The sequence below is a fragment of the Acetatifactor muris genome, assembly GCF_024623325.1.
Lineage (GTDB): Bacteria > Bacillota > Clostridia > Lachnospirales > Lachnospiraceae > Acetatifactor > Acetatifactor muris.
Genome location: NZ_JANJZD010000003.1, coordinates 57,672 through 173,014, shown reverse-complemented (window position 1 = coordinate 173,014; position 115,343 = coordinate 57,672). Strand labels below are relative to the sequence as shown.

At 49.1% G+C, this 115,343-nt stretch carries 98 protein-coding genes, 2 tRNA genes and 1 pseudogene (1 of these 101 only partly in view); 80 read left to right on the top strand and 21 right to left on the bottom strand.

Features of this window, described 5'->3' with window-relative positions; all coding sequences use genetic code 11:
* The 7 genes from rpsO to NSB25_RS04030 all read left to right on the top strand — a co-directional run.
* Nucleotides 1-152: the 3' portion of a 30S ribosomal protein S15 gene (gene rpsO, locus NSB25_RS04060; protein WP_103238097.1), read on the top strand. The gene continues 115 nt to the left of window position 1, outside the view; the window shows 152 of its 267 coding nt (coding positions 116-267); its start codon lies beyond the left edge, outside the window; the stop codon is at nucleotides 150-152.
* A gap of 295 nt (nucleotides 153-447) precedes the next feature.
* Nucleotides 448-2,553 carry a polyribonucleotide nucleotidyltransferase gene (locus tag NSB25_RS04055; protein ID WP_103238098.1) on the top strand — a complete coding sequence of 702 codons (2,106 nt, stop codon included), beginning with the start codon at nucleotides 448-450 and terminating at the stop codon, nucleotides 2,551-2,553.
* A 290-nt stretch (nucleotides 2,554-2,843) separates the two neighbouring features.
* Nucleotides 2,844-4,223, top strand: a complete 1,380-nt coding sequence (locus NSB25_RS04050) for a TldD/PmbA family protein (protein ID WP_103238238.1) — start codon at nucleotides 2,844-2,846, stop codon at nucleotides 4,221-4,223.
* A 144-nt stretch (nucleotides 4,224-4,367) separates the two neighbouring features.
* Nucleotides 4,368-5,696, top strand: a complete 1,329-nt coding sequence (locus tag NSB25_RS04045) for a TldD/PmbA family protein (protein ID WP_103238099.1) — start codon at nucleotides 4,368-4,370, stop codon at nucleotides 5,694-5,696.
* Between the two features lie 155 nt (nucleotides 5,697-5,851).
* Nucleotides 5,852-6,244 carry a hypothetical protein gene (locus NSB25_RS04040; RefSeq protein ID WP_103238100.1) on the top strand — a complete coding sequence of 131 codons (393 nt, stop codon included), beginning with the start codon at nucleotides 5,852-5,854 and terminating at the stop codon, nucleotides 6,242-6,244.
* Nucleotides 6,245-6,277: 33 nt separating this feature from the next.
* Nucleotides 6,278-7,111, top strand: a complete 834-nt coding sequence (locus tag NSB25_RS04035) for a DUF5685 family protein (protein WP_257479226.1) — start codon at nucleotides 6,278-6,280, stop codon at nucleotides 7,109-7,111.
* Between the two features lie 78 nt (nucleotides 7,112-7,189).
* Nucleotides 7,190-7,939: a DnaJ domain-containing protein gene (locus NSB25_RS04030; protein WP_103238102.1), complete on the top strand. Its 750-nt coding sequence runs from the start codon at nucleotides 7,190-7,192 to the stop codon at nucleotides 7,937-7,939.
* A gap of 4 nt (nucleotides 7,940-7,943) precedes the next feature.
* On the opposite strand, the gene NSB25_RS04025 is transcribed toward NSB25_RS04030, so the two are convergent.
* Entirely contained in the window at nucleotides 7,944-8,816 is an 873-nt protein-coding gene (locus tag NSB25_RS04025; protein ID WP_103238103.1) for an AraC family transcriptional regulator, read from the bottom strand.
* 438 nt (nucleotides 8,817-9,254) lie between these two features.
* Between NSB25_RS04025 and NSB25_RS04020 the strand changes: the two genes are divergently transcribed.
* The 14 genes from NSB25_RS04020 (at nucleotide 9,255) to NSB25_RS03955 (ending at nucleotide 26,904) form a co-directional block, all read left to right on the top strand.
* Nucleotides 9,255-10,682 (top strand): carbohydrate ABC transporter substrate-binding protein, encoded by a 1,428-nt coding sequence (locus tag NSB25_RS04020; protein WP_103238104.1) that lies wholly within the window; start codon nucleotides 9,255-9,257, stop codon nucleotides 10,680-10,682.
* 134 nt (nucleotides 10,683-10,816) lie between these two features.
* Entirely contained in the window at nucleotides 10,817-11,710 is an 894-nt protein-coding gene (locus NSB25_RS04015; RefSeq protein WP_103238105.1) for a carbohydrate ABC transporter permease, read from the top strand.
* An 18-nt stretch (nucleotides 11,711-11,728) separates the two neighbouring features.
* Nucleotides 11,729-12,610: a carbohydrate ABC transporter permease gene (locus tag NSB25_RS04010; protein WP_103238106.1), complete on the top strand. Its 882-nt coding sequence runs from the start codon at nucleotides 11,729-11,731 to the stop codon at nucleotides 12,608-12,610.
* A gap of 244 nt (nucleotides 12,611-12,854) precedes the next feature.
* Nucleotides 12,855-13,019, top strand: coding sequence for a DUF6903 family protein (locus tag NSB25_RS04005; protein ID WP_172454939.1), 165 nt, complete (start codon nucleotides 12,855-12,857; stop codon nucleotides 13,017-13,019).
* 57 nt (nucleotides 13,020-13,076) lie between these two features.
* Nucleotides 13,077-15,248, top strand: a complete 2,172-nt coding sequence (gene gnpA / locus NSB25_RS04000) for a 1,3-beta-galactosyl-N-acetylhexosamine phosphorylase (RefSeq protein WP_416385564.1) — start codon at nucleotides 13,077-13,079, stop codon at nucleotides 15,246-15,248.
* Entirely contained in the window at nucleotides 15,245-16,366 is a 1,122-nt protein-coding gene (locus tag NSB25_RS03995; RefSeq protein WP_103238107.1) for a phosphotransferase enzyme family protein, read from the top strand. Before gnpA ends, NSB25_RS03995 begins: the two co-directional genes overlap by 4 nt.
* A 184-nt stretch (nucleotides 16,367-16,550) precedes the next feature.
* Entirely contained in the window at nucleotides 16,551-18,677 is a 2,127-nt protein-coding gene (gene nrdD / locus NSB25_RS03990) for an anaerobic ribonucleoside-triphosphate reductase (protein WP_103238108.1), read from the top strand.
* Nucleotides 18,674-19,231 (top strand): anaerobic ribonucleoside-triphosphate reductase activating protein, encoded by a 558-nt coding sequence (gene nrdG / locus NSB25_RS03985; protein WP_103238109.1) that lies wholly within the window; start codon nucleotides 18,674-18,676, stop codon nucleotides 19,229-19,231. The genes nrdD and nrdG overlap by 4 nt, the downstream gene beginning before the upstream one ends.
* Before the next feature lie 165 nt (nucleotides 19,232-19,396).
* Complete coding sequence (locus NSB25_RS03980) at nucleotides 19,397-19,744, top strand: metal-sensing transcriptional repressor (RefSeq protein WP_103238240.1); 348 nt, start codon at nucleotides 19,397-19,399, stop codon at nucleotides 19,742-19,744.
* 70 nt (nucleotides 19,745-19,814) lie between these two features.
* Entirely contained in the window at nucleotides 19,815-22,574 is a 2,760-nt protein-coding gene (locus NSB25_RS03975) for a heavy metal translocating P-type ATPase (RefSeq protein ID WP_103238241.1), read from the top strand.
* A 181-nt stretch (nucleotides 22,575-22,755) separates the two neighbouring features.
* On the top strand, nucleotides 22,756-23,928 hold the full coding sequence (locus tag NSB25_RS03970) for a MotA/TolQ/ExbB proton channel family protein (RefSeq protein WP_103238110.1): 1,173 nt from the start codon (nucleotides 22,756-22,758) through the stop codon (nucleotides 23,926-23,928).
* A complete protein-coding gene (locus NSB25_RS03965; RefSeq protein ID WP_103238111.1) occupies nucleotides 23,912-24,847 on the top strand; it encodes an OmpA family protein in 936 nt (311 codons plus the stop codon). The genes NSB25_RS03970 and NSB25_RS03965 overlap by 17 nt, the downstream gene beginning before the upstream one ends.
* A gap of 19 nt (nucleotides 24,848-24,866) precedes the next feature.
* Nucleotides 24,867-26,378 carry a type I restriction-modification system subunit M gene (locus tag NSB25_RS03960; protein WP_103238112.1) on the top strand — a complete coding sequence of 504 codons (1,512 nt, stop codon included), beginning with the start codon at nucleotides 24,867-24,869 and terminating at the stop codon, nucleotides 26,376-26,378.
* The gene (locus tag NSB25_RS03955; protein ID WP_103238113.1) at nucleotides 26,368-26,904 is read left to right on the top strand and encodes a restriction endonuclease subunit S; all 537 of its coding nucleotides are present in this window, start codon (nucleotides 26,368-26,370) and stop codon (nucleotides 26,902-26,904) included. The genes NSB25_RS03960 and NSB25_RS03955 overlap by 11 nt, the downstream gene beginning before the upstream one ends.
* Here the strand turns inward: NSB25_RS03955 and NSB25_RS03950 are convergent.
* On the bottom strand, nucleotides 26,901-27,359 hold the full coding sequence (locus NSB25_RS03950) for a restriction endonuclease subunit S (protein WP_103238114.1): 459 nt from the start codon (nucleotides 27,357-27,359) through the stop codon (nucleotides 26,901-26,903). The two genes, NSB25_RS03955 and NSB25_RS03950, sit on opposite strands and share 4 nt — an antisense overlap.
* A 224-nt stretch (nucleotides 27,360-27,583) precedes the next feature.
* Here NSB25_RS03950 and NSB25_RS03945 point away from each other — a divergent pair, with 224 nt between their 5' ends.
* From NSB25_RS03945 to NSB25_RS03880, 14 genes are all read left to right on the top strand, one after another.
* On the top strand, nucleotides 27,584-27,805 hold the full coding sequence (locus tag NSB25_RS03945) for a DUF3791 domain-containing protein (protein ID WP_103238115.1): 222 nt from the start codon (nucleotides 27,584-27,586) through the stop codon (nucleotides 27,803-27,805).
* The gene (locus NSB25_RS03940; protein WP_103238116.1) at nucleotides 27,802-28,311 is read left to right on the top strand and encodes a DUF3990 domain-containing protein; all 510 of its coding nucleotides are present in this window, start codon (nucleotides 27,802-27,804) and stop codon (nucleotides 28,309-28,311) included. The genes NSB25_RS03945 and NSB25_RS03940 overlap by 4 nt, the downstream gene beginning before the upstream one ends.
* Nucleotides 28,308-28,538 carry a hypothetical protein gene (locus NSB25_RS03935; protein ID WP_103238117.1) on the top strand — a complete coding sequence of 77 codons (231 nt, stop codon included), beginning with the start codon at nucleotides 28,308-28,310 and terminating at the stop codon, nucleotides 28,536-28,538. The genes NSB25_RS03940 and NSB25_RS03935 overlap by 4 nt, the downstream gene beginning before the upstream one ends.
* A gap of 221 nt (nucleotides 28,539-28,759) precedes the next feature.
* The gene (gene xerA / locus NSB25_RS03930) at nucleotides 28,760-29,752 is read left to right on the top strand and encodes a site-specific tyrosine recombinase/integron integrase (RefSeq protein WP_103238118.1); all 993 of its coding nucleotides are present in this window, start codon (nucleotides 28,760-28,762) and stop codon (nucleotides 29,750-29,752) included.
* Nucleotides 29,753-29,764: 12 nt separating this feature from the next.
* A complete protein-coding gene (locus tag NSB25_RS03925) occupies nucleotides 29,765-30,925 on the top strand; it encodes a restriction endonuclease subunit S (RefSeq protein WP_103238119.1) in 1,161 nt (386 codons plus the stop codon).
* A gap of 59 nt (nucleotides 30,926-30,984) precedes the next feature.
* The gene (locus NSB25_RS03920) at nucleotides 30,985-31,179 is read left to right on the top strand and encodes a hypothetical protein (protein ID WP_103238120.1); all 195 of its coding nucleotides are present in this window, start codon (nucleotides 30,985-30,987) and stop codon (nucleotides 31,177-31,179) included.
* Nucleotides 31,166-31,750: a zeta toxin family protein gene (locus NSB25_RS03915; protein ID WP_103238121.1), complete on the top strand. Its 585-nt coding sequence runs from the start codon at nucleotides 31,166-31,168 to the stop codon at nucleotides 31,748-31,750. Before NSB25_RS03920 ends, NSB25_RS03915 begins: the two co-directional genes overlap by 14 nt.
* A gap of 57 nt (nucleotides 31,751-31,807) precedes the next feature.
* On the top strand, nucleotides 31,808-34,924 hold the full coding sequence (locus tag NSB25_RS03910; protein WP_103238122.1) for a type I restriction endonuclease subunit R: 3,117 nt from the start codon (nucleotides 31,808-31,810) through the stop codon (nucleotides 34,922-34,924).
* A 64-nt stretch (nucleotides 34,925-34,988) separates the two neighbouring features.
* Entirely contained in the window at nucleotides 34,989-35,525 is a 537-nt protein-coding gene (locus NSB25_RS03905) for a GNAT family N-acetyltransferase (RefSeq protein ID WP_103238123.1), read from the top strand.
* A gap of 259 nt (nucleotides 35,526-35,784) precedes the next feature.
* Nucleotides 35,785-38,364 carry an ATP-dependent chaperone ClpB gene (gene clpB, locus NSB25_RS03900; RefSeq protein WP_103238125.1) on the top strand — a complete coding sequence of 860 codons (2,580 nt, stop codon included), beginning with the start codon at nucleotides 35,785-35,787 and terminating at the stop codon, nucleotides 38,362-38,364.
* 273 nt (nucleotides 38,365-38,637) lie between these two features.
* Nucleotides 38,638-39,729 (top strand): LCP family protein, encoded by a 1,092-nt coding sequence (locus tag NSB25_RS03895; RefSeq protein ID WP_103238126.1) that lies wholly within the window; start codon nucleotides 38,638-38,640, stop codon nucleotides 39,727-39,729.
* 85 nt (nucleotides 39,730-39,814) lie between these two features.
* Nucleotides 39,815-39,988 (top strand): DUF4250 domain-containing protein, encoded by a 174-nt coding sequence (locus NSB25_RS03890; protein ID WP_103238127.1) that lies wholly within the window; start codon nucleotides 39,815-39,817, stop codon nucleotides 39,986-39,988.
* 133 nt (nucleotides 39,989-40,121) lie between these two features.
* A complete protein-coding gene (locus tag NSB25_RS03885) occupies nucleotides 40,122-41,369 on the top strand; it encodes a 6-phosphofructokinase (RefSeq protein WP_103238128.1) in 1,248 nt (415 codons plus the stop codon).
* Between the two features lie 164 nt (nucleotides 41,370-41,533).
* The gene (locus NSB25_RS03880) at nucleotides 41,534-42,652 is read left to right on the top strand and encodes a metallophosphoesterase (protein ID WP_103238129.1); all 1,119 of its coding nucleotides are present in this window, start codon (nucleotides 41,534-41,536) and stop codon (nucleotides 42,650-42,652) included.
* An 82-nt stretch (nucleotides 42,653-42,734) separates the two neighbouring features.
* On the opposite strand, the gene NSB25_RS03875 is transcribed toward NSB25_RS03880, so the two are convergent.
* Nucleotides 42,735-44,093 carry an MATE family efflux transporter gene (locus NSB25_RS03875; RefSeq protein WP_103238130.1) on the bottom strand — a complete coding sequence of 453 codons (1,359 nt, stop codon included), beginning with the start codon at nucleotides 44,091-44,093 and terminating at the stop codon, nucleotides 42,735-42,737.
* Nucleotides 44,094-44,302: 209 nt separating this feature from the next.
* Here NSB25_RS03875 and NSB25_RS03870 point away from each other — a divergent pair, with 209 nt between their 5' ends.
* Nucleotides 44,303-45,190, top strand: a complete 888-nt coding sequence (locus NSB25_RS03870) for a LysR family transcriptional regulator (RefSeq protein ID WP_103238131.1) — start codon at nucleotides 44,303-44,305, stop codon at nucleotides 45,188-45,190.
* A 260-nt stretch (nucleotides 45,191-45,450) separates the two neighbouring features.
* On the opposite strand, the gene NSB25_RS03865 is transcribed toward NSB25_RS03870, so the two are convergent.
* The 5 genes from NSB25_RS03865 to NSB25_RS03845 all read right to left on the bottom strand — a co-directional run bounded on the left by NSB25_RS03865 (nucleotide 45,451) and on the right by NSB25_RS03845 (nucleotide 52,190).
* Nucleotides 45,451-46,470: an ABC transporter ATP-binding protein gene (locus tag NSB25_RS03865; protein WP_103238132.1), complete on the bottom strand. Its 1,020-nt coding sequence runs from the start codon at nucleotides 46,468-46,470 to the stop codon at nucleotides 45,451-45,453.
* Nucleotides 46,467-47,636, bottom strand: coding sequence for an ABC transporter ATP-binding protein (locus NSB25_RS03860; protein WP_103238133.1), 1,170 nt, complete (start codon nucleotides 47,634-47,636; stop codon nucleotides 46,467-46,469). Before NSB25_RS03860 ends, NSB25_RS03865 begins: the two co-directional genes overlap by 4 nt.
* Nucleotides 47,637-47,693: 57 nt before the next feature.
* Nucleotides 47,694-48,818: an ABC transporter permease gene (locus NSB25_RS03855; protein WP_207656130.1), complete on the bottom strand. Its 1,125-nt coding sequence runs from the start codon at nucleotides 48,816-48,818 to the stop codon at nucleotides 47,694-47,696.
* Entirely contained in the window at nucleotides 48,815-49,945 is a 1,131-nt protein-coding gene (locus NSB25_RS03850) for an ABC transporter permease (RefSeq protein WP_242982286.1), read from the bottom strand. Before NSB25_RS03850 ends, NSB25_RS03855 begins: the two co-directional genes overlap by 4 nt.
* 157 nt (nucleotides 49,946-50,102) lie before the next feature.
* Nucleotides 50,103-52,190 carry an ABC transporter substrate-binding protein gene (locus tag NSB25_RS03845; RefSeq protein WP_103238135.1) on the bottom strand — a complete coding sequence of 696 codons (2,088 nt, stop codon included), beginning with the start codon at nucleotides 52,188-52,190 and terminating at the stop codon, nucleotides 50,103-50,105.
* 391 nt (nucleotides 52,191-52,581) lie between these two features.
* Here NSB25_RS03845 and NSB25_RS03840 point away from each other — a divergent pair, with 391 nt between their 5' ends.
* The 7 genes from NSB25_RS03840 (at nucleotide 52,582) to NSB25_RS03805 (ending at nucleotide 63,314) form a co-directional block, all read left to right on the top strand.
* Nucleotides 52,582-53,466 (top strand): AraC family transcriptional regulator, encoded by an 885-nt coding sequence (locus NSB25_RS03840; protein WP_103238136.1) that lies wholly within the window; start codon nucleotides 52,582-52,584, stop codon nucleotides 53,464-53,466.
* Nucleotides 53,467-53,687: 221 nt separating this feature from the next.
* A complete protein-coding gene (gene bglB, locus NSB25_RS29155; protein ID WP_306817548.1) occupies nucleotides 53,688-55,310 on the top strand; it encodes a beta-galactosidase BglB in 1,623 nt (540 codons plus the stop codon).
* An 18-nt stretch (nucleotides 55,311-55,328) separates the two neighbouring features.
* Nucleotides 55,329-58,382, top strand: coding sequence for an alpha-mannosidase (locus NSB25_RS03825; RefSeq protein ID WP_103238138.1), 3,054 nt, complete (start codon nucleotides 55,329-55,331; stop codon nucleotides 58,380-58,382).
* 109 nt (nucleotides 58,383-58,491) lie between these two features.
* Complete coding sequence (locus NSB25_RS03820) at nucleotides 58,492-59,472, top strand: ROK family protein (RefSeq protein ID WP_103238139.1); 981 nt, start codon at nucleotides 58,492-58,494, stop codon at nucleotides 59,470-59,472.
* A gap of 49 nt (nucleotides 59,473-59,521) precedes the next feature.
* Nucleotides 59,522-61,195, top strand: a complete 1,674-nt coding sequence (locus NSB25_RS03815) for a hypothetical protein (RefSeq protein ID WP_103238140.1) — start codon at nucleotides 59,522-59,524, stop codon at nucleotides 61,193-61,195.
* A gap of 193 nt (nucleotides 61,196-61,388) precedes the next feature.
* Nucleotides 61,389-62,093 (top strand): polysaccharide deacetylase family protein, encoded by a 705-nt coding sequence (locus NSB25_RS03810; protein WP_242982287.1) that lies wholly within the window; start codon nucleotides 61,389-61,391, stop codon nucleotides 62,091-62,093.
* Between the two features lie 318 nt (nucleotides 62,094-62,411).
* The gene (locus NSB25_RS03805) at nucleotides 62,412-63,314 is read left to right on the top strand and encodes an Rpn family recombination-promoting nuclease/putative transposase (RefSeq protein WP_146039967.1); all 903 of its coding nucleotides are present in this window, start codon (nucleotides 62,412-62,414) and stop codon (nucleotides 63,312-63,314) included.
* 193 nt (nucleotides 63,315-63,507) lie between these two features.
* Here the strand turns inward: NSB25_RS03805 and NSB25_RS03800 are convergent, their stop codons facing one another.
* From NSB25_RS03800 to NSB25_RS03785, 4 genes are all read right to left on the bottom strand, one after another.
* Nucleotides 63,508-65,706 (bottom strand): PTS transporter subunit EIIC, encoded by a 2,199-nt coding sequence (locus NSB25_RS03800; protein ID WP_172454940.1) that lies wholly within the window; start codon nucleotides 65,704-65,706, stop codon nucleotides 63,508-63,510.
* A gap of 100 nt (nucleotides 65,707-65,806) precedes the next feature.
* Complete coding sequence (locus NSB25_RS03795; protein ID WP_103238142.1) at nucleotides 65,807-67,012, bottom strand: MalY/PatB family protein; 1,206 nt, start codon at nucleotides 67,010-67,012, stop codon at nucleotides 65,807-65,809.
* 134 nt (nucleotides 67,013-67,146) lie between these two features.
* Nucleotides 67,147-67,455: a hypothetical protein gene (locus NSB25_RS03790; protein WP_103238143.1), complete on the bottom strand. Its 309-nt coding sequence runs from the start codon at nucleotides 67,453-67,455 to the stop codon at nucleotides 67,147-67,149.
* 38 nt (nucleotides 67,456-67,493) lie between these two features.
* Nucleotides 67,494-68,816 (bottom strand): DNA polymerase Y family protein, encoded by a 1,323-nt coding sequence (locus tag NSB25_RS03785; RefSeq protein ID WP_103238144.1) that lies wholly within the window; start codon nucleotides 68,814-68,816, stop codon nucleotides 67,494-67,496.
* A gap of 65 nt (nucleotides 68,817-68,881) precedes the next feature.
* Here NSB25_RS03785 and NSB25_RS03780 point away from each other — a divergent pair, with 65 nt between their 5' ends.
* Complete coding sequence (locus NSB25_RS03780; protein ID WP_465221276.1) at nucleotides 68,882-69,223, top strand: AAA family ATPase; 342 nt, start codon at nucleotides 68,882-68,884, stop codon at nucleotides 69,221-69,223.
* A gap of 34 nt (nucleotides 69,224-69,257) precedes the next feature.
* Here the strand turns inward: NSB25_RS03780 and NSB25_RS03775 are convergent, their stop codons facing one another.
* A complete protein-coding gene (locus NSB25_RS03775; RefSeq protein ID WP_103238146.1) occupies nucleotides 69,258-70,616 on the bottom strand; it encodes an MATE family efflux transporter in 1,359 nt (452 codons plus the stop codon).
* A 261-nt stretch (nucleotides 70,617-70,877) separates the two neighbouring features.
* Here NSB25_RS03775 and NSB25_RS03770 point away from each other — a divergent pair, with 261 nt between their 5' ends.
* Together NSB25_RS03770 and NSB25_RS03765 are read left to right on the top strand one after the other, a co-directional pair.
* Nucleotides 70,878-71,171, top strand: a complete 294-nt coding sequence (locus NSB25_RS03770; RefSeq protein WP_103238147.1) for a hypothetical protein — start codon at nucleotides 70,878-70,880, stop codon at nucleotides 71,169-71,171.
* Nucleotides 71,172-71,198: 27 nt separating this feature from the next.
* Nucleotides 71,199-72,494, top strand: a complete 1,296-nt coding sequence (locus tag NSB25_RS03765) for a ComEC/Rec2 family competence protein (RefSeq protein ID WP_103238148.1) — start codon at nucleotides 71,199-71,201, stop codon at nucleotides 72,492-72,494.
* 8 nt (nucleotides 72,495-72,502) lie between these two features.
* Here NSB25_RS03765 and NSB25_RS03760 read toward each other — a convergent pair whose 3' ends face one another.
* Complete coding sequence (locus NSB25_RS03760; protein WP_103238149.1) at nucleotides 72,503-74,236, bottom strand: ABC transporter ATP-binding protein; 1,734 nt, start codon at nucleotides 74,234-74,236, stop codon at nucleotides 72,503-72,505.
* A 44-nt stretch (nucleotides 74,237-74,280) separates the two neighbouring features.
* A complete protein-coding gene (locus tag NSB25_RS29900) occupies nucleotides 74,281-74,445 on the bottom strand; it encodes an ArsR family transcriptional regulator (protein WP_146039969.1) in 165 nt (54 codons plus the stop codon).
* Nucleotides 74,446-74,716: 271 nt separating this feature from the next.
* On the opposite strand from NSB25_RS29900, the gene NSB25_RS03755 reads away from it, so the two are divergent.
* The 13 genes from NSB25_RS03755 to NSB25_RS03695 all read left to right on the top strand — a co-directional run bounded on the left by NSB25_RS03755 (nucleotide 74,717) and on the right by NSB25_RS03695 (nucleotide 95,250).
* Nucleotides 74,717-76,246, top strand: a complete 1,530-nt coding sequence (locus NSB25_RS03755) for a Na+/H+ antiporter NhaC family protein (RefSeq protein WP_172454941.1) — start codon at nucleotides 74,717-74,719, stop codon at nucleotides 76,244-76,246.
* Nucleotides 76,236-78,275 carry an ATP-dependent helicase gene (locus tag NSB25_RS03750; RefSeq protein WP_103238150.1) on the top strand — a complete coding sequence of 680 codons (2,040 nt, stop codon included), beginning with the start codon at nucleotides 76,236-76,238 and terminating at the stop codon, nucleotides 78,273-78,275. The genes NSB25_RS03755 and NSB25_RS03750 overlap by 11 nt, the downstream gene beginning before the upstream one ends.
* A gap of 28 nt (nucleotides 78,276-78,303) precedes the next feature.
* Nucleotides 78,304-78,531: an aspartate dehydrogenase gene (locus NSB25_RS03745; protein WP_103238245.1), complete on the top strand. Its 228-nt coding sequence runs from the start codon at nucleotides 78,304-78,306 to the stop codon at nucleotides 78,529-78,531.
* Between the two features lie 56 nt (nucleotides 78,532-78,587).
* Complete coding sequence (locus tag NSB25_RS03740; RefSeq protein WP_103238151.1) at nucleotides 78,588-79,034, top strand: hypothetical protein; 447 nt, start codon at nucleotides 78,588-78,590, stop codon at nucleotides 79,032-79,034.
* On the top strand, nucleotides 79,031-80,176 hold the full coding sequence (locus NSB25_RS03735) for an exonuclease SbcCD subunit D (RefSeq protein ID WP_103238152.1): 1,146 nt from the start codon (nucleotides 79,031-79,033) through the stop codon (nucleotides 80,174-80,176). The genes NSB25_RS03740 and NSB25_RS03735 overlap by 4 nt, the downstream gene beginning before the upstream one ends.
* Nucleotides 80,173-84,513 (top strand): AAA family ATPase, encoded by a 4,341-nt coding sequence (locus NSB25_RS03730; protein ID WP_103238153.1) that lies wholly within the window; start codon nucleotides 80,173-80,175, stop codon nucleotides 84,511-84,513. Before NSB25_RS03735 ends, NSB25_RS03730 begins: the two co-directional genes overlap by 4 nt.
* The gene (locus tag NSB25_RS03725) at nucleotides 84,513-85,961 is read left to right on the top strand and encodes a glycosyltransferase family 39 protein (protein WP_103238154.1); all 1,449 of its coding nucleotides are present in this window, start codon (nucleotides 84,513-84,515) and stop codon (nucleotides 85,959-85,961) included. Before NSB25_RS03730 ends, NSB25_RS03725 begins: the two co-directional genes overlap by 1 nt.
* Nucleotides 85,958-87,622: a glycosyltransferase family 39 protein gene (locus tag NSB25_RS03720; protein WP_103238155.1), complete on the top strand. Its 1,665-nt coding sequence runs from the start codon at nucleotides 85,958-85,960 to the stop codon at nucleotides 87,620-87,622. Before NSB25_RS03725 ends, NSB25_RS03720 begins: the two co-directional genes overlap by 4 nt.
* Before the next feature lie 454 nt (nucleotides 87,623-88,076).
* Nucleotides 88,077-90,098 (top strand): P-loop domain-containing protein, encoded by a 2,022-nt coding sequence (locus NSB25_RS03715; RefSeq protein ID WP_207656131.1) that lies wholly within the window; start codon nucleotides 88,077-88,079, stop codon nucleotides 90,096-90,098.
* A gap of 6 nt (nucleotides 90,099-90,104) precedes the next feature.
* Nucleotides 90,105-91,688 carry an ATP-binding cassette domain-containing protein gene (locus NSB25_RS03710; RefSeq protein ID WP_103238156.1) on the top strand — a complete coding sequence of 528 codons (1,584 nt, stop codon included), beginning with the start codon at nucleotides 90,105-90,107 and terminating at the stop codon, nucleotides 91,686-91,688.
* A complete protein-coding gene (locus tag NSB25_RS03705) occupies nucleotides 91,685-93,343 on the top strand; it encodes an ATP-binding cassette domain-containing protein (RefSeq protein ID WP_103238157.1) in 1,659 nt (552 codons plus the stop codon). The genes NSB25_RS03710 and NSB25_RS03705 overlap by 4 nt, the downstream gene beginning before the upstream one ends.
* Nucleotides 93,340-94,377, top strand: coding sequence for an alpha/beta hydrolase (locus tag NSB25_RS03700; RefSeq protein WP_103238158.1), 1,038 nt, complete (start codon nucleotides 93,340-93,342; stop codon nucleotides 94,375-94,377). Before NSB25_RS03705 ends, NSB25_RS03700 begins: the two co-directional genes overlap by 4 nt.
* Before the next feature lie 84 nt (nucleotides 94,378-94,461).
* Nucleotides 94,462-95,250, top strand: coding sequence for a nucleotidyltransferase domain-containing protein (locus NSB25_RS03695; protein WP_103238159.1), 789 nt, complete (start codon nucleotides 94,462-94,464; stop codon nucleotides 95,248-95,250).
* Between the two features lie 288 nt (nucleotides 95,251-95,538).
* Here the strand turns inward: NSB25_RS03695 and NSB25_RS03690 are convergent, their stop codons facing one another.
* Nucleotides 95,539-96,681 (bottom strand): aldo/keto reductase, encoded by a 1,143-nt coding sequence (locus NSB25_RS03690; RefSeq protein ID WP_103238160.1) that lies wholly within the window; start codon nucleotides 96,679-96,681, stop codon nucleotides 95,539-95,541.
* Nucleotides 96,682-96,985: 304 nt separating this feature from the next.
* Between NSB25_RS03690 and NSB25_RS03685 the strand changes: the two genes are divergently transcribed.
* The 12 genes from NSB25_RS03685 (at nucleotide 96,986) to NSB25_RS03630 (ending at nucleotide 105,207) form a co-directional block, all read left to right on the top strand.
* Nucleotides 96,986-97,693, top strand: coding sequence for a DUF6033 family protein (locus NSB25_RS03685; RefSeq protein ID WP_146039970.1), 708 nt, complete (start codon nucleotides 96,986-96,988; stop codon nucleotides 97,691-97,693).
* A gap of 171 nt (nucleotides 97,694-97,864) precedes the next feature.
* Nucleotides 97,865-98,413, top strand: a complete 549-nt coding sequence (locus NSB25_RS03680) for a peptidylprolyl isomerase (RefSeq protein ID WP_334293785.1) — start codon at nucleotides 97,865-97,867, stop codon at nucleotides 98,411-98,413.
* Nucleotides 98,414-98,552: 139 nt separating this feature from the next.
* The gene (locus tag NSB25_RS03675; protein WP_103238163.1) at nucleotides 98,553-99,092 is read left to right on the top strand and encodes a CarD family transcriptional regulator; all 540 of its coding nucleotides are present in this window, start codon (nucleotides 98,553-98,555) and stop codon (nucleotides 99,090-99,092) included.
* A gap of 3 nt (nucleotides 99,093-99,095) precedes the next feature.
* Nucleotides 99,096-99,248 carry a hypothetical protein gene (locus NSB25_RS03670; protein WP_172454942.1) on the top strand — a complete coding sequence of 51 codons (153 nt, stop codon included), beginning with the start codon at nucleotides 99,096-99,098 and terminating at the stop codon, nucleotides 99,246-99,248.
* A 251-nt stretch (nucleotides 99,249-99,499) separates the two neighbouring features.
* Nucleotides 99,500-99,850: a hypothetical protein gene (locus NSB25_RS03665; RefSeq protein WP_146039971.1), complete on the top strand. Its 351-nt coding sequence runs from the start codon at nucleotides 99,500-99,502 to the stop codon at nucleotides 99,848-99,850.
* A 71-nt stretch (nucleotides 99,851-99,921) separates the two neighbouring features.
* Entirely contained in the window at nucleotides 99,922-101,886 is a 1,965-nt protein-coding gene (gene thrS / locus NSB25_RS03660; RefSeq protein WP_103238165.1) for a threonine--tRNA ligase, read from the top strand.
* Nucleotides 101,887-102,094: 208 nt separating this feature from the next.
* Nucleotides 102,095-102,415: a DUF1540 domain-containing protein gene (locus tag NSB25_RS03655; RefSeq protein WP_103238166.1), complete on the top strand. Its 321-nt coding sequence runs from the start codon at nucleotides 102,095-102,097 to the stop codon at nucleotides 102,413-102,415.
* A 340-nt stretch (nucleotides 102,416-102,755) separates the two neighbouring features.
* Nucleotides 102,756-103,250, top strand: coding sequence for a translation initiation factor IF-3 (infC, locus tag NSB25_RS03650; RefSeq protein WP_103238247.1), 495 nt, complete (start codon nucleotides 102,756-102,758; stop codon nucleotides 103,248-103,250).
* Nucleotides 103,251-103,331: 81 nt separating this feature from the next.
* Nucleotides 103,332-103,529, top strand: a complete 198-nt coding sequence (gene rpmI / locus NSB25_RS03645) for a 50S ribosomal protein L35 (protein WP_103238167.1) — start codon at nucleotides 103,332-103,334, stop codon at nucleotides 103,527-103,529.
* Between the two features lie 24 nt (nucleotides 103,530-103,553).
* Nucleotides 103,554-103,910: a 50S ribosomal protein L20 gene (gene rplT, locus NSB25_RS03640; RefSeq protein WP_103238168.1), complete on the top strand. Its 357-nt coding sequence runs from the start codon at nucleotides 103,554-103,556 to the stop codon at nucleotides 103,908-103,910.
* Nucleotides 103,911-104,092: 182 nt separating this feature from the next.
* Nucleotides 104,093-104,641: a cysteine hydrolase family protein gene (locus NSB25_RS03635; protein WP_103238169.1), complete on the top strand. Its 549-nt coding sequence runs from the start codon at nucleotides 104,093-104,095 to the stop codon at nucleotides 104,639-104,641.
* Between the two features lie 2 nt (nucleotides 104,642-104,643).
* Nucleotides 104,644-105,207 carry a metallophosphoesterase family protein gene (locus tag NSB25_RS03630; protein WP_103238170.1) on the top strand — a complete coding sequence of 188 codons (564 nt, stop codon included), beginning with the start codon at nucleotides 104,644-104,646 and terminating at the stop codon, nucleotides 105,205-105,207.
* A 123-nt stretch (nucleotides 105,208-105,330) separates the two neighbouring features.
* Here NSB25_RS03630 and NSB25_RS03625 read toward each other — a convergent pair.
* Nucleotides 105,331-105,402: transfer RNA gene (locus tag NSB25_RS03625), tRNA-Asn, on the bottom strand.
* A gap of 227 nt (nucleotides 105,403-105,629) precedes the next feature.
* Here NSB25_RS03625 and NSB25_RS03620 point away from each other — a divergent pair.
* The 4 genes from NSB25_RS03620 to trxA all read left to right on the top strand — a co-directional run bounded on the left by NSB25_RS03620 (nucleotide 105,630) and on the right by trxA (nucleotide 109,454).
* Nucleotides 105,630-105,700: transfer RNA gene (locus NSB25_RS03620), tRNA-Gly, on the top strand.
* A gap of 254 nt (nucleotides 105,701-105,954) precedes the next feature.
* Nucleotides 105,955-107,316 (top strand): sn-glycerol-1-phosphate dehydrogenase, encoded by a 1,362-nt coding sequence (locus NSB25_RS03615; protein ID WP_172454943.1) that lies wholly within the window; start codon nucleotides 105,955-105,957, stop codon nucleotides 107,314-107,316.
* Nucleotides 107,317-107,330: 14 nt separating this feature from the next.
* On the top strand, nucleotides 107,331-109,049 hold the full coding sequence (locus tag NSB25_RS03610) for a ribulokinase (protein ID WP_103238172.1): 1,719 nt from the start codon (nucleotides 107,331-107,333) through the stop codon (nucleotides 109,047-109,049).
* Nucleotides 109,050-109,148: 99 nt separating this feature from the next.
* Nucleotides 109,149-109,454 carry a thioredoxin gene (gene trxA / locus NSB25_RS03605; protein ID WP_103238173.1) on the top strand — a complete coding sequence of 102 codons (306 nt, stop codon included), beginning with the start codon at nucleotides 109,149-109,151 and terminating at the stop codon, nucleotides 109,452-109,454.
* A 26-nt stretch (nucleotides 109,455-109,480) separates the two neighbouring features.
* On the opposite strand, the gene NSB25_RS03600 is transcribed toward trxA, so the two are convergent.
* A complete protein-coding gene (locus NSB25_RS03600) occupies nucleotides 109,481-110,140 on the bottom strand; it encodes a Crp/Fnr family transcriptional regulator (protein WP_103238174.1) in 660 nt (219 codons plus the stop codon).
* A 163-nt stretch (nucleotides 110,141-110,303) separates the two neighbouring features.
* On the opposite strand from NSB25_RS03600, the gene NSB25_RS03595 reads away from it, so the two are divergent.
* Nucleotides 110,304-110,429 (top strand): hypothetical protein, encoded by a 126-nt coding sequence (locus NSB25_RS03595; RefSeq protein ID WP_257479225.1) that lies wholly within the window; start codon nucleotides 110,304-110,306, stop codon nucleotides 110,427-110,429.
* A gap of 34 nt (nucleotides 110,430-110,463) precedes the next feature.
* Here NSB25_RS03595 and NSB25_RS03590 read toward each other — a convergent pair whose 3' ends face one another.
* Nucleotides 110,464-111,294 carry a DegV family protein gene (locus tag NSB25_RS03590; protein ID WP_172454944.1) on the bottom strand — a complete coding sequence of 277 codons (831 nt, stop codon included), beginning with the start codon at nucleotides 111,292-111,294 and terminating at the stop codon, nucleotides 110,464-110,466.
* A gap of 109 nt (nucleotides 111,295-111,403) precedes the next feature.
* Here NSB25_RS03590 and NSB25_RS03585 point away from each other — a divergent pair, with 109 nt between their 5' ends.
* Nucleotides 111,404-111,529, top strand: a complete 126-nt coding sequence (locus tag NSB25_RS03585) for a hypothetical protein (protein WP_257479224.1) — start codon at nucleotides 111,404-111,406, stop codon at nucleotides 111,527-111,529.
* Here NSB25_RS03585 and NSB25_RS03580 read toward each other — a convergent pair.
* Nucleotides 111,495-111,824, bottom strand: coding sequence for a sialate O-acetylesterase (locus tag NSB25_RS03580; protein ID WP_103238177.1), 330 nt, complete (start codon nucleotides 111,822-111,824; stop codon nucleotides 111,495-111,497). The genes NSB25_RS03585 and NSB25_RS03580 overlap by 35 nt on opposite strands.
* Before the next feature lie 200 nt (nucleotides 111,825-112,024).
* On the opposite strand from NSB25_RS03580, the gene NSB25_RS03575 reads away from it, so the two are divergent.
* The 3 genes from NSB25_RS03575 (at nucleotide 112,025) to NSB25_RS03565 (ending at nucleotide 114,425) form a co-directional block, all read left to right on the top strand.
* Nucleotides 112,025-112,645 (top strand): TetR/AcrR family transcriptional regulator, encoded by a 621-nt coding sequence (locus NSB25_RS03575; RefSeq protein WP_103238178.1) that lies wholly within the window; start codon nucleotides 112,025-112,027, stop codon nucleotides 112,643-112,645.
* 153 nt (nucleotides 112,646-112,798) lie between these two features.
* Complete coding sequence (locus NSB25_RS03570) at nucleotides 112,799-113,284, top strand: hypothetical protein (RefSeq protein WP_103238179.1); 486 nt, start codon at nucleotides 112,799-112,801, stop codon at nucleotides 113,282-113,284.
* Nucleotides 113,285-113,333: 49 nt separating this feature from the next.
* Nucleotides 113,334-114,425: a DUF1266 domain-containing protein gene (locus tag NSB25_RS03565; RefSeq protein ID WP_103238180.1), complete on the top strand. Its 1,092-nt coding sequence runs from the start codon at nucleotides 113,334-113,336 to the stop codon at nucleotides 114,423-114,425.
* Nucleotides 114,426-114,876: 451 nt separating this feature from the next.
* Here NSB25_RS03565 and NSB25_RS03560 read toward each other — a convergent pair.
* A pseudogene (locus NSB25_RS03560) lies at nucleotides 114,877-115,254 on the bottom strand (metal-dependent transcriptional regulator); the annotation flags it as partial.
* Nucleotides 115,255-115,343 lie beyond the last annotated feature (89 nt).

Sequence of the window (115,343 nt, the reverse complement as noted above, 5' to 3'; positions counted from 1 at the left end):
CCGAGCATCTGAAGGTGAACCCGAAGGACCATCACTCCCGCCGCGGTATGTTGAAGATGGTAGGTCAGAGGCGTGGTCTTCTGGAGTATCTGAAGAAGAAAGACATTGAGAGATATCGTTCTCTGATTGAGAGACTTGGCTTAAGAAAATAAGGCTGACTGAAAACGGAGGCAGGCCGAAGGAAATTCGGCTCTCCGTTTTTTGCGTTGAGAAAGGACCAACTGCCGGCATTCCGGGGACAGTCAGGGCGGATGTCCGGTTTCTGTAATGGTAATCCGGAACAGAAGAAAGTTCCGAGACCGCTGAAAAGATTATGTGAGAGCACATGCTCTTTTCAGTAGTTTCGGTGTCTTCTGTTCCTGTGTCTGCAGAAGATGTGTTTATGGCATTTTCTGCGGGATATATTAAGAAAAGAACCGTGGAGAACGGTGGAATGGAGGAATTTTTATGTACAAGACCTATGAAATGGAGCTGGCCGGGCGCACGCTGAAGGTTGACATCAACCGGGTGGGAAAGCAGGCGAACGGCTGTGCGTTTATGCATTACGGAGATACCGTGGTGCTCAGCACGGCGACTGCTTCGGACAAGCCCAGAGAGGGAATCGACTTTTTCCCGCTGAGTGTGGAGTTCGAGGAGAAAATGTATGCCGTTGGGAAGATTCCGGGCGGATTTAACAAGAGAGAGGGAAAGGCCAGCGAGAACGCGGTGCTGACCAGCCGTGTCATTGACAGACCCATGCGGCCTCTGTTTCCGAAGGACTACCGCAATGACGTAACCCTGAACAATATGGTGATGAGTGTGGATCCGCAGTGCCGCCCTGAACTGGTGGCCATGCTGGGGGCGGCGATTGCCACCAGTATCTCGGACATTCCCTTTGACGGTCCCTGTGCCATGACCCAGATGGGCATGATAGACGGAGAATTTATTGTAAATCCTTCCCAGGAGCAGTGGAAGAACGGAGATTTGAATCTGACCGTGGCCTCCACCAGAGAGAAGGTAATCATGATTGAAGCCGGAGCCAATGAGATTCCGGAGAACAGAATGCTTGAGGCAATCTATAAGGCTCACGAAATCAATCAGACCATCATCGCCTTCATTGACGGAATTGTGGCGGAAGTGGGGAAGAAAAAGCACGAATATACCAGCTGTGCCATTCCGGAAGAAATGTTTGAAGAGATAAAGAGAATCGTGCCTCCGGAAGAAATGGAAGTGGCTGTGTTCACGGACGACAAACAGAGCCGTGAGGATAACATCCGGACCATTACGGAGAAGCTGGAGGAAGCTTTCGCGGAGAAGGAAGAGTGGCTTGCCATTCTGGGAGAAGCGGTTTATCAGTATGAGAAGAAGACGGTGCGCAAGATGATTCTGAAGGACCATAAGCGTCCCGACGGACGTGAGATCACCCAGATTCGTCCTCTGGCGGCCGAAGTTGACATTATTCCCCGTGTGCATGGTTCCGCCATGTTCACACGCGGACAGACCCAGATCTGCAATGTGTGTACGCTGGCGCCCCTGTCCGAACAGCAGAGAATTGACGGACTGGATGAGAACGAAGTCAGCAAGAGATATATGCATCATTATAACTTCCCCTCCTATTCCGTGGGTGAGACGAAGCCTTCCCGCGGTCCCGGAAGACGTGAGATCGGTCACGGCGCGCTGGCGGAGAGAGCTTTGATTCCTGTGCTTCCCAGCGAGGAAGAGTTCCCTTACGCTATCCGCACTGTGTCGGAGACCTTTGAGTCCAACGGCTCCACCTCCATGGCTTCCACCTGTGCTTCCTGTATGGCTCTGATGGCGGCAGGCGTTCCCATTAAGAAGATGGTGGCGGGGATTTCATGCGGTCTGGTGACCGGGGAGACGGATGATGACTTCGTATTGCTCACAGATATCCAGGGCCTGGAGGACTTCTTCGGAGACATGGACTTCAAGGTGACCGGTACCACAGAAGGCATCACAGCCATTCAGATGGATATCAAGATTCACGGTCTGACCAGACCTATTGTGGAAGGTGCCATTGCAAGATGCCGTGAGGCGAGACTGTTCATCATGGATAACTGCATGAAAACGGCTATCGCTGCGCCCAGAGCGGAAGTGGGACCTTATGCGCCGAAGATTATCTCCATCCAGATTGATCCGGAGAGAATCGGGGATGTGGTAGGGCAGAGAGGAAAGACCATCAATGAGATCATTGCCCGCACAGGGGTAAAGATTGACATCACTGACGACGGAAACGTGTCGGTGTGCGGTACTGACAAGGAAATGATGGACAAAGCCATCGAAATGATTAAGATGATTGTCACCGATTTCGAGGAAGGACAGATTTTCAAGGGCAAGGTGGTCAGTATCAAAGAGTTCGGGGCATTCCTTGAATTTGCACCCGGCAAGGAAGGTATGGTTCATATCTCCAAGATTGCCAGAGAGAGAATCAACAGAGTGGAGGATGTGCTGACCCTGGGTGATGTGGTGACAGTGGTCTGCCTGGGTAAGGACAGAATGGGACGAATCAGCTTCTCCATGAAGGATGTGGCACAGGATCTTCCGAACCATAAATGAGAGGAATCCCTGTAACAGTCCGGACAGGAGAAACAGTCCGGTCAGGGCGCTGAACTGTAGCCAGGTACAAATACAAAATAAAGAAAGCTGCTTCAGGGAGACTGCAAAACGGTCTCCCTGTATTGCACACAGGTCCGTACATGGAAGCTTATCGTTAAAGCAGTATGCGGGTCATTTGGCCGGAAACGTTTTCCGGTTTGACGAAAGACAGTAAAACGAATGCGCCGAAGGGATTTTATCCAACTTCTGCCGGGGCAGGTCGTGACAGAATTATAACAGGAGGTCAGAACATGATATCAAAAGAAGTATTAAAAGAAGCCCTGGGCCGTGCACTGGCCACAGGTGCGGACTATGCGGAGGTATTTGCAGAACATACCAGAAGCAAGAATATCAACATTATATCCGGGAAGACAGACAAGATCGGAGATGCCGTCATTTCAGGAGTGGGAATCCGGATTTTCAAGGGAACCCGCTGTGTGTCCGGTTCGGCGTCTTCTCTCTCGGCCGAGGCTGTGCTGAGCTGTGCATCGAGGGTGGCGGATGCACTGACCGGTTCGGCGCTGATTCAGAATGTGGTGCTGCGGGAGCGGATATTCGGCGATATCCATCCCATTCAGATTGTGCCGGCGGATGCGGCAAATGCGGATAAAATTGATTATCTGCGGCAGGCATGTCTGGCTGCGAAGGACTATCATGACGAGATCGTCCAGGTGAACGGCAATTACATAGAAGCGGACCACGAAATCCTCATTGCCACCAGCGAAGGCCTGCTGGCCCGGGACAGACAGATCCGCACCAGAGTTTCCATTTCTTCCATTGCCAGCATGGACGGGGAGAACCAGACAGGCAGTGTCACACCCGGCGCCAGAAAAGGGTTGGAGCTTTTCGAAGATTTTGACCCCAGGGAGCTGGGCAGGAAAGCATCCGCCCAGGCAGTTACCATGCTGCACGCCGGCTATATCAAGGCCGGTACCATGCCCGTTGCCATCGAGAACGGTTTCGGCGGCGTCATTTTCCACGAAGCCTGCGGACATTCGCTGGAGGCTTCCTGTGTGGCGCTGGGCCAGTCTCAGTTTGCAGGAAAGCTGGGAGAAAAGATCGCCAATGAAAAAGTAACCGCCATCGACGACGGAACCATTCCAAATTCCTGGGGCTCTGTCAATATCGATGATGAAGGTACGCCTGCCCGCAGAAATGTACTGATCGAGAACGGCGTTTTGAAATCCTATATGATTGATAAACTGAATGGACGGAGAATGGGCATGGAGTCCACCGGCAACTGCAGGCGTCAGAGCTATCAGTTTGAGCCTACCTCCCGCATGACCAACACCTATATAGCTGCGGGAGAGGACAGGGACGAGGATATTATCGCTTCCATAGAATACGGTCTCTATGCGAAAAGCATGGGCGGCGGGTCCGTGAATCCTGTGACAGGGCAGTTTAACTTTGCCGTCAACGAGGGATATCTGATTAAAAATGGTAAAGTCTGCGAGCCGGTGCGGGGCGCCAGTCTCATTGGCAAAGGTTCCGACGTGATTATGAATATCGACATGGTCGGTAAAAATGTGGCGAGAGCACAGGGCATGTGCGGCGCTTCTTCGGGCAGTATTCCCACGGATGTGGGGCAGCCCCTGATTCGCGTATCGTCCATTACGGTGGGAGGACGGTAAGCCACGGCAGCGACTTAAAACAACATCATCCCGGTCAGTACCCCAGAGAAGTTACGAACGCATGCAATTAGCGGCCGGAAGTTCTCTGCCGGCGTTCCTGGGTACAGACCGGGATGATGTGGGACTGGAATAGGAGGATCAAAAATGGAATATAAGGAATTTAAGGAAGCCGTAATCAGAATAGCGGCGAAGATGCAGATAGCGGAGTATGAATTATATTATGAGGAAAGCGAGTCCGCTTCTGTGGAGATTTATCAGGAGGAAGTCAAGGGGTACGGTACGGAGAACAGAATGGGCGTTGGACTGCGCTGTATTGTGGACGGGAAGGCGGGGTATGCCTCCACAGAGAATCTGACGGAGGAAGAAGCAGCTTCTCTGATTGCCCGTGCGTTGGACAACGCACGGTCTATTGAGAGTGAAGAGAAGTCCTTTCTCCATGAAAAAGGGGATGTTTATGCGGCAGGCGCGGAGATGGATGAGACGGTTCCCACAGGTACGGAGCTGATGGATATGGCGTTGGGCGTTCAGAAGGAGATGTATCAGGCCGACAGCCGCGTAAGCGACGGCACACAGACTTATACGACTTATACCAGAGGATGCTGTGCTCTGTACAATTCCAATGGTCTGGACCTGGAGGACAGAACCGCTTACGGTGTCTGCCTGGGAATGGCTTTGGTGGCAGAAGGCGGTGAGCTGTACGACGGCAGTAAGCGAAAGACAGGGCGTCTGCAGGATTTTGACATCAGAGACATTGCCGCGGAGGCAGTGGAGGATGCGGTATCCACCATTGGTGCCGGCAGTGTTCCCAGCGGGAAATATACGGTGGTATTTTCCAATAAGGCCATGGCAACTCTGCTGCAGACCTATTCCGACATTTTTTCCGCGGAGCAGGCCCAGAAGGGAATGTCACTGCTGGCGGGAAAAGAAGGGGAGGAGATTGCGGCGGATATCGTGACCATTGTGGATGACCCCAGGTATGAGGACGGTATCATAAAGAGAACCTTTGACGGGGAAGGCGTGGCGGCATATGCGAAAAATGTGGTGGAAAAGGGTGTGCTTTCCACGCTGCTGCACAACCTGAAAACCGCCGCCAATGCAGGGGTAAAGACAACGGGAAACGCCAGCAGAGCTTCCTATGCCTCAGTGGTGGGTGTCAGTCCTTTTACCTTTTATATTCAGCCGGGGCAGGAGCCGGATCTTCTTGCGGCCGCAGGCGACGGAATCTATGTGACGGAGATGATGGGTCTTCACGCAGGCGCGAATCCGGTGACGGGGGACTTCTCTCTTTCTTCCGGGGGCTTTTTGATTGCAGACGGCAAAAAGAGTGCGCCGGTGAAGAATTTTACCGTATCGGGGAATTTCTTTACCCTGTTGAAGGAGATTGAGAAAGTGGGTGCAGATTTGGAGTTTATCCGCGGCAAATACGGTTCTCCCTCTGTTCTGGTGCGCAATCTTGCCGTGGCAGGCAAGTAAGTCTATGCCATAACGTTTAATATTTATTTATATTTATTTAATTGTATTTCCTGTAAAAAAGTTTAAAATGTAACGTAGCAACCGGGAGTTTTTCATTCATGGCAGCAGAAAACCAGCATGGTGGTGTTTTCTGCTGTTTGTCAGGAGGCAATGAGATGAGAGAAAAATTACAGCGCTTTATGTGGGGCCGCTACGGGAATGACAATCTGAATCAGTTCTTGCTGGCGTTTGCCTTTGCGTGTCTGATTATTTCATTTTTCGGCGGCAGTCTGTTTTACATATTGGCTACTGTCGTAATGATTTATGCTTATTTCCGCATGTTTTCCAGGAATACCGGCAGACGGGCCGCTGAGAACCAGAAGTATCTGAAGCAGACAATGAAAATCAGGAGCTTTTTTATCAGGAAGAAGAGAGAGTGGGGACAGCGCAGAGTATATCATATATATAAATGTCCGAACTGCAGACAGAAAATCCGTGTGCCCAGAGGAAAGGGCAAAATTGCCATCAGATGCAGAAAATGCGGAAATGAGTTTATCAGGAAAAGTTAAGCATGCCCGCCCTTGATGGCACGGAGGTTTGGAATGTTCGGATATATCATGATCAACAAGGCTGAGATGAAATTCAGGGAATTTGACGTATACCATTCTTTTTACTGCGGTATCTGCCGGGAACTGAAAAAGAAGTACGGTGTCTGCGGTCAGATGTCTCTGAGCTATGATATGACGTTTCTGGCGATTCTGCTGACAGGGCTTTACGAGCCGGAGACCCGGAGCGGAAGCTGTAAATGTGTGGCGCATCCCTTTGAAAGTCACGAGACCAGAAATAATATCTATACGGAATATGCCGCGGATATGAATATTCTTTTTTCCTGTTATAAATGTCGGGATGACTGGGAGGATGAGAGAAAATTCCGGAAACTTATCTACGGCAGAGTACTTGAAGGCAGGGCCGGCAGACTGAAGGAACTGTACGGGACCAAGCTGAGAACCATAAATCTGCTGATGCAGGATTTTTCGGAGCAGGAGAAAGCGGAGGCCGCCGATATTGACGCCCTGGCGGGATTGTTCGGCGCAGTTATGGGCGAGATTATGGCTGTGCGCGAGGACGAATGGGCGGAGAGTCTGAGACGGCTGGGATTTTTTCTGGGGAAATTTATTTACCTCTGTGATGCCTATGAGGATATAGAAGCGGATATCAGAAAAGGTACCCCGAATCCGTTGAAACAGAAGTATGGGAATCCGGATTTTGAGGAAGAATGCAGGACCATTTTGATGATGATGATGTCAGAGTGCTGTCGGGAGTTTGAGAGCCTTCCCATTCTGGAAAATGTGGAAATTCTGCGGAATATTCTTTACTCCGGTGTCTGGGGCAGATATGAGGCTGTCCATGACAGGAGACTTCAGACGAAAGCCTGAGGATGTGGTCAGGAAAATAACTTCAGAAGCGGCCCCATATGGACAGCAGATGAGGAAATGTAAGGAAACGAGGATAAGATGTACGATCCATACAGTGTATTAGGCGTGAGCAGAAATGCTTCCGAGGAAGAGATCAAAAAAGCATATAAGACATTGAGCCGCAGGTATCATCCGGATGCCAATGTGAACAACCCCAACAAAGCACAGGCGGAAGAGAAATTCAAAGAAATTCAGTCGGCCTATCAGCAGGTTATGAAGGAGCGGACATCCGGGTACGGCAGTTCCGGCTACAGGGGAAGCGGCTATGGCAGAACCGGCTATGGAAACGGGGACGGTTACGGCGGCCAGGGGAGAGACCCTTTCGGCGGGTACGGACCCTTTGGCGGTTTCGGGGGCTTTGGAGGCTTTGGCCAGGGGCAGAGTACCGGCTATGAAGAGAATACGTATCTTCGCGCCGCAGGTAATTATATCCGCAACGGTTATTACCGGGAAGCCAGAACCACACTGGACAATGTGGACAGTCGTGAGCGGAGTGCAAGGTGGTATTATTACAGTGCCATTGCGCATTCCGGCCTGGGCAATAATGTGGCGGCGCTGGAACATGCAAAGCAGGCCTCGGCGCTGGAGCCGGACAATGTGGATTACCGGAGTCTGGTACAGCAGTTCGAGAGCGGCGGCAGCTGGTACAGACAGCGGCAGGCTGCCTATGGGTATCCTGCCTTTGGAGGCGGCAATATCTGTCTGAAGATTGTCCTTGCCAATATGATCTGTAATGTGTGCTGTCTGGGCGGCGGATGCTGCGGCGGACGCGGAATGTACTATTATTGACGGATCATTTCCGCTGTTGCTTCTGATATTCGTTTCTGTGGGCTATGGGCGTTTTACCCGTAGCCTTTTTGAATGCCTGGGAAAAATAAGACTGGGAGGAAAAGCCCAGCAGGGTGGAAATCTGTGCGATGGAATAGGTGGTGGACTCCAGAAGCGCTTTTCCCTCCTGGATTCTCTTCTGGAGAAGATAGTTTATGGGAGAGAGGCCTGCATACCGGGTGAAAGCATGTACCATATAATATTTGTTCATGTGCGTGATCTCAACCAATGTATCCAGCGTGATATTTTCTGCGTAATGGGCGTCCAGATAATTCTTGATCTGCGCGCATTCTCTGTTCAGGAGTGTATTGCTGCTCTGAACAATGGAGAGATTGTCATTTCTCAGCATACACAGCAGAAGTACTTCCAGAAGATTCTGGCAGACCGCCTCGTAATTCTCCTCTTTGCGGGAGATTTCCTCCAGCATGATATTCAGATATGCATATACTTTCGAATTCGGCATATTACACTTGTAAACCATTCCGGAGGGCGTGTGAAGAGAGAGACTGTCCTGGGCGGAGGCGATGGTTTCACAGGAGAAGGCCAGACCGTCTATACCCAGTACGATATAATCCAGAGGGGAGGTGCGCAGAGATTTCTCCGTGTGCTGCACATGGGGATTGATGATGACCATGTCGTTTTTGCACACGGGAAATTCCCTTCCGTCTGCCACAAAGGTGCCGTTGCCGTTCACCACATAGAACAATTCGCTGAAGGGATGGGAGTGCAGAATGCTCTGCCAGTCCCCCTCGTATTTGGAGGTGGATACATATAAAAGGGTGGAGGCGCCAATAGAAGAATTTTTCCTGCCATCGATGCGGTGTCTTGTATTTCCCATTGTATTTCGTCTCCTTTTCTGTTCCGATATCTGCCGTGGGCGGTGCCTTTATCATACCTCACTTTAGAAATTTTGTCCATTTAATTCATTTTTATACAAAAAATATAAAATCCAGGTGGAGAAAATCAGACAACATAAGAAAATAACAGCTTGCAAAAAGAGAATATTTTTCCCATGGCACCTGAGAAAAAATTGTTTATATGACCAAAAATAAATTAAAGATGCAATTTAAATATATATTTTGCACAATATATACTATTTTGTTATTGGTTTTTAAATAAAGCATAATAAAAGCAATATATCTAAAATAGTCAGCAACAATCGAGTTGAAAGCAGGCACAAAGTTCGTTATACTCTAATTACAGTTCAGAAGAGACGGACTGAATGTTACAGACAACGAAGGTTCTATACCTACTATTAAAAGGAGGATCAGACATTATGAAAAGGAAAAAGATTTTTGCTGCTCTGCTGGCGGCGGCCATGATGACATCCGTTATGACCGGATGCGGCAATGCTGGCGCAGGTTCCGGCAGCGACAGCAGTACGGGTGACACAGGCAGCGAAAGTTCCTCTGCTGCAGAAAGTACTTCTCAGACAGAGGAGAGCCAGGAATCTGCGGACAGCTCGGCTGAGGTGGAGGAGCAGGTTCTGAAAGTGGCGGCTTTTGAAGGCGGCTACGGCGCTGAGATGTGGAGTGAAGTGGCGGCTGCCTTTGAGAATTCTCATCCCGGTGTCACTGTGGAACTCACAGTGGACAAGAAACTGGAAGATGTGATCAGCCCCGGTATGAAGGCCGGAGATTATCCGGATGTGGTTCATCTGGCAACAGGCCGTGAAGCAGCCCTGACAGAGACTCTGACAAAGGAGAACGCACTTCTTCCGCTGACAGATGTTCTGGATATGACAGTGCCTGGGGAGAATGTGACGGTTAAGGACAAAGTGGTTCCCGGCTTCCTTGACACACTGGCGACCAACCCTTACGGCGACGGCGTGACCTATTATGCTCCCATGTTCTACAGCCCCTGCGGTCTGTTCTACAATGCGGGTCTGTTCAAGGAGAAGAACTGGGAAGTTCCCACCACATGGGAAGAAATGTGGGCTTTGGGCGACAAGGCAAAGGAAGAGGGAATTGCCCTGTTTACATATCCCACCACAGGATACTTTGACGCATTTACTTACGCGACGCTTTCCTCCGCGGGCGGTCCGGATTTCTTCAATAAATGTATGACCTATGAAGACGGTATCTGGGAGAGCGAGAACGCCACCAAGGTCTTCAGCCTGATTGAGAAGCTGGGGCAGTATACGGAAGAGACTACTGTTGCCAATGCAAACAATGACAATTTCACCAAGAACCAGCAGCTGATTCTGGATAATAAGGCAATCTTCTGCCCCAACGGAACATGGCTTCCCGAGGAAATGAAGGATGCGCCCAGAGCTGATGGGTTCGAGTGGGGCTTCATGGCGATTCCCGCTGTGAATGACGGCGGAGCAGGATGTTCTTTCTGCTGGTTTGAGCAGATGTGGATTCCGGCAGCGGCAGAGAATCAGGATATGGCAAAAGAATTTGTGGCTTACATGTACTCAGATGAGGCGGCACAGATTTTTGCGAAATCAGGCGCTATTCAGCCGATTACCGGTGTGAGCGATTACCTTGAAGGTGACAACAAACTGTTCTACAGCATTTATGACAACGGCGCAACCGCAGTTATGGGCGGATTTGCTGCAACGGCTCCGGTAGAAGGCGTTAACATGCTGGATACACTGTGCGGAACCGTGAACAGTATCGTGAGCGGAGACAAGACAGTTGCAGAATGGCAGGCAGCTGTGGAGGAAGCAAGCGACAAGCTGAGAGAAGCAATGGAATAAAGATTTGACGGAGCGCTCCGAAGGTTCCCGCCTTTGGAGCGTTTTTTCCTTACAGTAAGTCCGTCGGCGGGCGGACATGGAATCGGAAGGATGCCGCAGGCTGGATTGGGCAGCCGGAGACAGGAGGGACGGAATTGAAAAGAGGACGAGCGAGAAGTGTGTTTATCGGGGTGTGCGTGGCACCCGCTGTTATTTTATTTGTTATTTTTATGCTGATTCCCACCTTTAACGTGTTCAAAATGTCGCTTTATAAGTGGGGAGGGTATTCCAACAACAAGGAATTTGTGGGACTCAATAATTTCAAAATATTGATGGAGGATACCAATTTTTTCCGTTCTTTTCAGAACACTGTCCTCCTGATTACCTTTGTCACCATTGTGACAATGGCGCTGGCGCTGATTTTTGCGGCGCTTCTTTCCAGGGAGAAGATTAAGGGGCAGAATTTTTTCAGAATTGTTTTCTATATACCCAATATTCTGTCGGTGGTGGTAATCTCCGCTATCTTCTCTGCTATATATGACCCGAATAACGGGCTCCTGAACAGTGTGCTCGGCATTTTCAGGGGCAGTGATAAAACGCCCATTCTCTGGCTGGGAGATCAGAAGCTGGTGATTTACAGTCTGGTTATCGCCATGATCTGGCAGGCAATCGGCTACTACATGGTTATGTACATGGCAAGTATGGCGGCCGTGCCGGAGAGCCTGTATGAATCGGCCAGCCTGGAGGGCGCGGGAAGAATCAGGCAGTTCTTTTCCATCACATTGCCGTTGATCTGGGTCAATGTGAGGACCACATTGACCTTCTTTGTCATCAGCTCCATCAATCTGAGCTTCCTCTTCGTCAAGTCTCTCACCAGCGGAGGTCCGGACGGTTCCACGGAAGTATTCCTGAGCTATATGTATAAGCAGGCATATACAAATTCTTCCTATGGATACGGTATGGCCATCGGTGTGGTAGTGTTCCTGTTTTCCTTTGGGCTGTCGGCGGTTGTGAATTTTGTCACAAAAAGAGAGATTCTGGAGTATTAGGGCAGGGGGTACATATAAATGAAAAAGAAAAAAGAAATGAGCTTAGAGACGTTATACAGGATTTTTATCTATGTGGCCCTGCTCACTCTGGCTGTCAGCATTGTTGTGCCGGTAGGCTGGGTATTCCTGGCATCCATAAAGGAGAATTCCGAATTTTACGGGAACCCCTGGACCATGCCCAAAGGCTTTTACTTCCAGAACTTTGTGGACGCCTTTCAGAAGGCGAAAATGGGTGAATATTTTCTGAATTCCGTGCTGGTGACGGCCCTGGCGCTTATTCTGCTGCTGGTAGTGGCATTGCCTGCGGCCTATGTGCTGGCCAGGTATCGCTTCCGGGGAAGCAGACTGATCAATACCATGTTTATGGGAGGCCTTTTTATCAACGTCAACTATATTGTCGTACCTATTTTTCTGATGTTTGTGGATGCGGATAAATTTCTGAAGACAATGGGGGCAGGCGGGTTTTTCCTGAACAATCTGTTCGTTGTGGCGCTGGTCTATGCCTCCACGGCCCTGCCTTTTACCATTTATCTGCTTTCAGGATTTTTCGCCACCATACCCAGAGATTATGAGGAGGCGGCTTATGTGGACGGAAGCGGGTACTTCCGGACCATGGTCCATATCATGATGCCCATGGCCCTGCCCAGTATCATTACGGTGATTCTGTTTAATTTCCTGTCCTTCTGGAATGAGTATATCATTTCCATGACATTGCTGACGAAGGATGCGAAGACCCTTCCCGTGGGCCTGATGCAGCTGATGCAGGCCCAGAAAGCGGCGGCAAATTACGGACAGCTGTATGCCGGTCTCGTGATTGTCATGCTGCCCACATTGATTCTTTACATCATGGTGCAGAAGAAGCTGACACAGGGCATGAGCCTGGGCGGCCTGAAGGGATAAAAGGCAGCGACTATATCAGCGCAGCCCAAGATAGGTACTGAACGGGCTGCTGCGGAACTCAATATAGAAAGTAAAGTCGCAAAGACGCAGGAGAGGAATTTTCATGAGAGTCCTTTCGAATGAAAATTTCTCTCCTGAGGTGTGCGTAATGTGCGAAGGGCACGCGCATAAAGAGACTTTACTCTTAATTGCCGTATGCGGCAATTTGTGCCGTCGCGCAGCGACTTTATTAGGAGGACAAAATATGAAATGGATAAGCGGGATTTTATACACGGTGATTTTTCTGGTAAGTATGGCGCTGATTGCCTTTGGACAGCGCAACATAGGACCGGTGGGACTGCTGGTAATGCTTGTGGGGCTGGCGGGAATATTGGTTCTTCTTTATCTGTACAATCGCAAATTTAGATGATAGAATAAGAGGGAACAGTTCGGCCGGACTGTTTCCGGAGAGGACGGAGACAGGATGATGAATATGGAGAAGAAGGGCAGACTGACGCTGCCTACGGATGTGGACATGGTGGAAGAAACCATGCGTCTGCAGGAGCTGCTGGGGGCGGATGCGCTGCGGGATTGCGACGGAACAGCCATGCCGGATGCGCTTCTGCAGTCCGGTGCCAAAATATATGCGACTTATTATACCACCCGAAAGGATAATGAGTGGGCGGAGAGCCACCCGGAGGAGATACAGCAGGAGTATCTGATCAGTGACCGGGTGACGGCCAGAGGAAAGAGTCTGCGCATTGAACTGATGAAAGGATTCCACCGGGAACAGCTGAAGGTGAATACGCTGGATTCTCCCAAGAGATGGTGGGAGGTAATGGACAGGACCACCGGTGAGCCGGTTCCCACGGAACAATGGGAATATGACGAAGAGACCGGCGAGGTGGTCATTGAGAGCATTCCCTATCATCAGTACACCGTAAGCTTTCTGGCTTTTCTGATCTGGGACCCGGTACATATGTATAACTTTATCACAAACGACTGGAAAGATGCGCCTCATCAGCTGACCTATGATGTACGTCAGCCGAAGACCAGAGAGTATGTGAAAAATAAGCTTAAGAGATGGTGTCAGGAGAACCCGGATGTGAATGTGGTGCGTTTTACTACCTTTTTCCACCAGTTTACTTTGACATTCGATGATAAAAAGAGAGAGAAATTTGTAGAGTGGTTCGGATACAGTGCCAGTGTCAGTCCTTATATTCTGGAACAGTTTGAAAAATGGGCGGGTTATAAATTCCGGCCGGAATATATTGTGGATCAGGGATATCACAATTCCATTTTCCGCGTGCCTTCCAGAGAGTTTAGGGATTTCATTGAATTCCAGCAGAGAGAAGTCAGCTCCCTGGCGAAAGAGCTGGTGGATATTGTACATGAATATGGCAAGGAAGCCATGATGTTTCTGGGAGACCACTGGATCGGGACGGAGCCCTTCGGAAAATATTTCGCGAATATCGGACTGGACGCCGTTGTGGGGTCTGTGGGAGACGGTGTCACACTCCGCATGATTTCGGATATTAAGGGTGTGAAGTATACGGAAGGAAGACTTCTTCCATACTTTTTCCCGGATGTGTTTACAGAGGGAGGCGACCCCATAGGGGAAGCCCAGGAGAACTGGCTGAAAGCAAGGAGAGCCATTCTGCGCTCCCCCCTGGACAGGATCGGATACGGCGGATATCTGAAGCTGGCCAACGAGTGGCCGGGCTTTATTGACCAGATAAAACGTGTGGTGGATGAATTCCGGCAGATCCATGCCAATATGCAGGGGACGAAGGCCTACACGGCGCCTTTCAAGGTGGGAATTCTCAACTGCTGGGGAAATCTGAGAAGATGGATGGCCAATCAGGTACATCATGCGCTCTGGTACAGAGAGATTTATTCCTATGTGGGCGTGATCGAGTGTCTGAGCGGAATGCCATTTGATGTGGAATTTATTACCTTTGACCAGGTGAGAGAGGGCATTGACCCGGACATCAGGGTCATTATCAACGCGGGCGATGTGGGAACTTCCTGGAGCGGCGCGGAAAACTGGATGGATGAAACCATTGTCTGTGCCATCCGCAGATTCGTGGACCAGGGTGGCGGCTTCATCGGAGTGGGTGAGCCCAGCGCCTGTCAGTATCAGGGACGGTATTTCCAGCTCAGCGATGTGCTGGGAGTGGACAGAGAGCTTGGCTTCTCCATGAGTACTGATAAGTATAATGAGATGGACAGCAGTCATTTCATTCTGGAGGATATTGAGGGAGAGATTGATTTCGGAGAAGGAAAGAGCCGTATCTATGCCCAGGGAGAGAATTATCAGATCCTGAATATGGACGGAAAGTACAGCCGTCTGGTGGTGAATCAGTACGGAGAGGGCAGGAGCGTATACTTTGCGGGACTTCCCTATTCGCCCCAGAACTGCCGGCTTCTGCTGCGGGCAATCTACTATGCGGCCCATCAGGAAGCGGAGATGCGGAAGTTCTATGTATCCAATGTGGATACGGAGATTACGGTGTTTGAAGAGACCGGTAAAATCGCAGTGATAAACAATTCCAGAGAACCCAGACAGACAGATCTCTATGTACAGGGAGAAATCAGAGCGCATCTTGACATGGCGCCCATGGAAATTGTATGGCTGGATGTTGAGGAGAGAGAATGAGTACGGAATATTTGGAACAGAGCGGAACAGAAGAAGTGATCAGACAGTTTGCCGTGGAGGGGAAGCTGCTGGACAATCAGCCTTACGGGAACGGGCACATCAATGACACGCATTTGCTTACCTTCGGTACAGAACAGGGAAGAGAAAAGCGGTATATTCTCCAGCGGATGAATCAGAATGTATTCCGCAGGCCGAAGCAGCTTATGGAAAATGTGGTGTGTGTCACAGAATACCTGAGAGATGTAATCACCGCACAGGGCGGAGATCCGGACAGGGAGACACTGAATGTGATTCGGACTTTGGATGGCGCTTCCTTCTATGAGGATGAGAATCACGATTACTGGAGAATGTATCTGTATGTGGAGGGAACTCTGTGCCTGGAGAAAGTGGAAAACACGAAGAATTTCCATGACAGCGGCGTGGCCTTCGGACAGTTTCAGAGAATGCTTTCTGATTTTCCCGTGGAGAAGCTGTGGGAGACCATTCCTGACTTCCATAATACGCCTGTGCGTTTCCGGAATTTCCGGAAGGCTGTACAGGAGGACCGGCTGGGACGGGCCGCCGGCATAGAAAAGGAAATCCAGTTCGTTCTCTCCCGGGAAAAGGATGTGTCAGTGCTGACAGACCTGCTGGGGGAGGGAAAGCTTCCTCTGAGAGTGACACACAATGACACCAAGCTGAACAATGTGCTCTTTGACCGGGAGACAGGAAAGGTGCTTTGTGTCATTGATCTGGATACCGTGATGCCCGGACTTTCTCTCTATGATTTCGGGGATTCCATTCGCTTTGGGGCCAGCACCGGGGCGGAGGATGAGCGGGACCTGGATAAAGTGAGGCTGGATCTGGAATTATTTGAAGCTTTCACAAGAGGGTATCTGGAAGGCTGCGGAGGCAGTCTCACGGAAGAAGAGATTGCAATGCTGCCCATGGGAGCCAGGCTGATGACGCTGGAATGCGGGATGCGGTTCCTGGCGGATTATCTGGAAGGAGACAATTATTTTAAAATTCACAGGGAAGGACATAATCTGGACCGGGCCAGAACGCAGTTTAAGCTGGTGGAAGATATGGAAAACAGATGGGAGGAACTGACCGCTGTCGTCCAGAAGTGTAAAAGATAACGAATAGGAAAATCTTCTTGCATTTTATTTTGCGCTCCGTTATAATGGAGAACAAGATATAGATGCGAAGACCATAACAGACACAAGATATTGAAAGGGCCGTCTCCGTAGATTTCTGCGGAGCGGCTCTTTTATATGGGCAGGTCCGCGTCTGAAATGCTGTTGCAGAAAGGTATGATTTTATATGAGAATTCAGAAACGGGACGGGCGTGTGGTGGCCTATGAGGAGGAGAAGATTGTCTCCGCCATCCAGAAGGCGAATAACGAAGTGGAAGAAAAGGACAGGGCCGGAAATCCTCTGGTGGAGGAAATTCTGGAAGCTGTGAAAGAGGAAGGGAAGGACCTGCAGGCTGTGGAGCATGTGCAGGATATCATCGAGCAGCATCTGGTGCAGAACAACAAGTATGTCCTCGCCAAAAAATATATTGTATATCGTTATCAGAGAAGCCTGATGCGCAAATCCAATACCACGGATGAGTCTATTTTGAAACTGATACGCAATGAGAACAAAGAGCTGGCAGAAGAAAATTCCAACAAGAATACCCGTCTTGCCTCCACCCAGCGGGATTATATTGCAGGGGAGGTATCCCGGGATGTGACCAGGCGCATGCTGCTTCCGGAGCACCTTTCTCTGGCCCATGACAACGGTGTGTTCCATTTTCATGATGCGGATTATTTCATTCAGCCCATTTTCAACTGCTGTCTGATTAATATTAAGGACATGCTGGATAACGGTACCTCCATCAACGGGAAAATGATTGAGTCTCCCAAAAGTTTTCAGGTGGCCTGTACGGTGACCACACAGATTATCGCGGCGGTGGCAAGCAATCAGTACGGCGGCCAGTCCGTGAACGTGAAGCATCTGGGCAAATACCTGCGCAGGAGCAGAGAAAAGTTCCAGGCTCAGCTGGAGGAGGAATTCGGCACATCTCTGGATGAGGAAATGAAGAATCGAATTGTGGAGCTGCGCCTGCAGGATGAGCTGCGTTCAGGTGTACAGACCATACAGTACCAGATTAATACGCTGATGACCACCAACGGGCAGTCTCCCTTTGTGACACTGTTCCTTCACATAGACGATGAGGACGCGTATGTGGAAGAGACGGTGCGCATTATCGTGGAGATCTTGAATCAGCGCATTCAGGGGACGAAGAATGAGAAGGGGATATATGTGACACCTGCATTCCCGAAGCTGGTGTATGTGCTGGACGAGAACAATTGTCTGAAGGGCGGAAAGTATGATTATGTGACCCGGCTGGCTGCGAAATGTTCTGCAAAAAGAATGTATCCTGACTATATCTCCGCGAAGAAGATGCGGGAGAATTATGAGGGAAATGTATTCTCCTGTATGGGCTGCCGCTCCTTTCTCTCCCCCTGGAAGGATGAAGCGGGGAATTATAAGTGGGAGGGCCGCTTTAATCAGGGGGTGGTCAGCCTGAATCTGCCGCAGATCGGCATTGTGTCGGAGGGAAACGAGGAGCTTTTCTGGCGGAGACTGGACGAGCGCCTGGACTTATGCCGGGAGGCATTGATGTGCAGACATAAGGCCCTGCTGGGGACGCTTTCCGATGTCAGTCCCATTCACTGGCAGTACGGCGCCATTGCCCGGCTGAAAAAGGGAGAAAAAATAGACAGACTGCTGAAGAACGGCTATTCCACCATGTCTCTGGGGTATATCGGCCTGTATGAGCTGACCTGGCTGATGAAAGGATGCAGCCATACGGAGCCTAAGGGGAAGGAATTTGCGCTGAGAGTGATGGATCACCTGAAGGAGGCAGCGGCCAGATGGCGGCAGGAGACCGGAATCGGGTTCAGCCTGTACGGCACCCCGGCGGAGACGCTGTGCTACCGCTTTGCAAGGATAGACAGAGAAAAATACGGAGACATTCCCAATGTGACGGACAAGGGATATTATACCAATTCCTACCACGTGGATGTACGGGAACCCATAGATGCATTTACGAAATTTACCTTTGAGAGTGAGTTCCAGAATAAATCCCTGGGAGGTGCCATTTCCTATGTGGAGATTCCCAGCCTGCTGAACAATGTGGAGGCAGTGGAAGAACTGATACGTTTCATCTACGACAATATTCAGTACGGTGAGTTCAACACGAAATCAGATTACTGCCATGTGTGCGGTTATGACGGGGAGATTCTGATCAATGAGGATAATGAGTGGGAATGCCCCCAGTGCCACAATAAGAACCATTCCAAAATGAATGTGACCAGGCGCACGTGCGGCTATCTGGGAGAAAATTTCTGGAACACCGGCAAGACAAAGGAAATCAAATCCAGGGTGCTGCATCTATGAAGTATGCGAGTATCAAAAAGACAGATGTGGCCAACGGACCGGGCATCCGGGTATCCCTTTTCGTCAGCGGCTGTACTCACAAGTGTAAAGGGTGCTTTAACAGCGAGGCCTGGGACTTCAACTATGGCAGAGACTACAGCCGGGAGACGGAGGCGGAAATCCTGCAGGCCCTTGCACCGGACTATATCAGAGGGCTGAGCATTCTGGGCGGGGAACCCATGGAACCGGAGAACAGAGAGACGGTGCTGGCCTTGCTGAAAGCGGTGCGGAAGCAGTATCCCGGCAAGGATATCTGGTGCTATACAGGGTATGATTATGAGAAGGATCTGCTGGTCTGGGCGGGAGGAGGCTCCTGGGGAGGAACGGAATCTGCGGAGGATGGAACTGTCCGGGAGTTGCTGGACTGTATTGACGTGCTTGTGGACGGAGAGTTTGTGGAAGAACGAAAGAACCTGAGACTGGCTTTTCGCGGGTCGGATAATCAGCGGCTGATTGCCGTGGGAGAATCTCTGCGGCAGGGAAGGGTTGTGTGCCTGCCGGACAAAAGTTTCTGAATATTTTTGAAATCTGTCGTGAAAATAATTGTGAGAACACTTGACAAATACCCTGTGGGGGTATATTCTGTAGTTGTAATACAGATACCCCTACAGGGTATTTGCGTTACAGAAAAGGGCAAAATGTCTTCCAGTTTGGCGGAAAGACATGGAAAGGATAGAAAAATGACGGAAGGGAATACTACAAAAAATGACTGTAACATACCAGATGGCGGGGAAAATTGCTGTGGCTGTCATCGGAAGGCCACACCCAGAACGGAAAAAGAGCTGAAGCTGTTGAAAAATCGGCTGAACCGCATTACAGGTCAGCTGAATGGGATCGGGAAGATGCTGGAAGAAAATCGTTATTGCGGAGATATTCTTACGCAGCTGGCAGCGGCGGAAAGTGCGCTGCAGTCTTTCGGTTATCTGATTCTGCAGGAACATATGGAGAGCTGTGTGGTGGAGGAAATCGGGAAAGGAAATCTGGCCGTGGTGGGGGAGGCAGTTGCGCTGATGAAGAAACTGAAGTAACGGATGGAAAGTGTGGATTTCCGCAGGGGTGTGGAGAAGAACGGAATTTTTGAGGAAAAAGGAGAGTGTGATGAAGGAGCGTTTTCATATATCTGGTATGACCTGTTCAGCGTGTTCCTCCCATGTGGAGAAGGCGGTGAACAAACTGACAGGCGTGGAGAAGGCATCAGTGAATCTGCTGACAGAGACTATGGAAGTCAGCTACGACGAGAAGATGCTTGAGGGACAGGACATTGCTGCGGCGGTGGAGAGAGCGGGATACGGGGCAGAACGGATTGTCGGTGGTTCCCCGCACAGGTCCGGAGAAAGCGTAAGGCGCCGGGAGCCTGCAGGTTCCTCCTGCAGGGACGGGGCCTGTGACTTGAGTAATTTACCGGAAGCAGGAAAGGAAAGCGGAAAGCGGCCGGGACGTACCGGCGGTCGGAACAGCCTGCAGAAGAAGGCGGAGGAAGAGGGGAGAGCCATGAAATGGCGGCTGGGTATTTCTGTTGCCTTTTTGCTGCCGCTGATGTATGTGGCCATGTATCATATGTATAATGAATGGTTCGGACTGCCCATTCCCGGATTTGTACACAGATATCTGCATGGGGGTGAGAATGCCGTCACCTTTGCCATGACACAGCTGTTGCTGCTGCTGCCAATTGTCTATATGAACCGGAAATTTTTCACCGTGGGATTCAGGACACTGGGACATTTCAGCCCCAATATGGACAGTCTGATTGCTCTGGGAGCTTCCGCTGCCATTGTTTACGGTATTTTTGCCCTGTATCGGATCAGCTATGGACTGGGACATGGAGATATGGCTCTGGTGGAACAGTACTCCCAGGATTTGTACTTTGAATCCGCGGGTATGATACTGACTCTGGTCACGGTGGGAAAGTACCTGGAGAGCCGTTCAAAGGGGAAGACAGGCGAAGCCATTACCAAACTGATGGATTTGTCACCCCGGACGGCGATTCTGCTCACTGAGGACGGAACAGAGATGGAGATTCCCACGGAAGAGCTGCGGGCGGGAGACATTTTCCTTGTGAAGCCGGGAAGTCTGGTTCCCGTGGACGGCACTGTGCTGGAAGGAAGTTCCAGCGTGGATGAGGCGGCCATAACCGGGGAGAGTGTGCCGGTGGAGAAGCAGGAGGGCGACCGTGTGGTGTCTGCTACTGTGAACAAGGCCGGATTTTTAAAATGCAGAGCGGACAGAGTGGGAGAGGATACCACCTTGTCGCAGATCATTCGGCTGGTGGAGGAGGCCAGTGCCAGCAAGGCGCCCATTGCCCAGCTGGCGGATAAAGTGGCGGGTGTCTTCGTCCCTGTGGTCATCTGTATCGCGCTGGTGACCCTGGCTGCCTGGCTTCTGGCGGGAGCCGGCGGGGAATTTGCCATTTCCACGGCAATTGCAGTACTGGTGATTTCCTGTCCCTGTGCCCTGGGGCTGGCCACGCCGGTGGCGATTATGGTGGGAACAGGTGTGGGAGCCGGGCATGGCATTCTCATCAAATCCGGCGAGGCCCTGCAGCAGGCCAGAGAGACGGATACAGTTGTCATGGATAAGACGGGCACCATCACTGCAGGCAGACTGAAATGCATGCAGGTGGATGTCTGTGTGGAGGATATGTCCGCGGAGACGCTGATACAGATCGCGGCAGCTCTGGAGAAAAAAAGCGAACATCCTCTGGCTGAAGCAGTAGTGGAACATGCGAAGTCTCTGAATCTGTCCATACCGGAAATCAGAGAATTCACAGCTGTGTTCGGCAGAGGCGTGGAAGGCGTATTGACAGAGGATATTCCGCCCCGGCGTATGATTCCGGAGGAAGCGGGGGTGAAGGCCGGAAAGCGGTATTTTGTGGGGAACCAGGCCTATCTGGAGAGCATTGGAATTGTTCTGGACAAAGTGGCACTACAGAAAATTGCCGCTCTTGCGGACGAGGGAATGACGCCTCTCCTGGCAGCAGAAAAGGGAAGGTTTCTGGGGATTATCGGCGTAGCAGACGAAGTGAAATCCAGTTCCCGGGAAGCTATCCGCAGATTTAAGGAGATGGGGATTCATGTGGTGATGCTCACAGGGGACAACAGGCGGACGGCAGAGGCGGTGCGCAAACGACTGGACATTGAAGAAGTGGTGGCGGAAGTGCTTCCGCAGGATAAGGAGAAGAAGATACGACAGCTGCGGGAAAAAGGACATAAAGTGGCTATGATCGGCGACGGCATCAACGATGCGCCTGCGCTGGCGGCAGCCGATGTGGGGATGGCCATCGGCGCGGGAACGGATGTGGCCATGGAGAGTGCGGACATTATATTGATGAAAAGCGATTTGCGGGATGCTGTCACCGCAGTCCGCCTGAGCAGAGCGGTTATCCGGAATATCAGGCAAAATCTGTTCTGGGCCTTTTTTTATAACGTGATAGGTATTCCCCTGGCGGCCGGAGTGTGGTATCCTATATTTGGAATCAAGCTGAATCCCATGTTCGGCGCTGCGGCCATGAGCCTGAGCAGCGTGTTCGTGGTGGGCAATGCCCTGCGGCTGAAAGGATTCAGAAGCGGATTTCAGTCCGGGCAGGGCGAAGCCGACGGGGAGAAGACAGACAGCATGACAATGCATGCGGAAAGGAAGGAAACTATGAAGAAAATAATCACAATTGAAGGAATGATGTGCGGACACTGCACAGGGAGAGTACAGAAGGCTCTGGAAGCTGTGGAAGGTGTAGGCGCCGTGACCATGAGCCTGGAAACTAAAACCGCCGAGGTGGAACTGAATGGGGAGGTCGCTGATGAGACACTGACCGCGGCAGTGACCGGGGCCGGATATGAGGTGACAGGTGTTGAGGTAAAGTAAGGTAAGAATGGAATGTATAGCGGTTCTGATTTCAGTGAAGCGTTATTCATGACAATGGAAGATTTGTGAAATTTATTGTTGAAAAGCAGTAATGACCGGCGGACTTTTTCCGGGGAGGAGCTTTGCGCTGTGAAGTTCCGGCCCGGAGAAAGTCTTAGTCTGTTGAGAATGAGAGGAACCAATGAAAAGCAGATTATATTATGGATTATTTATTGTCTATGCCGTTATGGTTGCATTTATCATGTATATCAACGGTGTGTTCACAGGAGAAGTCACATCCCGCAGCAACCTGATAATCAACGGGGCTTTCCTGGGGATTATCGGCATATTGTTTGTGATGTCGGCGGCAAGCTTCATGCGTCTGAACCGGCTTACGGATGAGCTGGAGGATGCCGCGGATGATTTGCGGGAAGAGTATAAAAAGGCGGGAAACCGAAATATCTGGACCGCGTTGGCGGAGGATAAAACCTTTTTTGAGGACAGGAATCTAAAGAGTGCATTTGGGCAGTTTCTGGCGAGAGTCGGAAACGGGAAGAAGAGAAAACAATACGCGGGAAACTGTGATATCGAGGATTATATTAACGAAGAACTTCTGGAGAGAGTGGGCAGCAGTCATTTCAATTCTGCCATTTCCGGGACTATGACGGGACTGGGAATCCTGGGAACCTTTATCGGGCTGTCTCTGGGGCTGGGATCCTTTAATGGGGAGGATATATATACCATTTCAGACAATGTGGGGCCGCTGCTGTCAGGAATGAAGGTGGCTTTTCACACTTCGGTGTATGGTATTATTTTTTCCCTGATCTTTAATTTTGTCTATCGAAGTATCATGGCGGATGCCTATGGGAAGCTGGAACATTTTCTGCGTGTTTTCAGGGAGTGTGCCATGCCGCCCGCACCGGCCTCGGGAGATGAGAATACCGCGGCCATGCTGGTATATCAGGCAAACCTTGCTAATTCCATGAAGGAGCTTCTGGAGCTGGCAAAAGGAGAAGCAAAGCAGCAGTCAGATACTCTGGAGCGGATGGCGCATTCGTTCCTGGAGCAGCTGCAGTCAGTTATGGGTACCGAATTTAAAGAGCTGGGCATTACACTGAAGCTGGCCGCTCAGAACCAGGCCGCCAATGCGGAGAACAATAAAGCACTTCTGGACGCGGTTCAGACGCTCACGGACTCTCACCACGGTCTGCAGGAGACGATGGCTCATATGATGGAGAGGCAGGAGCTGCTTGCGGGAGAACTGGGAGGTCAGAGAGAGAAACTTGAGACAGTGTGCGCTGAAATCAGCCAGGATGTGAGCAATCAGCTGTATACTTTTCAACAGATGAGGACTGTGTATGAAGACAAAAAATAAAAGAAAAAACAGGGAGGCATTCGCAGAACACAGCTACTGGCAGTCCTACTCGGACATGATGGCGGCACTGCTGCTGATATTTGTGCTGATTATCGCCATTACGCTGGCGATTTACAAGCAGAAAACCGTGGATTTGGAACAGTCTCAGAACAGTCTGGGCATTGCCAGACAGGAATTGGAGGATGCCAGAAAGGACCTGGAGGATTATCGTGCTGCCATAGAGGAATCCAACAGAGAGCTGGCCAGCTCTCTGGCAGAGCTGCAGCAGGCTTATGCCAACGCGGCGCTGACCGAGGATGAACTGAACAAGGCCTATCTGGAAATCGAAAATGCCAGAAACGAACTGACGGCCACCCAGCAGGAGCTGGAAAATATTGTGGGTATCAGAACAGATATCATCGGCGCTCTGCAGTCAGCCTTTAACAATTCGGCCATGAGCGTGGACGCCCAGACAGGTTCCATCACATTTTCTTCCGATGTGCTGTTCCGTTACGGCAGTGCGGCTCTGACCACCGACAGCCAGGCGACTCTGCGGGAAATCATCCCCATGTATCTGGATGTGCTGATGCAGGACCGCTTCCGGGACTATATAGCGGAAATCATCATTGAGGGACATACCGATACGGACGGAAGCTATGAGATGAATATGGAACTGTCCTATGACAGAGCCTATTCCGTGGCGAAGTTCTGTATGGATTCCCGAAACGGCCTCAGCGAGGAAAAAATTGAACAGCTCCGAGGTATTCTCACGGTGAACGGCCGTTCTTACAGCCAGCCTGTCTATGTGAAGGATGCCCAGGGCAATCCTACCGACCAGGTGGACATGGAGGCCTCCAGACGTGTGGAAATCAAGTTCCGACTGAAGGAGGACGAGATGATTGAGAAGATCGCGGAAGTGCTGAAGCAGCAGGAGGAGTGAACGGGAAACGGAGGCTGATATGACAGGGACTACCAACATCGGGTTTGAAGAAAAGTTGTGGCAGGCTGCAGATAAGTTGCGCTCTAATATAGACCCGGCAGAATATAAACATGTGGTTTTAGGGCTGATATTCCTGAAATATGTTTCAGATTCTTTTGAAGAAAAGTATCGTGTTCTGCGGGAAGAAGGATACGGGGATGAAGAGGACAGGGATGAGTATCTTGCGGACAACATTTTCTGGGTACCAAAAGACGCAAGATGGTCAGAGATCCAAAAGCATGCTGCCAGTGCGGATATAGGAACTGTAATTGATCATGCAATGGATGAGATAGAAAATGAAAACAGTTCCTTAAAAGGAGTTTTGACCAGGAATTATGCAAGAGCGGAACTCGATAAAACACGTTTGGGTGAACTGGTGACTTTGTTCACAAACGTAGAAGTAGGGTCAGCAGCGGCACAGGAAAGAGATGTTCTGGGGCGTGTATATGAGTATTTTTTGAGTAAATTTGCAAGCGCAGAAGGTAAACTGGGAGGCGAATTTTATACACCATCCTGTATTGTAAGGACTTTGGTGGAAATGATTGAGCCTTTTGAAGGACAGATTTTCGATCCGGCTTGTGGAAGCGGTGGCATGTTTTGCCAGTCAGCCAGATTTGTAAGAGAACATCAGGGGAATGTACGGGATATTTCTATTTTTGGCCAGGAGAGTAATCCAACCACATGGAAACTGGCTAAAATGAATCTGGCGATCCGGCAGTTGGAGGCAAATCTCGGGAAACACAATGCGGATTCCTTTCATGATGATCAGCATAAGAACCTGAAAGCAAATTATATTTTGGCAAATCCGCCCTTCAATGTGTCAGATTGGGGTGGGGAGCGCCTGCGGGATGATGTAAGGTGGAAATATGGGGCTCCTCCGGTTGGCAATGCCAACTTTGCATGGCTGCAGCATATGCTTCATCACCTGAGTCCGGCAGGCGGAGTATGTGGAACAGTACTGGCAAATGGTTCCCTGAGCTCTAATACATCCAATGAGGGAAATATCAGAAAAAATATGATTATTGATGATGTAGTGGAATGTATTGTTGCAATGCCGGGGCAGCTGTTCTATTCCACTGGAATTCCGGTATCTCTTTGGATTATGCGGAAAGGAAAGACGGAGCATGCAAAAAATAAGGTACTTTTCATAGATGCAAGAAAATGGGGACATATGATAGACCGAAAAGTGCGGGAACTGTCAGAAGAAGATATCAGGAAGATTGCAGATACATATCAGAATTGGAGAGGTGGAAAAGAATATGCAGATATAAAGGGTTTTTGTAAAGAAGCAACAATAGAAGAAATAGAGGGACAGGACTATATATTAACGCCGGGAAGATATGTTGGCATAGAAGAACAGGAAGAGGAAGGTGAGCCATTTGAAGTAAAGATGCAGCGACTGACTTCTGAATTGTCGGAGCTGTTTAAAGAATCTGCCAGACTTCAGGAGAAAATAAGAGAAAAGTTAGGGGCAATAGGGTATGAAATATAATTCATATATGCTTCAGGAGGTGTGTGACTTTATTGATTATCGTGGGAAAACGCCGATAAAAACGAAAAGCGGGGTACCATTGGTTACTGCAAAAATAATAAAAAATGGAAGGATTATGAAGCCTCAGGAATTTATCGCAGAAAATAAATACGATGAGTGGATGCGTCGGGGAATTCCACAAAAAGGGGATATTGTTTTTACAACAGAGGCTCCTTTGGGTGAAGTGGCGGAAATTAAGACAGACGGAAAACTTGCTTTCGCACAAAGAGTAATTATATTGGAACCGAGAAAAGAATATTTGAATAATCATTATTTACTGTATGCTTTACAAGATAAAGTGCTTAAAGAACGAATTGCGGCAAGAGCCTCAGGAACTACTGTTACAGGGATCAAAGCAGCAGAGCTAAAAAAGATTTTTATTGACTTACCTTCTATAGACATACAGAAAAAAGTAGCAGATATATTATATTCATTAGATGAGAAAATAGCTTTGAATATTGCAATAAACGATAATTTAGCGGCTTAAAGCTGGATGTTGGAAACATCAATCTCGCCGGACATGAGTTTGGGTAGAAGAGTATCGCGCAGTTCTGCCAACCTCGTGTTTTCGAAGGAGTTATAACGCATTTGTAGAAACATCGGTGTTACCGTTTCTCTAAATGTCGCTAGACTCTGCTCATCCAATTTAGGGAGTTGGAACTGTCCTATTGTTTCAGCGGAAACACGTTGCCTTCCGCTGCTACCATTCATGTTTTTGACTGCATAATCGACAAATGCAGGGTAACGAGCCAGACAGTATAGCATCTCAGGGGGCACACCGTATCTGGGTGCAAGGACAATATATTCTGTCGAGCCAAACGCAACCTCATCTTTATCAAGAAAGTCAATGAAAGCAGTCTTGCCGTTTTCAAGACATGGGGTAATACGTGCTAAAAGAGTATCACCATTAGCAAAACGCATTCCGCCGTTATAGGGCTTCATGTCCCATCCTGAAGGAAACGCTCCGCTTGTTGATAACTGACTCATATCAATGCTTCGGGCAATCTGACTCTTTGGCAATACGCGTCTGGGGTTGAGATATGCGTAATCAGATACTGTGCAGACGTCATTGTCAGCATCAATCATGAACTTGTCAAAAAGAGCAAATGCTTGTTGCTCTAAATTATCGTTTATTATACTGTGCTCATTTTTGAGGGAGGTATGTTATGAGGGAAGAAAAGAAACAAATAAATTATGTCGTAGTATGTGTCAATGAATTTGCTAACAAACACAATTTAACAGTGAAAGAGGCGTTTCAATTTCTTTTTAAACATAAAGCAATAGAGTTTTTAAAGGAAAACTATGATATAGAGCATACACTTTCTTTAGAGGATACTCTTAGCGATATGCTTATGATCTGTAAAAAGAATGGAGGAATGTTACTATGATGTTATATCATGGAACTAATATTGATATTCAGTCAATTGATCTGGCATCATGCCGTCCATATAAGGATTTTGGAAGAGGTTTTTACACTACAGATCTTCTGGAACAGGCACAGAAAATGGCAAAGCGTGTTTCGAGGATTTATGGTGGGAATCCGATTGTGAATCTGTATGAGATAGATGATAATTACATGAAAAACAAGGAGTTAAAAATAATAAATTTTGGTACAATTCCGTCAGAAAAATGGGCCGTGTTTGTGATGAATAATCGGAATAGGACATTCATAGATTTTAAAAGTCTTGATTGCAATTTTGACTATAAATATGATATCGTGGTTGGGCCGATTGCGGATGATGATATGGCAATTCTTTTTCGGCAGTATCAAAATAACTTGATTTCACTACAGGCTTTGCTTAATGGAATGACCTATCAGAAAACAACAAGTCAGTATTCTTTTCATACAGAAAAAGCAGTTAGTCTTTTAAAGAAAGTTGGTGTGTTACAATGACGAGACAGGAACAGTTAATAGAATATAATATTCAGGATATCATAGAATATATTGTTCAGGATTTCAGGATTGAGTATGACCAGGCAATGCAGATTTTCTATAATTCGCAGACGTTTGACAAGCTTATGGATATTGAGACTGGATTATATCTGGAAAGTTCTGCATATGTATATGGAATATTTCAAAATGAGAGAAATTTTGGAAATCTAATTCAGACAGAAATATGATAGGGGCAACCCTCGTGGGTGGTAGGAAATAAAGATGAGATTTTCCTTTTTCTGGTGAAAAATGAAAAAGCAAATTATTGCTGACGAATAATTGAAATGGGTACAATATAGTACAAATAGTTACTACTGAGAGGATTAATGAATAATCTCCTATCAATGGCAGGAGCTAAATTTAGTAAGAACAGCCATTGCTTAGTCGTTCTTTAAGAAGGAGGGCGACTATGAAACAGAAATTAATTAATAATATTACACAGGGCATGTTGAAATTTCTGAACAACTCACAACTTCTGCAGTTGCAAAAAATATTGGAATGTGAAATGGCACATGTGGAAGTTACTGATTGCAAACAGTCAGAAGAAGTAATTATGCATAATAATGATAAGTTGATGACAGCTTTTATTTCTTCCAAACGAGTGGAAGGATGCTCGGAAAAATCGTTGAAATATTATACTGCGACAATTGAAACAATGTTCCGAGATATAGAAAAGAAAATACAGGAAGTTACTACTGATGATATACGTGCCTATCTGACAAAATATCAGAATGAGAAAAAAGCGAGCCGGGTTACGATTGATAATATCCGCAGAATTTTATCCAGTTATTTTTCATGGCTTGAAGATGAAGATTATATTTTGAAAAGCCCTGTGCGCCGGATACATAAAGTGAAAGCAGCAACTACAGTTAAAGAAACTTATACGGATGAATCTTTGGAAAGAATGCGTGACAATTGCAGTAATGTTCGAGATTTAGCACTGATTGACATGTTAGCTTCCACTGGAATGCGAGTGGGAGAATTGGTACTCCTTAACCGGGAAGACATAAATTTTGCAGAGAGAGAATGTATTGTGTTTGGTAAAGGGGATAAGGAACGAATCGTGTATTTTGATGCAAGAACAAAAATTCATTTACAAAACTATCTGAAATACCGTAAAGATACGAATGATGCATTGTTTGTGTCTTTAAAGGCTCCATATGAAAGATTGAAAATTGGTGGAATAGAAGTCAGGCTGCGAGAAATGGGTAAGAGATTGGGGATACAAAAGATGCATCCACACAAATTCAGACGAACATTAGCTACTATTGCAATTGATAAAGGTATGCCTATAGAACAACTACAAAGGTTGTTGGGACATCAGAGAATTGACACTACATTGAAATATGCGATGGTTAAGCAAAGTAATGTAAAAATGGCGCATAAGAAATACATTGGATGAGGGGATTAGTACATGACTGAATGGAAAAAATGTCTAATATCTGATATAGGGACTGTTGTTGGGGGAGGTACTCCATCTACTGAAAAACGAGAAAATTATGATGGAGGAACTATTCCCTGGATTACACCCAAAGACCTTTCGAATATTAGGGGAAGATACATTAGCAGAGGAAAACGCAATATCACAGAAGAAGGTTTAAACAACTGTTCGGCACAAATGATGCCGAAAAATACAGTATTATTCTCCTCGAGGGCACCTATTGGATATATTGCTATCGCAGGAGGTCCGGTCTGTACAAACCAGGGATTCAAAAGTATTGTGCCAAATGAGGATATAGATTCTTTGTTTTTATACTATCTCTTAAAGCACAAAAGAGATGATATCGAACGTATGGGAAGCGGTACAACCTTTAAAGAAGTATCAGGAAACATTATGAAAAACATTCAAGTATGTATTCCCACATTAAAAAAGGACCAACAAAAAATTGCATCTGTACTTGGTGCATTGGATGATGAAATCGAAGAGAACATGCTGATAAACGATAATTTAGAGCAGCAAGCACAGGCGATTTACGCCAATATGTTTATCCAAGATGCCTCCAATCAGCGAATTGAAGGAGTCCTTTCTGATGTGGCAGACATCACTATGGGACAGTCTCCTAAAGGCGATACCTATAATGAGAATGGAGTCGGCACCGTTTTCTTCCAAGGAAGAGGTGAATTTGGATTCAGATTCCCGACACGCCACCTATTCACGACTGATCCTAAGCGTATGGCTCAATCAAACGATGTTCTTATGAGCGTTCGTGCGCCTGTTGGCGATTTTAATGTTGCCTATGAACCTTGTTGTATAGGTCGCGGTCTTGGAGCCATTCGTTCGAAGGATAACCACCAGTCATTCATACTATACACAGTTTTCTCTCTTAGAAAAAAGCTGGATATGTTTAATGGCGAGGGAACCGTTTTCGGTTCTATCAATCGGGATGCGTTGAAATCCATACCGATTATCATTCCTACAAAAGAAGAAATGGATCAGTTTGAGGAAATTGTTGCACCTATGGATGCTTCCATTCGCAATAACTACGAGGAAATATGCCGTCTTGAAACCATCCGTGACAGCGTACTTCCGCGATTGATGTCTGGCGAACTGGACGTCTCTGCACTTGACATCTAAGCCGCTAAATTATCGTTTATATGTATAACATATACAAGATTCAGAAAGGAGATTAACCAATGACGATTCTAAATGAATTGGATTCCACCTGCGGACTCTCTGATGAGGAGTTAACGATAAGATTCAAGGAATCTATAAGGATTGATAATGAAGTAAGAAAGATAAAGGGTTTGCCTGTCGCAGGATATGACGATGAAACCCAGAAGGCGTACCTTGAATATCCGGATGGGAGGCGCGAGTATGTCGGAAAATGATGTGGTAAGGCTTCCGGAAGTCATTGTATTTGCCGGTCCAAATGGAAGTGGCAAATCAACAATCACCCGAATGGCAAAGATTCGAGGCGAGTATATAAATGCAGACGATATAAAAAGGACTACATTATGCACGGATATGGAAGCAGCTGTAAAAGCGGAAGAATTAAGGGAACGCATGATAGTGGACAGAAAAGATTTTACATTTGAGACTGTGTTGTCTACTGACAGGAATCTGCTGTTATTGCAAAGAGCGAAAGAAAAGGGATATTTTATCAGGGGAATTTATGTTTTAACATGCACTGCAGATATTAATGTTGCAAGAGTGAATGCGAGAGAAGCGCTGGGAGGGCATAGTGTTCCGGAAGAAAAAATCAGATCAAGATATGATAAGGCGCTTGCTCTGATTCCAAGGTTCGTCAGAATTTGCGATATTCTGCATATATATGATAATACACAGGAGCCGTTCAGAATATTTAAGAAACGCAAAGACGTATATTGTTGTTTGAGTAATCAATATTGGAGTGATGATGATATTAAAAAATTAAGTGGAATTGCGGAATTTGTAAATTAATTCACAGGCATATTTCTTGACATATGGCAAAGAAAGACGAAAGAAGGACGCGATATCATGCCAATTAATGAAAACACTCTGGAACAAGCGGTAATTGCACAGCTACAGGGAAATGGTTATGAATATCTCTATGGCCCTGACATTGACCGGGATTACCATGAAGTAATTTTGAAGGATTACTTTGAGACTGCCATGTATAAAATTAACCCCAAAATCACTGTGGATATTGTAGGGGAAGCGTATAAAACGATTAGGAACCTTGGTTTGCTTAAGTTAGAGGATATGAATGCGGCTTTTCATAAATATCTGATTGAGGGCGTTCCCGTCAATTATCGTGTAAGTGGGGAGCTACGTACTTATACGGTAAAGTTGATTGATTTTGCAGAACCAGAAAGAAATGAATTTTATGTCGTCAATCAATATACCGTGATTGAGTATAAGAATAAGAGACCGGATGTTCTGGTATTTGTGAATGGTATTCCGTTGGTATTGTTTGAACTGAAAAATATTACAAATGAAGAGATTACGATTGAAAACGCATATAAGCAGGTCAAAAACTACCAAATGGATATTCCCTCTTTGTTTTATTACAATGCTTTTAATGTAATCAGCGACGGCCTGGATACCCGCATGGGGACAATCACGTCAGATTTTACCCGTTATATGGTGTGGAAATCGGAAAATGGAGAAAAACCGGAAGAGGGAGGACTTAACTATTTTTCGGTTCTTTTGAATGGTGTATTTCCCAAAGCAAGGCTTTTGGATTTGATACGGAATTTTATTGTTTTCCAGAATAGTAAGGGCAGGACAATCAAAATCATTGCCGGGTATCATCAGTACTTTGCGGTGAGAAAAGCAGTGGAGCGTACAAGGAATGCCCTGGAGGAACACAGTAGGAAGGTCGGGGTAGTGTGGCATACCCAGGGCAGTGGGAAGAGTCTGTCCATGGTGTTTTATACAGGCTGTATTGTCAGCAATCCGGAATTTAATAATCCTACTATTGTAGTGTTGACGGACAGGAATGATCTGGATAACCAGCTTTTTGGTTCGTTTGTTTCCAGTTCCAAGCTGTTGTTGCGGCAGACACCGAAGCAGGCAAGAAGCCGGGAGCATCTGAAAGAGTTGTTACGGGTAAAGGCTGGGGGTATTATTTTTACCACGATTCAAAAATTTGAGGAAAGCAGTGAAGTATTGAGTGAGCGGAGCAATATCATATTTATGGCAGATGAGGCGCACCGTTCTCAATATGGCCTGGATGGGAAGCTGGACAGGGAAACAGGTGAGTGGAAATATGGCATGGCAAAGTATATGAGGGATTCTTTGCCGAACGCCACATTTATCGGATTTACCGGGACACCCATTGATTTTGATGACAGGTCAACGGTGGAGGTCTTTGGGGAATATATTGATATTTATGATATGACGCAGGCGGTAGAGGATGGGGCAACGGTTCCGATTTATTATGAAAACCGTACTGCGAAGATAAAGCTGAATGAAGAACTGCTGAAAAAGATAGATGCGGAATATGAAAAAATGGCAGGTGAAGCGTCAGAGACGGCGATTGAAAAATCAAAGTCAGACTTGTCTACCATTGAGGCAATTATAGGCTCTAAGGAAAGATTGTCTCTTTTGGCGGATGATATGATTGCCCATTATGAAGACAGACAGTATGTGCTTACGGGCAAAGCTATGATTGTGTGTATGAGCCGGCGGATTGCTATCAATCTTTATCGGATTATTCTGGAAAAGCGGCCGGAATGGAAACAGAAAGTGAAGGTGGTTTTGACATCCAGCAATCAGGATGATGAGGACTGGCATGATATTATTGGGAACAAAGCGTATCGGGATGGTCTTATGCTGGAATTTAAGGATGATACCAGTGAGTTTAAAATTGCAATTGTGGTGGATATGTGGCTGACGGGTTTTGATGTTCCATCTATGGCGACTATGTATATTGATAAGCCGATGAAGGGGCATAATCTGATGCAGGCAATCGCCCGTGTCAACCGCGTGTATAAGGATAAAGAGGCAGGCCTGGTTGTTGATTACATAGGTATGGCGGCAGAGCTTAGGAGTGCGTTAAGCCAGTATACCAAACGTGACCAGGATAAGATCCCAGATTTGGGACAGGCATTGTCTATAGCGATAGAGAAGCTGGAAATTATGCGGGATATGTTCTACGGATTTGATTATTCTGATTTTTTTGGAGTAGACGATTCGGTGCGTCTTGCTGTGATAGCAAACGGGGTTAATTTTGCCCTTGGGATGGAAGAGGACGAACAGAAAAGTTTTATTCGGGAGGCTACGGCCCTTAGTCAGGCGGAAACGCTTTGCCGAAGTATGCTTGAAACCAGGTTAAAGCAGGAGATTGAGTTTTTTAAATGTGTAAAGGCTGGAATCTGCAAGACCGCTGGACGGATGGGGATTACGACCAATGAGATAAATGCAAGGATTATGAAATTGTTGGAGCAGGCGATTGAGCAGGATGGCGTTTATAATATTTTTGCGGAGGCGGGGAAAAAGAATCCGGAGATTTCGATTTTATCGGAGGAATATATGGAGAAGATCCGCAGGATGAAGCACAAGAATATTGCTGCAGAGATGCTGCGAAAACTATTGGAGGATAATATCCGTGTATTTGCAAGGACCGGGGTTGTGAAATCACAGCTTTTTTCGGAGAAGATGCAGAAATTATTAAAGATGTACAATAACAGACTGATTACCAGTGCGGAGGTGATTGAGGAATTATTGAATCTGTCAAAAGAGATGACAGAGGCTTATAAGGCTGGGGATGAAAAGGGATTGTCTGTGGAGGAACTGGCTTTTTATGATGCGTTGGTGTCAGATCCCGAAGTTCTTAGAAAGATGCAGGATAAGGTTTTGGTGGAAATGGCGCAAGAATTGACGGAATTGATCCGTAAGAGCAGGACGGTTGACTGGGATAAGAAGGAGTCTGCCCGTGCTTATATGAGGACGCAGGTGAAGCATCTTTTGAGGAAATATAAATATCCGCCGGAGAAAGCCAGGGGTGCTGTTGATATTGTGATTAAACAGGCAGAATTGATGAGCAGCAATATTGAGACTGGTGTAGTGAATTATGATTTTCATTCGGGAGATAATTCTCTAATGGTAGCGGAAGAAACAACTCCATATCATGTAAATGAAAAATTGTGATTCGCAGTGTGTGGTTTGGAACAATAGTACTTATAGTTAAATATCACAAAGGCAGGAGGACAAGATGGCTGAGAAGCGTGGGGAGATAACCAGGATTCTTGAGACAGAGCGGTTATATCTGAGGGAACTGAACCAGACGGATTTCAATGCGCTGTGCAAAATTCTGCAGGAGGAAGAAACCATGTACGCCTATGAGGGGGCCTTCAGTGACGGGGAAGTACAGGAGTGGCTTGACAGGCAGCTTTCCCGATATCAGAAATGGAATTTCGGCTTATGGGCGGTGATTTTAAAAGAAACCGATGAGCTGATAGGCCAGTGCGGGCTTACCATGCAGCCCTGGAAGGATGCGGAGGTTCTTGAAATCGGTTATCTCTTCAACAGGGCCTGCTGGCATAAAGGATATGCCACAGAAGCTGCCAGAGCCTGCAAAAAGTACGCATTTGAGACTTTAAAGGCAGAGGAGGTCTGTTCCATTATCAGAGATACGAATACGGCTTCGCAAAAGGTTGCACTTAGAAATGGCATGATGATGACAGATACCTGGACAAAATACTACAAAGGTGTGGAAATGCCACATAGCCGTTATGTTGCACGGCGCTGACATCCTTCACTGCTGTTCCCATGTTCCCGGCGGACAGGGCTATGAGGCCCACAAAGGCGGACCGGGACGGAACGATATTGCAGACACTGCCAGCGGCCCGTTTACCGGCCATTAAGTGCGATGGATATTTTATAAAAGTTTATACTTATTTTATTGATTTTGAAAAAAATAGTGTTATATTAGTTATAGAACAGAAAAACACAACAGATTCAGTGGTAAAGAACTAAGAAAATGCGGGGCATGCGGAGGAGGCATCTTTATGAATATACAGAAATTTACGCAGAAGTCGATGCAGGCCGTGGAGGGCTGTGAAAAGCTGGCCTATGAATACGGGAATCAGGAGATTGAGCAGGAGCATCTGCTGTACAGCCTGCTGACCGTCGAGGACAGTCTGATTCTGAAGCTGATCGAGAAGATGGAGATTCAGAAGGAACATTTTGTAAACCGCGCGGAGCAGGCGCTGGCGAAGCGGACAAAAGTGCAGGGCGGCAAGGTCTATGTGGGACAGGACCTGAACAAAGCGCTGGTGGGCGCAGAGGACGAGGCGAAGCAGCTGGGAGATGAATATGTGTCTGTGGAGCACCTCTTTCTGGCCATGATTAAGAATCCCAACCGGGAGATTGCCCGGATCTGGAAGGAGTACGGGATTACCAGAGAGCGTTTCCTGCAGGCACTTTCCACAGTCAGAGGGAATCAGCGGGTGACCAGCGACAACCCGGAGGCTACCTATGACACACTGGAAAAATACGGGCAGGAGCTGGTGGAGAAGGCGAAGAATCAGAAGCTGGATCCTGTCATCGGCAGAGATACGGAGATCAGAAATGTAATCCGTATCCTTTCCCGGAAGACGAAGAACAACCCGGTGCTGATCGGCGAGCCCGGCGTGGGCAAGACAGCGGTGGTGGAAGGACTTGCCCAGAGAATTGTGAGGGGAGATGTTCCCCAGGGACTGAAGGATAAGAAAATATTTGCGCTGGACATGGGCGCCCTGGTGGCAGGGGCCAAGTACCGGGGCGAATTCGAGGAGCGTCTCAAGGCTGTGCTGGAGGATGTGAAGAACAGCGACGGACAGATTATTCTGTTCATTGACGAGCTGCATACCATCGTGGGCGCGGGCAAGACTGACGGTGCTCTGGATGCGGGAAATATGCTGAAGCCTATGCTGGCCAGAGGTGAGCTGCACTGCATCGGTGCCACGACTCTGGACGAGTACAGACAGTATATTGAAAAAGACGCCGCTCTGGAGAGACGTTTTCAGCCTGTGATGGTGGATGAGCCCACTGTGGAGGATACCATTTCCATCCTGCGGGGGATCAAGGAGCGCTATGAGGTCTATCACGGTGTGAAGATTATGGACAATGCGCTGGTAAGTGCGGCAGTGCTGTCCAATCGTTATATCTCGGACCGTTTCCTTCCGGATAAGGCAATCGATCTGGTGGATGAAGCCTGTGCTCTGATTAAGACTGAGCTGGACAGTATGCCCACGGAGCTGGACGAGCTGCAGCGGAAAATCATGCAGATGGAGATTGAGGAAGCCGCTTTGAAGAAGGAGGATGACCGTCTGAGCCAGGAACGCCTGGAGGACCTTCAGAGAGAGCTGGCGGAACAGAAGGAAAGCTTCGCATCCAGAAAGGCACAGTGGGATAACGAGAAGGCCTCTGTGGATAAGCTGTCCAGATTAAGAGAAGAGATAGATGCTGTGAACAGCGAGATTCAGATTGCTCAGATGGAGGGGAATCTGGAGAAAGCGGCGGAATTAAGCTATGGCAGGCTGCCTGCCCTGAAAAAGCAGCTGGAGCATGAGGAACAGACGGGGGCTGCAGACAGATCCCTGGTCCGTGAGAAAGTTTCGGAGGAAGAGATCGCAAGAATCATTTCCAGATGGACAGGAATTCCCGTGGCGAAACTGACTGAAAGCGAGCGGAACAAGACATTGCACCTGGATGAAGAACTGCATAAAAGGGTAATCGGTCAGGATGAGGGCGTCACAAAAGTGACAGAAGCCATCATTCGCTCCAAAGCAGGAATCAAGGACCCTTCCAAACCCATCGGCTCTTTCCTGTTCCTGGGACCTACCGGCGTGGGGAAAACGGAGCTGGCAAAATCGCTGGCAGCTGCGCTTTTTGACGATGAGAACAATATGGTGCGTATTGACATGAGCGAATATATGGAGAAATATTCTGTGTCAAGGCTCATCGGAGCGCCTCCCGGATATGTGGGATATGAAGAGGGAGGTCAGCTCACCGAGGCAGTGCGCAGGAAGCCTTACAGTGTGGTGCTTTTCGATGAGATAGAGAAGGCCCATCCGGATGTGTTCAACGTGCTCTTACAGGTGCTGGACGACGGAAGGATTACGGATTCCCAGGGCAGGACGGTGGACTTTAAGAATACCATTCTGATCATGACCTCCAATATCGGCGCCGGTTTCCTGCTGGAGGGGATCGGACCCGACGGCCAGATCAGCGGGCAGGCGGAAAATGCGGTAATGAATGAGCTGCGCGGCCATTTCCGGCCGGAATTCCTGAACAGGCTGGATGAGACCATTCTCTTCAAACCGCTGACCAGGGAAAATATCGGCGGAATCGTGGACCTGATTATCGCCGACCTGAACAGCAGGCTGGAGGACAGAGATCTGAAGCTGGAGCTGACAGAGGAGGCTGCGGACTTTATCGTGGAGAATGCGTATGACCCCGTATATGGTGCCCGCCCTCTGAAACGGTATATTCAGAAGCATGTGGAGACGCTGACAGCCAGACTGATCCTTTCGGATGGTGTACAGTCCGGAGATACTGTGCTGATTGACCTGGAAGACGGGAAGCTGACTGCAGGGACTGCCTGATGTAAGCCTGCAGATGGAGAACTGGCGGCCAGAATGAGCTGAGCTTTCTGCCACAGCCGGAGACGGCTGCGGCGGAAGGCTTTTTCTCATATGGAATTCCGGATTTGGAAGTTTTCTTCATTATCTTTTAAGAAAAACACAAAAAGCGCTTCATAAATTCCTAAGAAATGATCTTTATAGTAGAAAGAAAGGCGGTCCCTGTTTCGTATGCTTTGTCAGAATGAAACGGGTATATAAAGGGGCTGTCGGGAAGACGAAAAGGAGAAGGAATTTATGGGAACAAACGGGAAGATGAGCGGAAAGCAGAAAATGAAGGTGATTCTCTTTGCTGTGGAAACGGTGATAATTCTGGGGATGCTGGCGGCATTGTATATGGTGATGAACAAAGCTTCGGAAGGGCCGAAGATAGCGAAACTGGACCCGCAGACGCTGGAAATTCATGAGGAGGTGCAGCAGCTGACACAGGAGGGAGGCACCATGCAGGGCTATATGAACATCGCTCTGTTTGGCCTGGATGCGGAGAAAGAAAGCGAGCTATACAAGAACAGCCGCAGTGACGTGATTATGATTGCAAGCATCAATCTGGACACAGGAGATATCAAGCTGGTCAGCGTATACCGGGATACATATCTTTTCCTGGGACCGTTTCAGGGACATGATGAATATTACTGGAAATGCAATTCGGCTTATTTCAACGGCGGGGCAGAACAGGCTGTGAAGATGCTGAATATGAACCTTGATATGGATATCACTGATTTTGTGGCAGTGAGCTACAAGGGACTGAGAGATGTGATTGACGGACTGGGGGGAATTTATGTGGACGTGGACGAAGTAGAGCTGCTGCATATCAACAATTATCAGATCGGAATTGCCCATGCGTTAAAATGTGATTATGTTCCGGTTTCAGAGCCGGGCTACCAGCTTCTGGACGGCATGCAGGCTGCTGCATACTGCCGGATTCGGCAGACCAAAGGAGATGACTTTAAACGTACCGCACGCCAGCGGGAAGTTCTTCGGGCCATTGAGGAACGGGCAAAGGAGACCGATCTGGCAACATTGACGAAAGTATTCAATGACTGTATCGGTAATATTTACACCAGCCTGGATTCCGGCGACATTCTGGATCTGCTGGCGAATATCGCCAATTATCGGATAACGGAGGAAGCGGGATTTCCTGATGAGTCCCTGAGAGCTACCGGCAATATCGGGGCAAAGGGGGACTGTGTGATTCCGAAGAGCCTGGAAGAAAATGTGAAATGGCTGCACCAATTCCTGTTCGGAGACGAAAATTACAGTGTCACGGACAAGGTGAAGGAATATGACAAACGAATCGAGGAAGATACCTCCAAATACCTGAGAAAATAAATTTAGAAAGAGGAACTGGAAAACAGCAGGCGGGAGAAATGGGAACTGTACAGCTGCCTGCGGAACTGGAATAGGAGAATAAATTATGCTGCCGAAGGACCCGGTTATGTTACTGAGTTTTGTGAATATGAAGCTGCGGGATTTTTACAGCAGTCTGGATGCTCTGTGTGAGGAGATGGAAGTAAGAGAGGAAGAGATTACAGCCAGGCTTTCAGGTATCGGATATCATTATGACAGAGAGCGGAATCAGTTTGTATAGCATGGGAAATATTTTCATTTTGTATTGTATTTTGGCTGTTTTTTTGTTATTATTTATCAGATAGAAGTTTTTAGCGAATGCATTTCGATGGTTCGAAGTGTAAATTTATATTTTAGTTTTGGAGGATATGGTAATGGCAAAGAAACGCAACATTATTGTAGGCCAGTCAGGTGGCCCTACAGCTGTGATTAATTCCAGCCTGGCAGGGGTATACAAGACTGCAAAAGAAAGAGGATTCCATAAAGTATATGGAATGCTTCACGGTGTTCAGGGCTTTCTGGACGAGCAGTATGTGGACTTATCCACACAGATTCATTCCGATATCGACATAGAGCTGCTGAAGCGTACCCCGTCGGCTTTTCTGGGATCCTGCCGGTACAAGCTGCCGGAAATTCATGAGAATCCCGAAATTTATCAGAAGCTTTTCGAGATTATGGAAAAGCTGAATATCGAAGCTTTCATTTACATTGGCGGCAACGATTCTATGGACACTATCAAGAAGCTGTCCGATTATGCGATTATCAAGGGTCATACCCAGAAGTTCCTTGGGGTGCCCAAAACCATCGATAATGACCTGGCTCTCACGGATCACACTCCGGGATTTGGAAGTGCTGCGAAATACATTGCGGCTTCTACCAAAGAAGTAATCCGGGATGCTCTGGGCCTGAATTATAAGAAGGAATCCATCACCGTGATTGAGATCATGGGCCGCAATGCCGGATGGCTGACGGGTGCCACCGCGCTTGCCCGCACGGAAGAGTGTGAGGGACCGGATGCGATTTATCTGCCCGAGGTTGTGTTTGATATCGAGAAGTTCCTGAAGAATACCAGGGAACTGTTGAAAAAGAAGAATTCTGTGGTGATCGCTGTGTCAGAGGGAATCAAGATCGCCGACGGCAGATATGTCTGTGAGCTGTCAGGCGGTTCGGATTATGTAGATGCTTTCGGCCATAAGCAGCTTCAGGGTACCGCTGCCTATCTGGCGAACTTCCTGGGTGCTGAAATCGGCTGCAAGACCCGCAGTATTGAGTTCTCCACCCTGCAGAGAAGCGCTTCCCATATGGCTTCCCGGGTGGATGTGGACGAGGCATTCATGGTTGGAGGCGCTGCCGTAAAGGCTGCCGACGAAGGTGATTCCGGGAAAATGGTGGTTATCGATCGTCTTTCCGATGACCCTTATCAGAGCAATGCCGGAATTTACGACGTACACAGAATTGCCAATCATGAGAAGCTGGTTCCCCGTTCCTGGGTGAATAAGGACGGCGATTATGTGACGGATGAATTTATCAATTATATTGAGCCGCTGATTCACGGGGATTATCAGCCGTTTATGGTAAATGGTCTTCCTCAGCATCTGGTGCTCAAGAGGAAGCAAAAATAATTCTATATTTTGTGTTATAAATGAAAAGAGATTCGGCCTTTGTTGATGCTGTACTTCCCAGGATGGTGCGGAAGTACCGTCTGCAAAGGCCGATATTTCTGAGAAAGAATAGTCAGGTAATGTTTCGGCCTGAATATTTCTGAGGAGAAAAAGAGGAGAAAAAGATGTGGGCATTTATTTTGGGAGGACTGTTTCTTGGGACAGTTCTGGGTATTCTGTACCTGGCAGGCAGGTTTGCTAAATTTTCCTGGGTGCGGAAAACGGTCGGAGAGAGAAAAGTATTCAGATTTCTGACAGGTCTTGTTCTGGTCATTGTGATTGCCGGCATTACAGGGAAAGCCATGGGGGCCATCAATGCGGAAATCTGTATCCTGCATCTGCTGGTAATCTGGCTGATCTGTGATGGAATCAGCAAGCTTGTGGAAAAGAAGCGGAAAAAGAGCTTTACAAGGTATTATGCGGGAATTGCTGCAATTCTAATTACCATTGTGTATCTGACCTGCGGATGGTATCTGGCTCATCACGTGTGGAGGACAGAATATGTGCTGGAGACAGAGAAGCAGGTGGGGAGTCTGCGTATCGTACAGTTTGCAGATTCTCATGTGGGGAATACTTTCAGCGGAGAGGAATTTCTGGAGCTTGTGAAAGACATGCAGGCGGAAGATCCGGATATCGTGGTGGTGACAGGGGATTATGTGGATGATGATACCACGAGAGAGGATATGGTTGCCGCATGTGCAGCGCTGGGAACACTGGAGACTGCCTATGGTGTCTATTATGCTTTCGGAAATCATGATAAAGGATATTATGGTGCGGAATATCGTGGTTACAGCGGAATGGACCTGATTGCGGAACTGGAGAAGAACAATGTGATTGTCCTGCAGGATGAAGTGGTATTATTGGGAGAGGACTTCTACCTGATCGGAAGACAGGACCGCTCGGAAGACATGATGGGGAGACCCAGGGCCTCCATGGAAGAATTGACAGCTGATTTGGATCCGGCCAGGTACAGTATTGTCCTGGACCATCAGCCCCACGACTTTGATGCCCAGGAGGAGGCTGGAGTGGATCTGGTACTGTGCGGCCATACCCACGGCGGTCAATTGTTTCCCTTTCACCGTATGGGGCAGTGGACAGGAACGGATGATAAAAGCTATGGTCTGGAGACGAGAGGCAGTACCAGTTTTATTGTGACATCCGGTATCTCTGACTGGGCGATTCAGTTTAAGACCGGATGCAAGTCGGAATATGTGGTGGTCGATGTGCAGGGCGCAGCCAGGTGAACACTGGATCCGGGAATTGCCCGGGGCACAGAGCAGAGGGGTGCGACACTGATTACCGTTGGACAGAACGGAGCCATAGGCATTATTCCTTACAGGCTGGTGGATTTAGAGGGGTAGTGAGCCTTTTATACTGCTTTCCATAGAAGGAAAGAGAAAGGACCGTTGCCGCGGACCAGCCCACGGGCCATGCTGCCCAGATACCCAGAGGCGAAGCGGTGAGGCCGGACAGAAGGAAGGCCAGTACCACCCGGAGAATCAGATCTGTAAAAGTGGCAATCATAAACGGGCCCATTGCGCTGGTACCGCGCAGAACGCCGTCAGCTACCAGCTTGGCGGATACCACAAAATAAAACGGGGAGAGAATCCACAGAAACTGCTGTCCTGTGGCAAGCGCTTTAACAGAGGACTGATTCATAAATAAAAGCAGTACATATTTGCCGGCAGCCATATAAATCAGACAGAATGGGACGCACAGACACCAGACTAATTTCAGACCCGCCCGTGTGCCTTCCCGGATTCTCTCATATTTGCGGGCACCCAGGTTCTGGGCAGAGAAGCCGGAGATACCGTTCCCGATGGTGGTAAAGGAAGTGATGACCAGATTATTCAGCTTTACCGCGGCGGAATACCCTGCGGCAACACTGACGCCGAAACTGTTGATACGGCCCTGGATCATCATATTGCCCACAGAGATAAAGGACTGCTGGAGAATGCTGGGGATGGCCACAACTGAAATTTTCTTCAGTACAATCCATGAAAAAATAGGAATATGCCTGTCTGCGCTGATGCCGGACAGGCGTTTTAATACCAGAATCAGGGAGAGAACACAGCTGATTCCCTGACAGAGGAAGGTTGCCCAGGCCACACCTGCAATCCCCATGGCAAAAGATTTCACAAACAGGATATCCACCAGGATATTGGCGGTGGAAGATGCGGCCAGGAACAGGAAGGGAGTCCTGGAATCTCCCATGGCGGAAAAGATACCGGTGGCAATATTGTAAAAAAAGAGAAAGGGAAGTCCCCAGATATATATTTTCAGATACAGAGAGGAAGCCGCCATGATTTCCGGCTGGGTTTTAATCAGGCGCAGCAGGGTATCGCAGGACAGCAGTCCCGCCGCCATCAGAATGGCGCAAAGGACTGCGCTTGCGGTCAGGGCGGTATATACGGCCGTTTTCATGGCATTGTAATCCCTTGCGCCGAACAACTGAGACACGATGACGGAGCACCCGATATTGCAGCCGAAAGCAAAGGCAATGAAAATCAGAGTGATATTGTAGCTGTTGCCCACTGCGGCCAGAGCGTTTTCTCCGATACATTTACCGGCTACCAGAGAGTCGGCTATATTGTAGAGCTGTTGAAAAATAATGCTGCCAAACATGGGCAGGCAATATGCCCATAAAACTTTCTGAGGATTTCCGATGGTCAAATCTTTGTTCATAGATATTCAATCCTTTCCTTCATAACGATTTCCAGATCCTTCATTTACATTGTGCAACAGTTCAGACAGGTCATTGGATTGTTACTACATTGTAACAGTTCGGACAGGTCAACGTAACTGTTACTTTACACTTCATCACGGATATAGTATACTGTGGGGAGAAAGATATTTAAAATATATATATGACATAGAGGATATATAAAAAACATATGGATATCAGTTTTGAATACTATAAAGTATTCTATTATGTGGCAAAATATGGAAATCTTACCAGAGCGGCGGCAGCCCTTGGCAGCAACCAGCCCAATGTATCCCGGGTGATGAAACTGCTGGAGAAACAGTTAAATTGCAGGCTGTTTCTCAGGGAACCAAGAGGGGTCAGCCTTACGGAGGAGGGCAGAAAGTTGTATTCCCATGTGGAGGCAGCCTGTATGCATTTGTTGAGTGCCCAGGAGGAAATCGGCAGACAGGACTCGGGAGACACAGGGGCAGTCGAAATAGGAGCTACAGAATCGGCGCTGCATCTGTATCTGCTGGAGAAAATGCATGATTTTAAAATCCAGAAGCCCGGAATCCGGATCAAGGTACACAATCACAACACCCCGGAGATCTTAAAATATCTTGGAAGCGGTCGATTGGATTTTGCGGTGATTACCTCTCCCTGCAATCTGCCGGAAAACGCTCGCTATGAAAAACTGCTGTCCTTCCGGGAGGTACTTGTAGGCGGCAGGAAGTATGCGCATCTGGGAAAGAAAGCTGTATGTCTGGAGGAACTGCGGGAATATCCCTGGATTGGACTGGGCAGCGGAACCGCCACATACGAATTTTACCGTGACTTTTTTGAGGAGCACGGTACAGAACTGGAACTGGATATGGAGGTGGCCACTTCCGATTTGCTGCTGCCCTTGATTCAGAACAATCTGGGAATCGGATTTGTACCGGAAAGCCTGGCGCCGGCACTGCTTCAGGAAGGGAGGCTCGTGCAGATTCCGCTGGCCTGTGAGCTGCCGGACCGGTCGATTCAGCTGGTCTCGGAGAAAGGGAGAGCCGGAAGCAGGGCGGCGGACAGCTTTTACCGATATCTGAAGGGCAGGTGAAGGCGTTTTTACCATATGGCGGCCTGGAAAGGACTATTGTATGGAAAATAAGGATCGGAAAGTTGCTATTTTGGAATGGAGAGGAAGTGTGGTCTGGTGAAAACAGACAATAGGAGAACAGCAGGGGAAACCCATAGAAAATTCCCGCGGGAAAGCAGGATTTGGAATACATGATTCCCACGGGAAGCTTTTATGTTTTTTCAGGGACCAGATAGCGGAATCCCTTGTTCCTTTATGGTATAGAATTTCTACAAAGCCCGTCAGGTCTGGCTTTTTGCACCCTCATCGTAGGTAAAACCCCGCAGTGCCAGCTCCTTTGCCCTGTGGCAGGCGCAGAGCCTTCCGTCCGGCATCTCGGTCAGGGCAGGTGCATCTGTCGTACATTTGTCGATGCAGTAATGACATCTCTCGTGGAAGTAACAGCCGCTTGGCGGATTTGCAGGGTTGGGAATCTCTCCCTTCAGAGGGATGCGCTCCATCTGAATCGTGGGATCCGCCACAGGCACTGCGGAGAGCAGAGCTTCTGTATAAGGGTGCATGGGCTTTTCGAACAAATCCTCTGCCGGGGCGAATTCCACCATCCGGCCCAGGTACATGACGCCCACCTTGTCGGAAATATGTTCCACCACCGAAAGGTCATGGCTGATAAACAGATAGGTCAGATTCAGCTCCTTCTGCAGATCCCGCAGCAGATTGATGACCTGCGCCTGGATTGACACATCGAGAGCCGAAACAGCCTCGTCGCAGACGATAATCTGCGGCTCGATCACCAGTGCTCTTGCAATACCGATACGCTGACGCTGGCCGCCGGAGAAAGCATGGGGATACCTCATCAGGTACATGGGATTTAAGCCCACCTTCTCAGCCATGGCCTTTGCTTTCTGGTCCATCTCCGCTTTTGACATCTTCGGATAATTTGCCTTTAAGGGCTCCTTGATGATGTCGAGAACGGTCATCCTGGGGTCCAGAGAGGAGTAGGGATCCTGGAAGATCATCTGGATTTCCTTGCGGATTTCCTTCATTTTCTTTTTATCCACCTTCAGGAAGTCCAGCTCTTCGCCGGCTCTTGTGCGATAGAAGACTTCGCCCTCGGAAGCGTCATAGGCCCGGACAATACAGCGTCCCAGCGTGGTCTTGCCGCAGCCGGATTCTCCTACGATACCGATGGTTTCTCCAGGCTTTACATCGAAGCTCACATCGGTTACCGCCTTTACCGTAATTCCTTTGGAGGTAAAGCGTTTATGAAGTCCCTTGACCTCCATGATATTTTCTTTCTTCATTTCCTGCCGCCCTCCTTCTTTTTGAAGATAGACTTTGCCGGGGATTTTCCTGCGCCGGATGTCTCTGTCCGGGCTGACGGATTCTTATCCTTGCCATTCCCGGCTGACTCATCCGGAGACTTTCCGGCGGCCAGGGCCGCTTCCACCTTTGTCCTCTGGGCCTTACAGGCCTCGTGCGGGCAGTTAAAGCAGGCAATTTTATGTCCGGGGGCGATTTCCACCAGCTCAGGCTCAGCCCGGTTGCAAAGCCCCTCGATGCGGGCGTCACAGCGGTCATAGAAGCCGCAGGCCTTCGGCAGGTTCATGGCAAGCGGTACCGTTCCTTCGATGGAAAAGAGTCTTTCCTCTTTTGCAGAACCGATCTTGTGAACGGATCCGATGAGGCCTCTGGTGTAGGGATGCTGAGGATTTGCGTAAATTTCCGATGCATCCGCGCTTTCCACGATTTTCCCCAGATACATGACCGCCACCCGGTCGCACATTTTGGCCACCACACCCAGGTCATGGGTGATGAAGAGGATCGCCATGTTGAAATCCTTCTGCAATTCCTTCATCAGCTCCAGAATCTGGGCCTGAATGGTAACGTCAAGGGCAGTGGTGGGCTCGTCTGCGATGAGCATCTTGGGATTGCACACCAGAGCCATTGCGATGAGAGCCCGCTGGAGCATACCGCCGGAGAACTCATGGGGATACTGATTGTAGCGCTTTTCCACGTTGGCGATGCCCACCTTGCGCATCACTTCCATGGAGATTTCTTTGGACTTTTTCTTGTCCTTTGTGATATGAAGCCTTGTGGCTTCGTTGATCTGGTTGCCGATGGTATACATTGGGGAAAAGGCTACCATGGGCTCCTGGAAAATCATGGAAATTTCCTTGCCTCGGATAGAACGGATTTCCTGACCTTTCTGGTCCAGAGACAGGAGATCCACTTTGCCAAGACCTTCCGAGTCGAACAGAATCTGTCCGCCGGGCACGCATTTTTTATCATTGATACCCAGGATAGCCTTGCAGGTCAGCGACTTACCGCAGCCGGATTCACCTACCAGCCCCAGGGTTTCTCCTTTTTTCATCTCAAAGTTCACGCCCCGGACTGCCGTCAGAAGCCCCTCTGTCATATGAATGTCCACATGGAGGTCTTTGACTTCAAGAATATTTTCTTCGCTCATCGTTTTCTCCATTTCCGCGCTGTCTGCATACTCAAATGCAACAGAACAGACAGCGTCTTATTTATAAGGGTCTGCAGCGTCGCGGATTCCGTCACCCAGGAAATTAAAGGCGAGAACCGCAATGGTTACGAACAGAATGGGAATCAGCTTGTGGGGATTGCTTGCCACGTCGGTGACGGAGCTGGCCTCCTGAAGCAGTACACCCCAGCTGGTGGCGGGAGACTTGATACCCAGTCCCAGATAGGACATGGAGGTCTCACCAACGATGGAGCCCGGAATGCCCAGAGTAATCGAAACGATGAGATAACTCATGAAACCGGGAACCAGATGCTTCCAGATTATTTTCCATGTGGAAACGCCGGAAAGCCTTGCCGCCATTACATAATCCTCATTTTTCAGGGACAGGAATTTGCCGCGCACCACACGGGCCATTCCGGTCCAGTTGATAAAGGAAAGAATGATAGTGATGTAAAAATACATCTTCACAGTTGATATTCCCGGAGGAATGGCAGCAGAGAGCGCCATCCAGAGAGGAATCTGAGGAACGGCACCGATTACTTCGATGACTCTCTGAATCGCAATGTCTACGGCTCCGCCGAAGTAACCTGAGATGGAACCGATGGTAACGCCCAGGAAAAAGCTGATAATAGCACTGGCAAAGGGGATGGTCAGAGAGATTCTGCTTCCCAGAAGGACTCTGGAGAAGATATCCCGCCCCAGAGTATCCGTGCCGAAGAGCATGATCTTTGCCCCGGTGCCGCCGTTGCTGCCTTCGTCTACGCCGAAGAGATGAATGTCGCAGGGAATCAGCCCCAGGATCTTATATTCTGTGCCGTGTACGAAAAATTTCAGCTTGTAATATTCGGAGGTATCCTCCGTGATGGTAACGGAGAAATCCGTCTTGTCGATGGTCTTTTGCTGCTTGTAGACAAAAGGACCTACAAATTCTCCCTCGTGTATAAAGTGGATACTGGTGGGAGAGCTGTTCTTATACAGGGCGTCAAATTCCTCCAGAGAATAGGGTGCAAGGAAATCCGCGAACAACGCGCCCAGATACAGGATCAGCAGGATCAGCATGGAAAGCCTTGCAAGCTTATGCTTCTTTAACTTCCTTCCCATCAGAGTCCACTGAGAGGCAAGATAATAATCGTCGTTTGTCTTCTGTTTCTTTTTCCACATCATCTGCCACCTCCCGAATAACGAATTCTGGGATCCAGGAACGCCAGCGCGATATCGGACAAGAGGATACCGACCACAACCAGAACGGCCTGAACCATAACGATTGCCCCGGCAAGGTACATATCCTGCGCCTGGAGTGCCTTCAAAAGCACAGGGCCCTGAATCTGCATGTTCAACACCATCGCAGTCACCGTGGAACCGGAGAACAGGCTGGAGAGAACACCGCCCAGACCGGAAACGGTAGGATTGATGGCTGCGCGGAAGCAATATTTCATGATGATGGTGCGCTCCGGAACACCCTTTGCCCTTGCGGTCAGAGTGTACTGTCTGCCCACCTCATCCAGCATCTGGGCCCGCACGGAACGGATAATGCCGCAGGTGCCGCTGGTACCGATGACCAGGATGGGAATGATCATTCTCTTTAAGAATTCGCCGAAATTATACAGGTGGACGCCGTTCTGCAGCATTTCCTGGGAAAACAGGCCCACATTGGCATTCCCCGTCCACTTATAGGACAGGTACATCAGCACAATCGCCAGGATGAAATTGGGTATGGCCGCCCCCAGAAAACCAATGATGGAGGAAATATAATCCCCCACGGAATACTGATGGGTAGATGCATAGACTGCGATGGGGAGGGATACCGCATACTGGAAGATCATGATGATGGCTGTGACCAGGATTGTCAGTCCCAAACGGTCATCCACCACGTCCCAGACATCTTTGCCATAGGCAAAGGAATATTTCCAGTTATGATGAGAGCCGTATAAACGGTAGTAGGTAGAGTCTGTAGGAGTCCAGATAATATCCTTGATCCATTTGATATACTGCTCATGAATGGGCAGATCCAACCCGTAATCCGCGCGGAGCTGCGCTGCATAGTCCGCATCCACAATTTCGCCTTCTGTGGCCAGAGCGGCAATATGAGCGGAAACATAGTCTCCGGGAGGAAGCTGAATAACGAAGAAAACCAGGATGGAAATTAAAAGCAGCGTGGGAATAAACATCAGAATACGTTTTACAATGTATTGAACGAGATCTTTTTTGAAGAAATCGATTATGGATTCCCGCAGGGTCTTCTTCGGGAGGTCTTCATGCATGCTTTTTGATTTGTACGCATTTTCTTCCATGAGAAATTCCCTTTCTGAAATGTGATTATGGGTACAGGATTCGCAAAGCGGTTCCTGTGCTGTGTTAAAAACGGAGGCGGGGAACCGGGTTCCCCGCCTCCGGAAGTCAGTTCTGACTTTCGCAAAGCGCTGCGAAGAGTCGCTTTTTTAATAAATTTTATTCGCTCTTGAACAGCGTCCAGTAGTGAACGATGTTCTGATACTGATACAGGTCGTCAGATACCAGAAGATCCGGGAAGTTATGAATCTTGGAACTTACAATATTGTAGTCGCCGCCTGCTTTCAGATAGGCGATGGTCCACAGATTTTCCTTGTGGAGGTCATAGATCTCCAGGGTGTATTTGTCTCTCTCTGCAGAATCAGGAGTAGCCTTCCATTTCTCATAGATCTCCACCAGCTTGGCCATATCGCCTTCCGGCTTCACGCCCTGGGCGCCGTTTGTGTCATAGTAGGTACCATATTCGCCGTACCACTCGGCAGACTGAGCGATGGGAACGAAGGGCTGTACTCTGGACTTCAGGGAAACGCCGCCGATAGCGGTGTGAGGTCCGAGAACCGCATACCAGTCATTGTTGTCGATCTCCTGATCGAAAGCAGATACATCGTAATCCTTTGTGGCACACTTAATTCCAGCCGCTTTGAAATACTGCTCCAGAACCGGATATACAGTGTCGCCCATACCCAGATCCGTATAGGTGTAAATGGTCAGTACAAAATCGGTACCGTCAGCGAAATCATAGCAGCCGTCGCTGCCCATTACAAGGCCGCACTCCTCCAGGAGCTTCTTTGCATTGTCCACATCGTATTCTGTCCATTTGTTGATCCATTCCTCGTCATAACCGAAGTTACCTTCCTGAGGAGCGCACTGTCCGGGCTCCAGGAAACCTTCTGTGAGAAGGCCGGAAACCTGTTCGCGGTCCACGCAGATGGACATGGCCTGGCGGAATCTGGAATCAGCGAACAGTTTTGCATAGTTCTCATCCTTGCAGGTATAGTTGAAGGTCAGCAGATAGGAACCCCAGTTGGTGCTGGCGAGAGTGCGCAGGTACGCTTTGTCGCCCAGGTCTGCCAACAAAGAAGCGATATCCTCCATGGGTACCGAACCCAGGATATCAAGCTCGCCGGAACGGAACATCAGCTGATCCTGGCCATCCTCGGAGGTGGTATTGAAATGAATCTCCTCGCAGTAAGGAAGCTGCTGGCCCTGGGCATCCACCTTCCAGAAGTAAGGGTTGCGTTCCATGATACACAGTTGTGCGTCCTTGGAGTTGTTGCCTTCTTTTGTGGACAGCACATAGGAGTTCAAAGTGGGGAGACCATCCTCGTTCCAGAAGTAGTAGGCTACCTGCTTGCCCAGATCCTTGACCGTGGCCGCATCAATTCCCTTTGCCTGTGCATTCTTGAGGACTGTCTCGTCGTCAAGACCTGTCTTCGCATAGTAAGGATTTTCCACATAGGGGAATTCCTCGGTATCCGGAATCAAATCGTTCAGATAATGCTCGGGAGCCCAGCACCACTTGAAGTCGCCGTTCTCAATAAAGTCCGCCGGGAACTTGGGATTTACAAAGGTCCAGGTCACAGTATAATCGTTGACCTTCTCCAGCTTTGCCCATGCGTCTTCGCCGTCAACGGTCTCTTTCAGAGCAGCCCAGCTTTTCTTGGTATCATAGTTATTCAGATGGCACATGTAATACCAGAAGGTGATATCGTCGGCGTTGAAATCCTCGCCGTCGGACCACTTCATGCCCTCTCTGAGGTTGAAAGTCCATACGGTGTAGTCTTCATTGTGCTCGTAGCTCTTGATGACGTTGGGATAATAGGTGCCGTCCGAATTGAAACGAATGATACCTTCCAGCACAGGTCTGGACAGGCCCCAGCCGCCGCCTGCGCCGCCGAGATTGATCACGCCGCCGTATGTACCGATTTCCAGGGTGTTGCCGATTGCGTCAGTGGTATCCACAAACACGTCGCTCTCCACAGGAATACGTTCCTCCAGAGCGGGCAGAGTTCCTGCGCTTACCAGATCGGTAAGAGCGGGGGACTCGCTGAAAGCAGATACATCAGCAGGGGGGGCAGTTTCTTCGGGAGCGGAAGATTCCTGAGTGGATTCTTCCGTCGATGACTGCTGGGTACTTTCCGACGAATCACTGGGCGTACTGCCCGGATCTTCGCTTGGACCACCGCATGCAGCCAGAGACAGGGTCATTGTGCCTGCTAAAAGCAGAGCAATGAGTCTTTTTTTCATAAAACATCCTCCTTCATGATTTTGAACGCCAATTAAGTCAGCGCTTTCTATCACTCAGTATAACAATAGTACGCAAAATCCTGCCACGCATCTGTTGCTTTTTTTATATACATATTGCAAATATTGCTTTTTTATTATATAATTTATTTGTGATTTGCACAATATACACAAAAATAGCAGATTCAAATTAGCCATTTTTACTAATTTTTGGCTTATTTGATGTGATAAAAGCTTTTAGAAGGCTCCGTAGAAAGCAAGACAGGCAAGATATATTCCTGACTGTCAGGAATATCGTTGCAGCAGATGTTCTGTCCGTGTGACTGCAAAATGCGGATTTGGCCGCCTGTGGAGGCAGATGATGCGGAGAGAAAGGAACGCAGGAGGTATAGACATGCTGATTGACAATACCGTAATTTATGAAGAAAAATATATGATTGAAATCAACAGGCAGGGAGCTCCTTTTTTCTATTTCTTTGACTGGGACGAGCGTTCCTATACGATTAATATGGAATTTCAGCATTTCCATCAATTCTATGAGCTGTGCATTTTTCTGGATGAGCACGCGGGCCATCTGATCAACGGGGCGTGGCACGACCTGCGATGCTGTGACATTGTGGCAATCCGTCCCTCTCTGCTGCACAAGACGGCCTATCCGGAGGGTGCGCCAAATAAGCGCCTCATCATCAATTTTGCCATACCGTCTCTGCCGGCCGGTCTGGAATCCTACATGAAGAGTATCTACAGTATCTTCGACGGAGAAATTCCCATCTACCGCTTTGAGGGACGTTATAAAAAGGCGATTTTCGAGAAGCTGAACGATATTTACTATCTTTCTCAGGCGCCTAACGAACTGTCCAATCTGGCTATTCATCATAAATTTGTGGAATTCCTAAGTCTGATTTATCTGTACCGGGATAAAAATGCGTACAAGGATCAGGTGGATTTCGACAATATCACCAATAAAATTTACAGCATAACTGCCTGTATACATAATCGCTATACGGAGGATCTGTCTCTGGCTTCTCTGTCAAAGGAATTCTATGTCAGCAGCTATTATCTGTCCCATCAGTTCAAACGGATTACCGGGTTCACACTGACGGATTACATTTCCCTGACCCGGGTGCGCAATGCCCAGACGCTTCTGCTCTCTACGGATGAACCGATCACGGACATAGCACTTCAGAGCGGATTTAAAAGCTTTTCTCAGTTTAACAGGGCGTTCAATAAATTCCTGCAGACATCACCCTCAAGATTCAGGCGGGAGGGCGGGAAATAGCAGGATTGTGCGGAAAATGCGCGGGGACATGGAATGCTTCATACAAAATGGACAAATGCGACAGGATGATTTCGCAAATCTTGTACAATGGAGAAAGGATTTCCATGAAATAATAGCAAAAAATGCAATATAATTCGTCCAAAAAACAACAGACGCGTGGAAATGGAAGCCGGCCTCTGGTAATATGGAGGCAGTGGCAGCATAATGGAGGGCAGGAGACTATGAATAAAAATCTGATCATATTTACAGACAGCGGAGACACCATTATTGACGAGAGCACGCAGATTTACGACGACAGAGGGATTGTCACGGAAGCGGCGTTTATCCCGGGGGCGGGGGAAGTACTTCGGCAGCTGAAGGAGGAGGGCTACCGTATCGCCCTTGTGGCGGACGGCGAGTGGGAATCCTTCCGGAATGTGTACAGGAAAAACGGGCTGGGATACTGCTTCGAGGAGTGGATTGTCTCCGAGGTGGTGGGAGAGCAGAAGCCGGCCAGGGTCATGTTTGACACCGCCATGGAGAAGATGGGGCTGACGGAAGCTGATAAGCCATTCATTGTTATGATTGGAAACAACCTGAAGAAAGATGTGGCCGGAGCTAACCGTTATGGGATTACTTCCGTATGGCTGGACTGGTCCCCCAGATATTTTCATTCTGTGGAGGAGGCGGACTGGCAGCCGGACTATACGGTGAAGACGCCGGAAGCGCTGAAGGAACTTATCGGGGTGCTGGAGGGAAAATGCACGGAAAAAAAGGAATTGCTTCGGCGTGTGAATGACAAGATTGACAGAATGGTGGATGCCTTTACCCATATTCTGTATGAGACGGACGATACTTTCCTGAAGAACATGGAGAGTCACAATCTGGCGGGAGATGATATTGCCAGATACCGGTACTGGGAGTGGACCCAGGGAGTGGGACTGTTCGGCCTCTGGAAGCTTTTCTGCTATGAGAAAAAGGAAAAATATCTGGATACGCTGAAGAAATATTATGACAGGCAGATAGCCATCGGCTTTCCGGCGCTGAATGTGAACACGGCGGCGCCCTACCTGACCATGTCCTTCCTGGCGGAGTACACCGGGGAGGAGAAGTATCTGCAGCCCTGTATTCAGGCGGCGGAAGAGATTATGGAAAGCTTTCCGCGGACAAAGGAAGGCGGATTCCAGCATAAGACCTCGGACAGCGTCAATGAGCAGGAGCTGTGGGATGACACCCTTTATATGACGGTGCTTTTCCTGGCAAATATGGGGCGGATTCTGAATGATGAGAAAATGAAGGCGGAGGCGGAGTACCAGTTTCTGCTGCATGACAAATACCTCTGTGACAGAGTTACGGGGCTGTGGTATCACGGCTGGAGCTTCAGAGAGAAGAACAATTTTGCCGGTGCCTTCTGGGGCAGGGGAAATTGCTGGATCACCATGGCCATACCGGAATTCCTGGCCATTCAGGACTGCAGCGAGCCGGTGAGAAGAATGCTGACGAATACATTGAGAGCGCAGATTGAGAGCCTGAAAAAGTATCAGGCTTTGGACGGCATGTGGCATACCCTGGTGGACGATGAGGATTCTTACGTGGAGGCCAGCGCCACCTGCGGCTTTGCCTACGGCATTCTGAAGGCGGTGAAGGACGGCCTGGCGGACAGAAGCTGTCTGGAGACGGCGGCGAAAGCGGCGGCACCGATTCTGGACTACATATCGGAAGATGGCGTGGTGAATCAGGTTTCTTACGGAACACCTATGGGACGGATTTCCAGGGATTTCTACAAGGAAATTGAGCTGAAGCCCATGCCTTACGGACAGGCGCTGGCCATCCTGTTTTTGATGGAGTACAGGACGATACTGTAAGGTGCAGGGGGGATATGCATGAAACTCGGACGACAGTGGGATGAGAGATTGAAGATATGGGACGAAGCCTTTGGGCGGAATCTGTATACACAGCTGGGGGAGATAGCGCTTTCCGGATTTGTCACCATGGAGCAGCTGTCTCTGGAACAGGCAATGAGCCGGGAGTTCCGGCCTTTTCCCAGGGGAAGAGCGTGGGGAAGAAAATGGGAGTACGGATGGTTCCGGGCCTGTGTGACAATGCCGGAAGCAGCGGTGGGAGAGCGCATTCTGCTGCATCTGGGACCGGGACCGGAGATGCTGGTGTATGTAAACGGCAGAGAGGCAGGCTCTATTGACAGCAGACATTCCATGGTGGAGCTGACAGCCCGGGCCGTTCCCGGAGAGCATTTTGAGATTTATGCGGAGTGCTATGCGGGCCATGGGGTCAGACAGGAAGGCGCAGGGATCTGCAGGAGAGGAGATGAGCCGGTGCCGGAGCCGCCTGCATGTCAGTGCAAAGTGGAGAGCAGTCATTTTGGAATTCATAATGCAGAGATGTTCGCTGCTTACGCGGATTATCATACGTTGTATGAGCTGTGGAAGGTGCTGCCGGACAGTGAGCTGCGCACTGTGAAGATTGGAGAAGCGCTGCAGCGCTTTACCTGTATCGCCGACTTCGAAGCGGAGGAACCCGGGCGCAGCGAGAGTATCCGGGAGGGAAGGAAACTGCTTCGGCCCCTTCTGGAAAAGCGGAATGGGGATACCATGCCGGAATTTACGGTGTTCGGACAGTCGCATCTGGACCTGGCCTGGCTTTGGCCCCTGGAGGAGACAAAGCGGAAGGCGGCCAGGACCTACTCCAATCAGCTGGCGCTGATGGAACGATATCCCGACTATAAGTTTCTGTTATGCTGCCCCACGGTTCTGGAATATCTGAAAGCGTATTATCCGGGACTTTTCAGACGGGTGAAGGAAAAGGTCGAAGAGGGCCGGTTCCTGCCGGATGGGGCGGTGTATGTGGAGAGTGATACCAATCTGCCGGGGGGCGAGAGCCTGATTCGGCAGTTTGTTCTGGGCAAACGATGGTTCCTGGAGAACTTCGGCGTTGACAGCCGTGTGGCCTGGATGCCGGACACCTTCGGCTTTTCCGGTGCGCTGCCCCAGATTATGAAGGGGTGCAGAGTACCTTATTTTGCCACCCAGAAGCTGTTGCGCTGTGATCCTGAATGCCAGCAGTTTCCCTACAATGTGTTCTGGTGGGAGGGCATCGACGGAACCAGGATTCTGTCCCATATTTATAAGAAGAACAATGCGGTTTTCAGTTCCGGTGCGCTGCGGGAGCGCTGGGAGAAGGACAGGAATCAGAAGCAGGAGATAGATACCTTCCTGTTCCCCTTCGGCTATGGGGACGGAGGAGGCGGTCCAACGGAGATGATGGTGGAGACGGCGGCGCGCTGTCTGGACCTGGAAGGTGTCCCCAGGTGTACCATGGAGAGCCCGGCAGCCTTTTTTGACAGACTGGATGGGGCTTGTGTGAGAAATGTTTATTACGGAGAGCTGTATCTGGCATGGCACAGAGGAACCTACACCGCGCAGGCGGGAATTAAGAGAGGTGTCCGCAGGGCGGAGTACGCGCTGCGGGAGGCGGAGTATCTGGCGGGACTGCTGCGGCTGGCGGGGGGATGGGACCAGGAGGAAACATCCCTCCAAAAGCTGGAATCGCTGTGGAATCTGCTGCTGGTACAGGAGTTCCATGATGTTCTGCCGGGAACCTCCATAGAGCGGGTGAACCGGGAGGCGACAGAAGCTCTGGAGCAGGTGGAGCGGGAGAGCCGGGAACTTGCGGAAGCGCTGCTTGGCAGGCTGGCAGGAGGAAGAGCGCTGTTCAATTCTCTGAGCTGGGAGAGACGTTTCGGGGGCTTAAGGCTTCCGGCCTGCGGATATGTGAGGCTGCGGGAGGACAGCTTGCAGGGAGGACCCGGCGGCTGTGTGAAAGCAGCAGAGCATTGGATGTCGGAAGAGGTCGTCTTCGAAAACGATTTTTATCGTGCCCGGCTGGACAGACAGGGGCGGATTACCAGCCTGATATCCCGGGCGGGGGGATATGAATATGCGCAGGAACCCCTGAACCAGTGGAAGCTGTACCGTGACGTGAATGTGGACTATGATGCCTGGGAGCTGGGACAGATGTACGAACAGGCACCGGAGGCGCTTTCGGACAGCTGCACCGTGCGGATAGAAGCGTATCCGGACGGCAGTGTGACGGCGGTGGTAAAGCGGCAGGAGAGATACTTCACCGCAGAGCAGAGAATCCGGTTTCGGAAGGATTCTGCCCGGATTGATTTTGAGACGGAGATCGACTGGCAGGAGCGGCACAGGATCCTGAAGGCAGATTTTCCCACCACGGTCTACACAAAGGAGGTGCTTCAGGAGATCCAGTTTGGCTATATCCGGCGGCCCACCCATAAGTCCAGGCAGTACGAGCGGGATCTGTACGAGACCTGCCAGCACAAATATGCGGTGCTGACGGATGGGGAGAATGGATTTGCCCTGTTAAACGACTGCAAATACGGTTTGTCGGCCCGGGACAGCAGGCTTTCCCTGACATTGCTTCGGGCCCCTGTGATGCCCGATATGACAGCGGACAGAGGAGTACAGCGTTTTACGTATTCTATCCTGCCCTTTTACGGTCCTTTCGTATCCGGCAGGGTGACGGAGGAAGCCTATGAGTGCAATGTGGAGGTCACAGCCTCGGAATTCGGCGGGACAGTGAGGCCGGGAGATATTGGAGATATTGTCGGTATGGCTTCCGTGGAAGAAGAGACCTCTTTCTTCCGGCTGGAGGGCGGCCATGTGATTCTGGAGACCTGTAAGCCGGCCTTTGACCGGAAGAACGGCGTGGTGCTCCGACTCTATGAGGCAAAGGGCTGTGCCGGGGAGACCATGCTCACTGTTCCGGACCAGGTGAAGCGGGTCTTTGCCTGCAACATGCTGGAGGAGGCAGGGGAGGAACTGACACCTGAGGATGGCAGACTGCGGCTGCGGTTCCGATCCTTTGAAATCAGGACACTGCTGCTTGAAGTATCAGATTGAGTCAAAGGTCCGACCGGAGACGGGGGATTCCGCTCACAGATTTATATGTCGACAGCATTGAAATGACTGAAAATGTGAATACCCGGGCGGGCACAGGGGGTGGAAATTTATGTATGATATCGGAATTGATGTGGGAGGTACCGGCATTACCGCCGGACTGGTGGATGACCAATGCAGGCTTATGGCGGGAAAAAGTATTGTCACGGACAGAAACTGGACGGCTGTGGCCCTGGCGGAGGTTTTGCTGAGGCTGGTGAGAGAGCTTATGGCCGAGAACAATGTGAATTCCTCCGGAATTCACACCATCGGTGTAGGAGTGCCGGGAACGGCAAACGGCAGGACAGGAAGGATAGAGTATGCCAATAACCTGCCCTTCTGCCAGGGAAATCTCAGGGAGCTTTTGCAGAGGCAGACATCCAAAAAAATATATTTCGAGAATGACGCCAACGCGGCGGCCTGGGGGGAATATCTTGTACTTGACAAAAAGCCGGAGTCCTTTCTCATGGTGACACTGGGGACAGGTGTGGGCGGAGGCATCATTCAGGATGGAAAGATTCTGCGGGGTGTCAATTACGCCGCCGGAGAACTGGGCCATATGACGATCCGCTATAATGGGATTCCCTGTAACTGCGGCAGGAGGGGATGTCTGGAGGCCTATGCTTCCGCCGAGGCGCTGATTGCCCGGGCCCGGAAAGCCATGGACAAAAAGCGGAAGAGCCTTCTCTGGGAGCTGTGTCGTCAGAACCAGGGAGATATGAATGCCAGGCTTGTATTTGACGCATACAGACAGGGGGATAAAACGGCGATAAAAGTAGTAAGGAAATATGCGGAATACCTGAGTGAAGGCCTGGCCAATCTCATCAATATATTACAGCCGGAAGTGCTGTGTATCGGAGGCGGTGTCAGCAGGTCGGGAGATATCCTGATACCGCTGCTGCAGGAGCGGGTCAGCGGGAAGATTTATTCCAGGGATTCCGCGGAGAATACGGTTCTGACCGCGGCGAGACTGGATAACGACGCGGGGATTATCGGGGCTGCAAAGCTGAGGCTCTGCGAAAACGGATCTGTACAGCTGGAAACTGTACCCTGACAGTACGGCTGGACGATATGTGACGGAATGAAAACGGCAGGAGGAATATATGGAGAAGCATTATCAGAAAATGGTTGCGGATACCCAGGACAGGGTGGTGAAATCTCTGCAGATGCAGATTTCGGACAGAGAGAGTCCAAGGTATGGAGGCTTTGCAGATCCCACGGGAATTGTCCAGGCGAAATTTGCCATTTACCGGATTGCCAGTATGGTGGCGGTTTACTGTAATGAAGATACTCGTTTTTATCGGAACGGGAGAGTGTTTGAGAGCATTATGACAGGGCTGGACTATGTGTCCGGGGTACAGCATGAGAACGGCCTGTTTGACTATATTACCTGTAATTTCTTTTCTGCTCCCGACACAGCTTTCTGCATCAAGAAGCTGCTGCCCGTGTACCAGTATCTGAAGGGCAGACAGGAGAGAACTGTGGGAGCGGAACTGACTGTGGAGGAGAGCGGGATTCTGGAGAAGGTGGAATCCATTGTGCGCCGGGGGGCATACGGCCTTTTACAGGGGGGCTTCCATACGCCGAACCATCGCTGGGCCATTGCGTCCATTCTGATGAGCTGCAGCAGGCTGTTTGACTGTGAGGAGATGGAAGAAGCAGCCTTCGCTTATCTGAATGAGGGCATTGATTGCAATGAGGATGGGGAATTTGCGGAGAAGTCTGCGGGAAATTATAATCGGATCAACAATGATGCCATGATTCTGCTGTCGGAGGCAACGGGGGATTCTTCCTATGAGCGCAACGCCGTCCGTAATCTGCGGATGATGCTGACTTACTGGGAACCGGACGACAGTATTTTTACCGCCAATTCCACCCGTTTTGACAGGGACAGACTCGTTTACCCCGGAGATTATTACATAGAATATCTGAAAATGGGAATGAAGTATGACATCCCGGAATTCCTGCAGATGTGCAATACCATTTTTGAGATTGTGAACAGGCAACATATCAATTCTCCCGATTTTCTGATCTGGTTCATGCTGCATCCGGAATATCGCAGCTTTGAGTTCACGGGCAGCTATCACCGTCCTGACTTTGAGACATTTTATCAGGAGTCCGGCATTGCCAGAGGGCAGCAGGGCCGGTTCACCTACACAGTGATGAACGGAAAATCAAACTTTCTTTATCTCCACAACGGCAGCATGAAGCTGGAGATGAAGGTGGCCGGAAGCTTTTGTGAACATCGGGCTTTTCAGGGGCAGCAGATGGAGCGGGTTTCCAGGGGGGAGTACCACCTGAGCCAGACCATGCGGGGCTGGTATTACCTGCCGTTCGCCGAAAAGCCTCTCACCAGCGACTGGTGGAAAATGGACAATGCTTCCAGGGAGAAGAAGCTGGGGCCTGACATGCAGATTGATGTGTGGGTGAAAGAGGTGAAAAACGGGCTGGATGTGCGGGTGAAAACCTCCGGTGTGGAGGGAGCACCCTGGAGAATAGAGCTTGCTTTCTCCGGTGTGGATTTTCTGACCAATGAGTATGTGGACCTGCCGCTGACCGGCAGTGAGGTGATCGTGGTAAAACAGGGTTACACAGAGGTGGGAAACGGCAGAGATGCCCTGGTGGCAGGCCCCTGCTTTGGGGAGCACCATTTTACCGAGGGCAAGGAGGACAGCGAGGCGAAGACGGCCGGCGCCGCCACGCTGTATCTGACCGCATACACCCCCTTTGACAGGGAGATACAGATTCGGGACAGGATGAGCCAGTATCAACATTGAGAGGCTGATGTGACTTTTCGGCTCTGCAAAGGTCAGTTACAGGTTTCTGTTCCTGACACTGATTATAACACGAAAAGTCGGTGACAAAGTATGAGATAGAAGCTGCAATTTTGTCCCTGATCATGAATGATGAATGGCAGCGTCTTTGGGCGCATATACTGCATTGAGAGAATGACAGGGGCAGAAGTCCGATATGAAGAAAACGACCATGGCAATTCTGCTGTTTGATGTGATGGCGGGGCTGCTTTTTTTAGGGTTATATGGACTGCAGAGTGCGGCGGTGGCAACGGACAGCGGGATGGTACATATTGTGGAGGAGGGTGAGAACCTGGAGCCGGAGGACGTGAAGAAGATTGCGATTACCTTTGATGACGGTCCCCATCCCAGCTATACAGAGCAACTGCTGGACGGACTGAAGGAAAGAGGTGTTCACGCCACCTTTTTTGTCACGGGGGAACATGCGGAATTACATCCTGATATTATTGAAAGAATGGCTGATGAAGGCCATTTAATCGGCAATCATACATACAGTCATATCCAGCTGACGAAGAATAACCGGGAAAAATTCAGGGATGAGCTGATTAAGACAAATGAGATTCTGAAAGAGATTATCGGGGAGGAAGTGCAGTATGTGCGTCCTCCCTATGGTTCCTGGGACAAGAGCTTCGAGAAGGAGCTGAACATGTTTCCGGTGCTCTGGACGGTGGACCCGTTAGACTGGAGCTCCCGAAATGTGGGGAGGATCACGGAGAAAATTGTCAGCAAGACCAGAGAAAACGACATTATTCTGATGCATGATTACTATGACACGTCAGTGACGGCGGCGCTGAAAGCCATAGACGAGCTGATGGAGGAGGGGTATACCTTTGTGACGGTGGAGGAGATTCTGTTTGACTGATCGACGGGGCAAAACGGTTTTAGTTTGATCCTGTATAAATTCGTTAGTCTGTCACAGCGGGCACACATGTTCCGGGCGGAAGGATCAGTCCGGATAAGTTGGACTTGCCAGTATTTATTTTTGAAGTACCCCTTGACAAGGGCGGAGATTCTGATATGCTATATGTGAAAGCATATAAATTTCTTGAACACAGTTATATCAAATTCAGTTTGTCTAAATCTCATTCAGAAACTCTATGCTTTGACACCCTGATTATATTGCAAGGCAGGAGTTTGCGGCGCAGCCAGACAGCATCTTTCTGCCGGAAGAGGAGGAACTATGAAGCCTTTGGCAGAAATGAACCTGGTGGACGATTTCCTGGCGCACAGCCTGGCATCCCACAAAACCTATGGGGAGGAAGCGTCCCGTTTTATCCTGGAGTGTATCCTGCAGCGCAGGGTCCGGCATCTCACGGTGGTGTCCCAGAAGACTTGGTACGGAGAGGATCCGCAGGGCCATGGAGTGCGGCTGGACTTGTACCTGGACGAGGAGGACGGGGAGATTTTTGATATGGAGCCGGACAGCAACGGCGGAGCCGGAGATGTGGCGGCGCTGCCCCGCAGGGTAAGGTTTTATCATTCGAAGATAGATGCAGGGAACCTGGCGGCAGGGGAAGACTACAAGGCGCTGCGGAATGTGGTGGTGATCTTTATCACCACATATGATCCTTTTGGACTAAAGAGAATGGTCTATACTATAAAGAACGGCTGTATGGAGGAACCGGCCCTGTCCTATGAGGATGGAGCCAGGACGATTTTTTTGTATACCGGGGGAACGGAAGGGAAGCCGCCGGAGAGGCTGCGGCAGCTGGCTCGGTATATGGAGCATTCCACGGGAGAGAACGCACAGACCGCAGGGCTGGCAAGGCTGCATGAGATAGTGACGGAAGTAAAAGCAGACAGGGAAGTGGGGCTGGCATATATGAAAGCATTTGAAGTGGAAAAACGTATTCGGGATGAGGGAAGGGCAGAAGGAAAAGAAGAAGGAAAAGCAGAAGGAAAAGCGGAAGCTGTCATGGCTCTCCTGGAGGAGATTGGATTGGTCTCAGAGGATCTGGAGAAGCGGCTTCGGGAACAGAAGGATCAGGATATTCTGCGGAAGTGGCTTAAATTGGCGGCCCGCGTGAACAGTGTGGAGGAATTTGAAAGACAGGCCGGGCTGATCCGGGCTGCCGGGGAGTGAATGCGTCGGCATCAGAAAGAAAAGATCTGAACCCGTATCCACACCAACAATGTCATTGAACGGCTCAATCGGGAGAGCCGCCGTCACACACGGGTAGTGACGGCGGCGCCGACCTTATGCTGATCTGCGCCAGGCTTCGCCATGTGGACGGCAGCCAGTGGGGCAATAAGAAGCTGTCAGCACATGCAATTACCTAACTTTCAAGGTTCTCAAGCGCATTCACTGTCATAAGGCTTGTTTCCACATTCAGCTTCCGCAGCTTATGCGCCATTTCTTTGGACTCATCCGACCTATTGCGAACCTGTGCAGCTACCTTAGACGTATGGGATGCCGTTTCTTCAAAGAAATGGCTGGTCGTCTGGATTTGTTCATTGATTTGCTGCAATTCATCGATCACCTCGCCGTTGTATTTAAGAACCGTATGACACTGTACTTGAATATTGTGAATATTCTGTACAATTTCACCGAACAGCCGGTTGGCGTCAATCACCTGCTGCAGTCCGGTTTCTACCCGCTTGAAACTGACTTCAGATCGCTCAATCATATCAGATGTATCCGCTTTCATCCCCTGTAACAAACCCTCAATATCGGAAACGGCCTTCGCTGTTGCTTCTGACAAATCTTTTATATTGGCGGCTGCCACGGAAAACTCTTTGCCATGAACATCGGCGTGCGTCGCTTCAATGGAGGCACTGCGTGAAAGAGTAGTCGTCTGCACGGATATGTCCTCAATGCTTTTCAACATTCCCTCAATCTGCTCACAGCGCAGATTAAGCTGGCTGGCCAGTTCATTTGTTTTTTGTGTGGAGAAGAAAGCTTCCTCCATCTCCTGCATCGTTTGCTGCAGGTTCTGTGCGCCTGTCGTGGATAGCGTGTTTGTTTTTTCCATATTCTGCAGGACGGCTTTTATACTGGTATCTGTGTTGCCCACCGAGGTATCAATGGTCCGCATATATTCGTCACAGGTATGCATCACTTGCATCTGTTGTTGCATCTGAGCAGAGAGCACATTCAAATCTCTGACGACGCTTTCCAGGACGATTGAAAAATCCGTGATCTCCCCATTGATTTCACCCGTGGAGCTATGGACTTTCTCAACCACCGTATTCAGTGTATTTTTTAACAGAGCCGTATTGTTGTCCTTCAGGGATTCCTTTTGCACTGCCCGTCTGTCCATCAGACGAATAAATGGCAGATAAATCAGGATGCCTGCAATAATATTGATCATCTGGAGGATGCTGCCCGACAGGTGCCCGCCGGTTGCCAGATATCCGCTGATCAAAGGCGGCATTGCCCAATGCACTTCCGTTACAACCCGGGCAGCCAGACCCAGAGACATTGCACTCCACGAAATGAGCGTTATCGTGAGCGGCGTGAGCAGAAAAGGGATCAGCAGAATAGGGTTCAGGATTATGGGAAAGCCGAACAACACAATTTCATTCATGTTGAAGAGTGCGAATACACCGCCCATTTTGGCGATGCTGCGCATATACCGGCTTCTGGCAATAATGAACACCGCGATAATAATGCACAGCGATGTACCCGCTCCTCCCATAAATACAAAAGTATCCAGAAAGCCCTTGCTGATAATGGCAAGATGCTCGTCAAAGGCATTGTGATCCAGAGCATACAGGTCGGTATTACGAATGAGATTCTCGCCGAAAGCACTGACCATGATGCTATCCATCACATTTCCGCCATGAATACCGAAGAACCAGAAGATATGGATGCCAAATACCAGAAACAAGGTACCGGCAAGTCCGCCTCCATCGGCCGCTGAAAAAAGAAGGGACAGGGCAGTATAAATCCATTCGTCAACCCCTTTGCCGGAGGTCATCAACAGGATGCCGTTTGTGAGGGCAATGCAGAAAACGGACAGCATGACGGGGAGAAGCGCTGCAAACATTTGCCGCACCTCCTCCGCCGTATCCTCCGAAATATTGATTTTAAGATTGGAAAATGCATGGTACAGCTCGGTGGCCAGAATCGCGATTAAAATAGCTCCGAAAAGCCCACCGGATCCCAATTGGCCCAGCGAGATGCCGCCATCCGAGGTTGTGACGCAAATGGCCAGATAGGCGGATACACTTGTGAGGGCCGAGAGCGTACCGTTAAGTTTATAGGTATTACCGAGATAATAGCCCAAAGTCCATGCAATCAGAATCGCCATAACGGCTGTGCTGCCCAGCCAGATTGCGCTATTTACAGCCCGAATCACCTGTCCAACCGGGGTGGACAGACCCATCTGCACTATGTTAATGGGAATATTATTGATCAGCGATGCTATCGAGCCCAGGATGATTACTGGGAGCGTGATGGTAAAAGCCTTTTTAATAGAAATAATATAACGGTTTTGGAAGAGCCTGTCGGCCGTCTGCAAGATGTTTTCCATGATACTTCCCTCCTGACAGAATTTCATATGCAAACTTTAATACCAATTGTACCAAACCTCAAGAGATACGACAAAAGGCCATGACGCCGGAGCGGCTTTCTCAGGCATTGAAAACGTATTTATCCAGCCTGGAAAAGGCTTCCTGCACACGGGAGAGCGGCAGGGCCAGGTTCATGCGGATATGGCAGGGGCCGTGGAACATCCTTCCGTCCTGCCAGGCCACGCCCACATCCCATCCGGCATGCTCCAGCTCATCAATGGTTCTGCCATGGGCTCCGCACCATTCCGTGCAGTCCAGGAACAGCATGTAGGTGCCCTGAGGCCTGGAGACTCTGACACCCTGGAAATGTTCCGCAATATAATCGCAGGCAAAATGTACGTTGCCAGTGATGACCTGGCGAAGCTCATCCACCCACTGATAGCCATCCGGCTGATAGGCGCCGATAAGTGCGTACATGGAGAGAAGATTCATACTGTTGTAATGAGAGAGGGAGGACTCTCTGCCCACCCGGTCTCTGAGCGTTTTGTCGTAAATGATATGATAGCTTCCTGTCAGGCCGGCCAGGTTAAAGGTCTTGGAGGGAGCATAGAGCGCTACGGTACGGCTGCGGGCATCTTCGCTGACACTCTGTGTGGGAATGTGGGTGTGCCCGGACAGGATAATATCCGACCAGATCTCATCGGAGACTACCATCACATCATGCTTTCTGCACAACTCCATGAACTGTGCCACTTCCCACTCTTCCCAGACACGGCCGCAGGGATTGTGAGGGGAACAGAACACGGCGGCATGGATTTTGTTTTCTGTGATTTTCTGCTCCATATCGGCGAAGTCCATGCGGTAGATTCCATTTTCATCCAATACCAGCGGACTGTGGACGATATGATAACCGTTATTGCCCAGACAGCCGGTAAAACCGATATAGGTGGGGGAATGGAGGAGCACATTGTCCCCTCTGGAACAGAATACGTTCAGGGCGCTGATCACGCCGCCCAGTACGCCGTTCTCATAGCCGATGCATTCTCTGGTCAGACCGGTGACACCATTCCGCTTTTCCTGCCATTGTATAATGGCATCGAAATATTCCTCCCGGGGAGAAAAGTAGCCGAAGTGCGGTTCTTTTGTGCGTGCGATAATGGTCTCCTGGACAGTGGGAACAGTGGGAAAGTTCATATCGGCAACCCACATGGGGATTGCGTCGAAGCCTTCCCCGGGTTTGCCGGGAGCTCCTCCGAGACCCAGATTGTCCACGGCGACGGCATCCATGCCGCAGCGATTCATAACTGACGTAAAATCAAATTTCATCTCAGGTACATCCTTTCTTTTTATCTGAAAATTATCATGAGTATCTTTATTATAGCATGAAAGCCTTTCGGGCGGCTATACTTTGCAGAGAAATTATGAAGGCATGCTCCAGCGTTCTGAGAGTCTGCAAAATTTCAACGGAAATTCAGCACCCACCGGCCTTCTGTCTGATAGAAAATCAGCCATATCCGAACTTGCCGGCCGCCGATTCCCAGGGTGCAGTCGTATTCCAGGGACGGTATTCCCGCGTACAGTCTCTTTTCCTGGGAATGTACCATGATATCCCTGATAATCTGCATTTCTCCGTCTTCATCAGGCAGTTTTATCATCAGCGGTGTTATTTTTCCTTTGCTGGTACACCAGCATTCACAGGCAATTTCCCTCTGCGTCCCCCGGACGAAAGTAATGTCTGAAGTTCTGGTGGTTTCTGCTCCAAATGCCATTTTGGTCTCCTTTTTGTGGTTCTAAGAACATTGTCCTGTCAGAATCGGCACTGCTTTTTCAGCGGTGATTCGGTTACCTGCAGCGATCCGGCTGCAGAGGATTGCGGTTTTGTGGGTGCTTCCCGACACAATGGCGTTACCTTCGGAATGCCGCCGCACATATGGTCAATGGGCTGGTTCAGAAAGGCGGCCCGCTTTACGGCGTCGGACCCAAAGCGTTTCCGCAGGAAATCCACCGTCCTGTCCAGGACAGTGAGCCTTTCATAGTCAATCTCGTCAAAAAGGTTCATCTGTCTGCCGGGGATATCCTGCCTGGCTCTGCCGGTATGCACCCCCAGATGGCGGATAAATCTGCCGTTCCATAATTCTGCAAAAAGTTCTCTGGCAGCATGGTAGATTTCCAGGGTCACATCGGTGGGAGTATCCAGTACTTTCTGATGAGAAAAGCAGGAAAAATCTGTATATCGGATGGTGACGGAGACTACCTGAATCTTCGCATTGTCTGACCGCAGGCGTTTCCCCAGTGTCTCGGAAAGCGCCAGCAACACCCGGCCTGCGGTTTCTGCGTCTGCTATGTCAAAAGGTGTGGTGGTGCTGTTCCCGTATCCTTTGTTTGGCGCAGGCTGTGCAAGTACCGGTGACAGGTCCAGGCCATTGGCAAATCCCCATATGATTTCTCCCTGTTTTTTCAGAACTGCTTTCAGCCATGTGGGGTCAGTCGCCGCAAGCGCTCCGATGGATTTGATTCCCATGGAAAAGAGCTTTTTTGCTGTGGCATGTCCCACAAAAAATAATTCCGATACAGGAAGCGGCCACAGTTTTTCACGTATTTCCTTCTGGTACAGCGTGTGGACCAGGTCTGGCTTCCGGAAGTCCGAAGCCATTTTTGCCAGGACTTTATGCTCTGAGATTCCTATATTCACGGTAAATCCCAGCTCCTCCCGAATCCGGTTTTTTATCAGGGATGTGGTTTCTTCCGGCGTGCCGAACAGATGGCAGCTGGTGCTCATATCCACAAATGCTTCATCGATACTGTACTGCTCTACTGTATCCGAATAATCCCGCAGGATTTTCAGGAAGGCGGCGGAACATTCCTCGTACAGACTGTAGTTGGGCGGCACAAGCAGCAGCTTTGGGCATTTTCGCATTGCTTCCGGAATGGATTCTCCTGTCTGGATGCCGTACTTTCCGGCGGGAATGGATTTGGCCAATATAATGCCATGGCGCAGTGTGATGTCCCCGCCCACCGCGGAAGGGAGCTCCCGCAGGTCCAGGAGTTCTCCTCTGTGGGCCAGACGGTAGACCGCTTCCCAGGATAAGAAAGCCGAATTTACGTCGATGTGGAATATGATGTTATTCAAACGTGTGTTCACCTCCCTGACAGGGCTATTGTAACAAACGCATGTTCTGTGTTCAATAGGGACTTATTGGAAAAGAAGAAGTAAAAATATCAAGCGGAACCAGATCGCTTATTTTCTGGTACATGCAGATGGAGAAGTGCTCTTTTTTGTATGTGGATGAGTTTGATGCCTTTTATCATACTGACCTGGCGAAAGCAGTAGTCAGAAAGATTATTGAGATACCGAATATTCAGGCTGTCTTTACATCACATAATACAGACCTGATGTCCAATGATTTACTGAGGCCGGACTGCATTTTCAAACTGGAGGATAACAGGATCAGGCCTTTTTCGGAGCTGACAGATAAGGCTTTGAGGGAAGCACATAATTTGCAGAAAATGTATAAGGCAGGAGCTTTTAATGATTAAAAACAGGAAAAAGAAAATACTGCAAATAAATCCATCATTCCCCCTGCCGTGTCAGATCCCTTACCCATTTGTATTTGCGGAAGCGTATCATGACCCAGGGAATTTTGCCCACTTCATCCAGGCAGGTGCAGGAGTAGACCACAAGGGGCGACCAATGGAAGACAAAAGCCCCTGCCAGCGCCAGAGGAATGGCAATCATCCACATGCAGACGATCAGACTGTACATATCAAATATTGTATCTCCTCCGCCGTTCAGCACGCCGTTGATAGTGACCGTATTGACACAGCGCCCGATCATGTAAAAAGCCATAATCACCATCATGCCTGTGAGATATTCCTGTGCTGTATCCGTCAGAAGCACCATTCTCACCACCAGAGGCGTCACGGCCAGAACCAGGGCCGTGGACAGAAATCCGATTCCATAGGACAAATTTTTAAGCCTGATTCCGTATGCTTTTCCGGCCTCCAGATTTCCGGATCCGAGAGCGTTGCCCACAATGATTCCTGCGGCGCTGCCGATGCCGTTGCAGAAGCAGCAGATCAGATCGCGGACCACGGCCGCCACGGAATTGGCGGCGGCAGCGTCAGCACTCATATGCCCCATAATTGCAGTGTAGGATGTGAAACCGATACCCCAGCACAGAGAACCGCCCATCAGCGGCAGACACTGCCTTGAAAAATCTCTTCCCAGCTCCCTGCTTTTCTGAAAGAATCTGTCTAATCCCGGATGTATATAGGTGTCCCTCGATGAGACGAACAGACACAGCGCCAGCTCGATAATGCGGGAGATGGTGGTTGCGAGAGCCGCTCCTCTGGCCTGCAGTGCCGGCATTCCCAACAGGCCGAATATGAACACCGCGTTCAGGCAGACATTGATAAGAACGGCGCCGGAGCTGATGAAGGCTCCCGGCTTCACATGGTCTGTTACTTTCATCATGGTGAGATAGCACTGGGATATGCCGGTAAGCAGGTAAGACCAGCCTGCGATACGCAGATAGGCTGCACCAATGAGAATCAGTGCCTCATCGTGAGTAAAAATGCGCATCAGAAGTTCCGGCATGATTTCACATGCCCCGCAGAACAGGACAGAAATGAGGCCGCAGAGACGGAGCATAATGTTGAAAATGGTCTCCAGTGTACGGCGGTCCCCCCTGCCCCAGTACTGCGCTCCAAGGATGGCTCCGGCTCCGGTGGCAGCGGCCAGGAACATATTCTGAACGAACTGGATCTGGGTTGCCAGGGACACGGCAGTCATTTCATCCTGAGCCACTCTTCCCAGCATCAGCGCGTCTCCGGCGGCAACCAGGGCAAGCATAAGGCTCTGCAATGCGATGGGCAGTGCAAGCCGGAGCAGATTTCTGTAGAATACTTTTTTATCAATAATAAATTCCATGGGAGTTTCCTTTTATCTGTCTGTATTGATTCCAACCTGTATCATAAAGGCTCTGACAGGCCGCGAACCGTTCCATCATATCACAGAAAAGAATCTGCCACAAGGGGCTGCCGGCTGAAAAAATAAATCTGTCACTTGACAGTGACACAAAGATATGGTAGGGTTCGACGATAAGAAGAGTTTCGAAATGAGAACAGTCATTTTAAAAGGAGTTCTCCGACATGTTACGCTTGCGGGAATTTCCGGAAAACGGAGGAAGAAATGCAGACCGATTTGTCTCAGGACTCTAATATTCTGCGGTTCCAGCAGGATTTTGAGATTCTTTCCCTGGAGAAAAGAGATGCCTTTAAAGACGCCTGGCGCGTGTTCGGCACAGAAGCGGAACGGCCTTTGGAAGAGCTGCCCCGGAAGACTTCCGTGCAACGGGGTTTTGCAGATTTCCTGATCTTAGGGGGGGAAGACAGGGAAAGGGTACGGTGCCTTTCTCTGGGGCAGAGACGGACGGATTGTCTGAAGCAATGGCAGAGTATTTTCAGTTTTGAAGAGTATTGGTAAAATGTAAGGACAGGGAGGAATCAGAGGATGGAATGGAAAAAAGAATGGGCGTACGACGGCGGCATATCCGCCGGAGCACTGTACAACACAGGGGCGATGCTGGCGGACGACAGTCACGGCGATACAGAGGAGGACAGCCCCATGCTGCTGGTGACGGATACCAGTGCAGAGGAGTATGGGAGGTATCTGGAAAAACTGTGCGCACTGGGATTTGAGAAGATCTTTGAGAATCGTAACAAAGCTGTGGACAGCTGCCAGCTGAAGAGAGGAGATACGCTTCTCTATGTGTATTATACCTGCGCTGCAGGAGAGGTGCGCATTATAGAGGACAGGGCTTCCTGTGCGCTGAAAGATTTTTCTTATGGCTGTGAAAGTGAGGATTCGGCGGAGATCTATCAGTACGGATTGTATTATGACCCGCAGAATCAGTACGGTTCTGTTGCGGTTAACTGCGGAATGTTTTATATTATCCGACTGACGGATAACCGGCTGGTTATGATTGACGGAGGAGACTATCGGCAGTGTTCCGCGGAAGCGATTGAGGGGATGTACCGTTTTCTGCGCAGAATAACGAACACAGGGGAAGGAGAGAAAATCCATATAGCAGCCTGGTATTTTACCCATGCTCACAGCGACCACATGGCGGCCTGTGTGCGGCTTCTGCGGACTTATCCGGAGGCTTTTGCACTGGAGAGGGTAATGTTTAATTTCCTTCCTTATACAATGTGCCCGGGCGATGAGGACATTCTGGTGCTGAAGGAGACGCTGCGGGAGTATTGTCCGGGACTTCGGGGTCTGAAGCTTCATAACGGTCAGGTGATTACACTGGCCAATGTTCGCTTTGAGGTTTTGTACACCCATGAGGATGCGGTGACTCCGGGTTCTTCCGGCAGCTTTCCCCTGGAAGATTTTAACTGTACCTCCGTTATCCTGAAGATGACCACCGGCTCCGGCACAGTGATGTGGCTGGGAGACACCAACACAGAGACGGAAGCGCTGGTGCTCAGGACGGTGCCGGTGGATTTGTGGAAATCGGATGTGGTGCAGATTGCCCATCATTGCTTTAATTTCCTCTCCGGATTATATCCTGCGATAGACGCGGATTATGCCATGCTGCCCAACAGTCATTACGGGGGCCATGCGGGCGCCAACCATGACAAGCTGATGGATGTGGTGAACTGCCTGGCTTCTCCGGAGAATCTGTGGTACGAGGACCAGACCACCGGTTTTCGCTTCCAGGGCGGGAAGTTTCAGGTGATTCTGGAAGAGGCCCGTGTGGGCGGGGCCCATGATGGAGTAGATTTGTACGGCAGGCACAGCTGAAATTCTTTTTATGCAAAGAAATCATTTTCTCTGAATTGCAGAGAGTACAGTTTCTGGTAGGTGCCGCCGGATGTCATCAGCTCTTCGTGGGTGCCACGCTCGGTAATGCGGCCGTTCATGACCACGGCAATTTCGTCGGCGTTGCGTATGGTGGAGAGACGGTGGGCAACTACCAGCGTGGTGCGGCCTCTGCACAATTCGTCCAGGGCCTGCTGGATGAGCACTTCCGTGGTATTGTCCAGGGCGCTGGTGGCTTCGTCCAGAATCAATATGGCGGGATTCTTCAGGAAAACCCGGGCAATGCTCAGACGCTGCTTCTGGCCGCCGGACAGTTTGACTCCTCTCTCTCCGATTTCCGTGTCATATCCTTTCTCCAGGGTCATGATATAATCGTGAATATTGGCACGCCGGGCCGCATCGTATACTTCCGCCTGGGTGGCGTCGGGACGGCCATAGAGAATATTTTCCCGAATGGTGCCTACAAAGAGGAATACGTCCTGCTGAACGATGCCGATGTTGCGGCGCACGGATTCCATGGTCAGGCTGCGGATGTCCTGGCCGTCAATGAGGATGGAGCCGTCCCCTTCCTCCAGCTTGTAGAAATTGGGAAGCAGATGGCACAATGTGGTCTTGCCGCCGCCGGAGGGCCCTACCAGTGCCAGCTTGCGGCCTTTTTCCAGACGCAGATTAATGTCGTGAAGGACTTCTTTGGAGGTATCATAGGCATAAGTGACATTTTTAAATTCTATTACACCCTGTACATTCGTGAGTTCTTTTGCATCGGGTGCATCCTGTTCCGGCGCTTCCTCCATGATTTCCACAAACCGTCTGAAACCGCTGACGCCGTTCTGAAACTGTTCCATGAAGCCAATCAGGGTGTTCACCGGATTGATGAACAGATTGACGGACACGATAAAAGTGGAATAATCTCCGAAAGAGATTCTGCCCGCATACAGGAACAGTCCCCCTGCAATCAGGATGAACACATTGAAAATATCTGTCACAAAGGAAGTGGAGGAGTGGAACTGTGCCATGGCGTGATAGGCCCGGCGGGAGGCATCCACGAACTGCCTGTCGCCTTCCCTGAACTTTTCCACTTCTCTTGCGCTGTTGGTGTAGGCTTTGGTGACACGGATGCCGGTGACACTGCTCTCCACAGCGGCATTGATGGTGGCATTGCTTTTGCGGCGATCATCGAAGGCCCGGCTCATGGCCCGGCGAAAATACAGGGTAACCACCACCAGAATCGGCACACAGGTGAAGATAATCAGTGTCAGGATCGGATCGATCAGGAACAGATAGGCGAAGGACAACAGGATCATCACTGAGCTGATCAGCAGATTTTCAGGACCGTGGTGAGCCAGCTCGCACACTTCGAACAGATCGCTGGTAATGCGTGTCATAATGCGGCCGGTCTCGTGGTTGTCATAGAAGCTGAAGGGCTGTCTCTCCAGATGGGCGAACAGATCCTGACGCATCTGTGACTGCATCTGTACGCCGATGAGATGGCCGTAATACTGGACGAAATAGCGCAGCAGCATACGGACTATGTACAGGGCCAGTACAATGACACCGGCCATGACAATTGTGGAATACATTTTCTCCGGGATATAGATATTGAGCATTTTGTTGGTTACAACAGGGTACACCATACCAATCACCGAGATCAGCAGGGAGGCCAGCATATCCAGGGCCAGCATTTTCCTGTGCGGTTTATAATAACAAATAAAACGTTTAAACATGGGATTCTTCTTCCTTTCCTCTCTTTTCCGGCGGTATATAGGACTTACATTTGAGGTATTCCGATTCCGGACAGCCGTAAAAAGGGCCGTCGCAGGGCCTGCGGGTTATATCTCTGAGCTGCTCCAGCTCGGAGATGACCTGCCTCCCGCAGCAGTTTCAGATGCTGGGAAACGGCGGATTCGGACAGACCGCCCAAGAATATGGTCACATTATACCATGTTTCTTTATTTTAGCAAGTGCTGAAATAAATAAGTATTGCCGCATATAAAGTTTGCTGTGCCACGGTTTCGCGGACCGGCCGAACCGCTGCCGGAGAACTGTAACAGTTCAGTGCCCTGTCTGAACTGTTGCGGAGAACGGATATTAACTCAAAATAAATGACAGAAAAGGTTGACAGACAAAGGGTGATGGTAGGAGAATAGAAATAAAAAACAGGATACTGCAATTTTTGCTGAATAACAGTAAAGGAGAGATTACATATGGGTCTGGAAATGATAGAGGCGGGCTGGCTGTCCATTCTTCCGCCGTTGATTGCGATTACGCTGGCACTCATCACCAAAGAAGTTTATTCATCCCTTTTTCTGGGGATTTTCACCGGGATGTGTGTCTACTGTTTTTCCACGGGAGGAAATATTCTGCAGGCCGTCACTTTTGTGTTCGACATGATGGCGGCTAAAATCGGAGAGAATGGCTATATGATTATTTTTCTTGTCCTTCTGGGCTCCCTTGTGGTGGTGGTGACCCGGTCGGGAGGATCCGACGCCTATGGACAATGGGCCGGGAAACGGATTAAGAACAAAGTCAGTGCCAAACTGGCCACCGCCTGTCTGGGACTTCTGATTTTTGTGGATGACGGTTTTAACTGTCTCACCGTGGGGACGGTGATGCGGCCCATCACTGATAAATGTAAGATTTCCAGGGAGAAGCTTGCCTACCTGCTGGACGCTACCGCGGCGCCGGTGTGCATCATTGCGCCCATCTCCAGCTGGGCCGTGGCCGTGGCATCGGAAGTGGAGGAGGCGGGCGGTCTGAATGCCTTTGTTCGGACCATTCCCTATAATCTGTATGCGATTCTGACCATTGCGATGGTATTTTTCCTGAGTATTGTGGACTTCGATTTCGGTCCCATGAAAAAGGCAGAAGAGGAACGGCGGGAAGAAACGGCGGCTGCAAAGGAAGAAGAGAACAGGGTGAAAAAGGGGAGGGGTTCCGTGGCGGATCTGATTGTGCCGGTGGTGACTCTGATTGTCTGTGCCATACTGGGTATGGCCTATGTGGGCGGTTTCTTTGAAGGGAAGCCTTTTGCGGAAGCAATCGGAGCAAATCCTACCGCGGGTCTTACACTTGGGACCTTTGCGGCGCTGATTGTGGCCATTGCAATGTACATTCCGAGGAGAATCATGAGTCTGCGGGAATTTATGACAGGGGTGATCGATGGGATTAAGACCATGATTCCGGCGCTGACCATCCTGATACTGGCATGGGCGCTGGGCGGTGTGTGCCGGGAAATGATAGGGACAGGACTTTTCGTCAGTCATTTTGTGACGACCATTCATCTGCCCTTTGGGTTCCTGCCTGCCATTGTGTTTGCGGTGGCGGCATTTCTGTCCTTTTCCATGGGAACGGCCTGGGGAACCTTCGGCATTCTGCTGCCCATAGTATCCATGCTCTGTGCGGGGGAGGCGGGAGCGGCGGTGCTGATTCCATCTCTGGGAGCTACCCTGGCCGGCTCTGTGTACGGAGACCACTGTTCCCCGATTTCTGATACCACTATCCTGGCATCCACCGGGGCCCAGTGCGAGCATCTTCGACATGTGGAAACCCAGCTGCCCTATGCGACGCTGGTGGCTGTGGTATGCCTTTGCGGCTATCTGGTGGCAGGCTTTGCCCTGAATCCATGGATTACCGTGGCAGTATCGGTCCTGTTGCTTACAGGTGTGTTTGGCATCATTTGCTTCCTGGAAAGGCGGGGGAGCAGGGAGAGGAAACAGTGCGTCCATGACATATGATGAATTCTGCCGGAATTTCCGGATACAGCTGAATCCACAGCAGACAGATGCGGTCAGGTCCGTGGAGGGACCGGTGCTTCTGCTTGCTGTGCCCGGAAGCGGGAAGACTACGGTATTGGTGACCAGGCTGGGCTATCTGATTTACTGTGCCGGTGTTGTACCGGAAAAGATTCTGACACTGACTTATACCGTGGCGGCCACCCGGGATATGGCGGCCCGTTTTGGGTCTTATTTTGGAGGGGAGCTTTGCAGTCGGCTGGAATTCCGGACCATCAACGGAGTCTGTGCCAGAATCATTCAGTATTATGGACGTCTTATCGGGAAGAAACCTTTTGAGCTTGTGACGGATGACAGACAGACCAGCGGCATTCTTTCGGCGATTTACCGGCAGGTTCAGGGGGATTATGCCACGGAAAGCGACCTAAAGGGAATCCGGACGCTGATTACCTATATCAAAAACAGCATGCTGACGGCGGAGGAGACGGCAAAACTGGATGAGGAGTCTGACTTCCGGATATCGGAGATATACAGAGCCTACTGCGGCGAGCTGCGGAGCCGGGCTTTGATGGACTATGATGACCAGATGATATATGCCTGTACAATTTTGAAAAACAGTCAGGAAACGCTGCGGCATTTTCAGGACTGTTACCCTTATCTGTGCGTGGATGAAGCCCAGGACACGTCCAGAATCCAGCATGAAATTATCCGACTTCTTGCAGGGCAACGGGATAACCTTTTCATGGTGGGGGACGAAGATCAAAGTATTTACGGCTTTCGGGCGGCTTATCCGGAGGCGCTGCTTTCCTTTGAAGAGAACCACAGAGGGGCAAAGGTGCTGCTTATGGAGGAGAATTACCGCTCCAACGCGAAGATTGTGACGGCGGCAGACTGGTTTATTCAGAAGAACACACTGCGCCATGAGAAACACATGCGTGCGGCCAGAGAAGAAGGTGCCGATATCCGGTTTGTCACACTGAAGGGGAGGGGAGCACAGTATACTTATCTCGCGAAAGTGGCGGAAAACTGTGACAGACAGACGGCAGTGCTTTACCGGGATAATGAGAGTGTTCTTCCGCTGGTGGATCAGCTGGAACGAAAGGGATTATCATATCGGATCCGCAATGCGGAACTGACTTTTTTCACTCATCGGGTGGTACAGGATATTCGAAATATCATGGAGTTTGCACTGCACCCGGAAGACAGAGAATTGTTTCTGCAGATTTATTATAAACTGTTTACTTATATCAGCAGAGAGGAAGCGCTTCGAATCTGTGAAATATGTGAAACGAAAAAGGGAAGTGTCCTGGATATTGCCATATCTCACGGACAGCTGCCGGAACGGACGCAGCAAAGCTGCAGAGCGCTGAGGATTCATTTCCACAGTCTGTCCGGGGAACGGGCAGACCTGGCCATTGACAGAATCGTGAGAGAGATGGGATACGGAAAGTATCTGGAACGTGCCGGAATGAGTGACAGCAAGCTTTACATACTGAAAGTGCTGGGAAGAAGCGAAGAATCGCCTGAAAGCTTTCTGGAGCGTCTGACCAGGCTGCAGACAGTGATACAGGAGAAGGTTTTTGACCCGGAGGCTGCCTTTATTCTGTCTACCATACATGCCAGCAAAGGGCTGGAGTACGACACAGTATATCTGATGGACGCGGCGGACGGAATCTTTCCGGAGGCGGTACCGCAGAATCTCAAGACTGCGGACCGGCAGGATCTGGAGGATTACGAGGAGGAACGGCGTCTGTTTTATGTGGGCATTACCCGGGCGAAGGAGAGGCTGTTTGTCTTCGAATGGGACAGGAAATCCACATTCTGTGCCCAGCTGAAGGAAAAGCCGCTTTCCCGGGACGGATTCGTGAGATTCTGCGACGGGCTGGGAGAGGGACTGATTGTGGAACACAGGAAGTTCGGACAGGGGGTAGTGGCAGAGACAGGGGAGACGACGGTGGTGATTTTGTTTGGCGGCAGAGAGCGCCGGCTGGATTTGAAGACTTTGTACAGGAATGATCTGCTGATTATCTGACAGGTAACAGAGACAGGAGGGCGGGATGATGTTTGGCAGAAGACAGCTGAGAAGGCGGCCGGCAAAGGAGGCGGATTATGACAGAGAAAACTGGAAACCGATTTTGAAGTGCAGTATCTGCAATGGTGAGCAGGTGGCAGGCTTTAAAAACATACATACAGGAGAATTTCGGGAAGAATGTTTTATTCAGCATGCCTCAGAACTGGATGCCTTTAAGAAAAAGTATGGTATTACCGAGATACCTAAGGAATACTGAGTTGAATGCAGGCCGGTAAGACTGTGGCTTGACATTTTTATGAGAAAGGAATACAGATGACAGAATTTTTATACTGGATTGTGGAACTGATTGCAAGGATGCACAGCTGGCTGTTGAAATTAAACGACGCTTATGAATATAATTTTTCTGACAAGGAACTGCATTTTCTGATTATCGGCGCATTGGGGATGGCTATGATTTTTGTGATACACCCAATGTTCAAATGGCTGGCCAGGAACAATCATATCATGGTTATCAGCTGGATCTATGTATTTACCCTGATTATAGTGATAACGTTTGCCATAGAAATCGGCCAACGGGTGACCCATACAGGTTCCATGGAGTTTGCGGATATCATGTTTGGCGTGATGGGATTTATCTGTATGTTTCTGATATTTTCCGTGATCAGGGGAATGTATCATGTGATATTGAAAATTATCAGAAATGTTCGACGGGAAGACGTGGAAGAGTGGGAAGAGGATGAGCAGGAGGACTGCGTATGAAGCTGCTGCACATCTCGGATCTTCATCTGGGAAAAAGGATAAATGAATTTTCCATGCTGGAAGATCAGAAATACATTTTGAGACAGATTCTGAGCCTTGCGGAGACAGAGCGGACAGACGGTGTGATCATCGCAGGAGATATCTATGATAAACCTGTTCCTTCGGCGGAAACGGTACAGACCTTCGACTGGTTTCTCACAGGACTTGCAGATAAAGGGAAGCAGGTATTTGCGGTCAGCGGCAATCACGATTCGGCGGAGAGAATTGCGTTCGGCGCACAGCTGATGCGGGGGAGATGTGTGTATATTTCCCCTGTATATGCGGGTGTCACAGCACCCATAGCATTGACAGATGAATACGGAGAGCTGTATATTTACCTGCTTCCGTTTATCAAACCGGCCGTTGTGCGGTATGTGCTGGAGAAGGAAGGGGAGACGGAGCTGCCGAAAAGTTATCAGGAGGCGGTGAAGCTGGCTGTGGAACGGATGCAGGTGGATTCCGCGAAACGCAATATTCTTGTGGCACATCAGTTTGTAACCGGTGCGGGACGCTGTGAGTCGGAGGAGATTGCGGTGGGCGGTCTGGACAATGTGGACGCCGACATTTTTGATAGATTTGATTATGTGGCTCTGGGGCACATTCACAGCCCACAGTGGATAATGCGGGAGGCGGTACGCTATTGCGGTACACCTCTGAAATATTCCTTTTCGGAGGCGGAACAGGAGAAGTCTGTCACCATTCTGGAGATGGGGGAAAAGGGGAGGGTGGAGATTTCGACGGTGCCGCTGAAGCCGCTCAGGGATATGAGGAAAATCCGTGGGACTTATCTGGAAGTGATGTCCAGACCCTTTTACCAGGGGACGAACAGAGAGGATTATGTGCAGATTACGCTCACGGACGAGGAGGATATTCCGGACGGGATGCAGAAGCTGAGGAGTGTTTATCCGAATCTGATGCGCCTTGTCTATGACAATCGTCGGACCCGGCAGAATCAGGCGCTGGAAACGGTGCCGGAAGTGGAGCGAAAATCGGAGCTGGAGCTGTTCGGAGAATTCTATGAGCTGCAGAATAACCAGCCCATGAGCAGTGAACAGACAGAATTTGTAAAGCAGATGATAGAAGAGGGGAGAAGTAAATCATGAAACCGGTAAAGCTTACCATCAGCGCGTTTGGTCCCTATGCGGATAAGACAGAGATCGATTTTGCCCGATTCGGAGGACAGGGACTCTATCTGATTACCGGGGATACCGGCTCAGGGAAGACCACTGTTTTTGACGCCATTGCTTTTGCGCTGTATGGAGAAGCCAGCGGAGATGTGCGGAAATCGGACATGTTCCGCAGTAAGTATGCCGGGGATGAGGTTCCCACATTTGTGGAATTTACATTTATTTATCATGAAAAGCAGTATACCGTGAGAAGAAATCCGGAATACCCGAGGCCGAAGGGCCGGGGGACCGGATTTACGATTCAGAAGGCGGATGCGACACTGACATATCCGGATGACACAAGTCCTGTCACGAAGACGAAGGAAGTAACCAGAGCGGTGACGGAACTTATCGGTCTGGACCGCAGGCAGTTTACGCAGATAGCAATGATTGCACAGGGAGATTTTCAGAAGCTGCTGCTGGCCGGAACGGAAGAGCGGGGGAACATTTTCCGACAGATATTCAACACGGGTCTGTACCAGCGTGTACAGGATCAGCTGAAGGCTGCGGAAAGACTTCAGTGGCGGGAATATGAAGAACTGAAGCGCAGCATGAATCAATATATGGACAACATTGTCTGTGAGGACATGGAAGGTATGCGCTCTGCAGTAAAGCTGAAAGAATGGAAAGGAGAGAAATCTGACGGCAGAATCAGCGAGGCAATGGAACTGCTCACCGAGCTGTGCAGGGAAGAGGAAGCGGAATTGGCGGAGATGAATGCGCAGCTGGAGGTTCTGGAAGGAAAAGTGCAGGAGGAGGATCGTCTCATCGGAAACCTTCGACATGTAAGGGAACAGCGAAAAGCGCTGGAAGAAAATCAGAAACGACAGGAAGCGCTGCAGTCTGAGCTGAGGGGCAAAGAAGCTTTTTACGAGAATGCGAAAAAAGAGGGAAGTCAGTGTACGCTGCTGGAAATGCAGATTCAGGAAGCCGGAAAGCAGCGGGAGCTTTTCGACAGAGTGGAGGAACGGCAGAGACACAGACAGGAAATAGAAAATGAAATTCTGGCGGAGAAAGAGAAAGCAGACGGACTTTGTCAACAGAAACAGGTATTGGAAGAGGCGCTGAAAAAGGAGCAGGAGACTTTTGCATCTCTGGCCGCGGCCGGGGAGGAGAAGGAACGGCTGGAGAATAAAAGGAGCAACATCATTCGGCAGAAAGAAATTCTCTGTCAACAAAAAGAAGGGCTGATGCAGGAAGCGGAAAGGCAGCAAAAGCTGGAGAAAGAGGTGGAGGAATGTGAGAGACAGGCAGAAGAACTGAAACTGTCCGCCGCCGGAGTCAGGAAGAAAGCGGAAGCTCTGAACGATCGGGACAGCAGACTTTCTCTGACAGAGGATATACAGGAGAGACTGAAAAAGCAGAGAGGGGTTCTGGAACAGTCGGTGAGGGAACGCGACTCCATTCGGAAGAAAGGCGCCGGGACAGAGGACGCGTTGAAGACATTGACAGAACGGGCAGAAGTGCTGGTTCAGGAGAGAGAACAGCGGCTGAAAGAGCGGGAGGCCCTGAAAAATGTAAATGAAGAGCTGATTCAATGCCGCCATATAGTGGAGGAAACGCAGAAGAGAGTGCAGGTTTTCAGGCAGCAGGCAGGGGAACTGGAAGCTTTCGAGGAGACGATGAATGTTCTGGAGAAGGATTGCGGGGAGATACGTGTCCAGACAGAGGCGGGACAGCGGCAGAGGGATCTCTGGCAGGAGGAGTGGGAGCAGATAAAAGAAGCGGATACCAGTCTCCTTATTCTGGAACAGCGGCAGCAGATATGGGACGGCGCGGAGAAAATGTGGAGAAAGCTGTCCGGGGAAGCAGCGCGTTGGGAAGTGCGGAGGGAGAAGCTGCTGGCTGTTCAGGAGGAATACCGCCAGGCATCGGAAGAAAAGGCAGAACAGGGAGAAATCTGTCGGAAGCTGGAGCAGCAGTTTCTGGACGCCCAGGCGGGAGTGCTTGCAGGCACATTAAAAGAGGGAGAAGCATGTCCGGTGTGCGGTTCTGTTCATCATCCGTCGCCGGCACATATTCCTGAGACAGCACCGGATAAGGAAGTGCTGGAAAACTGTAAAAAACAGCTTTCCATGGCGGAGGCGAGAGCGGAGCGCCTCAGTGAGAAGGCGGGACATCTGGGAGAACAGCTGCGTGAGCAGACAGAGCAGATGGAGAGCGGACTGCTGGAGCTGGCGGAGCAGCTGAAATTGCCGGGCATACCTGTGACAGGACTGGAAAAAGGAGAGGAAAAAGGGCAGATCCGGGAGTGGATGCTGGGAAAAATTCTGCAGGCAGAAAAGGTGCTTGAGACCGAGAAGGACAGACTCGCCCTCAGCCGGCAGAAGGCGGAGCAGGCGTGCCGGCGGAAAAAGGAGCTGGATACACTGCTTGCGGATGCAGGGAAGAAGCAAAAGGAAGAAGAGACAGAACTGCAGCAGAAGCTTCAGGAGCTGAACGCCGCGAAAGGCCGGCGGGAAGAAAAGCGGAGGCAATGGCAGGAAACCTGTATGGGGCTGGATTTCCCGGAGGGTATGCCTGATGACGTGAAGAAAATGTCCGATTATCTGCAGGAGCAGCTTTGCCGGAACAGGGAAAGGCTGAAACAGGCGGAGGCAGGTGCGGAACGGCTGAAAAAGCTGGAATGTGCAGACGCGGATGCGGAAGAAGAAAGGATACGTCTGGAGCGGGAAATTACAGAGAAAAAAGAGCATGCGGCAAAGCTGAAGGGAATGGAGGAGACCGCGGAGAAGCAGCTTTCAGGAGAGCAGGAGAAGGCGGCGGAGATACTGGAAACGGCCATTTCCATGTCCGGACTCGCTCAGGAGAAAGAAGCCCCCGGTCTTCTGGAACTGGCGGATAAATGCCTGAAAGAACTGGAGATCTGTGCTGGCTGTCTGAGGAAAGAAATCAGGTACAGAGAGCAGCTGAAGGAAGAGGCTTCCCAGGAGGAAGAAGCACTTTCTCAGATAAAAGAGCTTATGAACAGGCAGGAAAAGAGCCTGGAGGGCGTAAAAAGCACAAGGACGGAGAAGGCGAAGCAGCTTCTGGAGAGTGTGAGGGGTCTTTGCTCCGAAGGCGATGTGGCTTTCAGGGAGGAAGCAATGAGCCTGATACCGGGAGAGAACGAGAGCAGACTTCTGAATCTTGGGATTCTGGCGGAAGAATGGCTGGAGCATGAGCTGACGGAACTGGAGGAACAATGTGCGCACAATCAGGCAGATTTGCTGAAACGGCAGAAACTGCAGGAGGAAATGCCTGAGAAGGAAGACCAGATTCGGAGATACGGCGAGGAACTGCAGAAGGCGCAGCTACTGCTGACCCGGAAAATCACGGAAAGCGAAGGCCTGAACAAAGAGATTGCGGGGCTGCGGGAACAGCTGGGAACCGGGACAAAGGAAAGTGCGGAGGAAAAAATCGCGGCTTTACAGAGTCGGAAGACAGAGCTGGAAGCGGCGCTGAGGACCGCAGAGCAGGAATTTACGGATTGCAGGACACGAAGCGAGCGACTTGCGGCGGCAGTGGACACATTGAAGAAGCAGCTGGAAGGGCTGGGAGAAGCAGATATGGCCGGCGAGGAAGAAGTCCTGGCGAGGAAAGAGGGATGGCAGCGGGAGAAGAGGGCGCTGAGCGACAGACGGGATGTGAAGAACAGTGCCTTATTCCAGAACCGGGATATTCTCCGGAAAGTCGGTGCACGGCAGGAAGAGATTGACACTGTGGAGAAGAAATACATCTGGATCAGGGCTCTTTCGGACACCGCAAACGGTATGCTGAACGGAAAGCAGAAGATAGAGCTGGAAACCTATATTCAGATGACTTATTTTGACCGCATGATAAGGAGGGCCAATCTCCGCCTGCTCACCATGACAGGAGGGCAGTATGAGCTGAAGCGGGAAGAGGGAGGAACTCTCAACAGAAAAGCGGGGCTGGAGCTGAGCGTCATCGATCATTATAACGCTACAGAACGGAGTGTGAAAACCCTTTCCGGCGGAGAGACCTTTCAGGCCTCCCTGTCCCTTGCGCTGGGGCTGGCGGACGAGATTCAGTCCTATGCGGGAGGGATCCGCATGGATTCGCTGTTCGTGGATGAGGGTTTCGGCTCTCTGGATGAAGCTGCTCTGGCACAGGCCATGGAAGCGCTGACGCTGCTTACGGAAGGCAATCGGCTGGTGGGTATCATTTCCCATGTTCCGGAGCTGAAGGAACGAATAGAGAATAAAATCCTTGTCACCAAGACCAGGACAGAGAATGGAATCAGCAGTGTTGTGAAAGTGGTGGAGGCAGGTTAATGAGAAGAAAGAAAATGATTTTCAGTATATGGGAAGTCCTTTTTGCGGGTGTATTGTGTCTTGTGTTTCTGATTGCCCTGACGGGAACACAATTCAATATCGCCTGGTATAAGGTTGGTTTTGTCACGGTGATTTGGCTTTTGTGTCTGACACTGCTGTTTGTCATGCTGAAAAAGGTGGAAAGCTGGCTGGAGCGATATGGAAAGATTCTGTTTCCGCTGTTCTGCGGTATATGGGCGGCCGCGTTATATGCGTTTTCCTGCTTTGCCCGTAATCAGCCTGCTTCTGATTTTGCCATGGTATATGAGGGGGCATTGAATTATGCACGGGGAACGGAAGTATACTGGCCTTATTTTGCGCTGTGGAAAAATAATTATCCGCTTTTGCTGTTATTGACTTCATTGATTAGACTGAGTGATCTGCTGGGATTTGCGGATCCGTTTTATCTGATCTTATGTCTCAGTGTGGCCATGGTGATCTGGAGCGGAATCTGTGTCTTTCGGCTTGTGGGGTATGCGGGTAAAAGCACGGCATGTCAGTGGATGGGAATTCTCCTTTTTGCCGGGTTTCTGCCCTGCTGGGGAGGAACTCAAAATTTTTATACAGATACCATGAGTCTGTGCTTTGGCATATGGGCCTGTCTGCTCTGCCAGAAGGCATTTGAGAAAGCTGGAGGATATGGATTGGCAGCGGGAGTGGTCTGGGGAATGGGATGTTCCATAAAAGCAACAGTTGCTATTTCCATGGTGGCGGTATTCTTGATTGTTATGATGACCATGCAGTGGAAACAGTGGCTTCGGCTGTTATTGCCAGTGGGAGCCGGTTTTCTGTTGATCCTAGGGGGGGGCACTGTACTGTGGGATCAGTCACCCTGCGCTGAATTAGAAGAAGAGAGGACAGCGCCGCTGGAATTCTGGCTGGCTCTGGGCAGTGTCAACAACGGAAGTTACCGGGAGAACCGGGAATTTGCTTCAGTATGTGAGGCGGCATCGGGAAAAGAAGCAAAAAGGGAAATTGCAAGATCCTATATTCAGGAGAACCGAAAGGAATTATTTTCGCTCCCACGTCTGATTAGTAAGACACGCTGTAATTTTGCCTCCGGTTTTTTTGGATTGCCGGATTTTCAGAGAAGTCCTGGCAGCTTTGCTTATGAACTTTTCAATGATTATGGAAAGTATGGCGGGTATGTAGCCATGTTGGCTACGGGATATTTTTATGCACTGCTTATTTTTGGCATTTTATCAGGGATCCTGGGTTTCAGAAATTTGATAAGAGGTGGAAGTCCAGAGTGGATGATACTGATGACACAGTTGACCATATTTGGACTGATGCTGTTTTTAATGATATGGGAGGCGAATAACAGACAATTATATAATCATATGCCGTGGCTGGCCCTGATGGGAGTATTCGGGATTTCTGAAACACTTGAAGGGAGGACACGGAAATGATGGAGAAAATCGGCTCGAAGATTGTGCGGGTGATATGTGTTATTTTAAGCGGATATCTGTTTTTGCAGGGGTTATTTACGCTGTGTAATATCAGGCGGGTGACAGAACAGAATTATTTTATACGAAATAATGTATTGGTTCAGCTGGCAGGCATTGTAATATTTTTCCTGCTTTGCAGGCTGATTTTGCAGGAAAAGATCTGGAAGTGGCTGGAGAGATGGGGAGAAATCTTATTCTGGCTGTCTCTGACCGCGATGACCATGTTTATGACCTGGTGGATTCTGCAGACCAGATTCTGGTATCATAGTGACACGGAAAAAATTTATATGTGTGCAGGCGGTCTGTTGGAAGGTGATTTCTCTCAGTGGACACAGGGGGGATACGCCCATAGATGGCCTCACCAGAACGGCCTGATATTATTTGTCGCAATATTGCTGAAGTTTTGGGAGCTGGATCAAACATTTCTAATCTTCTATTTTGTAAGTCTTTTCTTTTATGATGTGGCAATCGCCGGTATTTATTATACCTGTAGAATGCTTTATGGGGAGAAGGCACTGGCAGGAATACAGGGAGCGATGGCGGCATTGTATTTTCCTTATGCGTTTCTGGTTATGAAAATGTATGGTGACAGCATAGGGTATGGCATGGTGGTTCTTGCCATCTATCATGGAATCAGATATTTAAAGGAGAACCGGAAGAGAAATCTTATTCTGACGGGGATTTTCCTGGGAACAGCTGTTTGCTTCAAGCAGAACTGCTTGATTGTAGGTGTGGGGATTTTACTTTTATGCTGGATGGATCTGTTCCGGCAGAAGAAAGATTCTTTGAAAAAGTTTCTGCTGAGCCTGTGCTTCCTGGGAATTGCGCTGGTTATCAGCGGATTGCCGAAGCAGTATATCGAATATGTGTCCGGTATGAAAATTGCGCCTGGAAACAGCAAAGCGGCGCATATAGCCATGGGGCTTCAGGACAGTGATAAAGCTCCCGGATGGTACAACGGATATAACGATCGTGTATTTGCCGAGAATGGATATGACAGGGAACTGACGGAAAAAACAGCTATAGAAGATATACGAAAATCTGTGCGGCATTTTGTACAGGATCCTGCCTATGGATGGCAGTTTTTTCATCACAAGCTGGCTTCCGAATGGAATAATCCTACGTTTGAGTGTTTTCATATTCAGAATGCCAGGGGAACAGGGCAGGGGTTGAGCAGCTTTGTGAAATCCATAATCAACGATGGAGGAAAAGCGAATATTCTTTTGATTGCATTGTTGGACATTCTGGAAGCTATACTGCTTTTTGGTATACTGATGTACTTTCTGATAGAGAGGGAACAGAATATCAACAGACTGATCTGGGGAATTCTTTTTATAGGTGCATTCTTGTTCTGGATGTTCTGGGAGGCGAAGGCGGCATATGTGTTGCCTTACTTTCTGTTTTTGATTCCCTATGCGTTTATGGGATACAGAGCCTGCCTGGAAAACCGGAAAAACAGAAGGGTGCATATTTCTCTGGCCGTGCTGGCACTGCTGATTATTGGAATTGCCTTTTCAAATAATGCGTTAATTACCGGAAGCCTGAAGATGAATGAGGACACAGAAGGCTACTATGAATATATTCACGAATTTAATCATAATTTTATGAACTTTCGATTTTAAAGATGTTACATCCGAAGATACAAAGGTAAAAATAGCAGTTGCAATTTTAAGCCGGAGGTGGTATAGTAAAAACAGTCGTGGAAATGGTCCGCGGTAATTCGGTTAAAGGAGGTTCGTGTCATGGTAAAGAGAACAGGAGAGAGGACTTTCATTTAGCTGAATATGGGGGGCGCGAAAGTGCCGCTTGATAAGTACCATTATGAAAACTGTTGACGAGAGACACATCATAACGGTGTGTCTTTTTTGTGTGCAAAATTGTGTGATGTGTCGTTGTGGTCAGAGAGAAATAAGAGAATGTAGAATCTCCGGAACCAGCTTCAGGCGATATTGCATGGAATCGAAAGGAAAAGGTGATTGGATATGACAGAGAGGATGAGAGATATGAGAACAAACGGAATGACAGAAGCGTTATGGTGGAAATGGAAAAAAGCGATAAAGCGAAGGAGAATAAAGTTTGAAGAGATTAAAATATTATCTGTTGAGTATGAAACCGACCAGTGAGACTTACGAGGAAATGTATGAGGGAAAAATGTACGAAACCTTCATGGATAAAGATCCCATTGTGCACAACCATGCCATGTACTGGGACGGGGAGATTGGGTATGAGGTCACGAAGAGCAACCGGCTGGAGCTGTCAAAGCCAACGGTGACCATTCATATTCCCATGAAGCAGCTAAAGCTGGAAGAGACGGGTGTGGCAGAGCTGGATTACATTTTCCGGTCCTTTATTCCCTATATCCGCAATTTGAATGAAGGAAATGACAATCGGAAACGGACGGACAGAGAGAACGGTCACTACTACATTTATGAGCCGAACAATAAGGTTCTGGTGCGGAATGTGATTTCTGCGAAAATGGTTCCGCAGAAGTATTACAGGCTTCTGGGCAGAAATACCATAGAGCCTGTGGACGGTCTGCGGGACAGGGGCTTAAGTACCTACGCGCCGGGAAAATCATATATAATTCAGCCTGAGGATGAGATAAAGGGGATTCCGGCTTATCAGTGTGTCAGCATCATGATTCAGGTGCAGCTGCCTGTGGGAAAGCATAAAAAAGCAGTACAGATGCTGACCCATGATCTGCCGGAAGCAGTGAATTGGTTTGTGTGCGAGTTCGACGGGGAAGGATTGAAGAGGGCCACGGTCCTTTATGAGAAGCAGGAGGCTGTCCGGCGCTGGCTGAAGGAAAATGACTGCTGTGCCTTTGTGGCAGACGGAAGCATTCTGCCCCGGGAAAAGGACGGTGACTCTCCGCTGCGAGGGGCAGTCCCTTTTCTGTCCACACCGGAAGATGCGGCGGAGGTGGCAGGAGTCAGAGGGATGGTTTTCAGAAAGGGCGTCACTGTGATTACCGGAGGCGGATATTCCGGGAAAAGTACTCTGCTGGATGCGCTGAGTGCCGGGGTTTACAATCATGTGGAAGGGGACGGAAGAGAACTGGTTATTACCGATGCGTCGGCCATGAAGATATCCGCGGAGGATGGCAGATGTGTCCGGCATGTGAATCTGTCGCCTTTTATCAAGTGGATTCCGGGAGGAAATCCGGCTGATTTTTCCACGGAACATGCATCCGGCTCCACCTCTCAGGCTGCCAATATCATGGAGGCGGTGAGCTGGGGAGCGGGACTTCTGATGATTGATGAGGACAAATCCGCCACCAATTTCATGATACAGGATTCGGTGATGAAAGAATTGATTGAAAAGGAGCCGATCACACCGTTTGTGGAGCGGGTGCGGGAACTGGCACTGGGAAAAGGGGTGTCCACGGTTCTTGTAATCGGGGGCAGCAGTGAATATCTGCAGGCGGCGGACCGGATTTACATGATGCGGGATTATCGGATTACCCAGGTGACAGAAGCGGCAAAAGCACTCCAGGCGGGGTATGGCTATACCCGCAAAAACGGGGAGGTTCCGCACCGCGGGAAACTTCCGGAAGACAGAGAAAATGCAGAGGGTATGGAACATCCGGAAAACGAAAAAAGGCCGAAGCCTGCGGATTTTTTCAATAATGACGAGATAGATGCCAATTACCTGAGTATCTGCCCGGAAGACTCCGCCACCGAGGTGCTGAAAGTATCAGAGCTTGGCTTTTTGATGTTCGGGGAGGAGCAGATTGACATTCGAATGCTCCATGATATAGCCAGTCTCGCTCAGCTGAGTGCCATTGCCTTCCTGGTGCGCAGGCTGATCGAACAGCTGAATCCGCTGGGAAGATTTCAGCGATTCAGCTTGCCGGGAGCGGTTTCTCAGCAAGAGGTATCCGAAACTGCCGACATGCGGCCTTCGGGAGAAAGAGGCGTGCCGCCCAGGTGGATTTGCCGGAAGCAGGAAGTGGAACGGCTGCTGGAGGAAGCAGGGAAGGAGGGGCTGGAATCCGTGTATTCCACTTTTTTCACAGAGTGCGGAAGATGGATGGATATGCCCCGGAAGTATGAGATTCTGGCTGTGCTGAGCAGGATGAGAAGGACGGGAGGATAAGGGACCATGTATTGTATTTGTATTGTACTTATTTTATTAACTGCTTCCTTTAATGTGATTTTATCTATGTTAATAGAGAAGAGTATCAATATTTCCCTGGCTTATGAAAAAGGAAGTCTATACTGGTATCTTCTTTTTATGATGGTCACAGTATTGCTGTATTTTCTTCTCTTATTTATAAAAATGAATTTACAGGTAGCTATAAGTGAAAGCAGGAAAATGAAATTGAGAAATATCATAATGGAAAAAGCGCTGGATTCCAGTAAAAACAGTCAAATGTCCGCAGATTTATCCCATATAAACAAACTGATTTTCTATGATTCAAAAATTGTTGCAAATCGTGAGAAAGAAGTGGTATTTAAATTTATGGAAATAGCGTTCAGCGTATTTGGTGGTCTGGCATATTTATATTTATCGAATTTTTATATAGGCCTGGCATCCACCTTATTGCTGTTCCTTTTTCTGTATTTCAGCAATAAATACAGCAATGTCATAAGGAAATTAAATGCCCGGGCCATTGAAATCAGTGAAGCGATAAGCGGTCTGTTTTATGATATTTTCGAGGCATCAGAACTGATTAAAATATATCAGGGCAGGGGATTTTTTACCAGAAGATTTGAGAAGGGAGAAACAGAGAAAGAAGAAAATGTTCTTCGCCTTGATTATAAGAAAAGTATGCTGAAAGCATTTACTGTGCTGGGGATAATGACCCTGCAGATCACAACCATCTTAATCGCCTGCTTCTTACTGGATGTCAGCAAAAATGCAGGAATGATTGTGGGAATGATTAACGTGCTGATTGGAAGTATATTTTATCCTCTCATAGACATTCAGGATGTAATCATTGCGAAAAATGAATATACCAATTCAGCGGGAAGGATAAATGCGTTTGTCTCTTCTGATTCTGTGGAATATCCGGGGGATATTCCACAGGAATCCGGTGAAATCAAAAAGATAGCCTTTGACAATGTGAGCTTTCGTTATGCTCAGGATTGCAGCATTGCTTATGAGAATTTCGAATTTGGGAAAAAGGAAATCGTAGCTGTTTACGGAGAAAGCGGAACTGGAAAAACGACAATAGCCAACCTGATTTTGAACAGGTTACAGCCTGAACAGGGTGAAATAACAGTTACGGATGCCAGTGGCCATATTCATAAGCTGGATGACAGACTGAAAGTAAGCTATCTTTCTTCCGGTAACAATTTACTTCGGACTTCTATCATAGATAATCTGAGAATGGGAAATGAAGAGATAGGGGAAGAGGAAGTAATAAATGCGTTAAAAGAATTAAATCTGTTTGATAAAATCAGCGAGAGCTCAGCAGGGATAAATGCGGTCATAGGGATGGAAATTGACTTCTCCGAAGGAGAAAAAAGGCGTCTTTGTCTGATTCGGGCAATGTTGCAGGCAGAGGATTTCGTAATATTGGATGAGCCATTTGCATCCATAGATAAGGACAATATAAAAGGCGCATTGAAGTTCATTTCAGCGAGAAGAGACAGATTGGGCATTATCGTCATTTCACATGACAAAGATTTGGATTCCATTGCCGATCGGACCTATATTATCAGGGGGAGAAAAGCATTATGAAAAAAATACGGACATATATACAGACAATTTCTCCGTTCATGGACGGCAGCATCCTGCTTACATCCATTCTGTATCTGACTGCGGATTCGTTTTATACATTTTTTGTCATTGCTGTTTCTGTCATTTTGCAAAATGTTACTGAAAAAACCGGCCCAGGCGGTATAAATGGATGGATGCTGATTATGTTATTTATTTTGCCCGCTTTTATGGTTTTCAAGGTACTGGTAAACAAAAAGCTTGCAAAAATCAGCTTTCGGATCGGCAGTCAGATAAGAAAGGAATTCATGAGAAGCATGCTGGATGCCGACTATATTACCCTGAGACGACAGGGACATGGAGAGATAAGCGAGTTAGTAGAACAGGACATTGAAACGGTATCCAAGTCATTTCAGGAGAGCTTTTTACCCATCGCTTCGGGCATGATTCAGTTCCTGATTGTTTTGGCCTATGGTCTGGCACATTCCTGGCTGCTGGTGGTCGCCATCGTGACATTAACCGTAATCTCCATTATCCTGCCCAGAGTATTTTCACCCAAAATATACAGGGGCTATGAAGAAATTACGAAGATGCAGGAGATAAGCCGGGAGGGGATTAAAAAGGCAATTGCATCCCTGCAGGATGTGCATACGGTAAAAGAGAATGGCTTTATAAAAAAACTGGCGGGAAATGATTTCTGCATTTTAAAAGAAAAGCAATGGGAGTATGAGAGAGAAGTAATCCTGTTTGAAGTGATCAGCGCGGGACTCGGCCTTTTTACAACGATCCTGTGGATTGGTCTGGGAATCCTGTTTATTCGCGCGGGAATGATTAACACGGCGGTTTTGTTTGCGTTTATGAATTTGTCAGATGTGATTAACTGGCCATTTGTCTCCCTGCCATATTTGATTGCAGAATGCAATCATGTATTTGTATCTATAGACAAAATCAATACAAAAACAGAAACCTTAAGGGCATCACAGAACGACGGAAAAGCATCGCTTTTTGAAAGAGACGAAGAAAATGTTCAATATGTATTAAAAAGGGTTGACTTTTCCTATGAAAATGTTACTGTGATTTCAGATAAGAATCTGGAAATAGCATTTCCGGGAAAAATATTGCTGGATGGAGAGAGCGGTTGCGGGAAGAGCACACTTTTGAAGCTCTTGTGCGGTTTATATCAGCCTGAATCGGGAGAAGTATTTCTATTGGTGGGAAATCATAAAATATCAGGGGGAAAACTCGCGGAATATATCAGCTATGTGGAGCAATCAGCTGTTATAATGAACGGTACGGTGGAGGACAATATACTGTTCGGTGATTATTGGGATTCTGTCGATACAGCGGACAGGGACAGAATATTGGAAACTGCTGTAAAAAGGGCGGAACTGCAGGAATTTTACGGTGGTTTAAGCGAAGGGAAAAATACGATGCTTGGAAGGAAGGGAAGAGAACTGTCATTTGGAGAAAAGCAGAGAATTTCGATTGCCAGGGCATTGGCCAGGCCCCATAATATTCTGATTATGGATGAGCCCACGGCGCATGTGGATGAGGCCACAGAGGATAAGATACTGAAAAATATCCTGTCTTCGGAAGAGAGTGTGATAATGGTGACACATAGAGAGCGTGTAAAGGAAAAATTTGAAAACAGAATTTACTGGAACGGAGGTTTTGCATGAGGACAGAGAAAATGGTATTGAACCAGGAGAGAAATGTTACGCTGACGGCATATCTTCTGGAGGTGGAGGGAGAATTTGGGTATGTGCGCAGGCGTCCTGCGGTTCTGGTGCTTCCGGGCGGGGGGTATCGGCACTGTTCGGACAGAGAGGCGGACCCTGTGGCCATGCCCTATCTGCAGGCGGGATATCAGGTGTTCATTCTGCGGTATTCCGTGAAGGAATATGCTGCGTGGCCCAATCCGCTGGAGGATTACGAGCAGGCAATGACCCTGATTCGGGAGAATGCGGATAAGTGGACGCTTTTCCCGGATAAGGTGGCTGTAATCGGCTTTTCGGCGGGAGGACATCTGGCTGCCGCTGCGGCGACCATGTCTGTCAATCGGCCCAATGCCGCCATTCTCGGCTATGCGGTGGTGAGCTCGGATGTGAAGGGCTGTAATGCCACGGCTCCGGACACGGTGTCGCAGGTGGATAAGGATACCTGTCCCTGCTTTTTGTTTGCCACCAGGAATGACGAAGTGGTGCCGGTTATGAATTCTATCCGGTTTATGGAAGCCCTTGCGAAAATGGGGACTTCTTTTGAAAGTCATATTTATTCTCACGGTCCTCACGGATTTTCCACAGGCGACACATCCATTCAGTGCAGGGATGTGGCCATGAGCTGCAGGATATCCGACTGGGTGCCGGACAGTATCGGCTGGCTGAAAGAGGTTCTGGGGGACTTTGGAGAGAATGGGATGACATCTCCTGCAGTGGAAGGACATGTGACAGGCGACTGGAAGGAATTTCTATCCATTGAGTGTACTTTCGGGAGAATTATGAGTAATCCGGAGGGCAGGAAAGTGATAGAGGAAATGCTGGAAACCATGAAGAAGCAGGCGGAGGAAAGCGGACAGGGGAAAGTGGAGGTGACTGTGGAGAGTATGGCCGCATTCTCCGATATGAAGCTGAAGAACATGCTGGGGCATGTGAGCGTGCCGGAGGATATGGTAAGGGCAATGGAGGACAGGCTTTCCCGGATTCCTAATCTGTGATTCCCGGGAAGCAATTGTAAAAATGCGGTAATTCGACATTCTGTTCCCATATGGGATAAATACATGGAAAGATGAGAATAAATTATGTACCAACATCACAGGGAATCGCTGAGAATAATGCAGGAATATTTTGAAGGGGATCCGGAAGTTATTGCTCTGATATTCGGCGGTTCCGTGGCAAAGGAATGCGCGCGTCCCGATTCGGACCTGGATGCCATGGTTGTGGTATCCGAGGAAGTCTATGAGCGGCTGGCGGCGGAGAACAATACGACCAGAACCGTCAGCGGCAGGTGTACCTATGAAGGCGGTTACTGGGATCTGAAATACATGACTAAGGCATATCTGGCTGAAGCTGCGGACAGGGGAAGTGAACCTACCAGGAATTCTTTTATGAAATCGAGAGTTCTGTTCTCCCGGGATCCGGAGATTACGGGAATTGTAGAACGGATTCCCGTTTTTCAGAAGCGGGAAAAGGAAGAAAAAATGCTGTCTTTTTACGCAAATTTTTGTCTGAATTATCATTATTTCCTGAAGAGCTGTCATGCGGATGGTTACATGCGGCTGCATGCGATAAGTGAAATTATTTACAGCCTGTATCGAATAATACTGCAGGAAAATGAGCTGCTTTTTCCCTGCAACCGCCGGTTGGAAGAAACGGTGGCAGGAATATCCGAAGGGACAAAGCAGCTTACGGTTATCGGGAGGAAGCTGGCAGAGAGTCAGACGGTAGAAGATGCGGACGCTTTTGTGCTCTGCTTTCGGGAGATTTCGGGATATCAGCCGCCGGAGGAGTATTCGAGGGTTCTCACACAGTATACAAGAGACTTTGAGCAGTGGTGGAGGGTGCCGAGACCTAATATCAATGAGTGGTGAATGAAGAGATGAGCAAACGGACTCGCCGGAAATATATTCATTGTTTTGTGAAGAATATCCGTTGAGTCCGGTGGATTCATTTATTCCGCACTGATATATTCGATATCTTTTTTAGTGCGTTTGATATACAGAAATGAGAGCCCTGTTATCAGAAGCAATACGAACCAGATTCTTTTTTTCATAGTGTGTCCTCCGTTTTCTTTTGCATGATAGACCTATGATAATTCTCTATTCTAAAGAATCCTGTCAGATTTTCCTTAATTTTTTCAAAAGGAATATGACAGGGTTCTAACCGAACAGAGCTTTTGTTTTCTCCATCCGTTCCGCAATCCGGACGCCGAAAGGACAGCGGCTTTCACAGCTGTGGCAGCTTACGCAGGCGTCTGCGTTGGCGGTGAGCTGACTGTAATGTGCCTTTAAGGTATCCGGCAGCTTATCCTGCATGAGGGCCAGGTCACAGAGCTTGTTTACCATGGCGATATCGATGCCTGCGGGACAGGGAGCGCAGTGGCCGCAGTAAGTGCACTGACCGTAATAGCCGTGGCGGGGTGCGCCGGCCAGGACACTGGCGTAATCCTTTTCCTCCATGGAAGCGGTCTCATAGGCAACGGCAGCATCCACATGCTCCACAGTATCAAATCCCACCATGACGCTGGCAACGGCAGGTCTGGTCAGCGCATAGTGAAGGCACTGCACCGGGGTAAGGGCTGCGCCGAAAGGAGAAGTCCCGGCGTTGAACAGTCTTCCTCCCGCATAACCCTTCATCACGGTGATACCCACCTGATTCTGTTCACAAAGTCTGTAGAGCTGGGCCCTCTCAGGAGCAATGCCGCTGAGACTTTCATCATAACTGTCTGCAAAATAATCATCAATATTCTCGGTGGCGGGCAGCATGTCGAAAGCCGGATTGACACTGAAGAGGAACATTTCGATTTCACCGCATTCCGCGGCCAGCTTTCCCACTTCCGGATTGTGTGTGCTGAGTCCTATATGACGGATGCGCCCGTCTGCCTTCAACTCTTTCATGTATCTGAAGAAATCTCCTTCCATAACCCGGTGGAATTCCGCGGGTTCGTCCACAAAATGAATCATCCCCAGATCAATGTAGTCTGTCTGCAGCCTGGTGAGCAGGTCTTCAAAGGCAGCGTTCACCTGTGTCAGATCTCTGGTGCGGACATACTGACCGTTCTGCCAGGTGGACCCCACATGTCCCTGTATGTACCATTTTTCCCTTTTTCCGGCCAGGGCTTTCCCGATGTTGGAACGGACATTCGGCTCCGACATCCAGCAGTCCAGAATGTTGATTCCCGCTTCTTCGCAGCGGTCTATCACCTGTTTTACTTCCTCCGTGGTATGGCGCTCCAGCCATTCTCCGCCCAGGCCGATTTCACTGACCATAAGCCCGGTTTTTCCTAATTGACGATAATTCATACGTTTTCCTCCTGTTTTGCACGAGAGTATTCTATAATGAGATTTGCTTTGCAGAGCCTATTGTATCTAAATTCTATTATAGAATATTTGTCTGTCGTCTGCAATGCATATTTCAATATCCGGACGAATATCCAACAGGCGGTTTCTGCAAATGAAAGGAAAGAGGAAACAACGGTAAAGTTTTCCACAATTCTGCCGAAATAAAAATCAGCAGACTGTGACCTGAAAAGAGTGAAAGGGAAGCAGGCGGGAAATTGATACAACGGGGCCAAAGGAAGGCTTCGGGAAAGCAATGGAGGGCGAGATGGAGAAAATAGGAAGTTATTATCAGAACAATTTCTATGATACGACAGCTCAGGCTGCGAAGGAGAAGGAGAGCACCAGAGCCGGCGGAAGCAAAGGGGCAGGGGCCGTCAGGGAAAAAAAGGCTCCGGAGCTGAGCAGAGCTGCACAGAAGCTGCTGAAGGAGCTTCAGAAAAGCTATAAGAATATGGACTTTATCGTGGCTGATTACGAGACGGACGAGGAAGCTGCCGAGCTGCTGTCCAGGGGAACGGGGGAGTACAGTGCACTGTTCTCCGCGGATGAGCTGGAGAAGATGGCTACGGATGAGAGCGTAAAAGAGAAGAATCTGAAGATTCTTGACGGAGCCGTATCCAAACTGGATGAAATGAAGACCCAGCTGGGAGATAAGTCGGACGACATAGCCCGCATCGGAATTTCCATAGGAGATGACGGGGAGGTATCCTTCTTCGCGGAGCTGGAGAAGAACAGCGAGAAGCAGCGTGAGCGTATCGAGAATGCCCGCGAGGAAAAGCGGGAAGCGGCGAAGGAGGCAGGGAGAGCGGAGGCCTCTGAATACCGGGCGCATGGCAAAAAGGGAGAGAAGCGCACCACCGTATTTGCCTCTACTGTGGAGGAGCTGGCCGAGAAGATAGCACAGGTAGACTGGAGTAGGGTGAAGGAAGAACAGCATAATCCTACTGGACAGAGATTTGATTTTACTGTATAATGTGATTTGCATGCTATGCCATCACAGGCGTGAGTGTCTGTGATGGCATTGTCGTTACCATAAGACCGGGCGAGGCATGGAACCGGCATGTTCTGAAGACTTTTAGAAAGCCCGCAGAGGCGGGCGGGAGGTAGGAAAATGAAAAAGCGATTGACAGTGTTTCTGTTACTGATGAGCCTCATGGCTGTTCTGGCAGCCTGCGGCAGGGAAAATGATGCTTCCGGTAAGCACCATGTGGAGATCACCGTAAAAGATTACGGCACAATATCCGTGGAGCTGGACGGGGATGCGGCACCTTTGACGGTGGAGAACTTTCTGGAACTGGCGCGGGACGGCTTTTATGACGGGCTGACATTCCACCGTATTATAGAAGGATTTATGATGCAGGGCGGTGACCCGCTGGGGACAGGCGGCGGAGGCTCCACGAAGAAAATCAAAGGAGAATTTTCCGCAAACGGTGTGGAGAATAATCTCTCCCATACCCGGGGAGCCATATCCATGGCACGCTCCAGCAAAATGAACAGCGCAAGCTCACAGTTTTTTATCGTGCATCAGGACAGTACCTTCCTGGACGGAGAGTATGCCTGCTTCGGCTATGTGACGGAGGGGATGGAAGTAGTTGACGCTGTCTGTGAAGGTGAATGGCCCTTTATAGATGGCGATGGTATCATACAGAAGGACAGTCAGCCGGTGATTGAGAGCATAAAAGTCATTGACTGAGATAAATACATTATTATTGCACAGTATATGACGGCTTTTCTATGGGCATATTTCACAAAATTTATTCCAATTCGTATATTTTACTGACATTTCAGGATTAAATCTGTTAAAATATGGTTATAACTTATAGTGGAGGTGTTTGGTAGTCGGCAAGTATGCGGAAAGAGAGGTTCTGGTGTTTGGAATTGGTGATTATGTGATATGTGGAAATAAGGGTGTCTGTACAGTGGAGAGTATAACGACCCTGAATATTACAGGAGTGGATAAAGAGCGGGAATACTACATTTTAAAGCCCTTATATATGGCGGGAAGTACCGTTTATGTGCCAGTGGATTCTCCGAAGGAGTCCATGCGGAAGGTGCTTGAGCGGGAGGAAGCCGAAAAGCTGATAAAGGAGATTCCAAATATTCCGCTGCTTGTGATTACGAATGACAAGCTTTCGGAGCAGATGTACAGAGAATGTATCAGAACGAATGACTGTGAAGATCTGGTGAGGATTATCAAGACGATTTATATGAGAAAACAGAAGCGGATCCAGGCGGGCAGGAAGGTAACTGCGGTTGACGCAAAATATTTTCATATGGCCGAGGAGAATCTGTACGGGGAGCTGGCCGTGGCTTTGAATATCAGTCGCAAGGAAGTGGAAGACTATATTGTGGAAGTAATCTCCGGAAAATAAAAAATGCTTTACATTTACGTGAAAAAGGATTATGATGAAGAAAACGTTGAAGAGAAGAGTAGGCTGCGGAACGTCTCAGAGAGAGCTGCCCGGGAGACCGGCGCTGTGAGCGGCTCGACGGGAAGCATCACGAAGACCGTCTCGGAGTGGCTTTAATACAGCCCGGGGCATCCGTTATCTGCAAAGGAAGGTGGCAGATTTTTGTGAGGACTGCACAAAACTGCAACAAGGGTGGAACCGCGTTCTGAGAAATGATACGTCCCTTGCAATAGCGATATTGCAGGGGACTTTTGTCATGCAGGAATGTACGTTTTTGAATTGTTGGATTTGCGGCTGTGTGCTGCCTGCCGCAGACTCGTAATCAAAGTGTGAAACATGTAGACAGGCAGCGCGGAAAAGAGGGAAAAATGGAAAATTTCAGGAAAAACTGCAGAGAATGGATGAAGGAGTGCTTTGAGGGAGAAGTGACCCTGACGAAAGCGAATTTATGGCTGATTGTTCTCACCTGCCTGCTGGCAGGGACAATACACGGATTGAAAAAAGCGCCTGCAACACATGGTGTGATGATCGGGAGCAATAACGGAAACACGTTCAGCTGCGGAACAGATGGAAAGAAGAACTTCGAGGAGACCGGCAGGGGAAAGGAAGCAGAGGGGAAGAAAGAGGAAGAGGGAAAGTGCGGGAAGGACAATAAAGAGAAGTGCTGCAAGCGGCAGAAAAAATGCCGTAAGGGAAAAAAGGGAAGCAAACGGGCATAAATGTCCGACGGGTGAAAAGGGAAGAAATCAGGATATAGAAAAGGAATGCGAAAGAAAGAAGGGAGAAAGAAATGAAAATCACATTAAAAGACGGTTCCGTGAAGGTGTATGAGGCAGCAGCCAGCGTATACGATATTGCTTCTGACATCAGTGAAGGCCTGGCGAGAGCGGCCTGCTGTGCAAAAATAGACGGGGAAACGGTGGACCTGAGGACGGTTATCGATCATGACTGTGAGCTGAGCATCTGTACGGCCAATGACGGGGAAGGACTGGCGGCCATCCGTCATACGGCGTCCCATGTACTGGCGGAGGCGGTAAAAAATCTGTTCCCCGAAGCGAAGCTGGCAATTGGTCCCAGCATTGACACGGGATTTTACTATGATTTTGATCACGAGGCCTTTTCCCGGGAGGACCTGGATGCCCTGGAAGCCGAGATGAAGAAGATCATCAAAAAGGGCGAGAAGCTGGAGAAGTTTACCCTGCCCAGAGCCGAGGCCATAGAATTTATGAAGGAGCGTCAGGAGCCCTATAAAGTGGAGTTGATTCAGGATTTGCCCGAGGACGCGGAGATTTCCTTCTACAGGCAGGGAGAATTTGTGGATTTGTGCGCCGGCCCTCATCTGATGAGTACAAAGGGAGTCAAAGCCTTCAAACTGACTTCTTCTTCCATGGCCTATTGGAGGGGAGATTCTGACAAAGCCAGACTGCAGCGCATCTATGGTACCGCTTATAATAAGAAAGAAGATCTGGCCGTACATCTGGAGCGGATGGAGGATGCAAAACGCCGTGACCACAACAGACTGGGACGGGAGATGGAGCTTTTCACCACTGTGGATGTGATTGGCCAGGGACTGCCTCTCTTTACGCCAAGAGGAACGAAAATGCTGATGAAACTGCAGCGGTGGATCGAGGATCTGGAGGATAAGGAGTGGGGGTATGTCCGTACCAGGACGCCGCTGATGGCAAAATCTGATCTGTATAAAATGTCGGGACACTGGGATCACTATAAAGAGGGAATGTTTGTGCTGGGAGATGAGGAGAAAGACAGGGAAGTATACGCCCTTCGCCCCATGACCTGTCCTTTCCAGTATTACGTCTACAAGAACACGCAGAAGTCATACCGGGATCTGCCCTACAGAATGAGCGAGACTTCCACACTGTTCCGCAACGAGGACTCCGGTGAGATGCACGGACTGACCCGTGTGCGCCAGTTCACGATCACGGAGGGACATCTGGTAGTCCGGCCGGATCAGATGGTGGAGGAATTCAAGGGATGTATCGCTCTCGCAAAGTACTGTCTGACTACGCTGGGAGTGGAGGAAGATGTCACATACCATCTGTCCAAATGGGACCCGGAAAACAGAGAGAAATATATCGGGGAGCCGGAGGTCTGGAACGAGACGGAGCAGCATATCCGGGATATCCTGACGGAGCTGGAAATCCCGTTTGTGGAGGATGTGGGTGAAGCGGCATTTTATGGGCCGAAAGTAGATATCAACGCGAAGAATGTGTACGGCAAGGAAGATACCATGATTACCATTCAGTGGGACGCGCTTCTTGCGGAACAGTTTGATATGTATTACATTGACCAGAACGGAGATAAAATCCGGCCTTACATTATTCACAGAACCTCCATGGGCTGTTATGAGAGGACATTGGCCTGGTTGATTGAAAAATACGCCGGGAAGTTCCCCACATGGCTTTGCCCGGAGCAGGTGCGCGTGCTTCCCATTTCCGAAAAGTACGAAGCCTATGCGGCAAAAGTGCTGAGAGAACTGCGGGCCAGGGATATTGATGCGGAAGTGGATAACCGTTCGGAGAAAATCGGATTTAAGATTCGGGAAGCGAGACTGGCCCGTGTGCCCTATATGCTGGTGGTAGGTCAGCAGGAGGAAGAAGAGGGACTGGTATCCGTCAGAAGCCGCTTCGCAGGAGATGAGGGACAAAAGCCTCTGGCACAGTTTCTGGAGCAGATCTGCGAGGAAATCCGCACAAAGGAGATTCGGAAAGAGGAGCAGCAGGAAGAGAAGGGATAACCATTTGCATTCCGGAGTCTGAATTTTGGAAGAAAACGGAAATTTCCCTGAAATAACCGGAATAGATCAGGTGGAATGAGGCATACTAATTCCGACAGACTTACTTTGCCGTGGAATTTCGAAGCGGGATGGTCTGTCCGGACCCGCCGCTTCCGCGCCGCTTGCAGCGGGTCCGTTAGACCTGGAAGCGGCGCAGAAGGAGATTGCTATGGCGGATTTAAAATGTACAGTAGAAAACTGTGGTTACAATGAAGAGCATCTGTGCTGCAAGGGTGACATTATGGTGGGTGGACAGCATGCCTGCAGCTGCGAAGGTACCTGCTGTGAAAGCTTTACACAGAGGAGAGAGGGGATGGACTCTTTTAAAAGCTCGGTGGTGCATCCCAGCAAAACAATCAGCATCGACTGCGAGGCAATAAAATGCGTGTATAATTCCAATTACAAATGCCATGCCGACCATGTAGACATCAAAGGATGCGGGGCATGTGACTGTGCGGGAACAGAATGTTCGACTTTCAAGGAGAAATAGCAGAGAGAAATAAGGAAAAACTGTTGACAGCGGTGAGAAATTGTGGTATTCTTGTATAAGCGTGCTGAGGGTACGCTTATACAAGCAGAGTGTCCACTCTCACCTTACGGCAATTGGGCTGGTAAGCGTTCAGGTTTTCAACTGTTTTGCACTTGGAAGAAAAGTGTGGTTTGCGTTGAGCGAGTTTAAGTGGATAGTTATGCTATCCACTTTTTTTGTGCAGACCTGTGGAGAGAATATGCCGCTGAAGCGGTATACAGGCGGCACGGCGAGAAGCGGAGAAGAGCATTCCCCCTGCTCGATATATATTCCATGGAGGTACAAGACCATTAGCGATTTAATGATTAACGAACAGATCAGGGACAGAGAAGTACGTCTGGTTGGCGAGGATGGTGCACAGTTGGGCATAATGTCCTCAAGGGAGGCCATGAGACTGGCTGAGGAAGCAGGATTGGACCTGGTAAAGATCGCGCCCACTGCAAAACCGCCCGTATGCAAGATTGTTGACTACGGCAAGTACAAGTATGAGCAGATCAGGAAAGAGAAGGAAGCAAGAAAGAAACAGAAGATTATTGAGATTAAGGAGATTCGCCTGTCTCCCAACATTGACACCAACGATCTGAACACCAAAATTAATGCGGCGAGGAAATTCCTGAGCAAAGGTGACAAGGTGAAGGTGACGCTTCGCTTCCGCGGCCGGGAGATAGCGCATATGAATAACAGCAGGCATATCCTGGATGATTTTGCCGAAAGCCTGTCCGACATTTCTTCATTGGAAAAGGCGCCGAAAATGGAAGGAAGAACCATGACGATGTTTTTAACTGGAAAGCGTTAGGGATTGACGGTCAGTGACTGCCGGCAATTTACCAAATGTGAAAGTTAAAATAGATTATTTAAAGTTTAGGAGGAAGTAGTTATGCCCAAAATGAAGACAAGCAGATCAGCTGCAAAGCGTTTTAAAGTAACCGGAACGGGTAAGTTAAAGAGAAATAAGGCTTATAAGCGCCATATCCTGACGAAGAAGAGCGCGAAGACAAAGCGTAATCTGAGGAAGCCTGCCATTACGGATGCAACCAATGTAAAGAATATGAAGAAGATTTTGCCCTATTTATAAGTAAAGGTAAGGAGGAAAGGAATCATGGCCAGAATAAAAGGCGGCTTAAATGCCAAGAAAAAACATAAAAGAGTATTAAAACTTGCAAAGGGTTACAGGGGAGCGAGAAGCAAACAGTACAGAATTGCAAAGCAGTCTGTGATGCGTGCGCTTGCCAGCGCTTATGCAGGAAGAAAAGAGAGAAAGCGTCAGTTCAGACAGCTTTGGATTGCGCGTATCAATGCGGCAGCCAGAATAAACGGTCTGTCTTACAGCAGATTTATGTATGGTCTGAAGCTGGCCGGCGTTGAAGTGAACAGGAAGATGCTGGCGGAAATGGCAGTGAACGATGCCGAAGGGTTCAAGACCCTGGCGGAGCTTGCCAAGAGTAAGGTGGCATAAGGAATACAGCCCGGCAGAGGAATCTGCCGGTTTTTTTGTACGGGCCTGTCATGCAGATTTCTTAGTCTGACTGCGCGGAGAACGTAAATTATGCAGGACGTATGGAGAAGTCAGCTGCTGTGAGGTATGCGGCCTCATGGCGGGTACAGAGCGGACAGAGATGAAGAGAGGAGAAAGGGCGCATGGGTAAGGTATTGATCGTGGTAGATATGCAGAACGATTTTGTGGACGGAGCGCTGGGCACAAAGGAGGCTGTGGGAATAGTAGACAATGTGACGGCTAAAATTTCAGGATTTGAGGGGAGAATTTTTGCCACTCTTGACACACACGGACCGGATTATCTGGAGACGGCAGAGGGAAAGATGCTGCCGGTTCCCCATTGCATCAGAGAGACCGAAGGCTGGATGCTGAATGCAAAAGTTCTGCAGGCATTGGCGGAAAAGGAATATAAAGCCGTGGAGAAGAAAACTTTCGGTTCCACAGATCTGGTGGATGAAATTCGTGAGCTTCGGAAAAAGGAAGAGGTGGAAGTGGAACTGATAGGACTGTGCACCGATATCTGCGTTGTATCCAATGCGCTGCTGCTGAAGGCTTATTTTCCGGAAATGAAAATCTCGGTGGACGCCGGATGCTGCGCAGGTGTCACTCCCGGGAGCCACAGTGCTGCGCTGGAGACCATGAAGATGTGCCAGATCGATATCGTGGGAGAACAGGGCGCTCAGGGAGATTGAAAATGGCTTTTTATTTTATCGCAGATACGCATTTCGGGCATGAGAATGCCCTGGCTTTTGACAACAGACCTTTTAAGACAATAGAAGAACATGATGAGACATTGATCAGCAACTGGAATAATGCTGTAGGGATGGACGATGAAGTCTTTATTTTGGGAGATATAAGTTGGTACAATGTATCCAGAACCCTGGAAATTGTGAAGATGCTAAACGGAATCAAGCATTTTATTACAGGCAACCATGATAAAAAGTTATTGAAGAACAGAGAGTTTCAGGCTCTTTTCAATGAGATTACGGCATATAAGGAGCTGGATATCGGGGATGGCAGGGGAATTGTACTCAGCCATTATCCCATTCCCTGCTTCAATCATCATTATTATGGCTGGTATCATCTGTATGGACATGTGCACAGCAGCTTCGAGTGGAATATGATGGAGAGGGTAAAGTTCGAAATGGAACAGCTGTATGATAAGCCCTGCCAGATGTTCAACTGTGGAGCAATGATGGCGTATATGGATTATACTCCGAGAACGCTGGAAGAAATTCTGGCGGGACAGAATTCATGACCAAAATGCTTTTATTGTGTCTGTAATGGAATGTCATATATGACAAAAGCAGGTAAACAAAAACGAAAAGCCGCAAATCGTTGATTTTACTGAGAAATCTCTGATTTGCGGCCTTTCTGTCACCTCCCCGAGTAGGGCTCGAACCTACAACAACTCGGTTAACAGCCGAGTGCTCTACCATTGAGCTATCGAGGATTATATCTCTCTTTTATGTCTATCAGTATAGTTATATCTTATGCTGATGTCAAGAGGTTTATGCAAATATTATTACCTCAAAAAGGGAAAATATACATCGTTTCCAAAACATTCTCAAAGGATTCACAAAAAATTTAAAAAAACAGTTGGCAAATTCAATCAAAGTGTGTTATAATCATTTTGTTCTACAGAGCAGGAAGGATTGACTTCCGGAAAGTAGAATAAATGCAGATATAGTATATCGGTAGTACATCAGCTTCCCAAGCTGAGGGGGTGGGTTCGACTCCCATTATCTGCTCTTTTTAAAAGGCCGCAAATCAGAGATTTTCCAGTAAAATCAAAGGTTTGCGGCTTTTTTGTTTCCAGTTTTCCTGGTACTGCAGCGAACTTTCTGAAAGTAAGGGAAGTGTATTTTGTGATAGTTTTCGGTTGCAGGTACAGAAATAATATGGTATTAGACAGAAAATGGAATCAGAGAGAGCCTTCATTGACTTGGCTGCGGCAATGCTATACAATGAGAGAAAACACTGGGAAAGGAATGAGGGAATACGTATGCAGAATCCATCGATTGAACAGTATTTAAACTGCAGTTTTACATGTGACTGCGGGCGGACACACAAATCTCTGTTTGCCCACTACATTTTTGAGACAGGCGCTGTTGCAAAGCTGCCCGGACTTCTGGCGCAGCTGGGCTATTCGAGACCTTATCTGATTTCCGATACACACACACGGGAAATCGCGGGTGTAAGGGTGGAGGAGGTGCTTGACAGGGCAGGCATTCCATTTACCTCTCATGTCTTAAAGAGTCCGGAAAACGGTGATCTGGCGGCGGACGAGTATGCCCTTGGCAGCGTGGCCATGGCAAATGACAGGGAGGCCGACATCATCATTTCCATCGGAACGGGTACGATTAATGACATTGGGCGGTATTTCAGCCACATCACAGGCAGACCCTTTCTGCTGGTGGCTACGGCGCCCTCCATGGACGGGCTTGTGAGCGGTGTCGCACCGTTGATTTTCCATAATATGAAGATTACATTTCCGGCACAGGAGCCGCTGGCTCTCATCTGTGATTCGGAAATCATGGCAAATGCGCCGCTTAAGATGCTCGCGGCGGGAGCTGCGGATATTCTCGGAAAATATAATTGTCTGCTGGACTGGAAGCTTTCCCACATTGTAAATGATGAATATTACTGCGATACCATTGCGGGCATCATGCGGACAGCGGTGGACCGGACCATGGAGAGCACGAAAGGGCTTGCCTCCCATGACAGTAAAGCAGTTTCAGTGCTCACAGAAGCGCTGGTGCTGTCCGGTATCGCCATGGACTTTTCGGAGAATTCACGTCCGGCCTCCGGCGCAGAACATCATCAGTCCCATTACTGGGAAATGCAGTTCCTTTTTGACGGCATTCCGGCTGTGCTTCATGGGACGAAGGTAGGGATCGGCACGGTTCTGATGCTGGAACTGTACAACAGGCTGGCGCAGATGGAGAAGCCGGATTTTGACGCCATTCGGAAGAAGATTGGAGACCGGCTTACCGGAGAAGCGTGGGAGAAGGAAATGCACCGCTGCTATCGGGAGGGGGCAGAGGGAATTATCGCCCTTGAGAAAAAAGCAGGCAAGAATGACAGAGAAGGTCTTCTGAGACGTCTTGCAGTCATTGAGGCGCGGTGGGACGAGATTCAGGAGCTGGCGAAGACGGCGCCGAAAGCGGCTGAGATTTATCAGGTGCTGGAAGAAATGGGAGCGGCGAAGAGACCGGCGGATGTGGGCATTCCCAGGCAGTATGTATATGACAGCATCCGATACGGCAAAGAACTGCGGGACCGTTATACTATACTGCAGCTGATGTGGGATATCGACAGGCTGAAGGAAGAGGCAGAGAAACTGGTGGAAAAGTATTGTGAATAGGAAACGCTGATAAAATGGAGGATATAGTGGGGGAGGGTTACGAGGCGAAGGGAAATAAGTATGTCATTGGGGTGGACTACGGCACGTTGTCGGCCAGGGCGGTTCTGGTTTCTGTGGGCAGTGGCGAGGTGATGGCGGAGAGTATTTATGCATATCCCCATGGGATTCTGCGCAGGCTGGGTGAGACGGCAGCCGGTGTGATATCGGAGGGAGAAGCACCCGTGGGTGTCCGGGGAGATCTGCCTGCGGATTTTGCGCTGCAGAAAATCGACGATTACGAGGAAGCCCTGTATGATACCATAGGTGCAGTGGTCAGGAAATCCGGATGCCGGGCGGAAGACGTGATCGGCATCGGCATTGACGCCACATCCTCCACATTTCTCCCTTTGTCCGAAAATGGAGAACCCCTTTGCAGGGTGGAAGGGTTTCGCACCAATCCTCATGCACAGTTAAAGCTTTGGAAGCATCACGGCGCCCAGGAGCAGGCGGACCGTATCACGGCGCTTGCAAATGAGAGGAAAGAGAAGTTCATGATGCGCTGCGGCGGCAGAGTGAATGCGGAGTGGATGCTGCCCAAGCTTCTGGAAATTGCAGAGAAAGCGCCGGAGGTCTATGAGGCGACGGACAATTTCATGGAGGCAGGCGATTATCTGGTGGGGCTGCTGACAGGAGAGGTGACCCGCTGTATGTGTCATGCGGGTTATAAGCTTCTGTGGAACGAGGACGACGGATATCCGTCCGGGGAATTCTTAAAGGCGCTGCACCCGGAGCTCGCCTCTCTGCACAGGAAGCTGAAGGGAAAAGAGCTGAGGGTTGGAGCCTGCGCGGGGAAACTGACTCTGGAAGCGGCGAAAAGGCTGGGACTGAAAGCCGGGACGGCGGTGGCGGCCTCTCTGATTGATGCCCATGTGGCAGTGCCGGCCGTGGGAATTGACGGTGCGGACAGTGCGCTGATGATTCTGGGAACATCCTGCTGTATGCTGCTGTGTTCGGAGAAGCTGGCCTACATAAAGGGGATTTCCGGCTGCGTCAAAAATGCGGTGCTTCCGGGTTTATACGCCTATGAGGCGGGACAGAGTGCAGTGGGCGATTTATTCGACTGGTTCGTAAGAAACTGTGTGCCGGGAAGCTATGAGAGGGAAGCCTCGGAAAAAGGGATTTCCGTTCATACACTGCTCAGCGACAGAGCCTCAGGGCTTGCACCCGGTGAAAGCGGTCTGGTTGCGCTGGACTGGTGGAACGGGAATCGCTCCTGCCTTGCGGACACAAAGCTTTCCGGCATGATACTGGGACTGACGCTGCGGACAAAGCCGGAAGAAATATATCGGGCGCTTTTGGAGGCCGCAGCTTTCGGAATGAAAGCTGTTTTTGAAGAATTTCATAAGGGTGGCATTGCGGCGGATAAGCTGTATGCCTGCGGCGGTATTGTGGGTAAGAATCCATTTATGATGCAGCTGTATGCGGATATTCTGGGACAGACTATTGAGACCTGCGCTGCGGAGCAGGGGTCGGCTTTTGGCGCGGCTGTATATGCAGCGGTGGCAGCAGGCGGGCAGAAAGGCGGCTATGCAAATGTGAACGAAGCGGCCAGAATGATGGGAAAAGGCGGCGGACGCAGGTTTGAACCGATTCCCCGGAATGTGGAGGCCTACAAAAGTCTGTACAGAGAATATAAGATATTGCATGATTACTTCGGCGCAGGCGGCAATGAGGTGATGCATCGCCTGAGATGACAGAGAGAATCCGGCGCTCCTTTTTCCTGATATGGTGACATTATCACAGAAGAGTACAGCTTTCCAGTATATAATGACATCAAAAAGGAGGAGAAAGATATGTCTGTGATTAAAGTTGATAAAAACAATTTTCAAAGTGAGGTAATGAACTCTGATAAACCTGTCCTGGTGGATTTTTGGGCGCCCTGGTGCGGTCCCTGTCGTATGGTGGGTCCCGTTGTGGAAGAAATTGCCGGGGAGCGTTCAGACATTAAGGTCTGTAAGGTCAATGTGGACGAACAGCCGGAGCTGGCGGGGCAGTTCGGCATTATGAGTATCCCGACTCTGATGGTAATAAAAGGGGGAAAGATTGTCGCACAGGCTATGGGAGCAAGGCCCAAGAGCGCAATTCTTGCCATGCTGTAGGAGATGCCGGAAATGAACACGGCTTCTTACGCATCCTGTATTTGTTCCAGCTTTGCTTTTTCCAGAATGATTACGGTTCCGCGGGACAGCCGGACTATTCCTTCATTCTGGAAGTACCGGAGCATGCGGGTGATCACTTCCCGGTGAGAACCCAGATGGTTTGCGATGATCTCATGAGTAATCTTTAATTCATCTGTCCCTTCAATGGAAGCTTCTTCCAGCAGGAATGCGGCAACACGCTTATCCAGGCTTTTCCACATAATCTGTTCCATAAGCCACATGACATCGGAAAAGCGTGTTGCCATCAGCTCGCTGGTATAGTTTGCAGCGGGCGCGGACTCCGCCGTGATTCCCTGATAGATATCTGCGGGAATGATCCAGAGATCCGTATCCTTTTCTGCCTCGATTGTCACTTCAAACTGAATGGAGCGTATCATGCAGGACGCCGAGAACAGGCACATATCCCTGTCAAACAGCCGGTAGATTGTAATCTCCCGGCCTTCATCGGACAGAATGTAAGCCCGGAGCTGTCCGGATTTCACCAGCAGAAGTCCCGTGCAGTCTGCACTGCCGTTGTGGATTATGGTGCCTTTTTTGACTTTTTTCGGAATCAGACTGCCCAGCAGTCTGTTCTGCTGATTGCTGTTCAATTTGTTCCAGATGGGAAAATAATGTGGAAAATCCATGGTATATCCTCTTAACTATAGTCGCGGCGCGACGGCTGAAGACATTTCTCAGCCGGGCCGATCTCAGCTTTGGTCTCTTATGTATCCTGAAAAAAGTATAGTACAAAAACAGAGACAAAGCAATTCAAAAATAGCCGGACTGCGGGGAGCGTTTGGGGGAAATGTGGATGGGCTGTTGAGAGACCTGGAAAAGAAATACGGGTATAGTGAGCTGGATTCTCTTCTGGTCCTGAAGGACATCCTTGGGTCTGTCTGGAAGAGCAGGAAAAAGGCTGACAAAAAGAGCTGACGCTGTCTGTGACAAAGCGTCAGCTATTTACATGTCAGTTGTTTTCCTCTGCCCATTCTATGGCGATACCGGTGGTGTTGGGACCCACATGAGAAGCCACAATCAGGTTCAGAGAGGCCTCGCAGTCGCTCTTCACGAGAGACTTGCATTTCTCGAACATTGCCTGGTTACCTACATAAATGACACCCAGCCTTGCCGTTTTCCGGGACTCTGAAATTTGCTTTATGTTCCGCAGGGTTGTGTTGATGCCGCGATTTTTCCTGTAGGGCTCAATATGCCCGTCCTTTATGGTCAGAGTCACTTTGATATCCAGTATATCTCCAATCTTACCCACTGCCGGAGAGACACGTCCTCCCTGCACCAGATATTTGAAATCGTCCACCACAAAATAGACGTCGATCAGATGCAGTCTTCTTCTGACTTCCGCGGCGGTTTCACGGAGGGTTTTTCCTTCTTTTTTCATTTCCAGGGCATCGATGCACAGAAGCCCGGCTCCCAATGTGGCACTCAGGGAGTCGATGACCTCGATGGCCCGCTCGGGATATTCTTCTCTCAAAGCGTCGGCCACCATACAGATAGTATTGTAGGAGCCGCTTAATCCGGAAGAAACCGCGATACATAAGATATCCTTTCCCTCCCGCAGAACTTCTTCGAAGCGAGTGCGGACCAAAGCGGGATTGACGCCTGCGGTATAAGCCCTCTGTCTGCCGAGCCGCTCAAAGAATTCTTCCCTGGGCAGAACCTGTTCGTCTCCGTATATCATGTCTTCCTCAAAATAGTAATACTGTGGAAGTATAGTTACTTCGTTTTGCCATGCGGCCGGCACGTCAATGTCGCCGTCGGCAAAAAGCATAAATTCATTCATAAATTTTCCTTTCCTCTCTGGTTTTAAAGGAATTTTCCTCAGATTCCTTTTCATTATAAATGATTCCGGCCGTTATGACAATGGGGATTTGGAAAAGAGGTTTTCCAATGTGGCTCCGAAACAGATTCGGAGGATGGCGGTGGAAGAGCTGGTCAGGAAGCTTCTGGAGGACGGCGGAGAGAAAATCTCCGCCAACACGGTTAAATCAGATAGGTATCCTTTACAGTATCGGTGACTTTTTCCTGCATCTGTCTGATCAGTGGATAATTTTTGCCGGACAGAGCCAGCCACTGTTCAAGTTCCGGCAGCTGTACGATATAAAAAGGCAGCTGATATTCCCATAAATCGCGCCAGCACTGAATCATGGAGGAGAGAATCACATCGTAAACCTCTGCATTTATGTCGTTCGACTCGCCCTGGTACCAGATGACCCCTTTAACGGTATAGGGAGCGATTTGCTTCAGCATCATCTCATACAGACGTCCGGGGGCAAACTGGTAATGAGGATGCAGCGCTTCGGATTCTGGCATAGCCTTGACTATGGCAACCTGCTGTTCATGGCTTATGCCGAACAGAAGTGCAACGGAGCCTGCCTATGGATGAAAAATGGTGTCAAAATCCTTTTACATCATCTTGCCCATAATTCACTCTTGCATTATGCTGTCTGGATGTGCTAAAATAAAGATAAGTTTCAGAGTTTGTTTTTATTCTTCGGGAAGGAGGTGAGGGGATGCCAAAGGTAGCTTATTCTGAGGACGATAGAGAGCGCATCAAAACGGAACTTGTTACAGTTGGCCTTGAACTGATGGCAAAACAAGGGATACAGCATACTACTGTGGAGCAGATATATAAAAAAGTCGGTATTTCACGAACGTTCTTTTACTCTTTTTTTGCGACGAAAGAAGATTTGATCGTTGAAACGCTGTACTTACAACAGCCTAAAATTATTGAGCAGGTGCAAAGGCTGATGGCTGATCCTGCTTTAAGCTGGCGTAATGCCGTGAAACAATTTCTCTATGCCTGTTGTTACGGAGAGAAAAATGGCATTGCTGTTTTAACAATTGAAGAACAGCAGCTTATTTTCAAACGTCTGTCAAAGGAAAGCTATCAAATGTTCCGTCAAAAACAGCGCCGCCTTTTTGGAGAAATTTTAGAAAGCTTTGGTATAAAGGCAGACGCGGCAAGGATCAATTTATTTACGAATTTGAGTCTGGCAGTGATGGTGGTACGCAGGGCGATCCCTGATACATTGCCTTTTTTTGTTCCCGAAGCTGCCGATGAAACAGTTGACTTTCAAATAAACGCGATTGTGGATGCTCTGGAGAAATTAAAGACAGCGCCTGCATCCTGAGTAATGGGAATGAGAAAATCCGTCCGAATATCAGTTTTGGCCTTATGTTCAGGCGGATTTCCTTTTGAACAGAATAAAAACAAACTTAAATACTTGTTCTTATTTTACCCTTTAGTGCCGTCGCGAAACGACTTAAGTTTAGGAGGAAAAAATATGGGATTTTTCAGTAAGTTATTTAAGGGGCCCGAAATTGACATGGAAAAGAGCAATGCAAATGCAAAGAAAATGCGGGTTCTATTTAACCAGGCCGTTGATGATGGGGACAAATACAGGCTGATTTTCGGATATACCGAGGATGTGGGCCGTTTCAACTATGGATTTGTCCATGGAAGCAAAACCAAAATTGGCAATCTGATTGTGGGCTGGAACGAAGCCGACCTGACCATTGTGGTGGTTCCCACAGTGCCCGATCTTTCTGGCTGCGGCGATCCTGCTTACTATCGCCGCTCCGAAATTTTGAAAGCCTATCGCAGCAAGTACCCTGCCGATGCTTTCATCATTTATCCGGATAAAAAAGGGTACATTGGCATCAATGCCTATGACTGGCTGGAAGATGAAAGGCTGTATGTTTATGTATCACAGGATGATGAGCTGGCCGCTTTTACCGATTTCTTTGTGAACCGCTTTGCAACAAAGTGAGGTAAAAGATACCTGTTGGAGAAATAGGAGCGGACAAGGAGGAGTAAAAATGTTCGATATAAACGAGATTATGAAACGGGCACAGCAGGCAAAAGAGCAGGCACTGGATTCTGTGAAAGAAACCATGGAAAAAAATGAGGAACGAATCAATGAAATCGAAGTTCCCGGCTCTGAACAAAGCGCATCTGTATCTGCCGCCGAAGTGGAAGAACAGATTTCCGCCAATACGCAACGTCAGGTAGAAATTCTTGGACAGATGTTTGGGCCGGACAGTATGGAGCATCTTTTCGGAGAAGATATGGGCGTGCTTGCGGCGGCTCTGGAAACGCTGGAAATGGAAGAGACTGACGATGAGGAAGAACTTCCGTTCAATTTGGAACTGGAAGAAAACCTCTGTGCCGCTTTGGAAGAAGCAATGGCCCGGCTTGCGTCCATGCCTGAGCCGGAAGCGGTCCCATACCAAAGAGACGATGTAAAATGGGAGCGCTTTGGCATCCTGCTGTCTGGTATTTTGTCGACTCTTAACAGCCACAATCTGGATCGTATGGATGTGGAGGAACATATCCCCGTTATGGAACAGAAGATAGTGTCCCTTGTACGCCGTTCCTGGGGGATAGACGGCCGGAGCAGTTTGCTGGACATGATCCGTTATCTGGCGCAGGAGGGATATACCCTGAGGTATCAGCTTTATAGCCAGGCATCTTCGCCGGAGGAGATGATGGACGAAACGATGGACGAGGAGGATCGTGAGTCTGCCAGACGGGCATGGAGATTTGCACAGCGGTATAGAAGTCAGTATGCTCCCGGCTTTATGGCTGGGTGGGATGTCGGCCGGGCGGCGATGCTGACACGTTGGGGATGCTATCTGGGCTGGATCACAGAAAGCGAGGCTGTTGGTATTCTGTGGGAGCTCTCACAGAAGGTTGTGGAGGAACTGCATAGTTGGCGTGAGTTTGCCCGGTCTTATCTTTTTGGCGGTCTGATGTGGAAATTGCTGTGTGGTGACAGCTCCGCGGGAAGTTACCTGGGCTATCTTGCAGATGCCGCTGCAGATCTGTTGACCGGAAAAGCAGAGCAGGATAACGGACAATGGCGTGACTGCCCCTGGCCTGCAAAAAGAAAAATCGGCTTTACAATATAATCTTTTTGAGAAATACGAACACCGGACGACTATGCTATTAAGCTCAGATATACACCTCGCGACATCTTTCATACAGGAGTGCCGGACATACCGAGTGGTGCATATTAACTCTGGAAGCACGGATTATCAACTCAATTTTTATGTTGAGTGGGCTGTTTTTCTATAAGCAGCGTATTGTGACAGGACTGTGATAAGGTTGTGGTCAGAGTCTGAAAATTCTGCAAATCATTTTTCATCCTATTGACAAAAGCAAGGAGTAAGAGGTATACTTAAAATTGAGTTAGCGGCTACTAACACAGAGGAGCCGCATTTTTTAGAGATATAGGTTAGTTTTTGCTAACTATAATCAGGAAAGAAAAGGAGGGCGTTTTATGGTGAAGATAACAGTAGGCATAGAAGGGATGGCCTGCGGCATGTGATTATTTGCTCCGGGCTTGTCGGTTTTCAAGAGGGACAGGATACATTTTTTCATGGCTTCGTAGCTTTCCGGTGTAATGTCATGTTCCATTTTGCAGGCATCGCTGGCGGCAATTTGTGGATCGACCCCCAGATGGACCAGCCAGTCCGTTAGCAGGGTATGGCGTTCATAGATATTCTCAGCCAGTTCCCGTCCCTCGTTTGTCAGGAGAATATACCCTTCCTCTGACACGGTGATGTACCTGTGTGCTTTCAGGTTTTTCATGGCAACGCTTACGCTGGGTTTTGAGAAATTCAGCTCATTTGCCACGTCAATGGAACGGACGGCGGGAAGACGCCTGTTTGGGATGAGGATTGTTTCGAGATAATCTTCAATGGATTCTTCAGATTTGTGACAGATGTAATTTTTCAAGCGATTGGCCGGATTAGTGGCAGCTTATTATCTGATAATAATTGATGCCCGTCCTGAGGATGGATAGATATAGAAGCGTTGTTGAAAAG

Excerpts from the sequence above, each read along its gene's own strand:
- NSB25_RS04055 (WP_103238098.1), top strand. The coding sequence starts at position 448 with ATGTACAAGACCTATGAAATGGAGCTGGCCGGGCGCACGCTGAAGGTT.
- NSB25_RS04050 (WP_103238238.1), top strand. The coding sequence starts at position 2,844 with ATGATATCAAAAGAAGTATTAAAAGAAGCCCTGGGCCGTGCACTGGCC.
- NSB25_RS04045 (WP_103238099.1), top strand. The coding sequence starts at position 4,368 with ATGGAATATAAGGAATTTAAGGAAGCCGTAATCAGAATAGCGGCGAAG.
- NSB25_RS04040 (WP_103238100.1), top strand. The coding sequence starts at position 5,852 with ATGAGAGAAAAATTACAGCGCTTTATGTGGGGCCGCTACGGGAATGAC.
- NSB25_RS04035 (WP_257479226.1), top strand. The coding sequence starts at position 6,278 with ATGTTCGGATATATCATGATCAACAAGGCTGAGATGAAATTCAGGGAA.
- NSB25_RS04030 (WP_103238102.1), top strand. The coding sequence starts at position 7,190 with ATGTACGATCCATACAGTGTATTAGGCGTGAGCAGAAATGCTTCCGAG.
- NSB25_RS04025 (WP_103238103.1), bottom strand. The coding sequence starts at position 8,816 with ATGGGAAATACAAGACACCGCATCGATGGCAGGAAAAATTCTTCTATT.
- NSB25_RS04020 (WP_103238104.1), top strand. The coding sequence starts at position 9,255 with ATGAAAAGGAAAAAGATTTTTGCTGCTCTGCTGGCGGCGGCCATGATG.
- NSB25_RS04010 (WP_103238106.1), top strand. The coding sequence starts at position 11,729 with ATGAAAAAGAAAAAAGAAATGAGCTTAGAGACGTTATACAGGATTTTT.
- NSB25_RS04005 (WP_172454939.1), top strand. The coding sequence starts at position 12,855 with ATGAAATGGATAAGCGGGATTTTATACACGGTGATTTTTCTGGTAAGT.
- gnpA (WP_416385564.1), top strand. The coding sequence starts at position 13,077 with ATGAATATGGAGAAGAAGGGCAGACTGACGCTGCCTACGGATGTGGAC.
- NSB25_RS03995 (WP_103238107.1), top strand. The coding sequence starts at position 15,245 with ATGAGTACGGAATATTTGGAACAGAGCGGAACAGAAGAAGTGATCAGA.
- nrdD (WP_103238108.1), top strand. The coding sequence starts at position 16,551 with ATGAGAATTCAGAAACGGGACGGGCGTGTGGTGGCCTATGAGGAGGAG.
- nrdG (WP_103238109.1), top strand. The coding sequence starts at position 18,674 with ATGAAGTATGCGAGTATCAAAAAGACAGATGTGGCCAACGGACCGGGC.
- NSB25_RS03980 (WP_103238240.1), top strand. The coding sequence starts at position 19,397 with ATGACGGAAGGGAATACTACAAAAAATGACTGTAACATACCAGATGGC.
- NSB25_RS03975 (WP_103238241.1), top strand. The coding sequence starts at position 19,815 with ATGAAGGAGCGTTTTCATATATCTGGTATGACCTGTTCAGCGTGTTCC.
- NSB25_RS03970 (WP_103238110.1), top strand. The coding sequence starts at position 22,756 with ATGAAAAGCAGATTATATTATGGATTATTTATTGTCTATGCCGTTATG.
- NSB25_RS03965 (WP_103238111.1), top strand. The coding sequence starts at position 23,912 with ATGAAGACAAAAAATAAAAGAAAAAACAGGGAGGCATTCGCAGAACAC.
- NSB25_RS03960 (WP_103238112.1), top strand. The coding sequence starts at position 24,867 with ATGACAGGGACTACCAACATCGGGTTTGAAGAAAAGTTGTGGCAGGCT.
- NSB25_RS03955 (WP_103238113.1), top strand. The coding sequence starts at position 26,368 with ATGAAATATAATTCATATATGCTTCAGGAGGTGTGTGACTTTATTGAT.
- NSB25_RS03950 (WP_103238114.1), bottom strand. The coding sequence starts at position 27,359 with ATGAAGCCCTATAACGGCGGAATGCGTTTTGCTAATGGTGATACTCTT.
- NSB25_RS03945 (WP_103238115.1), top strand. The coding sequence starts at position 27,584 with ATGAGGGAAGAAAAGAAACAAATAAATTATGTCGTAGTATGTGTCAAT.
- NSB25_RS03940 (WP_103238116.1), top strand. The coding sequence starts at position 27,802 with ATGATGTTATATCATGGAACTAATATTGATATTCAGTCAATTGATCTG.
- NSB25_RS03935 (WP_103238117.1), top strand. The coding sequence starts at position 28,308 with ATGACGAGACAGGAACAGTTAATAGAATATAATATTCAGGATATCATA.
- xerA (WP_103238118.1), top strand. The coding sequence starts at position 28,760 with ATGAAACAGAAATTAATTAATAATATTACACAGGGCATGTTGAAATTT.
- NSB25_RS03925 (WP_103238119.1), top strand. The coding sequence starts at position 29,765 with ATGACTGAATGGAAAAAATGTCTAATATCTGATATAGGGACTGTTGTT.
- NSB25_RS03920 (WP_103238120.1), top strand. The coding sequence starts at position 30,985 with ATGACGATTCTAAATGAATTGGATTCCACCTGCGGACTCTCTGATGAG.
- NSB25_RS03915 (WP_103238121.1), top strand. The coding sequence starts at position 31,166 with ATGTCGGAAAATGATGTGGTAAGGCTTCCGGAAGTCATTGTATTTGCC.
- NSB25_RS03910 (WP_103238122.1), top strand. The coding sequence starts at position 31,808 with ATGCCAATTAATGAAAACACTCTGGAACAAGCGGTAATTGCACAGCTA.
- NSB25_RS03905 (WP_103238123.1), top strand. The coding sequence starts at position 34,989 with ATGGCTGAGAAGCGTGGGGAGATAACCAGGATTCTTGAGACAGAGCGG.
- clpB (WP_103238125.1), top strand. The coding sequence starts at position 35,785 with ATGAATATACAGAAATTTACGCAGAAGTCGATGCAGGCCGTGGAGGGC.
- NSB25_RS03895 (WP_103238126.1), top strand. The coding sequence starts at position 38,638 with ATGGGAACAAACGGGAAGATGAGCGGAAAGCAGAAAATGAAGGTGATT.
- NSB25_RS03890 (WP_103238127.1), top strand. The coding sequence starts at position 39,815 with ATGCTGCCGAAGGACCCGGTTATGTTACTGAGTTTTGTGAATATGAAG.
- NSB25_RS03885 (WP_103238128.1), top strand. The coding sequence starts at position 40,122 with ATGGCAAAGAAACGCAACATTATTGTAGGCCAGTCAGGTGGCCCTACA.
- NSB25_RS03880 (WP_103238129.1), top strand. The coding sequence starts at position 41,534 with ATGTGGGCATTTATTTTGGGAGGACTGTTTCTTGGGACAGTTCTGGGT.
- NSB25_RS03875 (WP_103238130.1), bottom strand. The coding sequence starts at position 44,093 with ATGAACAAAGATTTGACCATCGGAAATCCTCAGAAAGTTTTATGGGCA.
- NSB25_RS03870 (WP_103238131.1), top strand. The coding sequence starts at position 44,303 with ATGGATATCAGTTTTGAATACTATAAAGTATTCTATTATGTGGCAAAA.
- NSB25_RS03865 (WP_103238132.1), bottom strand. The coding sequence starts at position 46,470 with ATGAAGAAAGAAAATATCATGGAGGTCAAGGGACTTCATAAACGCTTT.
- NSB25_RS03860 (WP_103238133.1), bottom strand. The coding sequence starts at position 47,636 with ATGAGCGAAGAAAATATTCTTGAAGTCAAAGACCTCCATGTGGACATT.
- NSB25_RS03855 (WP_207656130.1), bottom strand. The coding sequence starts at position 48,818 with ATGATGTGGAAAAAGAAACAGAAGACAAACGACGATTATTATCTTGCC.
- NSB25_RS03850 (WP_242982286.1), bottom strand. The coding sequence starts at position 49,945 with ATGGAAGAAAATGCGTACAAATCAAAAAGCATGCATGAAGACCTCCCG.
- NSB25_RS03845 (WP_103238135.1), bottom strand. The coding sequence starts at position 52,190 with ATGAAAAAAAGACTCATTGCTCTGCTTTTAGCAGGCACAATGACCCTG.
- NSB25_RS03840 (WP_103238136.1), top strand. The coding sequence starts at position 52,582 with ATGCTGATTGACAATACCGTAATTTATGAAGAAAAATATATGATTGAA.
- bglB (WP_306817548.1), top strand. The coding sequence starts at position 53,688 with ATGAATAAAAATCTGATCATATTTACAGACAGCGGAGACACCATTATT.
- NSB25_RS03825 (WP_103238138.1), top strand. The coding sequence starts at position 55,329 with ATGAAACTCGGACGACAGTGGGATGAGAGATTGAAGATATGGGACGAA.
- NSB25_RS03820 (WP_103238139.1), top strand. The coding sequence starts at position 58,492 with ATGTATGATATCGGAATTGATGTGGGAGGTACCGGCATTACCGCCGGA.
- NSB25_RS03815 (WP_103238140.1), top strand. The coding sequence starts at position 59,522 with ATGGAGAAGCATTATCAGAAAATGGTTGCGGATACCCAGGACAGGGTG.
- NSB25_RS03810 (WP_242982287.1), top strand. The coding sequence starts at position 61,389 with ATGAAGAAAACGACCATGGCAATTCTGCTGTTTGATGTGATGGCGGGG.
- NSB25_RS03805 (WP_146039967.1), top strand. The coding sequence starts at position 62,412 with ATGAAGCCTTTGGCAGAAATGAACCTGGTGGACGATTTCCTGGCGCAC.
- NSB25_RS03800 (WP_172454940.1), bottom strand. The coding sequence starts at position 65,706 with ATGGAAAACATCTTGCAGACGGCCGACAGGCTCTTCCAAAACCGTTAT.
- NSB25_RS03795 (WP_103238142.1), bottom strand. The coding sequence starts at position 67,012 with ATGAAATTTGATTTTACGTCAGTTATGAATCGCTGCGGCATGGATGCC.
- NSB25_RS03790 (WP_103238143.1), bottom strand. The coding sequence starts at position 67,455 with ATGGCATTTGGAGCAGAAACCACCAGAACTTCAGACATTACTTTCGTC.
- NSB25_RS03775 (WP_103238146.1), bottom strand. The coding sequence starts at position 70,616 with ATGGAATTTATTATTGATAAAAAAGTATTCTACAGAAATCTGCTCCGG.
- NSB25_RS03770 (WP_103238147.1), top strand. The coding sequence starts at position 70,878 with ATGCAGACCGATTTGTCTCAGGACTCTAATATTCTGCGGTTCCAGCAG.
- NSB25_RS03765 (WP_103238148.1), top strand. The coding sequence starts at position 71,199 with ATGGAATGGAAAAAAGAATGGGCGTACGACGGCGGCATATCCGCCGGA.
- NSB25_RS03760 (WP_103238149.1), bottom strand. The coding sequence starts at position 74,236 with ATGTTTAAACGTTTTATTTGTTATTATAAACCGCACAGGAAAATGCTG.
- NSB25_RS03755 (WP_172454941.1), top strand. The coding sequence starts at position 74,717 with ATGGGTCTGGAAATGATAGAGGCGGGCTGGCTGTCCATTCTTCCGCCG.
- NSB25_RS03750 (WP_103238150.1), top strand. The coding sequence starts at position 76,236 with ATGACATATGATGAATTCTGCCGGAATTTCCGGATACAGCTGAATCCA.
- NSB25_RS03745 (WP_103238245.1), top strand. The coding sequence starts at position 78,304 with ATGTTTGGCAGAAGACAGCTGAGAAGGCGGCCGGCAAAGGAGGCGGAT.
- NSB25_RS03740 (WP_103238151.1), top strand. The coding sequence starts at position 78,588 with ATGACAGAATTTTTATACTGGATTGTGGAACTGATTGCAAGGATGCAC.
- NSB25_RS03735 (WP_103238152.1), top strand. The coding sequence starts at position 79,031 with ATGAAGCTGCTGCACATCTCGGATCTTCATCTGGGAAAAAGGATAAAT.
- NSB25_RS03730 (WP_103238153.1), top strand. The coding sequence starts at position 80,173 with ATGAAACCGGTAAAGCTTACCATCAGCGCGTTTGGTCCCTATGCGGAT.
- NSB25_RS03725 (WP_103238154.1), top strand. The coding sequence starts at position 84,513 with ATGAGAAGAAAGAAAATGATTTTCAGTATATGGGAAGTCCTTTTTGCG.
- NSB25_RS03720 (WP_103238155.1), top strand. The coding sequence starts at position 85,958 with ATGATGGAGAAAATCGGCTCGAAGATTGTGCGGGTGATATGTGTTATT.
- NSB25_RS03710 (WP_103238156.1), top strand. The coding sequence starts at position 90,105 with ATGTATTGTATTTGTATTGTACTTATTTTATTAACTGCTTCCTTTAAT.
- NSB25_RS03705 (WP_103238157.1), top strand. The coding sequence starts at position 91,685 with ATGAAAAAAATACGGACATATATACAGACAATTTCTCCGTTCATGGAC.
- NSB25_RS03700 (WP_103238158.1), top strand. The coding sequence starts at position 93,340 with ATGAGGACAGAGAAAATGGTATTGAACCAGGAGAGAAATGTTACGCTG.
- NSB25_RS03695 (WP_103238159.1), top strand. The coding sequence starts at position 94,462 with ATGTACCAACATCACAGGGAATCGCTGAGAATAATGCAGGAATATTTT.
- NSB25_RS03690 (WP_103238160.1), bottom strand. The coding sequence starts at position 96,681 with ATGAATTATCGTCAATTAGGAAAAACCGGGCTTATGGTCAGTGAAATC.
- NSB25_RS03685 (WP_146039970.1), top strand. The coding sequence starts at position 96,986 with ATGGAGAAAATAGGAAGTTATTATCAGAACAATTTCTATGATACGACA.
- NSB25_RS03680 (WP_334293785.1), top strand. The coding sequence starts at position 97,865 with ATGAGCCTCATGGCTGTTCTGGCAGCCTGCGGCAGGGAAAATGATGCT.
- NSB25_RS03670 (WP_172454942.1), top strand. The coding sequence starts at position 99,096 with ATGCTTTACATTTACGTGAAAAAGGATTATGATGAAGAAAACGTTGAA.
- NSB25_RS03665 (WP_146039971.1), top strand. The coding sequence starts at position 99,500 with ATGGAAAATTTCAGGAAAAACTGCAGAGAATGGATGAAGGAGTGCTTT.
- thrS (WP_103238165.1), top strand. The coding sequence starts at position 99,922 with ATGAAAATCACATTAAAAGACGGTTCCGTGAAGGTGTATGAGGCAGCA.
- NSB25_RS03655 (WP_103238166.1), top strand. The coding sequence starts at position 102,095 with ATGGCGGATTTAAAATGTACAGTAGAAAACTGTGGTTACAATGAAGAG.
- infC (WP_103238247.1), top strand. The coding sequence starts at position 102,756 with ATGATTAACGAACAGATCAGGGACAGAGAAGTACGTCTGGTTGGCGAG.
- rpmI (WP_103238167.1), top strand. The coding sequence starts at position 103,332 with ATGCCCAAAATGAAGACAAGCAGATCAGCTGCAAAGCGTTTTAAAGTA.
- rplT (WP_103238168.1), top strand. The coding sequence starts at position 103,554 with ATGGCCAGAATAAAAGGCGGCTTAAATGCCAAGAAAAAACATAAAAGA.
- NSB25_RS03635 (WP_103238169.1), top strand. The coding sequence starts at position 104,093 with ATGGGTAAGGTATTGATCGTGGTAGATATGCAGAACGATTTTGTGGAC.
- NSB25_RS03630 (WP_103238170.1), top strand. The coding sequence starts at position 104,644 with ATGGCTTTTTATTTTATCGCAGATACGCATTTCGGGCATGAGAATGCC.
- NSB25_RS03615 (WP_172454943.1), top strand. The coding sequence starts at position 105,955 with ATGCAGAATCCATCGATTGAACAGTATTTAAACTGCAGTTTTACATGT.
- NSB25_RS03610 (WP_103238172.1), top strand. The coding sequence starts at position 107,331 with ATGGAGGATATAGTGGGGGAGGGTTACGAGGCGAAGGGAAATAAGTAT.
- trxA (WP_103238173.1), top strand. The coding sequence starts at position 109,149 with ATGTCTGTGATTAAAGTTGATAAAAACAATTTTCAAAGTGAGGTAATG.
- NSB25_RS03600 (WP_103238174.1), bottom strand. The coding sequence starts at position 110,140 with ATGGATTTTCCACATTATTTTCCCATCTGGAACAAATTGAACAGCAAT.
- NSB25_RS03590 (WP_172454944.1), bottom strand. The coding sequence starts at position 111,294 with ATGAATGAATTTATGCTTTTTGCCGACGGCGACATTGACGTGCCGGCC.
- NSB25_RS03580 (WP_103238177.1), bottom strand. The coding sequence starts at position 111,824 with ATGCCAGAATCCGAAGCGCTGCATCCTCATTACCAGTTTGCCCCCGGA.
- NSB25_RS03575 (WP_103238178.1), top strand. The coding sequence starts at position 112,025 with ATGCCAAAGGTAGCTTATTCTGAGGACGATAGAGAGCGCATCAAAACG.
- NSB25_RS03570 (WP_103238179.1), top strand. The coding sequence starts at position 112,799 with ATGGGATTTTTCAGTAAGTTATTTAAGGGGCCCGAAATTGACATGGAA.
- NSB25_RS03565 (WP_103238180.1), top strand. The coding sequence starts at position 113,334 with ATGTTCGATATAAACGAGATTATGAAACGGGCACAGCAGGCAAAAGAG.